This window comes from Shewanella sp. SP1S2-4, from assembly GCF_031932075.1.
GTDB lineage: Bacteria > Pseudomonadota > Gammaproteobacteria > Enterobacterales > Shewanellaceae > Shewanella > Shewanella baltica.
Genome location: NZ_JAUOET010000001.1, coordinates 115,344 through 230,686, shown reverse-complemented (window position 1 = coordinate 230,686; position 115,343 = coordinate 115,344). Strand labels below are relative to the sequence as shown.

98 protein-coding genes and 1 pseudogene (2 of these 99 cut by a window edge) are annotated in these 115,343 nt (G+C 47.0%); 49 read left to right on the top strand and 50 right to left on the bottom strand.

What is annotated here, in order from left to right:
• A protein-coding gene (locus Q4Q52_RS00970; protein ID WP_006082508.1) for a trimeric intracellular cation channel family protein crosses the window boundary here: on the top strand, window positions 1-62 show its final stretch. Its footprint begins 580 nt before the window's first position; 62 of the gene's 642 nt are visible here — the last part of the coding sequence; the start codon falls outside the window, past its left edge; its stop codon occupies window positions 60-62.
• Window positions 63-135: 73 nt separating this feature from the next.
• On the opposite strand, the gene tpx is transcribed toward Q4Q52_RS00970, so the two are convergent.
• The 3 genes from tpx to Q4Q52_RS00955 all read right to left on the bottom strand — a co-directional run bounded on the left by tpx (window position 136) and on the right by Q4Q52_RS00955 (window position 2,303).
• Window positions 136-729 (bottom strand): thiol peroxidase, encoded by a 594-nt coding sequence (gene tpx, locus Q4Q52_RS00965; RefSeq protein ID WP_063883290.1) that lies wholly within the window; start codon window positions 727-729, stop codon window positions 136-138.
• A 123-nt stretch (window positions 730-852) separates the two neighbouring features.
• Complete coding sequence (locus Q4Q52_RS00960; RefSeq protein WP_006082505.1) at window positions 853-1,680, bottom strand: mechanosensitive ion channel family protein; 828 nt, start codon at window positions 1,678-1,680, stop codon at window positions 853-855.
• Between the two features lie 32 nt (window positions 1,681-1,712).
• On the bottom strand, window positions 1,713-2,303 hold the full coding sequence (locus Q4Q52_RS00955) for an OmpA family protein (RefSeq protein WP_311889330.1): 591 nt from the start codon (window positions 2,301-2,303) through the stop codon (window positions 1,713-1,715).
• Window positions 2,304-2,367: 64 nt separating this feature from the next.
• Between Q4Q52_RS00955 and Q4Q52_RS00950 the strand changes: the two genes are divergently transcribed.
• The 3 genes from Q4Q52_RS00950 to Q4Q52_RS00940 all read left to right on the top strand — a co-directional run bounded on the left by Q4Q52_RS00950 (window position 2,368) and on the right by Q4Q52_RS00940 (window position 5,328).
• Window positions 2,368-2,490, top strand: a complete 123-nt coding sequence (locus Q4Q52_RS00950; RefSeq protein ID WP_311989625.1) for a hypothetical protein — start codon at window positions 2,368-2,370, stop codon at window positions 2,488-2,490.
• Between the two features lie 157 nt (window positions 2,491-2,647).
• A complete protein-coding gene (ltaE, locus tag Q4Q52_RS00945; protein ID WP_311989624.1) occupies window positions 2,648-3,661 on the top strand; it encodes a low-specificity L-threonine aldolase in 1,014 nt (337 codons plus the stop codon).
• Between the two features lie 191 nt (window positions 3,662-3,852).
• Complete coding sequence (locus Q4Q52_RS00940) at window positions 3,853-5,328, top strand: HDOD domain-containing protein (protein ID WP_311989623.1); 1,476 nt, start codon at window positions 3,853-3,855, stop codon at window positions 5,326-5,328.
• A gap of 143 nt (window positions 5,329-5,471) precedes the next feature.
• Here Q4Q52_RS00940 and Q4Q52_RS00935 read toward each other — a convergent pair whose 3' ends face one another.
• From Q4Q52_RS00935 to Q4Q52_RS00910, 6 genes are all read right to left on the bottom strand, one after another.
• A complete protein-coding gene (locus Q4Q52_RS00935; RefSeq protein WP_311889327.1) occupies window positions 5,472-6,104 on the bottom strand; it encodes a nuclear transport factor 2 family protein in 633 nt (210 codons plus the stop codon).
• Between the two features lie 24 nt (window positions 6,105-6,128).
• Window positions 6,129-6,953: a zinc-dependent peptidase gene (locus tag Q4Q52_RS00930; protein ID WP_311889326.1), complete on the bottom strand. Its 825-nt coding sequence runs from the start codon at window positions 6,951-6,953 to the stop codon at window positions 6,129-6,131.
• A gap of 134 nt (window positions 6,954-7,087) precedes the next feature.
• Entirely contained in the window at window positions 7,088-8,827 is a 1,740-nt protein-coding gene (locus Q4Q52_RS00925; protein ID WP_311889325.1) for a GGDEF domain-containing protein, read from the bottom strand.
• Window positions 8,814-10,217, bottom strand: coding sequence for an ABC transporter substrate-binding protein (locus Q4Q52_RS00920; RefSeq protein ID WP_106649945.1), 1,404 nt, complete (start codon window positions 10,215-10,217; stop codon window positions 8,814-8,816). Before Q4Q52_RS00920 ends, Q4Q52_RS00925 begins: the two co-directional genes overlap by 14 nt.
• Before the next feature lie 249 nt (window positions 10,218-10,466).
• Window positions 10,467-10,934, bottom strand: coding sequence for a CopG family transcriptional regulator (locus tag Q4Q52_RS00915; protein ID WP_311989621.1), 468 nt, complete (start codon window positions 10,932-10,934; stop codon window positions 10,467-10,469).
• On the bottom strand, window positions 10,894-11,736 hold the full coding sequence (locus Q4Q52_RS00910; RefSeq protein WP_311989620.1) for an AAA family ATPase: 843 nt from the start codon (window positions 11,734-11,736) through the stop codon (window positions 10,894-10,896). Before Q4Q52_RS00910 ends, Q4Q52_RS00915 begins: the two co-directional genes overlap by 41 nt.
• A gap of 526 nt (window positions 11,737-12,262) precedes the next feature.
• Between Q4Q52_RS00910 and Q4Q52_RS00905 the strand changes: the two genes are divergently transcribed.
• From Q4Q52_RS00905 to Q4Q52_RS00885, 5 genes are all read left to right on the top strand, one after another.
• Window positions 12,263-12,733, top strand: coding sequence for a GNAT family N-acetyltransferase (locus Q4Q52_RS00905; protein ID WP_106649948.1), 471 nt, complete (start codon window positions 12,263-12,265; stop codon window positions 12,731-12,733).
• A 162-nt stretch (window positions 12,734-12,895) separates the two neighbouring features.
• Complete coding sequence (locus Q4Q52_RS00900; RefSeq protein WP_006082494.1) at window positions 12,896-13,105, top strand: DUF3820 family protein; 210 nt, start codon at window positions 12,896-12,898, stop codon at window positions 13,103-13,105.
• A gap of 126 nt (window positions 13,106-13,231) precedes the next feature.
• Window positions 13,232-13,534 (top strand): NrfJ, encoded by a 303-nt coding sequence (locus tag Q4Q52_RS00895; protein WP_106649949.1) that lies wholly within the window; start codon window positions 13,232-13,234, stop codon window positions 13,532-13,534.
• A gap of 178 nt (window positions 13,535-13,712) precedes the next feature.
• Entirely contained in the window at window positions 13,713-14,234 is a 522-nt protein-coding gene (locus Q4Q52_RS00890) for a GNAT family N-acetyltransferase (protein ID WP_107946905.1), read from the top strand.
• Window positions 14,235-14,401: 167 nt separating this feature from the next.
• Window positions 14,402-14,926, top strand: coding sequence for a GNAT family N-acetyltransferase (locus Q4Q52_RS00885; RefSeq protein WP_311989619.1), 525 nt, complete (start codon window positions 14,402-14,404; stop codon window positions 14,924-14,926).
• A 256-nt stretch (window positions 14,927-15,182) separates the two neighbouring features.
• Here Q4Q52_RS00885 and Q4Q52_RS00880 read toward each other — a convergent pair whose 3' ends face one another.
• The gene (locus Q4Q52_RS00880; protein WP_311989618.1) at window positions 15,183-15,893 is read right to left on the bottom strand and encodes a pirin family protein; all 711 of its coding nucleotides are present in this window, start codon (window positions 15,891-15,893) and stop codon (window positions 15,183-15,185) included.
• A gap of 12 nt (window positions 15,894-15,905) precedes the next feature.
• Window positions 15,906-16,349 (bottom strand): DoxX family protein, encoded by a 444-nt coding sequence (locus tag Q4Q52_RS00875; protein WP_011847349.1) that lies wholly within the window; start codon window positions 16,347-16,349, stop codon window positions 15,906-15,908.
• A 231-nt stretch (window positions 16,350-16,580) separates the two neighbouring features.
• Here Q4Q52_RS00875 and Q4Q52_RS00870 point away from each other — a divergent pair, with 231 nt between their 5' ends.
• Complete coding sequence (locus Q4Q52_RS00870; protein ID WP_311989617.1) at window positions 16,581-17,474, top strand: LysR substrate-binding domain-containing protein; 894 nt, start codon at window positions 16,581-16,583, stop codon at window positions 17,472-17,474.
• Between the two features lie 85 nt (window positions 17,475-17,559).
• On the opposite strand, the gene Q4Q52_RS00865 is transcribed toward Q4Q52_RS00870, so the two are convergent.
• Both Q4Q52_RS00865 and Q4Q52_RS00860 read right to left on the bottom strand, forming a co-directional pair.
• Window positions 17,560-19,314, bottom strand: coding sequence for a bifunctional metallophosphatase/5'-nucleotidase (locus tag Q4Q52_RS00865; protein WP_311989616.1), 1,755 nt, complete (start codon window positions 19,312-19,314; stop codon window positions 17,560-17,562).
• Between the two features lie 144 nt (window positions 19,315-19,458).
• Window positions 19,459-20,550: a hemolysin family protein gene (locus Q4Q52_RS00860; protein WP_311989615.1), complete on the bottom strand. Its 1,092-nt coding sequence runs from the start codon at window positions 20,548-20,550 to the stop codon at window positions 19,459-19,461.
• Window positions 20,551-20,700: 150 nt separating this feature from the next.
• On the opposite strand from Q4Q52_RS00860, the gene Q4Q52_RS00855 reads away from it, so the two are divergent.
• From Q4Q52_RS00855 to der, 8 genes are all read left to right on the top strand, one after another.
• The gene (locus tag Q4Q52_RS00855) at window positions 20,701-21,822 is read left to right on the top strand and encodes a bifunctional tRNA (adenosine(37)-C2)-methyltransferase TrmG/ribosomal RNA large subunit methyltransferase RlmN (RefSeq protein ID WP_106649957.1); all 1,122 of its coding nucleotides are present in this window, start codon (window positions 20,701-20,703) and stop codon (window positions 21,820-21,822) included.
• 32 nt (window positions 21,823-21,854) lie between these two features.
• Window positions 21,855-22,643, top strand: coding sequence for a type IV pilus biogenesis/stability protein PilW (gene pilW, locus Q4Q52_RS00850; protein WP_106649958.1), 789 nt, complete (start codon window positions 21,855-21,857; stop codon window positions 22,641-22,643).
• Window positions 22,640-23,737, top strand: coding sequence for a RodZ domain-containing protein (locus Q4Q52_RS00845; RefSeq protein WP_311989614.1), 1,098 nt, complete (start codon window positions 22,640-22,642; stop codon window positions 23,735-23,737). The genes pilW and Q4Q52_RS00845 overlap by 4 nt, the downstream gene beginning before the upstream one ends.
• A gap of 48 nt (window positions 23,738-23,785) precedes the next feature.
• A complete protein-coding gene (gene ispG / locus Q4Q52_RS00840; RefSeq protein ID WP_311987681.1) occupies window positions 23,786-24,901 on the top strand; it encodes a flavodoxin-dependent (E)-4-hydroxy-3-methylbut-2-enyl-diphosphate synthase in 1,116 nt (371 codons plus the stop codon).
• Between the two features lie 145 nt (window positions 24,902-25,046).
• Window positions 25,047-26,327: a histidine--tRNA ligase gene (gene hisS, locus Q4Q52_RS00835; RefSeq protein WP_063883275.1), complete on the top strand. Its 1,281-nt coding sequence runs from the start codon at window positions 25,047-25,049 to the stop codon at window positions 26,325-26,327.
• A 24-nt stretch (window positions 26,328-26,351) separates the two neighbouring features.
• Entirely contained in the window at window positions 26,352-26,972 is a 621-nt protein-coding gene (locus Q4Q52_RS00830) for a tetratricopeptide repeat protein (RefSeq protein WP_063883274.1), read from the top strand.
• A gap of 11 nt (window positions 26,973-26,983) precedes the next feature.
• Window positions 26,984-28,171, top strand: a complete 1,188-nt coding sequence (gene bamB / locus Q4Q52_RS00825; protein WP_063883273.1) for an outer membrane protein assembly factor BamB — start codon at window positions 26,984-26,986, stop codon at window positions 28,169-28,171.
• 79 nt (window positions 28,172-28,250) lie between these two features.
• On the top strand, window positions 28,251-29,717 hold the full coding sequence (gene der / locus Q4Q52_RS00820; RefSeq protein WP_006082478.1) for a ribosome biogenesis GTPase Der: 1,467 nt from the start codon (window positions 28,251-28,253) through the stop codon (window positions 29,715-29,717).
• Between the two features lie 241 nt (window positions 29,718-29,958).
• Here the strand turns inward: der and Q4Q52_RS00815 are convergent, their stop codons facing one another.
• The 5 genes from Q4Q52_RS00815 to Q4Q52_RS00795 form a co-directional block, all read right to left on the bottom strand.
• The gene (locus tag Q4Q52_RS00815; protein WP_311989613.1) at window positions 29,959-33,081 is read right to left on the bottom strand and encodes an NAD(P)-binding protein; all 3,123 of its coding nucleotides are present in this window, start codon (window positions 33,079-33,081) and stop codon (window positions 29,959-29,961) included.
• 235 nt (window positions 33,082-33,316) lie between these two features.
• Window positions 33,317-33,478: a hypothetical protein gene (locus Q4Q52_RS00810; RefSeq protein ID WP_006080915.1), complete on the bottom strand. Its 162-nt coding sequence runs from the start codon at window positions 33,476-33,478 to the stop codon at window positions 33,317-33,319.
• 288 nt (window positions 33,479-33,766) lie between these two features.
• Window positions 33,767-35,158, bottom strand: a complete 1,392-nt coding sequence (locus tag Q4Q52_RS00805) for an RsmB/NOP family class I SAM-dependent RNA methyltransferase (RefSeq protein WP_311989612.1) — start codon at window positions 35,156-35,158, stop codon at window positions 33,767-33,769.
• A gap of 238 nt (window positions 35,159-35,396) precedes the next feature.
• The gene (locus Q4Q52_RS00800) at window positions 35,397-36,065 is read right to left on the bottom strand and encodes a glutathione S-transferase family protein (RefSeq protein ID WP_113941046.1); all 669 of its coding nucleotides are present in this window, start codon (window positions 36,063-36,065) and stop codon (window positions 35,397-35,399) included.
• A gap of 62 nt (window positions 36,066-36,127) precedes the next feature.
• Window positions 36,128-36,769: a glutathione S-transferase gene (locus Q4Q52_RS00795; RefSeq protein WP_311889303.1), complete on the bottom strand. Its 642-nt coding sequence runs from the start codon at window positions 36,767-36,769 to the stop codon at window positions 36,128-36,130.
• A gap of 213 nt (window positions 36,770-36,982) precedes the next feature.
• On the opposite strand from Q4Q52_RS00795, the gene Q4Q52_RS00790 reads away from it, so the two are divergent.
• Window positions 36,983-37,573, top strand: a complete 591-nt coding sequence (locus tag Q4Q52_RS00790) for a TetR/AcrR family transcriptional regulator (protein WP_106649968.1) — start codon at window positions 36,983-36,985, stop codon at window positions 37,571-37,573.
• Window positions 37,574-37,705: 132 nt separating this feature from the next.
• Here the strand turns inward: Q4Q52_RS00790 and Q4Q52_RS00785 are convergent, their stop codons facing one another.
• Window positions 37,706-38,419 carry a DUF2461 domain-containing protein gene (locus Q4Q52_RS00785; RefSeq protein WP_012588169.1) on the bottom strand — a complete coding sequence of 238 codons (714 nt, stop codon included), beginning with the start codon at window positions 38,417-38,419 and terminating at the stop codon, window positions 37,706-37,708.
• A gap of 337 nt (window positions 38,420-38,756) precedes the next feature.
• Here Q4Q52_RS00785 and Q4Q52_RS00780 point away from each other — a divergent pair, with 337 nt between their 5' ends.
• Together Q4Q52_RS00780 and Q4Q52_RS00775 are read left to right on the top strand one after the other, a co-directional pair.
• The gene (locus Q4Q52_RS00780; RefSeq protein WP_311989611.1) at window positions 38,757-40,976 is read left to right on the top strand and encodes a TonB-dependent receptor domain-containing protein; all 2,220 of its coding nucleotides are present in this window, start codon (window positions 38,757-38,759) and stop codon (window positions 40,974-40,976) included.
• A 134-nt stretch (window positions 40,977-41,110) separates the two neighbouring features.
• A complete protein-coding gene (locus Q4Q52_RS00775) occupies window positions 41,111-41,674 on the top strand; it encodes a PhnA domain-containing protein (RefSeq protein WP_311989610.1) in 564 nt (187 codons plus the stop codon).
• 98 nt (window positions 41,675-41,772) lie between these two features.
• Here Q4Q52_RS00775 and Q4Q52_RS00770 read toward each other — a convergent pair whose 3' ends face one another.
• Window positions 41,773-42,978: an MFS transporter gene (locus tag Q4Q52_RS00770; protein WP_311989609.1), complete on the bottom strand. Its 1,206-nt coding sequence runs from the start codon at window positions 42,976-42,978 to the stop codon at window positions 41,773-41,775.
• 230 nt (window positions 42,979-43,208) lie between these two features.
• On the opposite strand from Q4Q52_RS00770, the gene Q4Q52_RS00765 reads away from it, so the two are divergent.
• Window positions 43,209-43,847 carry a MarR family transcriptional regulator gene (locus tag Q4Q52_RS00765; protein WP_311989608.1) on the top strand — a complete coding sequence of 213 codons (639 nt, stop codon included), beginning with the start codon at window positions 43,209-43,211 and terminating at the stop codon, window positions 43,845-43,847.
• Between the two features lie 127 nt (window positions 43,848-43,974).
• Window positions 43,975-44,988: a succinylglutamate desuccinylase/aspartoacylase family protein gene (locus Q4Q52_RS00760; RefSeq protein ID WP_106649974.1), complete on the top strand. Its 1,014-nt coding sequence runs from the start codon at window positions 43,975-43,977 to the stop codon at window positions 44,986-44,988.
• A gap of 145 nt (window positions 44,989-45,133) precedes the next feature.
• Here the strand turns inward: Q4Q52_RS00760 and Q4Q52_RS00755 are convergent, their stop codons facing one another.
• On the bottom strand, window positions 45,134-47,161 hold the full coding sequence (locus Q4Q52_RS00755; RefSeq protein WP_311989607.1) for a methyl-accepting chemotaxis protein: 2,028 nt from the start codon (window positions 47,159-47,161) through the stop codon (window positions 45,134-45,136).
• A 207-nt stretch (window positions 47,162-47,368) separates the two neighbouring features.
• Between Q4Q52_RS00755 and Q4Q52_RS00750 the strand changes: the two genes are divergently transcribed.
• The 3 genes from Q4Q52_RS00750 (at window position 47,369) to Q4Q52_RS00740 (ending at window position 49,279) form a co-directional block, all read left to right on the top strand.
• The gene (locus Q4Q52_RS00750) at window positions 47,369-47,995 is read left to right on the top strand and encodes a fumarylacetoacetate hydrolase family protein (protein ID WP_259563935.1); all 627 of its coding nucleotides are present in this window, start codon (window positions 47,369-47,371) and stop codon (window positions 47,993-47,995) included.
• Window positions 47,996-48,018: 23 nt separating this feature from the next.
• Window positions 48,019-48,630 carry a Crp/Fnr family transcriptional regulator gene (locus tag Q4Q52_RS00745; RefSeq protein WP_259563934.1) on the top strand — a complete coding sequence of 204 codons (612 nt, stop codon included), beginning with the start codon at window positions 48,019-48,021 and terminating at the stop codon, window positions 48,628-48,630.
• Between the two features lie 139 nt (window positions 48,631-48,769).
• Window positions 48,770-49,279 carry a YgjV family protein gene (locus Q4Q52_RS00740; RefSeq protein ID WP_311989606.1) on the top strand — a complete coding sequence of 170 codons (510 nt, stop codon included), beginning with the start codon at window positions 48,770-48,772 and terminating at the stop codon, window positions 49,277-49,279.
• A gap of 110 nt (window positions 49,280-49,389) precedes the next feature.
• On the opposite strand, the gene Q4Q52_RS00735 is transcribed toward Q4Q52_RS00740, so the two are convergent.
• A complete protein-coding gene (locus Q4Q52_RS00735; RefSeq protein WP_311989605.1) occupies window positions 49,390-49,632 on the bottom strand; it encodes a hypothetical protein in 243 nt (80 codons plus the stop codon).
• Window positions 49,633-49,887: 255 nt separating this feature from the next.
• Between Q4Q52_RS00735 and Q4Q52_RS00730 the strand changes: the two genes are divergently transcribed.
• From Q4Q52_RS00730 to Q4Q52_RS00715, 4 genes are all read left to right on the top strand, one after another.
• Window positions 49,888-50,169: a DUF134 domain-containing protein gene (locus tag Q4Q52_RS00730; RefSeq protein WP_006085187.1), complete on the top strand. Its 282-nt coding sequence runs from the start codon at window positions 49,888-49,890 to the stop codon at window positions 50,167-50,169.
• Between the two features lie 45 nt (window positions 50,170-50,214).
• Window positions 50,215-50,646 carry a transcriptional repressor gene (locus Q4Q52_RS00725; protein WP_012196824.1) on the top strand — a complete coding sequence of 144 codons (432 nt, stop codon included), beginning with the start codon at window positions 50,215-50,217 and terminating at the stop codon, window positions 50,644-50,646.
• Between the two features lie 36 nt (window positions 50,647-50,682).
• Complete coding sequence (locus tag Q4Q52_RS00720; RefSeq protein ID WP_006085189.1) at window positions 50,683-52,392, top strand: FAD-dependent oxidoreductase; 1,710 nt, start codon at window positions 50,683-50,685, stop codon at window positions 52,390-52,392.
• Between the two features lie 62 nt (window positions 52,393-52,454).
• Window positions 52,455-52,883 (top strand): PaaI family thioesterase, encoded by a 429-nt coding sequence (locus Q4Q52_RS00715; protein ID WP_261272185.1) that lies wholly within the window; start codon window positions 52,455-52,457, stop codon window positions 52,881-52,883.
• Window positions 52,884-53,070: 187 nt separating this feature from the next.
• On the opposite strand, the gene Q4Q52_RS00710 is transcribed toward Q4Q52_RS00715, so the two are convergent.
• The 3 genes from Q4Q52_RS00710 to Q4Q52_RS00700 are packed head-to-tail and all read right to left on the bottom strand — an operon-like array spanning window position 53,071 to window position 57,940.
• Window positions 53,071-55,812 carry a family 20 glycosylhydrolase gene (locus tag Q4Q52_RS00710; protein WP_311989604.1) on the bottom strand — a complete coding sequence of 914 codons (2,742 nt, stop codon included), beginning with the start codon at window positions 55,810-55,812 and terminating at the stop codon, window positions 53,071-53,073.
• A complete protein-coding gene (locus Q4Q52_RS00705) occupies window positions 55,809-56,651 on the bottom strand; it encodes an ROK family protein (protein ID WP_311989603.1) in 843 nt (280 codons plus the stop codon). Before Q4Q52_RS00705 ends, Q4Q52_RS00710 begins: the two co-directional genes overlap by 4 nt.
• The gene (locus Q4Q52_RS00700) at window positions 56,648-57,940 is read right to left on the bottom strand and encodes an MFS transporter (protein WP_311989602.1); all 1,293 of its coding nucleotides are present in this window, start codon (window positions 57,938-57,940) and stop codon (window positions 56,648-56,650) included. Before Q4Q52_RS00700 ends, Q4Q52_RS00705 begins: the two co-directional genes overlap by 4 nt.
• Window positions 57,941-58,479: 539 nt before the next feature.
• Between Q4Q52_RS00700 and Q4Q52_RS00695 the strand changes: the two genes are divergently transcribed.
• Window positions 58,480-59,424, top strand: coding sequence for an AraC family transcriptional regulator (locus tag Q4Q52_RS00695; RefSeq protein WP_311989601.1), 945 nt, complete (start codon window positions 58,480-58,482; stop codon window positions 59,422-59,424).
• A 10-nt stretch (window positions 59,425-59,434) separates the two neighbouring features.
• Here Q4Q52_RS00695 and Q4Q52_RS00690 read toward each other — a convergent pair whose 3' ends face one another.
• Window positions 59,435-60,955: a tryptophan halogenase family protein gene (locus tag Q4Q52_RS00690; RefSeq protein WP_311989600.1), complete on the bottom strand. Its 1,521-nt coding sequence runs from the start codon at window positions 60,953-60,955 to the stop codon at window positions 59,435-59,437.
• A gap of 67 nt (window positions 60,956-61,022) precedes the next feature.
• On the bottom strand, window positions 61,023-63,659 hold the full coding sequence (locus tag Q4Q52_RS00685; protein ID WP_311989599.1) for a TonB-dependent receptor: 2,637 nt from the start codon (window positions 63,657-63,659) through the stop codon (window positions 61,023-61,025).
• Between the two features lie 343 nt (window positions 63,660-64,002).
• Between Q4Q52_RS00685 and Q4Q52_RS00680 the strand changes: the two genes are divergently transcribed.
• The 3 genes from Q4Q52_RS00680 to Q4Q52_RS00670 all read left to right on the top strand — a co-directional run bounded on the left by Q4Q52_RS00680 (window position 64,003) and on the right by Q4Q52_RS00670 (window position 66,707).
• Window positions 64,003-65,130: a polysaccharide deacetylase family protein gene (locus Q4Q52_RS00680; RefSeq protein WP_311989598.1), complete on the top strand. Its 1,128-nt coding sequence runs from the start codon at window positions 64,003-64,005 to the stop codon at window positions 65,128-65,130.
• Between the two features lie 214 nt (window positions 65,131-65,344).
• Complete coding sequence (locus Q4Q52_RS00675; protein WP_311989597.1) at window positions 65,345-66,130, top strand: hypothetical protein; 786 nt, start codon at window positions 65,345-65,347, stop codon at window positions 66,128-66,130.
• Between the two features lie 154 nt (window positions 66,131-66,284).
• Window positions 66,285-66,707, top strand: a complete 423-nt coding sequence (locus tag Q4Q52_RS00670) for a DUF3224 domain-containing protein (protein WP_006080939.1) — start codon at window positions 66,285-66,287, stop codon at window positions 66,705-66,707.
• Between the two features lie 360 nt (window positions 66,708-67,067).
• On the opposite strand, the gene Q4Q52_RS00665 is transcribed toward Q4Q52_RS00670, so the two are convergent.
• Together Q4Q52_RS00665 and Q4Q52_RS00660 are read right to left on the bottom strand one after the other, a co-directional pair.
• Window positions 67,068-67,622, bottom strand: a complete 555-nt coding sequence (locus tag Q4Q52_RS00665; RefSeq protein ID WP_012588155.1) for a BON domain-containing protein — start codon at window positions 67,620-67,622, stop codon at window positions 67,068-67,070.
• Window positions 67,623-67,953: 331 nt separating this feature from the next.
• A complete protein-coding gene (locus Q4Q52_RS00660) occupies window positions 67,954-68,409 on the bottom strand; it encodes a glutamyl-tRNA reductase (RefSeq protein WP_011846322.1) in 456 nt (151 codons plus the stop codon).
• A 249-nt stretch (window positions 68,410-68,658) separates the two neighbouring features.
• On the opposite strand from Q4Q52_RS00660, the gene Q4Q52_RS00655 reads away from it, so the two are divergent.
• Complete coding sequence (locus Q4Q52_RS00655; protein ID WP_311989596.1) at window positions 68,659-70,029, top strand: sigma-54 dependent transcriptional regulator; 1,371 nt, start codon at window positions 68,659-68,661, stop codon at window positions 70,027-70,029.
• 180 nt (window positions 70,030-70,209) lie between these two features.
• Window positions 70,210-70,914, top strand: a complete 705-nt coding sequence (locus Q4Q52_RS00650) for a YdbC family protein (protein ID WP_259565700.1) — start codon at window positions 70,210-70,212, stop codon at window positions 70,912-70,914.
• Here Q4Q52_RS00650 and Q4Q52_RS00645 read toward each other — a convergent pair.
• From Q4Q52_RS00645 to Q4Q52_RS00595, 11 genes and pseudogenes are all read right to left on the bottom strand, one after another.
• Window positions 70,868-72,559: a diacylglycerol kinase family protein gene (locus Q4Q52_RS00645; protein WP_311989595.1), complete on the bottom strand. Its 1,692-nt coding sequence runs from the start codon at window positions 72,557-72,559 to the stop codon at window positions 70,868-70,870. The genes Q4Q52_RS00650 and Q4Q52_RS00645 overlap by 47 nt on opposite strands.
• Window positions 72,560-72,726: 167 nt before the next feature.
• Window positions 72,727-72,921 (bottom strand): hypothetical protein, encoded by a 195-nt coding sequence (locus Q4Q52_RS00640; protein ID WP_006085205.1) that lies wholly within the window; start codon window positions 72,919-72,921, stop codon window positions 72,727-72,729.
• Between the two features lie 24 nt (window positions 72,922-72,945).
• Complete coding sequence (locus Q4Q52_RS00635; RefSeq protein WP_011846326.1) at window positions 72,946-73,122, bottom strand: DUF1328 domain-containing protein; 177 nt, start codon at window positions 73,120-73,122, stop codon at window positions 72,946-72,948.
• Window positions 73,123-73,498: 376 nt separating this feature from the next.
• A complete protein-coding gene (locus tag Q4Q52_RS00630; RefSeq protein ID WP_300484001.1) occupies window positions 73,499-73,930 on the bottom strand; it encodes a helix-turn-helix transcriptional regulator in 432 nt (143 codons plus the stop codon).
• 172 nt (window positions 73,931-74,102) lie between these two features.
• Window positions 74,103-74,264, bottom strand: a complete 162-nt coding sequence (locus tag Q4Q52_RS00625) for a DUF6572 domain-containing protein (protein WP_310796070.1) — start codon at window positions 74,262-74,264, stop codon at window positions 74,103-74,105.
• An 83-nt stretch (window positions 74,265-74,347) separates the two neighbouring features.
• A pseudogene (locus tag Q4Q52_RS00620) lies at window positions 74,348-74,407 on the bottom strand (hypothetical protein); the annotation flags it as partial.
• A gap of 594 nt (window positions 74,408-75,001) precedes the next feature.
• A complete protein-coding gene (gene pfaD / locus Q4Q52_RS00615; RefSeq protein WP_311989593.1) occupies window positions 75,002-76,648 on the bottom strand; it encodes an eicosapentaenoate synthase subunit PfaD in 1,647 nt (548 codons plus the stop codon).
• Window positions 76,649-76,736: 88 nt separating this feature from the next.
• Window positions 76,737-82,667, bottom strand: coding sequence for a beta-ketoacyl synthase N-terminal-like domain-containing protein (locus Q4Q52_RS00610; protein ID WP_311989592.1), 5,931 nt, complete (start codon window positions 82,665-82,667; stop codon window positions 76,737-76,739).
• A complete protein-coding gene (locus tag Q4Q52_RS00605; RefSeq protein WP_311989591.1) occupies window positions 82,664-84,931 on the bottom strand; it encodes a PfaB family protein in 2,268 nt (755 codons plus the stop codon). The genes Q4Q52_RS00610 and Q4Q52_RS00605 overlap by 4 nt, the downstream gene beginning before the upstream one ends.
• The gene (locus tag Q4Q52_RS00600) at window positions 84,928-93,018 is read right to left on the bottom strand and encodes a polyketide synthase (RefSeq protein ID WP_311989590.1); all 8,091 of its coding nucleotides are present in this window, start codon (window positions 93,016-93,018) and stop codon (window positions 84,928-84,930) included. Before Q4Q52_RS00600 ends, Q4Q52_RS00605 begins: the two co-directional genes overlap by 4 nt.
• Window positions 93,015-93,884 carry a transcriptional regulator gene (locus Q4Q52_RS00595; RefSeq protein ID WP_311989589.1) on the bottom strand — a complete coding sequence of 290 codons (870 nt, stop codon included), beginning with the start codon at window positions 93,882-93,884 and terminating at the stop codon, window positions 93,015-93,017. The genes Q4Q52_RS00600 and Q4Q52_RS00595 overlap by 4 nt, the downstream gene beginning before the upstream one ends.
• A gap of 652 nt (window positions 93,885-94,536) precedes the next feature.
• Here Q4Q52_RS00595 and Q4Q52_RS00590 point away from each other — a divergent pair.
• Both Q4Q52_RS00590 and Q4Q52_RS00585 read left to right on the top strand, forming a co-directional pair.
• The gene (locus tag Q4Q52_RS00590; RefSeq protein WP_259215429.1) at window positions 94,537-95,430 is read left to right on the top strand and encodes a 4'-phosphopantetheinyl transferase superfamily protein; all 894 of its coding nucleotides are present in this window, start codon (window positions 94,537-94,539) and stop codon (window positions 95,428-95,430) included.
• 192 nt (window positions 95,431-95,622) lie between these two features.
• Complete coding sequence (locus tag Q4Q52_RS00585; protein ID WP_259577289.1) at window positions 95,623-96,168, top strand: hypothetical protein; 546 nt, start codon at window positions 95,623-95,625, stop codon at window positions 96,166-96,168.
• 140 nt (window positions 96,169-96,308) lie between these two features.
• Here the strand turns inward: Q4Q52_RS00585 and Q4Q52_RS00580 are convergent, their stop codons facing one another.
• Window positions 96,309-98,297 carry an alkyl sulfatase dimerization domain-containing protein gene (locus Q4Q52_RS00580; protein ID WP_311989588.1) on the bottom strand — a complete coding sequence of 663 codons (1,989 nt, stop codon included), beginning with the start codon at window positions 98,295-98,297 and terminating at the stop codon, window positions 96,309-96,311.
• A 123-nt stretch (window positions 98,298-98,420) separates the two neighbouring features.
• Between Q4Q52_RS00580 and Q4Q52_RS00575 the strand changes: the two genes are divergently transcribed.
• Window positions 98,421-99,362, top strand: coding sequence for a LysR family transcriptional regulator (locus tag Q4Q52_RS00575; protein ID WP_311989587.1), 942 nt, complete (start codon window positions 98,421-98,423; stop codon window positions 99,360-99,362).
• A 93-nt stretch (window positions 99,363-99,455) separates the two neighbouring features.
• Here the strand turns inward: Q4Q52_RS00575 and queF are convergent, their stop codons facing one another.
• Window positions 99,456-100,313, bottom strand: a complete 858-nt coding sequence (queF, locus tag Q4Q52_RS00570) for an NADPH-dependent 7-cyano-7-deazaguanine reductase QueF (protein WP_006080957.1) — start codon at window positions 100,311-100,313, stop codon at window positions 99,456-99,458.
• A gap of 59 nt (window positions 100,314-100,372) precedes the next feature.
• Between queF and syd the strand changes: the two genes are divergently transcribed.
• The gene (syd, locus tag Q4Q52_RS00565) at window positions 100,373-101,023 is read left to right on the top strand and encodes a SecY-interacting protein (protein ID WP_012588141.1); all 651 of its coding nucleotides are present in this window, start codon (window positions 100,373-100,375) and stop codon (window positions 101,021-101,023) included.
• A gap of 155 nt (window positions 101,024-101,178) precedes the next feature.
• Here syd and Q4Q52_RS00560 read toward each other — a convergent pair whose 3' ends face one another.
• Together Q4Q52_RS00560 and Q4Q52_RS00555 are read right to left on the bottom strand one after the other, a co-directional pair.
• A complete protein-coding gene (locus Q4Q52_RS00560; protein ID WP_006085230.1) occupies window positions 101,179-101,952 on the bottom strand; it encodes a Zn-ribbon-containing protein in 774 nt (257 codons plus the stop codon).
• A complete protein-coding gene (locus Q4Q52_RS00555; RefSeq protein ID WP_311989586.1) occupies window positions 101,952-102,335 on the bottom strand; it encodes a hypothetical protein in 384 nt (127 codons plus the stop codon). The genes Q4Q52_RS00560 and Q4Q52_RS00555 overlap by 1 nt, the downstream gene beginning before the upstream one ends.
• A gap of 164 nt (window positions 102,336-102,499) precedes the next feature.
• On the opposite strand from Q4Q52_RS00555, the gene Q4Q52_RS00550 reads away from it, so the two are divergent.
• A complete protein-coding gene (locus Q4Q52_RS00550) occupies window positions 102,500-102,904 on the top strand; it encodes a DUF3192 domain-containing protein (protein WP_011846337.1) in 405 nt (134 codons plus the stop codon).
• Between the two features lie 10 nt (window positions 102,905-102,914).
• Here Q4Q52_RS00550 and Q4Q52_RS00545 read toward each other — a convergent pair whose 3' ends face one another.
• Entirely contained in the window at window positions 102,915-103,148 is a 234-nt protein-coding gene (locus Q4Q52_RS00545; protein WP_012588139.1) for a DUF2789 domain-containing protein, read from the bottom strand.
• Between the two features lie 149 nt (window positions 103,149-103,297).
• Here Q4Q52_RS00545 and Q4Q52_RS00540 point away from each other — a divergent pair, with 149 nt between their 5' ends.
• Window positions 103,298-103,945: a GNAT family N-acetyltransferase gene (locus Q4Q52_RS00540; protein WP_311989585.1), complete on the top strand. Its 648-nt coding sequence runs from the start codon at window positions 103,298-103,300 to the stop codon at window positions 103,943-103,945.
• Window positions 103,929-104,234, top strand: coding sequence for a DUF962 domain-containing protein (locus Q4Q52_RS00535; protein ID WP_006085235.1), 306 nt, complete (start codon window positions 103,929-103,931; stop codon window positions 104,232-104,234). Before Q4Q52_RS00540 ends, Q4Q52_RS00535 begins: the two co-directional genes overlap by 17 nt.
• A gap of 1,719 nt (window positions 104,235-105,953) precedes the next feature.
• Here Q4Q52_RS00535 and Q4Q52_RS00530 read toward each other — a convergent pair.
• A complete protein-coding gene (locus Q4Q52_RS00530) occupies window positions 105,954-106,340 on the bottom strand; it encodes a DUF3301 domain-containing protein (RefSeq protein WP_006080967.1) in 387 nt (128 codons plus the stop codon).
• Window positions 106,337-107,350 (bottom strand): DUF3549 family protein, encoded by a 1,014-nt coding sequence (locus Q4Q52_RS00525; protein WP_311989584.1) that lies wholly within the window; start codon window positions 107,348-107,350, stop codon window positions 106,337-106,339. The genes Q4Q52_RS00530 and Q4Q52_RS00525 overlap by 4 nt, the downstream gene beginning before the upstream one ends.
• Before the next feature lie 162 nt (window positions 107,351-107,512).
• On the opposite strand from Q4Q52_RS00525, the gene Q4Q52_RS00520 reads away from it, so the two are divergent.
• On the top strand, window positions 107,513-107,833 hold the full coding sequence (locus Q4Q52_RS00520) for a YqcC family protein (protein ID WP_126492393.1): 321 nt from the start codon (window positions 107,513-107,515) through the stop codon (window positions 107,831-107,833).
• Window positions 107,820-108,683 (top strand): tRNA pseudouridine(65) synthase TruC, encoded by an 864-nt coding sequence (gene truC / locus Q4Q52_RS00515; protein ID WP_259526811.1) that lies wholly within the window; start codon window positions 107,820-107,822, stop codon window positions 108,681-108,683. Before Q4Q52_RS00520 ends, truC begins: the two co-directional genes overlap by 14 nt.
• A gap of 212 nt (window positions 108,684-108,895) precedes the next feature.
• Here truC and Q4Q52_RS00510 read toward each other — a convergent pair whose 3' ends face one another.
• Window positions 108,896-109,090: a hypothetical protein gene (locus Q4Q52_RS00510; protein ID WP_259526812.1), complete on the bottom strand. Its 195-nt coding sequence runs from the start codon at window positions 109,088-109,090 to the stop codon at window positions 108,896-108,898.
• Between the two features lie 121 nt (window positions 109,091-109,211).
• Here Q4Q52_RS00510 and Q4Q52_RS00505 point away from each other — a divergent pair, with 121 nt between their 5' ends.
• The 4 genes from Q4Q52_RS00505 (at window position 109,212) to Q4Q52_RS00490 (ending at window position 114,270) form a co-directional block, all read left to right on the top strand.
• A complete protein-coding gene (locus tag Q4Q52_RS00505) occupies window positions 109,212-109,676 on the top strand; it encodes a flavodoxin (RefSeq protein WP_311989583.1) in 465 nt (154 codons plus the stop codon).
• A complete protein-coding gene (locus Q4Q52_RS00500; protein WP_311989582.1) occupies window positions 109,628-111,115 on the top strand; it encodes a PTS transporter subunit EIIC in 1,488 nt (495 codons plus the stop codon). Before Q4Q52_RS00505 ends, Q4Q52_RS00500 begins: the two co-directional genes overlap by 49 nt.
• 165 nt (window positions 111,116-111,280) lie before the next feature.
• Window positions 111,281-112,147, top strand: a complete 867-nt coding sequence (gene purU / locus Q4Q52_RS00495) for a formyltetrahydrofolate deformylase (protein WP_011846345.1) — start codon at window positions 111,281-111,283, stop codon at window positions 112,145-112,147.
• A 191-nt stretch (window positions 112,148-112,338) separates the two neighbouring features.
• Complete coding sequence (locus Q4Q52_RS00490) at window positions 112,339-114,270, top strand: HD domain-containing phosphohydrolase (RefSeq protein ID WP_311989581.1); 1,932 nt, start codon at window positions 112,339-112,341, stop codon at window positions 114,268-114,270.
• Between the two features lie 129 nt (window positions 114,271-114,399).
• Here the strand turns inward: Q4Q52_RS00490 and dapD are convergent, their stop codons facing one another.
• Both dapD and glnD read right to left on the bottom strand, forming a co-directional pair.
• Window positions 114,400-115,224, bottom strand: a complete 825-nt coding sequence (gene dapD, locus Q4Q52_RS00485; protein ID WP_006080976.1) for a 2,3,4,5-tetrahydropyridine-2,6-dicarboxylate N-succinyltransferase — start codon at window positions 115,222-115,224, stop codon at window positions 114,400-114,402.
• Between the two features lie 21 nt (window positions 115,225-115,245).
• A protein-coding gene (gene glnD, locus Q4Q52_RS00480; RefSeq protein WP_311898757.1) for a bifunctional uridylyltransferase/uridylyl-removing protein GlnD crosses the window boundary here: on the bottom strand, window positions 115,246-115,343 show its 3' end. The gene runs 2,488 nt beyond the window's last position; 98 of the gene's 2,586 nt are visible here — the last part of the coding sequence; its start codon lies beyond the right edge, outside the window — the gene reads right to left on this strand; the stop codon is at window positions 115,246-115,248.

The following is a 115,343-nucleotide window of genomic DNA, read 5'->3' as shown; positions in this document are numbered from 1 at the left end:
GCTATCATTGGTCTATGCCGACCTTTGATTATCAGGCCAATGGCGATCAGCACACACATTAGATCGTATAAAATCGTAGATATACAATCGTAAAACAAAAGGGCAGCTAATGCTGCCCTGTTTTTTAGCGGTAAATTACTGCTGGGCTTGAATGGTTTTCAGCGCTTCAAGTGCGGCATCATAGTTAGGATGCTCGGTGATATTCGGAACTAACTCTTGGTATTGGAGTTTACCTTCGGCATCTATGATGAAAATAGCTCTCGCGAGCAAGCCGTAATCTTGAATCAACAAGCCATATTTTTCACCAAAATCACGCCAGACGGAATCCGATAGTACTTTGATTTTATCTACGTTTTCTACTTTGCAGAAACGTTTCTGTGCGAAGGGTAAATCGGCACTGATGGTTAGCATGACCACGTCATCGGAAAAATGGCCTACTTCGCTGTTGAAACGTTTAGTTTGTAGTGCACACACGCCCGTATCTAAGCTTGGTACGGCACTTATCAGCACGGTTTTACCCTTAAAGTCGCTTAGCATAACTGGCGCAAAATGATCATCAACCACTTTGAATCCTGGCGCCATTTGCGACAGCTTAGGTAACTTGCCTTCCAAGGTGACGGTTTTTTCACCCATAAGAACCTGAGTTTTCTCACTGGCAAGCACATTGGGGCTTATCAGCACTAAGCCATAAATGCAGCTGGCGGCTAAAAATGATACGTATTTTTGCATTGAATTTCCTCGCACATGAATATCTGTGCCTTCGCTAATATCTGTCCTTTAAGGTACGCTAAAATGCTACGCGGAACCATAAAAAAAGGCCGGCAATTGCCGACCTTGGTTATTCATTTAGGGTTATTTGCTGAGTGGCAATTCTTTGACATGAATATCCATTTGTGGGAATGGAATACCGATATCTGCTGCATCTAATGCATTTTTGATTTGCTCAAGCAGTTGGAAACGAGCCGTCCAATAATCAGCCGTTTTTACCCAAGGGCGAACCACGAAATTAATTGAAGAGTTCGCTAATTCAGCCAGTCCAACTGTATATGATGGATCTTTTAACACATATTGATTGTTGTCTAAAATCTCAGTTAAGATTTTCTTCGTGAGTGCGATATCGGCAGAATAAGATACGCCAATCACTAAATCGATACGGCGAGTATCCATTGCCGAATAGTTAGTGATAGTGCCATTCATGATGGATGAATTTGGCGCCACAATAACCTTGTTGTCTGGTGTGCGAAGTTTGGTTGAGAATATGGTGATTTCATCAACAGTACCGGCAATGCCAGCGGCTTCAATATAGTCACCAACGCGGCAAGGGCGGAATAACACCATTAACACGCCAGATGCGAAGTTAGACAGAGAACCCTGTAGCGCTAAACCCACCGCTAAACCAGCGGCACCGATAACGGCGACCAATGATGCGGTTTGTACGCCAATTTGGCCTAAGGTGGCAATCACTGCGAAAACAAACACAATTGCCCAAGCGAGGTTTGCGACAAATGAAACAACAGTCGGATCAACTTTACGGCTGTTCAGTAATTTACGAACCAGCTTTTGTGCTACGCCGGCAAAGTATTTACCAACAAAGAAAATGATAATGGCAAATAAAACTTTTAAGCCATAAGTCACAATCAGATCCGGTGCTTGCTTTAATAAACCTTCAAGGTTTTCCATTGAATAACTCCCTAAATATACGCTAACTAAAACTATTTATTATTGACGATAAATTGTACTCGTCGATTTAAACTGCGCCCTTCGCTAGAACGGTTGTCCGCTACAGGTTCAGATATACCTTTACCCATTACGGTAAAGCGATTTGGATTAAAGCCATAATCTTCAACCAAAATACGTTTCACATTTTGAGCGCGCTGAAGTGACAACTGATAATTAAACTCAGGCGTGCCAACGATATCCGTGTGACCCACTAAGGTTAATGCGACATCATTCGCTGCTAAATATGCTTTCACTAAGGCTAAAGTTTTCCATTGCGAAAAGTCAACTTCGGCAATGGCAAATTCAAAATACACCACAGCGGTAGAAATATTATGACAATCTGCGCTGAACTCAGCATTGGGATTGCTCGTACTACAATCTGCCGATGCAGTCGCTTCCACCTCGACCTCTTCAACACAGCCATTGGCCATTACTTGCGTGTCTGGCGCTGTGTTAGGGCAGGCATCTTTGATGTCAGGCACGCCATCTTGGTCAGTATCAGACCAAGCGAATACTTGCGATGTTAGGCTTAAACTTAATAGTAAAATTACCAGCTGAATCCATCGAGATTGGGAGTTTTTCACTACAAATCACCTATTGAACGATAAGTACTAGTCAAAATTACTAAAGTGATCGCATGGTTGTAGCATGACCATCTTAGTGCGGCATTCTATCGACTTAGGCGCATTTCGCCAAGTGAAACGCGCTCACGTGTCGACTCGTCGACAGACATATATCGGCAATATCTTGAGTATGTTTATGTTTTTATGAGTTCTAGCAACTATTCAGATTATCACTTCGCCCATGTATTCACGTTTGAAGTCAGTAAAATGCTTAGTAAGCATGATGATAAACTATACAAAATAAGCCTTTGGCGCTAGAGTCTTGAGCCCATTAAGCGCCAACCAAACCTTAAGTTGAGGACGAGATGATAGATTTACGCAGTGATACTGTTACCCAGCCAACAGCAGCGATGCGATTAGCCATGTCCAGAGCCGAAGTAGGTGACGATGTTTACGGTGATGATCCCACGGTAAATAGTTTGCAGGATATGGCCGCAGAGATGTTTGGCTTTGAAAGCGCATTATTTACCTGTTCAGGTACGCAGGCGAATTTATTGGCTTTGATGGCCCACTGTGAGCGTGGTGATGAGTATCTGTGCGGCCAGCAGGCCCATAACTATAAATTTGAGGGTGGCGGTGCCGCTGTCTTAGGCAGCATTCAACCTCAACCTTTGTTGAATCAAGTCGATGGCACCATTGCCTTGGCCGATATTGAAGCCGCCATTAAGCCTGACGATATCCACTTTGCCCGCACGCGTTTGCTCAGTTTAGAGAATACTATTGGCGGTAAAGTGATCCCGCAAAGCTATTTGGCGGATGCGCAGGCATTGGCCTTTCATCGCGGATTAAAAATCCATCTCGACGGCGCGCGAGTTGCTAATGCGGCTGTGGCGCAGAATATCGCGATAAGTGATATCACGGCGCACTTTGATTCTGTGTCGATTTGCCTGTCAAAAGGGTTATGCGCGCCAGTTGGCTCATTACTCTTAGGTGACGAGCGTTTGATTAAGAAAGCTATTCGCTGGCGTAAAATGCTTGGTGGCGGCATGCGTCAAGCTGGGATACTTGCAGCGGCAGGTAAGCTTGCTTTAACTGAACAAGTGCAACGACTGAGTGAAGATCATGACAACGCGGCGTATTTGGCTCGCCAGTTGGCCGAGCTGAGTGAGTTCGACGTCGATTTAGCCGCAGTACAAACCAATATGTTATTTGCCAAATTAGCGCCTCAAGTTGATGCGGATTTATTGGCGAAACACTGTCGAGCGGAAGGCATTCTGATAAGTCCTGGCCGCACGATTCGACTTGTGACTCACAAAGATGTGAGCCGTCAGGATATAGATAACGTGCTTCGGGTTATGAAGCAGTACTTCACTGCCTAAACGCAGCTTGTTTTTAAACCTCTAAATGCCCGAGCTTTGCCTCGGGCATTTTTATTTGCGGGTATAACTAGGTGTTGAATTATTGAACAATTAACTGTTGATTGGTAAAAACAAGCCTTAGACCACGGGCGAAATATTTGTGCTTATCTATACTCAAAACAAGAAAGTTTTATTGCTAAGGTAAATTTGGGTTGAAGCCTAATAACAATACTAATAAAGGGGTCGATTATTGGACAAATCGGATCAGTGAATTAGAAATGCCCGCACTGTGTTCGACTGTTAAATCGCTAGAAAAGCTCGCCAAGGATGACGTTTCCTCTCTCGCATTACTTGGGCGTAGCGTGATGCACGATAACGCCTTAACCTCTCGTATTCTTCGAGTCGCCAATAGTGCTATTTACCATAAAGGAAGTAGCCAAATCTCCACCGTTAGCCGCGCCGCCATAGTGCTGGGTTTCGATGCGGTGCGAAATATCTGTATCACAGCTAAGTTACTCTCAAGTTTGTTGGAGAGTAAAAATCTCGCGCCCAATGTCTATCAAAGGTTAATTAAGTTGATGGCCAAAGCATTTCAAGCGGCCATGATTGCGCGGATGATGTTGAGTCATCATGACGAGGAGATGCAGGAGGAAGCCTTTATTGCCTCTTTGTTGTATCACATCGGCGAGAGCGCTTTTTGGAGTATTGGGGGCGAATTTACCGAAGAGTTAGATTTAATGCTCAGCCAATGTGAAACGCCCGCCGAAGAGAGAAGTGCTACCCGCGAAGCCCTTGGTGCTTCTTTTTTACAACTCACCCAGAGTATTGCCCGCAATTGGGGATTGGGGGAGTTGTTGATCCAAGCATTGAATTATCCAGAGGATCAGCGGTCAGATATTCGGGCTATTTTTCTTGCCGATAAGCTCTGCGACATTTTATCGCAACCCGTTCTCGATAAGCTCGAGTTATCGAAACGTATGACTCAAGCGGCGAGTTTTACTGGGCTAGAAGAAAAAGAGTTTTTGGTACGAATGCAACGCTGCGCGAATGCGACCCATAAGTTGGCAGAAGTGTACGGTGCTAAAGTGTTACTCGATTACTTGCCCGATCCTAAACGTATTGTCGCCGCTGAACCCGATCTACCTCCCATTCCGTTAGATATGCCAGTCTATCAAGTTAACTTGAATATTCAGTTAGCTAAGTTGCGTGAATTGACAGGTTTTGCCATTAATAAAGCAGATTTCAATCAGATAATGCAGACGGTTCTTGAAGGTGTTCTTGAGGGCGTGGGTGTTGACCGCTGCGGTGTTTTGTTGTTATCGCCAAGCCGTAAACAGCTCCAGCCTAGGGTGATATTGGGCCGTGATGCCGATGCGATAAAACAAGAGTTTATTATCGATTTGAGTGACAAACGTGGGCTATTTCATCAAGCGATGGAGCATAAGGCGCCACTTTGGGTGGATGATCCCTGTTCTAAAAAATGGCAGGAGCAGTGCAAGGAATTGCAGGCGCGGCATGTATCACGGCAGGGGTTTTTACTGGCGCCTTTGTTGGTTGATAGCAAAGTGATCGGGTTTTATTACGCTGATCGTGGTCCTTCACAAAGGGCGTTTGAAGAAGTGGATTTTCAAAGTTTTATCCACTTCTCCCAATTGGCGAATGTGTGTTTCACCGTGTCCTTAAGATAGCGTTTGCTTTTAGCAGCTTTATCTTAAAGCTGCTTTTTTGAAACCGTACAATTTGAAACCGAACAATTTGAAACAGCGATGCTATCTAAATCTCACTTTTATAAATTGTACGCTTTCGAAACCCTATTCGGCGGAGTGCGGCATCATTGTTTATTTGCGGCTTTGATCTCGGCGGTGATCTGTTTCGCTATCTCATTGGGGATTGGGAAACTTAAGTGGTATTGCGCAATTTTCCAGTTGCCATCGGTTTTGATCAAAGTACCGGTTCCTCGACTGACACCATAGGCGGGGCTATTCAATAACTCGTCGAACAATATGACGTCGCCATGTTGGATTAAATGCCGCTCCGTTAAATCATAGCGCCAACCTTTTGTAGGGCGGGAGTAATGTTCAAATTCCGCCATTCCCCAACGCTCACTCGCATCCGTCCCAATAAAAATGCCGTCTTTTCGGTACAGGGCAAAATACTTATCCCAATCGGCATCGCTTGAATATTGGTTGAGTAAATCCAACACCTGAGCTGCCGCTTGTTGATCTGGACTCGAAGCCGTTTGAGCGCTTTGTACTTGCGTATTTTGTGCTTGAGCGCTTTGTATTGGCCAGTCCTGTGCCTGTGCGCTTACATTAAGGCCGCCGAGCATTAACGCACTGAGCAGTAACCCTAAGCTAATGCGAATAATATTAGTGGCACGACTGGCTTTAGTCGCGCGACTCATATTAGCGGCGCGATTAACAGTGGTACCTTTAACTGCGAATGCATGAGTGTCTTTGAGCATTTAGTGTGCCTCTACTTTTATGGGTTAATGCCAGTTTATCGGATCGAGTTGATAAAAGCGGCTCAGTTCCCGATACAAGTCTGGGTGTTGTTGGTAGAAATCCTCTGGCTTTTCAAAAAAGACTTCAGTAATAACGGCAAAAAATTCAGCGGGATTCGTCGCACCATAGTAATTAAATAATGAGGGCGTGCCAAAGTTCGCGCTGTGCTGTAATTGGGTGAAGGCTTTACTTAGCACTTCGGACCAAGTGCTGTAATCGGCAAAATGTTGCAGTATCGGCGCTCCATTAGCTTGGCCGTCTTCTTGATCGAGCTGATGGGCAAACTCGTGGATCACGACATTATTGCCATCGTGGGGATCTGCGGCGCCGTCTAAGGTATTTTTCCACGAGAGCACCACTTTGCCGTATTCCCAAGATTCGCCCGCCAGCACATTGCGCTGTTCCCACACAATACCGCTGGTGTCTCTATGTTGATTATTAACGATAAAGGCATCGGGATAGACCAAAATTTGTTTCAGTTTGGGGTAAAAGTCTGTTTTTCGATTGAGCAGCAGGAGGCACGCCTGTGCTGCGATAGTGACTCTCACTTCATCGGTGATCTCGAAATCATCGCAGCCAACAAACTCCTTTTCATCGATGAAGATTTGGATAAGCCGTTTGAGCTGTAGCTGTAAATCTGTCGGTAACGCATGGAAGTAAGGCAGTCTTTTTTTGAGAATGCTGCGCCATTCTTTTGGAAAAGGTTTGGCCGTGATCCGGCGGCGGTGCAAGGTTTTACGCCAACGACTTGAAAGTAGCCAAGCAATTGCCCCGACTCCGAGGATAAGCGTGATAACAATAGCGAGCATACTTTCCCTGTTCTAATCCTGATTATCTTAATATTAGCTAATGGGGATGAAGAGGGCTTAACTCAATCCTTTGCTGAAAAAAGAAGCGCGGTTGTTGCCGCGATTGGCGGCTAAGGGATAGACGAACCGGGGGGTTAGGCATAGTGAATGGGTTGGCAGAGGAGGGCCTCGGTGCGGTTACGCCCCGTCAGTTTGGCATGATAAAGGGCTTCATCGGCTCGATTAATTAAACTATTCGCATCCAGTAGTTGCGGTAGCTGCCAACAGGTAATCCCCGCGCTGATGGTAAGTATGCCCGAATGGGGAGAGTCTTCATGGGGGATTTCTAAGCTGATGATTTTCTCACGCAACTGTTCGGCAAATAGATAGATATCCTCGAGATGACTCGATGGCAGCACTAGCATAAACTCTTCACCACCATAGCGGGCAAGTATGTCAGTTGGGCGTTTTAAGAGGGATTTTGCGGCGTTAACAATTTTCTGCAGGCATTGGTCGCCAGCGACATGGCCATATCTGTCGTTAAATTGTTTAAAGTTATCAATATCAAACAAAATGATGCCCAGAGGCATATTATGATCCCTGGCATACTCGAGTTCTTTTTGGAGTTGCATGTCTAAATAGCGACGGTTGTAGCAGCCCGTTAGTCCGTCGGTTTCCGCCATTCCTTTAACTTGCGCCGCATAGCTTTTGAGTGTTTCTAATGAACTCACCATTTGCTGCAGCTCTAGGTTATCGGTGACAGGCATACGGGTGTCGAGTTTTTCATGGGCGATGGCATTCATGGCATCTCGCGTCGCCATCACAGGCTTGATAATCCCCTTAGTGATAAAGTGCCAGCTGGTGAGCCAGATGAAGAAGCAATACAAAATGCCACTGCAGAAAATCAATATGATAAATGCGGTGCTGTCACTTTTAAGCTCGCCGCCCGTTTGTTGGATTTCATTTTCGACTTGGTTAACCAGATTCTGGGTATAGGTCGCAACTATTTGCGCGGCATCGGCTTGGTACTCTAAATGCGCATTGGCTATATAGGTACTTTTAATGGCCTTGCGGGACAGTTCAAATAGGTTATCTTCACCGACCATGGTCTGCTTTATTTGCGATAACAAATTGAAATATAAACCGGTATCCCCGTTAATCCCTTCGAGAATCGCCTCCATATTTAACAGTAGCCGCATCGCTTCTCTTTGGGTGTGGTTAAGCTCAACTAGATTGTCGATAATTTTTACTTGAGAGAGGCTGGTAAATAAGTGTTCTCCCAAATGACTAAATTGAGACAATTGCTGATTGGTATTGATGTTCACCGAAATCTTGTCAAAATTTTTCAGCTTAAGTTGACGTTCAGAATCGGCATTGATACGGTGAAATTGGGTTTGCATTTCATCGGTAAATCCCGATGCCATTGAAGTTAAATTGGCTTGAATATTTGCCGCTTGTAAATTGGCTTGAAGGGCGGAATCGGTTAACTCGCCAAGTAATGGCAACTGTTGTAAATAGTAAAGTTGAATATCTAACGCGTGATTCAATTCTTGCTTACTGACTGCAGAGGTTTCAATGGACGTCAGTAATCGGGAGTCATTAATTAGTCGTTCCCACTGCGCCGAGAGTTCACTCAATAGACGAAGTCTTTGTTGTTCATTATCATAATGATTAAGACGCGCTGTGATGATTTGGAGTTTTTCACTGTTTTTTGCCAGTTGTAGCGCAGTGGTGACTTTTACCACATCGACGCCCACCAGTTGCTCAATTTCTGATTTCAGTTGCTGAGACAGTAGTATCGCAACAACACCATTAAACAGCGCCATGCCCACTATGATATAGAAGGCTAAGGTTATTTTTTGTTTTAGGCTTTTCAGCGGCTTAGTGCTTGTCATTAGTTTTCTTGTCAATCGCAGGTACCTCTCCATAGGTATTTTGGAGGTGTTTTATCTCTGCACTTAATTTAATAAAAATATCCTCGCTGTCAGCTGGCATGCGGCTAGCGCGATAACATGCATGGCTGAGTTCAGGGTAAATCTGTCCCATGGCTGTACTGGTAAAATGCCCAAGTTCTAACACCTTAGTTGACCAAAACATATTCGCGATATGGCTTGCTTCGAATGCCCCCGCTATGGTCCTTAATGATTCACTTTTAAATTCGTTGGCGGTCACAACATCCATACGACAGGGGTTACCGCCGCCCAAGGCATAAGCGTGTTGCGCCTCATAGGTGCCCATATATTTGATGAGCCAATAGGCCGCTTGGGGATTTTTGCTGTCATAACTCACGGCAAAAGCATAGGCGCCGTTATAGGGATAACCGCCGGGTACTTGACTCACAGCAAGGCGTGCGCCGGGAATATTTTGCTCAACTTTGAAGGATTTATGCCACAAATTATTGTAAGCGAAAGGCCACATTGCCGCTTGCCCTGTGGCGATTGCATTGGCAGCCTCATTGAAGGCAAATTGCTCGTTAGCAGGTACGGCATAGGGCATTAATTCGCGATAAAGCTTAGCGGCTTTGATGGCCTCATGGTTGATAGTCGGCACCTCAAAATGACTGATCTTTTTTTGTTCATTATAAATTGGCTGCATCCAAGCGCCGCCTAAGCTCCAGATCATGCTGGAAAATTCATCGTTAATATGTGGCTTATCACCCGACATTAGCGCCAAGCCATAAAAGTCGTGGGTTAACATTTTATCCGCCAACATAGTGCCCGCTTTACGGGTGAAAAACTGGGCTTGATCCCGTAACTCGGTTAAGGTTTTTGCTGGTGCGAGCGGGTAACCGAACTGGCTCTGAAAATGTGTTTTTTCAGTGTTATTATCGAAGAGGTCGGCTCGGTAATGATTACCCATCACATAGTTATTGTAGGGAATAGCATGGATTTCTCCATGGTAGGATAAGATGTTCAGTAGCGATGGGTAATAGGGTTCTAGGTATTTCTCCATGGCCTTTTCACCGTCGGGATCGTAGAGTTTTGCGAGTTCGACTAAAGGGACTGTGTAGCCATTGGCTGCCCATTCTTTTGCCCAGCCAGCTTCCATCGTCAGCAAGTCGTATTTGCCTGAACCTTGGAGTAAATCTTGGGTCTGCAAATTAAACATACTATCGAGTTCGGTGCTGATCACTTGCACTTTTACACCGGTTTTTTCAGTGAATTTAGGCAACATTTCTTGCGTTAAATAGTCGGTCCAAAATCCCTTTTCTGCGACTAAGGTGATGGGCGCTTTGTTCGTGAGCGGCGGGATTTGTGCCAATGAAAACTCAGCATAGCAGGGCATTAGAAACGCAGCGCTTAAACAAAGACAGATAAGTTGGTTTGGCTTTCGCAAAAAATACACCTTAACGTTACTGATTCACTGTGAATAAATAACACTTATTCATCATTCTGTACATTTAAGGATAGATGGGATCAGCACTTATGCCGCGATTATATTGTGGTTTATATTTTAGTTTTTTGTTCTTGAGTAAAAAAGCCGATAACCCGAGCTTAGCTGAGTTACCGGAAAAGGGGGGAGTATTGCGAAGTGTTAACGGTTTTGGCGCTGTTGTTCTCGTAATTGCCTCAGGGCAATGGGCAGCTCGTAATGTTGTTCAATCAAGAATCGGAGCAGTTTCGATTTGGAGAGCGTGCTGTCTTGCGACAAGGTCGCGAGCTGGCCTATGGCCACTTCGCTAAGTGAAAACGTAGCCTTGCGATAGTGAGTTTTCGCCTCAACGTTTGCTGGCGATAAGACTTCTGTTCCTAAGCTCTGTTTATGCAAGATCAGTACATTGGAATGATTCAGCCCAGTGTCAGTTGTTATGTTAGTGAATGTTTGGTCAGCGGTTTTAGCGTTCGTCGTCGCTGCTTCAAAAGCGAAATGACTGCCTTTTGTCTTATTAGGGCTTTGTCCCATTGCATATAAGTTGGCTGCCTCAATAAACTCATCTAACGAAAGCGACGGCTGTATGTTGCTAGATGGCATAGCGTTTTTCTTGAGGTCGCTGAGTCCCATTTTGCCCCCTTTGTTGAGTGGTAAGGTGAGAGTGTTGAGCTTGATGGTGCAAGCCATTATTGCTCAAACTATTATTTATCAAACCATTGTGCATCTGACCTTTACCAGTACTCTGAGGAGGCTTTGCAGGGTGTAGGTTGTCTTCTAAACTCGCGGCGCAATCGACTTGGAATAATTCATAGGCAATAGTACGGATTTCTTCTGCGGCCTTTCCGCTAGGGTCGATTTCAATCACTGATAGCCCTGACTCTTCGCTGTCATCATACACATTACGGCAGTAGGTTATTGCATCAAGGACGTTGATATCATAGGTTTTACAGACTTCTTTGGCTTCTAGAATTCGGTTAGCTTGATTAGGTAAACTTGGGCATTGGGTAATGACAAATGAAGCCTGTAGCTTTGGGTTTATCATCTTACAGGTTGCGACGATATCGTCCATGTGGCTAACGGTTTTCAAATCGCGGCGCTTAGGTCTTAAGGGTATTAAAATGTAAGCGGCGACAGACATGGTTGCACGTAGCGCTAAGTTATCTTGACCACCACAGTCGACTATGACGACATCATAATGTTGTTCAAGACTGAGCAAGTCATTACGGATCTTGCCGTAAAGCTGCACGCAATTGATGCTGGCCAATTTGGGATTATTGTTCCTTGCCTGGATCCAATCTGATGTGGTGCGTTGGGGATCGCAGTCCACCATAATGACTGAGGCATTGCATTCTGTGGTTAGAAAGACAGCTATGTTTTGGGCTAAACAACTTTTACCGCTGCCGCCTTTTTCTCCGCCGATTAACACTATCATGACGCATTCCTTAATTCTTTTGATGACCCTTGGGCAGCGAGTTGATGAGTTGGGAGCCACACCGTTTTTGTGCTCGAAATCGAATGTAAACCTTATGTTAACTTCAGTCAATTGGCTGATTTTTTGACGGTTTTTGATTAAATTGTCAGCAATGGTTTTTTGTCAGTATCTGGTCACGTGCCGTTAATTTGACAAGTAATAGTTGAGGAATAATTTGTGAGTGATATTTTAAGTTTTTATTTTTAAAAGGTTTAATTTGAGTGGTATCAAGTTGCAGGCTTGTTTGTTGCAATCTATGCCTGTTCACAAAATGTGAATCCTGACTTTTTATTTCTCTATCGGTATAAATGTTAATTTTATATTGCTAAATGTTATTAATGAATCCGTGTAAAGAATCGACTTCTCAGTCGAAAGTGGTCTTGTTTGGTGAGGTGCTTGTCATCAAACTGCCAAATGCTGGCTTTATCATCTCTTAGACTGCCGTCTAAATCGCTTGCAATTTCAACCATGAGAGAAGGGATGCCAAATGGATATCAAAACTATTATGCCTATTAAGTTTGAACTCGTTGAAACAGCACCGCTATTCCATGAATTACTCAATCTGCGTAGTGCCGCTGGCCGCCCTTCCATCGGTGTTGAGCTTGCGGATGTGCAGGCACTGTTTTGGGTCTCTATCCGATTGAGTGACAATGCTGAAATGGAGCATGCTGGCGCGGGAGTCGCTAAGTCTAATCTGTTAGCTACGGCGTGTGTTTACGGTAATAAGCCTGGGCATTTGGCCATTGAAGATTTTATCGTGTTGCCCGAATACCAATCCTATGGGCTGGCGAAGATCATGCTTGAGCGAGTGATGGACTTTGTCGATGGACACGCAAGTTCTGGGACTTGTATCAGCATTACCGCCTATGGTGAGTCTGAACGCTTATGCAGTGAATATGGTTTTCAATATGCGCCATGCGCTAATTTAGGGCCAAATCTATTAAAGATTGTTGCTTAGGATTCAGCTGGGAATGTAGTTTGTGCGTTTATGGTACTCACCTTAGTATTTAAGTGCTGGATGACTTATGTGGGAGTGTTGTATGAGTTAACGGCGACATTGATTGGCTTATGTTGTAGTATCCTTGGGATTATCGGGATGAACTGCACGAGATAACAATCTATGGATCAGCAACTACTCATCGACGCTGTAAATCAAAAAATGCCCTTTGGTAAGTACGCTGGACGTAAGTTGCTGGAATTACCCGAGCCCTATTTGGTGTGGTTCCATAAGCAAGGTTTCCCCCAGGGCAAACTCGGTGAGCAATTAGCCCTAATGTACGAAATCAAGCTTAATGGTTTAGAAGGCATGCTAAAACCGCTGTTGAAATGAGTTCCCTTCTTTTTAAGAAAAATACTGCTTTTGCGATAAGTGTTGTATTTCGTGATAGAGATTAGCGATTTATTGTTTTTAGCATGCTTTAATGCAGCATATTAGCAAAACAAAAGGAACGCATGCATGATGGCAAAATGGGTAAAATTAGCGGCAGTAGCGACTTTAGCGTTAGGCATATCAAGTGCTTGGGCTCAAGGTGTCACCCACGAGGGTACTGTTGTTGATACGATGAACGGTGGTGGTTACACCTACGTACAGATTAAAGAAGCTGACACTACTTTTTGGGCTGCGGGTCCTCAAACTGAAGTGAGTAAAGGCGATAAAGTGGCTGTGGTTGAACAAATGTGGATGAACGAATTCACTAGCAAAACCTTAAACCGCACCTTTGATAAGCTGTTATTTGTCGGTCAAATCGATAAGAAGTAACAGTAACAGTAACGAGTGCGCTAACCTGTGCGCCTCTTTAAGCAAACGGCTTCGATATTATCGAGGCCGTTTTTGTTTCTAACCATTAAAACCGCAAAATTTGAGCCTATCTCGATTAAGCGAAACGCGGCAAAATAGCACTATTGCTAGCGGTTATGACTCAACAGAGAACAATTAAGTGACGGCGTTTGAACAGTTTGAGATCCAGCCTTACCAGTCATGTTATGCCCGTGAGGTGAGTGAGTTAGTTCATCTTTGCGTGCATAACATCACCCATGCTCGTTATTCACAGGCGCAACTTGCCGCTTGGTCTGCGGCGCCAAGATCGGCTAAACATTGGGATTTGCGCTTAAACCGCTCGAAGGCGTGGGTGGTATTAGCTAAAGACGCAGCGACAGCTTCTTCAATTTGCTGCGGTTTTATCAATGTCGAAACCCATTTTGCCCACCAAGGTTATGTAGACAGCTTATATATCCATCCAGATTATCAAGCTAAGGGATTGGGTGAGCGTGCCTATCTTGTTTTAGAAGCGTGGGCTAAGGCCCAAGGCTATGCGCGCTTGAGTGTGGACGCATCTTATCTGTCTAAAGGATTGTTTACTCGAATGGGATTTATCCAAATACAGCGCAGTTATCAGCAAAAACTTGGGCAAGTGATCCCAGGCTTTTATATGGAAAAGAATATGGAACAGAATGTTTAACATTGGCTCACTAGGGGTTAACCCAAAAAGTAATGTAAGGTATTCCATAGTAAAACATTAGCTTAACGCCGTTGCGTGACTCGATTTAAGTTAAATCAGCGCTATTTAACTTAGATTAGAATACGGTTAATCTTAAGCGATTAACAATTCAAGATGGAGGGCAGAGAATGAAGATCCGACTATTTACGCCATCGGATGTCTCGCAGTTGGCGGCGATCTTTGAGGCGAGTGTGATGCAAGGCTCTGGCGAGTTTTACTCGTTTGCCGAGCGCTCAGCTTGGGCTTATATCGAAGGAGAGACCCGTAGTGAGCAGTATTGGCTCGAACGCTTAAAGGGCACCACGATTTGGGTGGCTGAAGCGGATAACATGCTGGTGGGGTTTATCAATCTTAAGATAGGCGCCGACAGTGAAGTTGAAGCCGCTGCCGAAGTGGAATGTCTGTTCGTGCATCCCGAATATGCCCGTTCTGGGGTGGCCACCTCTTTGTATTTTGCGTTGTTTGAAGAAGTTAAAATTTTAGCGCTGAAACGGTTAACGGTTGAAGCATCCTATCTCGCGCGACCTTTTTTTGAGAAACAGGGGTTTCGCAGTATTCGTCGTAATGAACATAAGCGCTTTTTGAATGCGGCGGATAAAGCACAGGGCCAAGCCCAAGTCTTGGTTAATTTCAGCATGACACTCGCGCTATAACTCAGCGTATCAAGGTGCAGGTCTGGTTCGCTCAACGAGGCCGTTAGCACTGCTTTTATAACATCGCCTTATAACATGGCCATCAAAACGCCAATAAAAAACACTGCCAAAGATGACTTGTGGCAGTGCTTCTCGGTGAGTGCTTATCAAGCTGGCATGTAATCACTTACTCAACGGTTTGCTCAATGACTTGCTTAATCGTTTGCTCAATCGTGAAACGGCTGTACTGAGTGGTTCAGTTAAGCCATCGCTGGTATTACGCGTTAGCAGACAAGTCGAACACTAATGCGGTGACTTGGCCGCTTATTGCCGTAAAGTCGATACTGGCGAGTTGGGTCAGATGTGCGCCGTCCCCCGCCGTGAGTGTTGTGCCATTGATATCCAGCGTACCTTCAATCAATTGAACATACAGATGACGACTCGCTTGTTCGGCGGTTCTGGCCATCGTCACTTTTTCGCCTTCGCTCAACATTAAACGATATAAGGTCGCATCCTGCTGCACTTTCAGCGTGCCATTTTCACCGTTTGGTGTCACCACGGCCGTCAGTGGTGAACTCTGTTCGAATGCCTTTTGCTGATAACCCGCATCTATGCCTAAGGTATCTGGACGGATCCAAATTTGTAAAAAGTGTAGCGGCTCAGTATTAGAAGCATTGAACTCGCTGTGGTAAATGCCTTTACCCGCCGACATCAATTGAAACTCACCTGCGGGTAAGGTTTTGATATTACCGAAACTATCTTTATGGGCGATAGTGCCAGATATCACGTAACTGATGATCTCCATGTCTTTATGGCCATGGGTATCAAAACCTGCGCCGGGCGTTACTCTGTCATCGTTGATGACTCTTAGGGATGAAATCCCCATGTGCTCTGGGTCATAGTAACTAGAGAAAGAGAAGGTATGTTGACTCTTTAGCCAGCCTAAATCTGCTTGACCGCGGTCCTGTGCTTTTCTTAATGTGATCATCTTGCTTCCCCTTTATTTGATGCGGTTAGCGAATAGGTTATCGATAGCGAACTTACCGGCACCTGAAACCGCCAATGACACTGTGGCTGCTAGTAGGGCGAGACCAAATTCGTAACCGTTGTTGGCAAGGAACAGACCGTTGCCTATGTGTACTGAGAAAATCGCTATTATCATAGTGAATGACAATACGAGGGCGGTTGGGCGAGTCAGCAGGCCGAGTAACAGGAATAGGCCGCCGAAGAATTCACTTGAACCTGCCATCAGTGCCATTAAGTAACCTGGCGTCAGACCAATGGATGCCATCCATTGTCCAGTGCCTTCTAAGCCGTAACCACCGAACCAGCCAAACAGTTTTTGTGAACCATGGGCGATTAAGATAATCCCGATAGGAATACGCAGTGCCAGTGGGGCAAGACTAGGGGCTGATTTGAGTGTTTTTGCGATGAGTGCTTTCATGGGGTATTCCTTATTTCAAATTATTTAACAAGTATTTAAGTGTGTTGTTCAATCAGTTTTAACTCAGTTTTTAAATCTGTTCTAACTTAACTTTACTCAGTATCTACATCCGATTTCGGCAGTGAGTTCCGTAGAACCTCTCCATTGCTAAGCAGTGTAGACTTGACCTTTGGCAAAGAAAATCGGAACATTTTCAATGTCTACTTCAAATAATTTGAATATGAGGTTTTTATGTTGCCATCTATTAGTCTCGATGGATTAATCGTACTCGATGCCATTGATAGAAAAGGTAGTTTTTCCGCAGCGGCCGAGTCCTTGTTCCGAGTGCCGTCGGCGCTGACCTACACAGTGCAGAAACTGGAAAGCGATTTAGGCACAAAATTATTTGAACGTAAGGGCCAACGCGCCGAACTGACCTTAGTCGGTCAACTTGTGCTGCGCCAAGGGCGAGAGATCCTTTCGGCAACATCCAGACTCGAAGAAGCGGTGCGTCAACTCGAGACCGGCTGGGAGTCTTCGTTAACCTTAGCAATTGATACTGTCGTGCCGGATTTACCCCTATTGCAGTTGATCGGGGAATTTACTGAGCTGGGTAAGCAAGTGACGGTGAACATCAGTGAAGAGTCCTTAGGTGGCGGCTGGGATGCACTCTATTCGGGCCGTGCCGATATTGCCATCGGCGTAACGGGTGAACTGCCAAAAGGTCAATATCATCTGGTCGAAATCGGTGAATTGGAGTTTGTGTTTGCATTAAATCCTGCCCACCCATTGGCGCAGCACGCCGGTCCTATTCCGACCGAGGCATTGTTGCAATTTCCTTCCATTGTGGTGGCAGATAGTTCGACCGCCTTAGCGCAGCGCTCGAGCGGCTTATTTGATAGTCGTCAGGTGATCCGGGTGCCGAATATGCAGACCAAGATTAAAGCGCAGCAATTAGGACTCGGCGTAGGCTACATTCCAAAACACTTGATCTTAGATGCGTTGACGGCGGGAAGCTTAGTGGCTTGTCATGTGGAAATGCCGCGCCCACCCCAAGCTGTGTTTATGGCGTGGCGCAAAGACGCGCAGGGCAAGGCGCAGGATTGGTTTACTGCGCGTTTACCGCAATGTGATTGGCAATTTTAAGCTCAGGTTTGTTTAGCGCTTTGTAAGCAGCCACTCACTTTGCTCCTCACTGCATCAATGTTGACGCCATGAGGAGCATTGGCACTTAACCCATACGTTGGCTGTGGCTGGTGTAATGCACGTGCTGTGACAGTAAATCAGACAGATTCGGTGAGCGATTTAAGAATCGAATAAAGGCCTGTGGCAACGTCAGAGACTCCATCGACTCCTGCCAGCGAGCTTGCAGCAATGGATGATAGCCTTCCTTACCCGCAGCGGTGTAAGACGTCGATACCCCGACATACAGTGACTCAGGCTCAACGGGATACCAAAGGGATTGGCTGTCCTGCTGCATCATCTCCAATCTGAATAAACGCTCGCCCAGTGGACGCCGCCCATCGTAGTAATACCGTAGGCCATAGGTGTAAGGGAAGCTGCCTGCTCCTGTACCACGGACACTGTTGTTGGTTGCCGCGTTAATCGCCGATTCGAGCGCTTGATAGAGGAACTGACCTTGAATTTCATACTTAACTAATGGTAATTCGAAGGGCAGCAATTGCCCCATCACATCCGCTAGCGTCAACTGACCTTGGGCCACCGATTGGCGTACACCGCCGGCATTATGCAGGGCAAAGTTCACCCTAGGGTCGACAAGCTTAGCTTCTTGGAACATGCTGCGACTGACCCAAGGCGCAATTTCACTGCCGTGGGGCAGGGCCTTAGACGGTAAGCGGGTATGGACTAAGTTTTTTGGCACCAGTGCTAAGACTTTGTTTTCCATCTCTGCGATGGCGGGTTTGTAGATGTCTCGAATAACGCCATCAATATCGGTATCGGCATCATCCCAAAGGACATTTGGATGCTGACTGAGCTGTTGGCGCACCGCTTGGTAATCTTGGTAATCTTGGTTATCGACGGTTGTGTTAGCACTTAAGATAAAGTGCTGATCCAGCATGAAGTAATTGCCGCCAGTTAAGCTCTGCACTTTACCTTCAGCATCAAATGTTATCTCGGCTAAGCCGACGACTTCGGCATATTTCCCCGCGTGCACTATCGGTGTGTTATTGATGACTTCACCGTAGGGTAGGTTGCTCAAACCTAAGGCGCGAAAATCGCCCTGTAGCGTATGCGTGTGACCGCCTACGATCAGGCTAATACCCTCTACTTCGGCCGCAAGGCGCTTATCTTGATCTAGGCCTAAGTGGCTGAGCACGATAATATGTTTGATGCCTTGATTTTTAAGGTGCTCAACCGTGCGTGCGGTTGTGGCGATAGCATCGACAAAATGAGTGTCGGGATCGGGGCGAGCGATCTCTTTCATTTGATCTAACGTAATACCGACAATGGCTAACGTCTTATCGTGGAAAGGCTTAAGCAGATATTTCGCGCGTTTTTGCTGGTGATCATAATCCAAGATATTAGGCAAACCGCGCAGACAACCGGGTTTGTTGAGATCTTCTTGGCTTAAATCCATGTTGCCCGCAAGCAATGGGAAATCAATCTGCTTAGCAAACTCGGCAAGTCTGGCGTTACCTTCATCGATATCGTGGTTGCCAATGACCATAGCATCGGGCGCTAACAGATTGAGTAAGTGGGCGTTAGCCTTGCCTTTAAAATGGCTGAAATAAAGCGTGCCTTGGAAGCTGTCGCCACCGTGCAGGAAAACAAACGGTGTATTGGTTTGTGCAGCAGCTTGACGTGCCTTAGTGATGTGATGCCCGATGCGGGCATAACCACCGCTATGGCTGGTTACATCAAGCTTATGCTGGCCGAGGTTAAGGCTAAATTGGACGCGACAGGGCTCAAAATTCGAATGGGTGTCATTAATGTGCGCGAGTGAGAGTGTGTAGCTCTGTGTCATAACTTACCTCTATTACGGCGGGTGAGTATATACCCAAGCGACCTCAAAATGCGAGGCTCAGAGGGTTCTGAGTTATCCGCATTCTAAAAGAATAAAGGGAGCTAGGCTCCCTTTATATTAACAAGCACTAAACTGGCTTAGCCTTCAGCCGGATTTGGCTTCGTCATCATCGGATGCGGCTTCAAAATCACCGTCATCGGATAGGCGAATGCCTTTTTGCTTCATGCGCTTAGTCCAAAGTTTACGTGCTAATTGCTGCATATCGGTCGCGGGATCGTTTAAATCGACAATCTCTAATCCTAACATAGATTCGATAATATCTTCTTGAGTCACAATACCTTGGCTACTGCCGTACTCGTCGACCACCATAGCAATTTGGGTGTTACGTTTAATCATACGCTCAAAAAGTGGCAGAATTTTTGCGGTTTCAGGCACCACAAATAAACTCCGTTTAAGCTCACCAATCGGTGCTTCTGGTGTGTAACGCTCAGCCAGCAACACATCGGTACGGGTGATATAACCGATAATATCGTCATGATCCTGATCGTATACTGGAATACGGGTAAAAGGCTTGTCACGATATTGACGTACAAACTCATTTTGAGTCAGATCCACAGGTAGCGAGAACATCACAGTGCGCGGTGTCATGATTGCTGTAACGGGCATATCACGTACCTTGAGCATTTGCGTCAGAATTTTCGACTCTTGCTCGTCAAGCTCACCGGATTCATGGCCGATTTTTGCCATCGCGCTCATTTCTTGTCGGATATATTGGCCTTCATCGCCTTTGCCCATCAGGCGAGTGACTTGCTGCGACATCCAGATCAGCGGTTTAGTGACACGCTTCATCCACGTCACGGCAACAGACACGCTCGGTGCGAGGCGACGCCAATGGTTGGCACCCAATGATTTAGGAATAATTTCTGAGAAGAACAGAATAATAAAGGTCAATACGCCCGAGAAAACACCCAACATATCGTCACCAAATACTTTCGCTGCTTGCGCACCCGCAACGGCGGCGCCGACGGTATGGGCGATAGTATTCAACGTAAGGATTGACACCAAAGGGGCTTCGACATTTTCTTTCAGTTTACGCAAGCGCGCGGCTGCGGCACTGTCAGTTTGTTCGAGTGATGCGATATAACTTGGGGTAACCGATAGCAGAACAGCTTCGAACACACTGCACAGAAAAGAAACTCCGACAGCGACAAGCACTATAATGATGAGGGTTAACATATAGGTGGAATTACAACTCCGCATTTTAGGCCAATATTAGCCCGTGGAGATTCTAGCATAGGTTAATTGAGTTACTGGCTAAAATTTATTTGCGTCTGTATAATTCGCCGCCCTGTTACAGGATCCGGTTTTGGTGTTGAGGTTAGCTATATGAGTGAAAAGAAGATCAATTTATTAGACCTTGATCGTAAGGCGATGCGCGCATTATTTGCGGACATGGGAGAGAAACCCTTTCGTGCCGATCAGCTCATGAAATGGCTATATCATTTCGGCGTCAGTGACTTCGAAGAGATGACCAACATCAACAAAGTGTTACGTCAAAAATTGGCGGCTCGCTGCGAGATCGTTGCGCCGGAAATTTCGAGCTTCCAAAAATCGACCGACGGGACGATTAAATTCGCAATCAATGTTGGTCAAGGCCAAGAAGTTGAAACGGTTTATATTCCTGAGGATGACCGCGCGACCTTGTGCGTCTCATCCCAAGTGGGTTGTGCACTGGAATGTACTTTCTGCTCTACGGGGCAGCAAGGGTTTAACCGTAACTTAACGGTTTCTGAAATCGTCGGCCAAATCTGGCGTGTATCGCACTTTTTAGGTTTTGCTAAAGACACGGGCGAGCGTCCTATCACTAACGTAGTGATGATGGGTATGGGCGAGCCATTGCTTAACCTAGCCAATGTGATCCCAGCGATGGACATCATGCTCGATGACTTTGGTTTTAGCTTATCAAAGCGCCGCGTAACTCTATCAACATCGGGCGTCGTACCTGCGTTAGATAAATTGGGTGATGCGCTTGATGTGGCACTGGCTGTGAGTATCCATGCGCCAAATGATGAGCTACGTGACATTCTGGTCCCAATCAATAAAAAATATCCGCTGGATGAGTTTTTAGCGGGTATTCGTCGTTATATCGCCAAATCTAATGCAAACCGTGGCCGCGTGACGGTTGAATATGTGATGCTAGATCACATCAACGACAGCACAGAACAAGCCCATGAGTTAGCTAAGTTGATGAAAGATACACCTTGTAAGGTGAATCTGATCCCATTCAACCCGTATCCCGGCTCGCCTTACGGTCGTTCATCTAACTCACGTATCGACCGTTTTTCTAAGGTGCTAATGGAGTATGGTTTTACTGTGATCGTGCGTAAAACCCGTGGCGATGATATCGACGCCGCCTGTGGTCAGTTGGCGGGTGATATTCGCGATAGAACGAAACGTTTAGCAAAAAAACGCATGCAAGAAAACCAGATTTCAGTCACAATGAATTAACTCTTTGTTTGCACAGATTTATAGGCTCGCCCATGAAGCATGGATTGCCAAGGTTTTCGTTGATTTTAACCCTGTCATTATTGATGACAGGGTGCGTCACTGAGCGTACTTATACTGGGACAGATATCCCGGTTTCTGAACGAAAGTTAGACAAAGTCGCCGCCGCGCGCGAGCGTTTGCAGCTCGGTTTAACCTATTTAAATCGAGGTAACTCGGAACAAGCCAAATACAATCTTGATAAAGCATTAGAATATGCCCCAGAGCTTGAAGATGTGCACACCGCTTTGGCTTATTACTATCAAACCGTGGGCGATCTAGTACGTACTGAAGAGTCGTACATGAATGCCATTAGTACCAAGGACGCCTCTGGCGATTCCATGAATAATTTCGGGGTGTTTTTGTGCCAACAAAAGCAATACAACAAAGCTGAAAAAATGTTTTTGGCCGCAATCGAAATGCCCAAATATACGCGAACGGCCTCAAGCTACGAGAACTTAGGTCTCTGTAGCCGCGAAGCTGGACAAGCAGAAAAGGCACGACAGTATTTTCAGATGGCGTTAAAGTATGACCCGAGAAGATCGGTGTCGTTGCTGGAGTTGGCAGAGTTAGAAGTCGACCAAGGTGATTTTATTCAGGCGCGAAACCAATTAGCGCGATATCACCAAGTGGCTGAGCAAACTCCAGAAAGTTTAGCGCTCGGGATCAAAATAGAGCAGGCAGTGAATGATGATGCCGCTGTGAAGAGATTTGGTATTTTATTGCTTGCCAAATTCCCAGCATCACCTCAGGCCAAGCAATACAGAGTTAATTTGCATCAATGAAAGATCATGAAATCAATGCGCCAGTTGAGTCGGTAGCACCGCAATCTATCGCGCTAGATGTAACGCTTGGAACCTTATTAAAAGCTGGCCGTGAAAAAATGGGCCTTAGTATTCAAGATGCGGCGGTTAAATTGCATTTACGCCCTCGTATTGTTGAAGATCTTGAAGCCGACAATTTTACCAATATTGCCTCATCCACTTATGTTCGTGGTTATGTAAAAAACTATGCCCGTATGGTCAGCGCGGATGCGGCTTTGATTGAAGCGTGTTTAGTGCGCCAAGTGCCTGTGGTGACTGAGCCTGCAATGCAAAGCTTTTCCCGTAAAACGACTTATCAAGCGCGCGATACGCGTTTAACTTGGCTGAGTATTTTTATCGTTATTGTGTTACTCGGCTCGTTAGTCGTCTGGTGGATGCAAAAAACGACTTTGTTAAGCACTATTGATGTATCGAAACCCACAGCAGAAGAGGTCGCCGCCGCGAACCAAACGCTACCTGGTGACGTACTATTGACCGAAACCGATGCGAGTCAACAATTGACCGACATCGCGGCTAACGGCTCTATGTCAATTGACGGCCCGATTAAAGATACCGATGCCAGCACTATTGATGTGAGCACTGGGCCTACTGACAATAATTATCCTCAAACGGTTGATACGAGTAATGAAGATGGTGGCTCGGCTAATGCTGCAACCACAGCGTCTCAAACGGCCTCTTCGGTAGCTGAACAGACGGTAGCTCAACAGACGTTTGTGCAACAGCCTGCAACTCAGCCCGTTGCAACTGCAATACCTTTGCCTGTTTCAACATCGCCAGCCACAGCGACCAATACTCTGGTGGCCGCTGCCGGTGAATCGATTATCAAGGTACAGTTAACGGGTGATTGCTGGATTAACATTGTCGATGCTAAAGGTAAAGCGTTAGTCGATGGTGTGAAAGGCGCTGGCGACACAGTGCAAGTGAGTGGTGTACCACCATTTAAAATTATTCTAGGTGCGCCGCAAGTGGCGACATTAAGCTTAGATGGTCAAATGGTTAGCTTAGCTGATGTCCCTAAGGGACGTGTCGCGCGCTTAACCTTACCTAAGGTTTAACGACCACCTAATGATCTACAGCACGTACCGAAATAGAGCGTATTAAGCATGTATAATGAAACTCCCATAAAAAGACGTCCTTCCACCCGCATTTATGTGGGTAATGTACCGATTGGTGATGGGGCGCCGATTGCTGTTCAGTCAATGACCAATACTAAGACCACAGATGTTGAAGCGACAATCGCTCAAATTCGTGCCTTAGAAAAAGTTGGTGCCGATATAGTTCGTGTCTCAGTACCAACTATGGATGCGGCTGAAGCCTTTAAACTCATTAAGCAAGCGGTTAAGGTGCCTTTAGTGGCCGACATCCATTTCGATTATCGCATTGCCTTAAAAGTTGCCGAGTATGGTGTTGATTGCTTGCGTATTAATCCGGGCAATATCGGCAACGAAGAGCGTATTCGTAGCGTGGTGGAATGTGCCCGTGACCACAATATTCCTATCCGTATTGGTGTGAATGGCGGTTCATTAGAGAAAGATCTGATGGACAAGTACAAAGAGCCAACGCCACAAGCCTTGCTCGAATCGGCCATGCGCCATGTAGATATTCTGGACCGATTAAACTTTGACCAATTCAAGGTCAGCGTGAAAGCCTCCGACGTGTTTTTAGCGGTTGAATCCTATCGTTTATTGGCAAAACAAATCCGTCAACCTTTGCATTTAGGCATTACCGAAGCGGGCGGCGCACGCGCGGGTTCAGTTAAATCGGCCGTGGGTCTAGGCATGTTATTGGCCGAAGGTATCGGTGATACCCTGCGTATTTCCCTTGCGGCCGATCCCGTCGAAGAAATCAAAGTCGGTTTTGATATTTTAAAGTCGCTGCGGATCCGTAGCCGCGGGATTAACTTCATCGCCTGCCCATCTTGCTCCCGTCAAGAGTTTGATGTGATAAGCACAGTCAATGAGTTAGAACGTCGCCTCGAAGACGTGACTACCGCCATGGATGTGTCTATTATCGGCTGCGTAGTGAACGGTCCAGGCGAAGCCTTAGTGTCGCATATCGGTTTAACCGGCGGACACAATAAGAGCGGATATTACGACGAGGGCGAACGTCAAAAAGAACGTTTTGATAACGACAACATTGTCGATTCCCTCGAAGCGAAAATTCGCGCTAAGGCCAGTCAAATGGCGAACCGGATTCAAATAAAAGACACAACTGAGTAATATGCATCTGCATTTGGGCATAGATTACGCCTAATGATTTTGAGCTAGGCCCCGAAACCGACGGGGTCGTTTTACGTTTTACGTTCAAAAGCCTATAATGCGTGACATTTTTTATTAATTTAGCTAAATCGGACGAGTCGATACAGTGGCAAAACAGATCCAAGCGATTCGCGGAATGAATGACATTCTGCCAACTCAAAGTCCTCTATGGCAAAAAGTGGAAGCGGTACTACGTTCGAGCGTTAGTGCTTACGGTTACAGCGAAATCCGCACTCCAATAGTGGAAAATACCGATCTCTTTAAACGCTCTATCGGTGAAGTGACTGATATTGTTGAAAAAGAAATGTATACCTTCGCAGATAATAACGGTGACAGCTTAACGTTACGCCCAGAAGGTACGGCATCGACAGTGCGTGCGGGTAACGAAAACGGTCTGCTATATAACCAAGAACAACGTCTTTGGTATATGGGCCCTATGTTCCGTCATGAGCGCCCACAAAAAGGTCGCTATCGCCAATTTAACCAATTTGGCGTGGAAGTGTATGGCATAGGCACAGCGGATATTGATGCTGAAGTCTTGATGTTATCAGCCCGCCTGTGGGAAAAACTCGGTATTAGCGATCACGTGTCGTTAGAGCTTAATACATTAGGTGATCCCGCCGAGCGCGCGGTTTACCGTGATGCCTTGATTGCGTTTTTAGAACTGCATAAAGATGCGCTCGATGAAGACAGCAAGCGTCGCATGTACAGCAATCCGCTGCGGGTATTGGATTCAAAAGATCAAAATGTCCAAGCTATTTTGGCTGGTGCACCTGAGTTGATGGATTTCCTCGGTGAAGAATCCAAGACACATTTTTCACAATTGCGTGAACTACTTGATGCTGTGGGTATCAAATACACCATTAATCCGCGCCTAGTACGTGGTTTAGATTATTACAATCGTACAGTATTTGAATGGGTTACATCGAGTTTAGGCTCGCAAGGTACAGTGCTTGCGGGTGGTCGCTACGACGGCTTAGTCGCCCAGTTAGGCGGTAAAGATACCCCAGCAGTGGGTTTCGCCATGGGCTTAGAGCGCATTGTCTTGCTGCTTGAAACCTTAGAACTGAACAAAGATATTCCGCCAGAAGTGGATGTGTATGTTACTGCTATGGGTGATAACTGTCTGGTTGAAGCGATTAAAGTTGCGCAGGAATTACGCAGCGCGCTGCCAAACCTTAAAGTGATGAGTCACTGCGGTGGCGGTAATGTGAAAAAACAAATGAAACGTGCCGATAAAAGCGGTGCAGCTGTCGCCTTACTGATTGGTGAAGATGAACTGGCCGAAGGCATGGTGACAGTGAAATATTTACGCAATGATAACGAACAACAACGGGTAGCTCGAAGTGCCTTAGGCGCATTTTTGGCTGAACTGGCCATTAAGTAATAGATCATATAAGGGGACGTGCGCGTGGAAATTTATAGCACAGAAGAACAACAAGTTGATGCTATCAAGCAGTTCTGGAAAGACTATGGAACCTCGATTTTTATTGGGGCGGTCGTTGGTTTAGGCGGCCTGTATGCGTGGAATTATTATTCTGACGTTAAAGTGGCCCAAGCGGAAGAAGCCTCAAAAGCTTTCCACGAGTTGACCACTAAATCAAGCGACGAAGCCGCTATGCTGGCGGGTGTGGCTGAGTTTTCTAAAAATCATGATCAAAAAGGTTATCAAGCGCTACTAGAACTGATCGTGGCAAAAACTGCGGTAGAAGCTAAGGATTACCCTAAAGCTATCGAAGCCTTGAACAAGGTTATTGCGGCTAAACCAGGTGCTGGTTTAGATATGATTGCAACTTTACGTGTCGCTCGAGTACAAGCCGAGCAAGGTCAAATAGACGCTGCTCTGGCAACTTTAGAGCAAGTTACAGATAAAGCCTTCTTCGCCCAGCGCGATGAATTAAAAGGCGATTTCTTAGTACGTCAAGGTGAAGTTGAGAAAGCGAAAACAGCTTATCAAGCTGCCATGGACAATGGTGGTGTGGTCACAAGCCCAGCGCTTAAAATCAAACTTGATAGCCTAAATCAGGCATAAGGGATCCCTTGATGAAGTCTTGGTGCAAAAACCTGCTAGCCGCCGGATTAAGTCTGGCCATGTTATCCGCCTGTTCGTCGAGCGATGTTGAAGACGAGCCTGTCAGTGAGTTAACTGCAATTCAGGCGACAGTGTTCCCTGAAGTAAGTTGGAGCGCCTCTGTCGGTGATGGTGTAGGTGATTATTACTCTCGCCTCGCTCCTGCCGTTCGTTATGGCAAAATATTTGCCGCCGATCGTTATGGTGAAGTCACCGCGTTTGACGAAGCGACGGGCGAGCGCGTTTGGACTAAAGATTTCAGCGAAGAATTTCGTGATAACGCCTTAGCAAAAAACAAAGGTGCGCGAATCGCCGCTGGCGTAACTGCTGCGCGTAATAAAGTCTTTTTAGGGGGAGAAAGCGGGCTGTTAGCCGCGCTGAACGCCGAAGATGGCCAAGTGTTATGGCATGTGGTTGCCGGTGGTGAGTTATTGTCTGCGCCAACGGTTGCCGATGACGTTGTGGTTGTCAGCACCAGCTCAGGTTCACTCGAAGCCTTTAACGTCGATACTGGCGCTAAGCTGTGGGTGTACGAAATGCAATTGCCAAATCTGACCCTGCGCGGTACAGGTTCTGCAGCTTATGAAGCGGGCGGTTTCTTTATCGGTACTGCCGATGGCAAAGTGGCTGTTGTGATTAAAAACAATGGTCAAGCAGCATGGGAACAGGCGATTTATAATCCAACGGGCGGTAACGAGTTTACCCGTATGGCCGACGTGGATATGACGCCGCTGATCCTTGGCGACAATTTATATGCGGTGAGTTACAACGGTAACTTAGTGTCGATGGAATTACGCACGGGTCGAGTTGTGTGGACACGTAAGTATTCTAGCTTTAACGAGTTAGCATCAGCGGGCTTAAGCTTGTTCCTTGTTGACGACCACAGCCGTATCTACTCAGTTGATAAGCGTAACGGTCTAGAGCTGTGGAGCAACTCTGAGTTAGCTAACCGCACTCTGACGTCACCAGCTGTGTATAAAGACTATTTAGTTGTGGGTGATTTCGAAGGTTATTTACACTTCATCGATCGCAGTACAGGGACGATTGTCGGTCGTGTCCAAGTGGACAGCTCTGGATTATACAGCCAGCCATTAGTGGTTGACGATAAAATCTATGTTCAAGGTCGCAGTGGAAAGTTAGCTGTTGTAACACTTCCATAGTTAAAAGTGTTATCCTTGTAGAGCCCCTGGAAGTGTGTTCCGGGGGCTTTTTATTGAAAAGTTTTTTAGAGGCAAAATCATGATCCCTGTAGTGGCCCTTGTTGGTCGGCCGAACGTCGGTAAATCCACCCTATTTAATCGCCTTACGCGCACGCGTGATGCGCTGGTTGCTGACTTTCCTGGCCTAACACGTGACCGTAAATATGGTCGAGCATTCTTATCCGGCTATGAGTTCATTGTGGTCGATACCGGCGGTATCGATGGCACTGAAGAAGGGATCGAGACGAAAATGGCTGAGCAATCCCTTGCCGCCATTGAAGAAGCCGATGTCGTTCTATTTATGACAGATGCGCGCGCCGGTTTAACCGCTGCAGATCTGTCGATTGCACAGCACTTACGTAGTCGTGAAAAGACCACTTTCGTGGTTGCGAACAAAGTTGACGGTATCGATGCCGATTCGGCCTGTGCCGAGTTTTGGTCTTTAGGTCTAGGTGAAGTTTACCAAATGGCGGCGTCTCAAGGACGCGGCGTGACCAACATGATTGAATACGCATTGACCCCTTATGCCGAAGCGATGGGCATTGTGCGTCAAGGCGAAGACGAAGTTACTGAAGAGCGTGAATATACCGAAGAAGAAGCGGAAGCTGAGCAAAAGCGTCTGCAAGATTTGCCTATCAAGCTGGCGATCATCGGTAAACCTAACGTCGGTAAGTCAACCCTGACTAACCGTATTCTAGGTGAAGAGCGCGTTGTGGTATTTGATGAGCCCGGCACGACCCGTGACAGTATTTACATTCCAATGGAACGTGAAGGTCGCGAGTACGTGATTATCGATACCGCGGGTGTTCGTCGTCGCAGTAAAGTACATCAAGTCATTGAGAAATTCTCAGTGATCAAGACTTTGAAAGCGGTTGAAGATGCTAACGTGGTGTTGCTTATCATCGATGCCCGTGAAGGTATCGCCGAGCAAGATTTAGGTCTGTTAGGTTTCGCGCTCAATGCGGGTCGCGCTTTGGTTATTGCCGTTAACAAGTGGGATGGTATTGACCAAGGGATTAAAGATCGAGTGAAGAGCGAGCTTGACCGTCGTCTTGGCTTTATCGACTTTGCCCGTATTCACTTTATTTCTGCGCTGCACGGTACAGGTGTTGGCCATTTATTTGAATCGATTGAAGAAGCTTACGACAGTGCTACGCGCCGCGTCAGTACTTCTATGCTGACACGTATCATGCAAATGTCGCAGGACGATCACCAGCCGCCATTAGTAAATGGTCGCCGTGTGAAGCTCAAATACGCTCACGCCGGTGGTTACAATCCGCCAATCGTGGTGATTCACGGTAACCAAGTGAGTAGACTGCCTGACTCGTACAAGCGCTACATGATGAACTACTTCCGTCGTTCATTGAAAGTGGTGGGTACGCCAATCCAGCTACGTTTCCAAGAGGGTGATAACCCATTTGAAAACAAGACTGAGAAGTTGACTATGAGCCAAGAGCGTCGCCGCAAGCGCGCACAAAGCCATATCAAAGACAGAAAAACCAAATAGTGTTTTTTACCAGACACATTTGAAACAAAAGGAACCTTAGGGTTCCTTTTGTGTTTTAAGACTGTTTAATCAGGGTTTACATCAATATCAATGTCCTCTAGAGAGTAGATTCCAATAATTAGATTAAATATGGCTAGCAGATTAAACCAGCAACATACCTAACTTAATATCTCGAATATTTTAGACAACTGTCTGTATCGGTCGTGCTCTTTTGTTTAGCATTTAGCTGCTCAATAGGAACTTAGAAGTCTTTCTCGCCTTTTATTAAGGCTGGATGACCCGATATTGCTTTTGAGGTGTGCATACCCGCCATCGTCGCGGCTTCGACGCAGCCCGCATTAAGGCCTGTCTTTATCCAATCGCCCGTCATATACAAGTTATCTATCCCTGTACCATCTGTTGTGATGCGATACTGCGAACTGTCCTTAACCGACAACACATAACGTTCGGATGGGTCCACATTTGCGCGCCAATATTGGCTATCGAAGCGTGCAACGCCTTGACGGTCTTGTTCATCGTGAAGCCATTCCCAAGGGAAGCTATCACCGACATTTTGCCAAAGCTTATGGATTTCGGTATTGAGCTGTTGGATAGCACCGGCTTTAGCTTCTATGGTTTTCCGTTGTTGGAAATCCACATCCGAGCTTGGTGGATAGGCTTCGACAGGCAATGCCGAGCAAAAGTAGCTGGCATTTTTAGGTTCTAAGCCGCGCCAATCTTCTTTGTCTAGCAGTTGGTTCATCGATGCCCAAGTATCAAAGGGTTCGGTGAAACCCGATAATACGGGTTCCTCGCCATCTTCAGAGTAATTAGGCCAGCCTATTCCATTCAGATCTTGATTCATCCACAGTTGATAGGCTTGAGTCGCAACGGTTTGCACCTTATCAACGCAAAGTGTGAGGGCGGGGCTTTGTGCCATGACTTCACTCGCTACATGGGGTACAGAACCGATGGAAAGACCGAAGATGACTTTGTCAAAATCCACCCCTTTGACTAAGCGCTTTTTCGGCAGGGCTTTGCCAAAGTGCGCTTCATATACGCTGTCCCAATCGCTCCAGAAGTGTTCCAGATTGATATTATGGGCTTTAAGCAACGCCGCTTGTTCAGGCTCAAGCTGCTCATAATTGGGCGTACTCGGCCAGCAGGCTAGACCTTTCACATCGACCAAGGGATCGTAGCTTGAGACTGTCGGCGCCAAGGCAACTTGCTCAGTGATCTCAATCGCTTGAATACTTTGATTACGGCATTCGAGGTTATCGACGCGATTGAAGTAGTGGAAGTTGACGCCACGGCGTTTGAGCACTTCGTAGAAAGGGGTAAAGACCACATCGCCCATTCCCGCCTGCATTTTCCACATTACGCCACCTTGATAGCAGAGGGCGATACGCAGCATTGCGCGGATAATTGTGCCCGCTTCGACATTGGGTTTGTCGAAGTTACCTTTCTCATAGGCGAATACTAAGTCGTAAAAACCGCGCACGGGTGCGCTGTCGACTGTGTACTTAAGGCTGGCGCCGTGTTTGGTTAACCATTCGCGATAATCATAACCATTGATGGCGTCAAAGCCTTTCTCAAATACATCGTCGGCAAACATGCCCTTGAGTATCGTGAGTCCGAGATCGGCAGCAATATACAAGTGACGCAGTTCGTCATTGTTATCTAAATGGCCGCTAAAGCGTTTGACGAGTCGTTTATGCAGTGCATCGACGGCCGATTCGACCAAGCCATCGTCACTTTCACTGTGGACATGCTCATCGCACTCGCGGCCAATCATTTGATTGAAATGGCATTCGAGCTTATCGCCGAGCGCGTCGAGTGATTCTTTGGCATCTTCGACTGAATCCTCTAACTTATCTTTTAAGCGTTCAAACCAGCTGCTATCGAGCCAGTTTTTAGGTGTTCCCGTGGCTTTTTCATCGGCATCAAGCAAGTCATCCATGTCCTTGAGCCATTCTTTGATCCACGCAAAGGCGACTTTAACAACTTTCCAGAAGGTGAGGGTTTCGGTGCCATCACCAGGAATGCCCGGTAGCGTCGGGAAAGTGATCGGCCAACTCACAGAACGGCCATCGACCTCTTCCTGTAATACGATGAAGTTATGGGGTTTAAAGGCATCAAGAAAGGTCGCGAGCGGCGCGTGTGCTGGTCTATCCAATTCTTCATACGCTTTACGCATCAGGGCAAACGCGTTTTGATAGAAACCAAACCAAATATGTAAGCCATGTTCTTCGATGCGTTGTCCCATAGCAGCATTGCGGCCACTTGCTCCTTTTCCGCCAATACGCCAGCCGAGTTGGTAGACATCAATCTCGTATTGATTCTGCCAGCCGGGTTTGTCGGTCAGATAACAGGCTGCGGTCATGGCCGCGACACCGCCGCCGAGAATGGCGATTTTCTGTTTTTTGATTTCGGAGTTGTCGACTAATACTTCACCGGGTGGCACTTCAAAATCAAAGTTCACATGGTAAGGCAGTAAGACATGCTGCTCGCCAATCTCAACCCCGAGCGTGTCCTGTAACGGGAAGCTGGCATTATCAAAAATGGTCGCGACAAAATCATTTTTGAGCAGGGCAACACTGTGCACTTTATTCACTTGGGCAGGTGCGGCGACGATGGCTTGATAAATGGCTTTTTGACCTGAAGAGTCGGGGAACTGCTTTAGAAATACTTGATCGATGGCGGGTTTAAATAGCAGATGAAACAGCTGCTCTTCGCCGAGCTGGTCAAGCTCTGGGATGAAATCAGTTTGTTCTTTAAAGAGTTGCCTGGTTTGGGTTATCGCTTCAAGGGTTGAAAGCTGCGCCTCGGGTTTGGCATCGCAATTCACTTCAATCAATGGATGCAGGGCGAGTTCAGTTTCTGGTGAAAAATGTAAAAAGCTTTTGGCAGCAAGCGATAATCGCGTCAGAGGCTCACCCACAGCTGGCATAGTGTATTCACATAAATATTTAGGATAACCAAAGAGTTCACGGCCATTAATTAAGGCCATGGCATCGTTCACCCAAATGTGTAGCGGCTGAAAATAGACTTGGCTGATTTGTGTGCTGTTGCTGCTATCTTGGCGCCCGACCATGACCCAAGTGATGATGTCTGTTTCTTGGATCCAACCCTTGGCTCTGTCTTCTGGATAAGCGGAATAGGCTTTTTCAATTTGAGTGAAGGTTGTCAGTACGTAGGGAGATAACACCTTAAAATACATTGCACTACCGGCAACTTGATTCAAGGTCTTATCAATAGAGCGTTGCAGGTTTACTTGTTTCCCCTTTAGAAAAAAACCGTACATATCGGCTTTATTTAACACTAAGGGGGAGTGCATCAACATACTGCCTTGGGGATAAATAAAGTCGGGGCGCTGTTTTTCCATGGTGTTCATCCTTAAATTTCAGTGTAAGTCCAATGGCTTGGGAGTCATAACCCAAAAAGCATAGGGCAAATAAGCCATTAAGCCCATTGATTTTACAATTGATTTTTTAAGAATTTGAGAGGGTATCGCGGGATTGAGTAGCAAGTTGGATATTATCCAACTTGCTCAGATTTGGCAGGCTTAGCACAGAACGAATTCGTTAAACAAACCCGTGGGCTAGGGTACTTAGATTCAGTTACTTCGATTTATTTTGGTAGAAATCCACCTCTGTATTATCGTCCGAGTAACGTCGCTTAGTATCCCTGCGGCGCTGTTTCACGCGTTTATTCTTTTGCTTACCTTTGACGTTATCGCCCCATGGCGCATCATCGTCGTCAAATTCATAGGAGTGTGACATGGTCAAAATTCCAAAAATACCTGTGCCATTCGCAGCACCCGATCTTTTTACCCAAAGGTGAGATGAAGCTAAAGCGAAATATTTCATCATTGATGGTGAAAAGTTTTGCCCAAGAGCCATATCTTGCCACTGAAATGGATGTATCTGAGATTTTAACTGGAAGGATGTGGTTTATCTTTATGATAATAAAAGAGTAAATCTGATTTTAATCATTAATCAGATTATGCGATTGCACTTGGCGCCTAGAAAGGAGGGCGCCAAGTTTTGATACAAAATAATGAGTTAGTGTTACTTGCTGCGTAGCATACGTGCGACGAACATGCCATCACTGTTGGCCTCAAAGGGCCACACGGTCAACATTTCTGTTTGTTCACCGCTAAAAGGATGGCGTATCGGCGTGAGCGTGAACTCTGGATGTTGCTGTAAAAACGTCGTCACTACGTCTTGGTTCTCGATGGGCGACAAGGAGCAAGTGGCGTAAACGAGGATGCCGCCGGCCTTAACTGCGCGGCTACAGCGGCTTAAAATATCGAGCTGTAACGCGGCTTTATCGGGCACGGCTTCAACACCATCCAACCAACGCATATCAGGATTACGTCGCCAAGTGCCAGTACAACTGCACGGGGCATCGACTAACACACCGTCAAAATGATCCGCAGGCACGGGGAGGGCATCACTCTTCCAACGGGCCACGCTAATGCCGTTAAAGTGCGCTCTTTGGGCGCGTTTAGTGAGTTCTTCTAGGGCATTGGAGCGAATATCGGACGATATGATGCTGCCCGCAGATGACGTTTGGTTATCAGCAGTTTTAGCTAACATCAAAGAGCGCAGTTGCAGAGTTTTGCCGCCAGCACCGCTACAAGCATCCCACCAATGGGCATCGGGTTCAGGCGCACAAATTTGACCAATGACCTGTGAAGCCAAATCTTGGATCTCGATGTTACCGTCTTTATACAGGGCTATTTCATTAAGATTCATACTCTTACTGCCAAGATTGATGGCATCGCTAAAGTAATGACCATCACTCGCTTCTATGCCGAGCGCTTGCAGTTGTGTCGCTGCATCTTGACTCGTGATCCCTTGCGCGCGTCCCCAAATTGGCGGGCGACTCGACATAGCGGCAATTAATTGCGTTTGCTGCGCAGCATCAACAGGGCACACTTGCCAGAACCAGTCGGGTAATAAATCCTGTGCCTTAAACTCAGTCGCAGGGAATAAATACTGTATCAGTGCCAGTTTGTCGTCGAGACTTTCAACAGTAAGTGCTTGAGCTTGCTGATAATCGATGGGCGATTGTGATAACTCATGCCAAGCGTTGGCGATATCTTGCCAAGCATGGGCTTCCAATAGGGCACTGGCGCTTAGGCTGGCAAAATAAACGGCAGATTCTTGCTGATCGCCTAATCGCTGAAACCAACCCCACCAGCGAAATAGACTAAACAAGGATTCACGAATGACTTTACGATCCTTCGAGCCGTGTTTTTTATGTTCTCTAAAGTAATTTGCCAAAATACGGTCAGCGGGCATTTTACTGCTTTGAATTTCATCGAATAATTGCTTAATTGTACTGGCGTAACTGAGCGCACGTTTTTGCGCTGGGGTGTTCGCTTGGACATTTAACGCCGAAGATGTATCTGATTTGGATGCCATACCGGAAGAGAAGCTGCTTGGATTACCCATAAATTTAGCCTAGATCATGCTTCTGTGACGGCGCCTTATGTAAGGGACATAGCCGTAACAGAGGGGAAAAATAAGTGGCGCAGATTGTAGCAGTTTTGCCCGATAACAGGCAGTAAAAAAGCCCCAAAGTAGTATCAACTTGCAGGGCTTTTTGTGGTTCTGTTACTGAAACTTATAGTGTATTCAGTACCTAACGGCAGTTTTGCAGGCTATTCGCGCAATGACCGTTAGCAGATGACTATTTCGTCACCATCTTTTGGATTTGCTTAGCCCGTTCTTCATCACTCATTTCTACCGGTGGCGGCGTGATTATGCCTTTTTGGCACGCAGGTCTGAGTGCTAATTCATCTAACCAACGTTGCAAATGAGTCAAACCTTCCATGTTGATGCCGCTCCACTCGTGGATACGGACCCAAGGCCAAGTGGCGATGTCGGCAATCGTGTATTCGTCACCTGCAAGGTATTGATTTGTTGCGAGTTGAGTATTCATGACTTCAAATAAACGTCGACCTTCTTTTTGGTAACGGTCAATGGCTGCGGGGATTTTTTCAGGGAAGTACCTAAAGAATACGTTGGCTTGTCCCATCATGGGGCCGACGCCGCTCATTTGGAACATTAACCATTGGATCACCTGCGAGCGTTTTTTAGGATCGGCTGGCAGGAATTTACCTGTTTTTTCGGCGAGATACAGCAGAATCGCACCCGATTCGAATACCACAAAATCCGCGTTATCGCGGTCGATAATGGCGGGAATGCGACCATTGGGATTGATGGCAATAAACTCGGGCTGTTTTTGCTCATTGGTGCTGAAATCTAATTTGTGGACGCGATATTCAAGTCCCATTTCTTCCAGTGCGATGGAAATTTTAAAACCGTTAGGGGTCGCGGCTGTGTATAAATCTATCATGATGATTCCTTTAGGTTATAACGCTTATAGCTACTCACTTTAGTGCCTATGAATATTCATCATCAGGCATTAGCGCCGCTATTTTTAGGGGTTAACGATACTATGGCAGGACGCTGCGCCATAGTGATGAACCAAGCCTTAAGGTGCGGCAAGCTGTTAGTGACTTCAATATCTAAATTCTTAATAAAGCTGATAAAAACGTAAGCCGAAATATCGGCAATGCTGAATTCATCGCTTGCCACAAAGGCTGACTTGCTCAATTGTTGGTCTAAGCTTGGTAGGAAGTCAATGACCCTTTGGCGTGATTCTACGCCCCAAGACTCGACACAATTTTCCCTGTCTTTATAGACACCGCTTAAATTACGAAAGGCTTGAAACCCGACCATTAATCCTTGTAACTCTATGATACGTTGCCACATTTCTACTTTGGCGCGCTCAAGCGGTGTATTACCAAACAGCGAGTGAACACTTGGGTGGATTTCTTCTAAATAGCGGCAAATGGCAACAGATTCACACAGGTAGCTGCCATCATCGAGTTCGAGCAGTGGAATGCGACCATTTGCACTTTTGGCTTTAAATTCGGTACTTAAATTCTCTCCTCCGCGGATATCGACGTTCACTCTTGGCACTTCTATGCCTTTTTCCGCTAGGAAAATACTGACACGGCGCGCGCTAGGCGTAGGGGCTAGTTCATAGAGTTTCATTTAATGTCCTGTAGTTTTTATCAATGCTTTATGCTCGATTTAAGCATATAAGACTTTAACGGAACGATCGGTTAGTATAGAATTTACGCCATATCTAAACGATCAGTCAAGAATGATTTACTCCTCAACTTTCTTTAGTAAACAGAAATGCGGTGATTGAGGAGTGCTAAAGCTGATCGTTAGCGCGTATTCAAGAGATTAGGTCACAGGCTTATGGCACGAAGTTGTAATTTTGATCGGCAGGAAAAACTCATATTGGCGATGGAGCTTTTTTGGCAAAAGGGCTTTGCCGAAACCTCGATTTCCGATCTTGTCGGCCATTTAGGTATTAATCGATTTAGTCTTTATAACAGTTTCGGGGATAAGCAGAATCTTTACCGCGAGTGCCTCCGTTTTTACCTCGATAACTACTCCTTTGGCGCCTCAGATACCCTGTTGCATGAAAAAGCGGGCTTGGCTGAAATAGAAGCTTATCTAGCGCGCTTTGTTGCCCTGCAGAGGGAACAAAAATACGGCTGTTTTATGCAAAATGCCGTGCTTGAAAAGAGCCTTGACGATGAGAGTGTGCTGCAGGAATGTCAGCGATTATTTTGCCGATTACAGGCTTCATTTACCCAAGTGTTACGGGATTGCCAAGCGCGAGGCGAGCTACTCCCCCATGTACAACCACATCAGGTCGCTGCATTTTTAGTATTGCAATTACAGGGAATTAGGGTGTTAGGTAAAGCGGGTGAATATGAGCTGCTAGACAATGCCTTTGCAGTTTTACAGAGTTACTTGGGCACTTTAAATACAAAAGTTTAAGTGCAAATTAAGCCATTTAAGGTGCAAGTTGTAGTTTGAATGGCCTAGGTTTTTCGCCTAGGCCATGTTGCTTTTAGCAATCTATTTTTTAACGGTCTATTTTTACAAATCAATTGGTTAAAAGTCTATTGTCTAGAAATCCAAGTCCAGCGCGAAACACAGATAGGCCATCAATTGAGTACAGTGCGCAAATTGCTCGGCACAGAAACTGGCGGCATCTGGACGACAGAGTTCTTCAAAGGTGATATTTTTTATGGCGATAAAATCTTTGCGTTTTAGCTCCGCCAGCATAGGGTGGTTTTTATCAAACCCTTTTGGTGGTCGAGTTAAGCTGTCACCGTCCATGTTAAATCCATGACTCTGCAAGGTTTGTAGTGCCTTTTTATAGCCGTTGGGATTTTCATCGATACAAGTGCGAATGGCATTTAAGGCTTTCGATTCTGGGTGCCAAATCCCTGCGGCAATAAAACAGCCATCCTCGGCAATGTGTAAATACAGTCCCGGCGCATGCACGTCTTTGCCTTGAAAATGGCGAAATTGAATGCCTACATTGGTTTTATAGGGCGTTTTATCTTTGCTGAAACGGCTGTCTCGCTGCGGGCGCATAAGACTGCCACCGACTTTTTTCGGCACGGCAGTGAGCCGAGGAGAGAGGGCGAGAATGCTGGGCTGCATTTGCTCGATAAACTGCAGCGCAGGGGTTCGCACTGTCTCTTCGTATTCCGCCTGATGGGCTTTAAACCAGTCGCGGGAGTTGTTTTGCGCCAGTTGATTTAAAAATTGCAAACTTGCGGCGCTGAACGTTGCACCTGTCGCAATAGGGATTTTAGTCGTGAGCGTGGCCATTATCGGTGAACCTTATTAATGCATTTGAAACGAGTGCCAACAGCCTAGATGCGCCAAGATACAAGCAGTGCGAACGTCAGGCGAGTCGCCCGTATATTCCACTCGTACTGCAAGGTCGTACACTCTATAGAGGATGAAAGGCTGTCAAATATGGCACCAATACTGCCATCCTTAGGCAAGATCTTCACTTAAATTTTTGAAGTGCGCCGCTTCTCTCTTGTTTTCAACCAGACCGTTATTTACACGTAAAGCCAAGTGAGAACTATTCTTATCTTCTTCATTCGTGCCTATAATGCCGCCCTATTTTTAGATTAGTTTGTTAATAGGAAGACGTTAAATGGGTTGCCTGCCTAAATTTGGGAAATGGAAAGCGAATAGAAATCTGTCTCTGATGGGATTATGTATATTGCCCTCAATGCCGTTGTACGCCGCTGAGGTATTGGGCGAGCCTAAGGTTGAGCCGATTGAAATCCTGCAGGTTCATGGGCAGCAATATCGTAGGGCCATTACAGTCGCTAAACCTGGTGAAGCGATTATTTCCATGGAACAAATCGAGGAGATGCAGGCGACGACCTTCGCCGAAGTGATTGATGATATGGCGGGAGCGCATATCGATGGTGGCACCCGCAGCGGCGGTGAGCGGATTAATATCTGGGGCTTTGGCGAGACCGAAGATTTTAACGTTTATGTGGATAATGCTCCGGTGGGATTTGAGCAGTATCGCTATGGCTCATTTTTCCTCGATCCTGATCTCATCAAACGAGTGGAAGTGATTAAAGGCGCCCATGATGTGCGCTCGGGCAATGGCGGTTTTGGTGGGGCCATGTATGTGGTCACTAAATCGGCCGATGATTTTCTTAAATACGATCAAGCGATTGGCGCGCGAGTCAAAACCAGCTACGCCAGCAATAATGACGCTATGGGTTATACGGGAACTGTCTATGGCAGGGTGAATCCGCATTTATCGGGTTTGTTACACCTTACGCGCCGTGATGCGGGGGATGTGACTTTAGCTAATGGCGATGAGTTTGAATATTCGGGCTATGAGCAAGATAATTATCTAGGCAAGATTGATTATGAGCAGGGCGATCACCAACTGGCCTTGAGCGTGACCCATTATCTCGATGAGGGCCGCAAACCTTGGGCTAATCGCCGTGGCCCCATGCCTGCCATCTCAGACTACAACATCAAAAAGTACGGCTCCTACGAGCAGGCGCTGTATGCCACAACCGCCTATAACACCTATGAAGACAACACTTGGTCTGCCAATTATCGTTATTCGCCGAGCAATCCGCTGATTGATACCCAAGTGGTGATCTCCCATTCGGCGAATGCGCGCCACTGGGTAAGACCCGATATCGCGTGGGAGAAAATGACGGTTTCCGTAGGCAACTTCGGCCACGAATCTTGGCTAGATTACAAACGTGACTACATTGATATCAACAACTTGAGTTTGATTGGCGATCACGAGATCACCACTGGATTGCAGTACCGCAGCCTCGACCGTACTTCGCTTGTGTTTAACAAGAGTTATGAGAAGAATCCTGAGAAAAACTTTGGCTGGTACACACCTTATTATCAACCTGAAGGTCGCCAAGACACCTATGCCGTGTATGTTCGCGATGCGATTCATCTCACCAACGACTTAACTGTTACTCCCTCGCTGCGATATGACTTTATCTACAGCATAGGTCGGCCAAATATTGCGCCAGATTATAACGACATCAGCGCGGGTCACGATTATAGCTCGACTCACCACTCGGGGCTCTCACCCAGATTAGGCATAGATTACCAACTGACAAACTACGCTCGGTTAAACTTTGATTACGCTTATAGCCTGCAGGCCCCTGTGGTGGATGAGATTTATGCCGTGCAATACGCGAAAGCCAGCATTACCGGCACGAGTCGCGACATCGATGTCGAACGCTTACACGCTTTCAAGCTAGGCTTGATGACACAGCACCAGCATCTGCTTGCCAACGATGATGCGCTGACGACGCAGCTTACTCTGTTTGCCAACCTAGGCCGCGATGATATCGCCCAGCGCCGTGGGGCTAAGTCTGATAAAACCCAGTTAATTCAAAGCGGTTATACCAATCTTGATGGTTACCATATTTACGGTGCCGATTTTGAAGCCCAATATCGCTATCAAGACGTGTTCAGTGATCTGGCGGTTTCATGGCTGCACGGACAGCACAATGGGTCACTCAGAGACAGCCAAGATGACGACGAGTATTTAGCCAACATGGCACCGCTCGATATTCGTCTGCGTTTAGGCATGTATATTACCGATGATATTTCAGTGGCTTGGCAGGGCGCTTGGTATGATGCGCAAACAAATGTACCCCACGGCGATATCTTTAATGCCGAGTCGCCGAGCGAAAATTACTTTCTGCAGAACCTGTACCTCGCCTATGAGCCCCAAGCCAGTTTAAAGGGATTAAGCGTGCGTTTGATGGTGAAAAACCTCACCAATTTGCAAGTGGTGCCGTTTCTCTCCGATGGGATCCCAGCTGCGGGGCGCGATGTTCGCTTGAGTTTAGCTTATGAATTTTAAAGATTAATCACCAAGGCAGTGTGAGCGCGGTTTATAAAACTTATAAAAAATAGGGTTATATTGCCTCAGCCCCCTGCCGAAAAAAGCCGGTTTATGGCATAATCCGCGTTTTACTAGGCATATAGAACAGAAAAATGACTGAAAATGAATTGCTAAGTCGCTGTGGCGGCAAGTGTGAACTGTGTGGCAGCGAGCTTGAACTCTCTATTTATGATCTGCCAGCCTCCGATGGCCGTGACAATGAGATCATGATTTGTGAAACCTGCAGTGGCCAAATTGCGGCACCGGATACCATGGACATGAACCACTGGCGTTGTCTGAACGACAGCATGTGGAGCCCTGTACCGGCAGTTCAAGTGATGTCATATCGTATGCTTAAGCGCTTAAATGGTGAAAGCTGGGCGCAAGATTTACTGGATATGCTTTACCTTGAAGACGATGTAAAAGCGTGGGGCGATGCTGAAGTTGCCGCCGCAGGTGACGACACTACCCCAACGTTAGACAGTAATGGTGCCGTGATTAACGCTGGCGATACGGTCGTGATCATCAAAGATTTAAACGTGAAAGGCACTAGCTTTGTGGCTAAGCGCGGCACAGCGGTGCGTAACATTGCTTTGACTAACAACCCAGAGCACATTGAAGGCCGTGTTAACGGGACTCGCATTGTGATCCTGACGTGCTTCGTTAAAAAGTCTTAAGTTGAACCTAGTGTGGGCTCGATTTATCGAGCCCACACCATAAAAAACCGCCATACTCGTTAATCGACATGGCGGTTTTTTTATTTTGAATTAGAGAGTTAAGATACGCAGCGGGTGACTTGATATTGGCGTGCATAGCCCTGCGGATTAAATTGCCAAGATAGTATCCACGCCATCAGACTTATGCCACCGAGCAATAACCACGCACTGTTAAAGCTATTGAAATTATCGCGAATTAATCCAGCAATCCAAGGCGAAATGGCGACAATGGTATAACCCACACCTTGTACAAAGGCGGTTAACTTACCCGCTAACATCGGATTTTGTTGATGATCCATAGTTACAATTAATCCGAGTGGAAAAATCCCGCCTATGCCTAATCCCGCAAGTCCTGCCCATAAAAATAGCGACACTTGAGGGGCGAGTGCAAGTCCCATAAAGCCGATGAGTTGCAGTAAGCACAGTAGGGCAATAATAGCGCGTCTGTCCGTTGACTTGCTGGCAAGCCAAGGAAACACTAAGCCCGCGATCACTTCCATATTGGTTAAGAAACCTAACACTAATCCCGATTGAGTCTGGCTATAACCTAGCTCGACCGCGTAGGGGGCTAACCATGCAAGCACGCAGACATAACAGCTTGTACCTAAAGCAAAAAATATCGCCAATAACCAACTGCGACGAAAACGCCAAAAGCTAAGCGGCACAGTTTGCTCCGCAGTTTGATTCGCTAATACGGCTTTATGTTTAACCATCAGCCATAGTGCCAGTGCCACTACGCCCAACCATGTCCAATGGCCTAAGCCCGCACGCCAACCTAAGTTCATCCCGATAAAAGGCGCACTGCTGGCGGCCAAAGCAGCGCCGCCCATAATGGCGGTGACGTAAAGCCCCATCATTAAGGGCACCCGTTCACCGAAATTGAGTTTGATCATGGCGGGCATTATGGTTTGAATAAGGGCGATACCGACTCCGGCCAGTAATGCCGAGCAGATAAGCCAGCCTGCATCCATTGCCCAAAATCGCATCGCCGTGGCGATGCTCAAGAGGATCAATGATCCCGTCATCACGGTATTAAATCCTAAACGTTTGGCGATACTAAAGCCCGCAAAGCAGCCCAATCCCATAGCTAGCACAGGCAGCAATGTCAGCATAGACGCTAAGGTAAAACTTAAGCTGATATCCTCTTGTATGCTGGGCAGTAAAGGCCCAACCGAGGCGAGAATGGGGCGCAGATTTAGCCCGATAAGAATGAACGCGATTCCGAGCAGCAATAAATTCGCTTTCTCTGTCTGGGGTGACCGCATGGATTGTCTCCAAAAATAAGCTAAGTTTGATTTGCTGAAAGAGTGATCTGTAGCGGTATTGGGCGCGCTTATGGTGATTTCCTTTCAAAAACAGTAGGTTGAAGTTGTATCACTACAGTTTAAAAAGAATCTCTTTCAAATGTATCTTGATATAAAGATATTTTAATTCTGCGAGAAAATGACTAAGATGTAAAGAATGATATAAAGAATCTTTATGTTGAGATAAAGCTATGACAGCGAAAACGACACTCACTCACACGAGTCCTGCGGATACTAATGCGAGTCCTTCGGGTACTAACGCGAGTTCAGCGGATAAAAACGCAAGCCCTGCGGATAAAGACCAAGCAGCTTCGAACACCAAAGCTGATGGCCTTGAAAGCGAAGATGGTTTGGATAGCATTGTCGGCCAGTGGCAGCAACAAGGGGTGACTGATGATTTGATCCCTATGGCTGTGCTTGGGCGAATCGCGCGTTTAACGAAATATATTGAAGTGGTACTGCTGCAATGCCATGGCGAATTTGGCTTAGGTCAGGGCGAGTTCGATGTGCTTGCCACCTTAAGGCGTTCGGGTGAGCCGTTTACCCTCTCGCCTTCACAGCTTTATCAGAGCATGATGCTAAGCTCTGGCGCTATGACGAGCCGTTTAGACAGACTCGAAAATAAGGGGCTGATTGAGCGGGCGCACAGTAAGGAAGATCGCCGCGCCGTACATGTCTCGTTAACTGCTGAGGGTAAGGCGCTCATTGATAAGGCATTGCCGCAGCATATTCAATGTCAGAGTGCATTGTTAGCGGGCGTGAGCGTTGAAGATAGACCTATGTTGCTGCAGATTTTAAAATCTTGGCTGAACCAATTTGAGCCGCAATAAATTGTTTAAACTTCACGTGAGTTTTAGTTTCTAGTATTAGACAACTGGCGATAAGCGATAGCCGAGCGCTATTGGCTAGTATGAGTCAGCCGCGCGGGACAACATTCGATAGTACAAGGGAGTTGCCATGGTAAAAAGACGTGAAGCATTTGAATTAGCAGGTAAACGAGTCACAGCAGGGACTCAACTGGGGATCAAGCTGGCCGCCGCTAAGTTGTATACCGATACGCAACTCGATATTCATGTGGAAGTGTTTCACGGGGCCAAACCCGGCCCTACTTTGCTGGTTTGCGCCGCCATTCATGGGGATGAACTCAATGGTATTGAGATTTGTCGGCGACTATTAGCCAGAGTCAATCCCAAGAATCTGACGGGCACCTTGATTGTGGTGCCGATTGTGAATGTGTTTGGTTTTATTCAGCAATCCCGTTATTTACCCGATAGGCGGGATCTCAACCGCTGCTTCCCAGGCTCCAGTAAAGGGGCACTGGCAAGCCGGTTAGCCAACCTGTTTGCCACTCAGTTATTAGTCCATGCAACCCATGTGATTGATTTACATACGGGCGCGATTCACAGAGACAACTTGCCGCAAATTCGCTGTGATACCAGCGATGAGACTATGCTGGCCATGGCGAATGCCTTTGGTGCACCGCTGATTATGCATTCAAAAGCGCGCAGTGTTTCCATGCGGGGTTATGCTAATCAGCAGGGCATTCCGTGTATTTTGTACGAGGCGGGCGAGGCGCTACGTTTCAGTGAATTGTCGATAAAATCTGGCCTTAAGGGCGTGCTCAATGTGATGCGCAGTTTAGGCATGTTAAAAGGGCGGGTGACTAATAAGGGTTCGAGTGTCAGCGCCATTCGCAGTTATTGGGTGCGCAGTGAGTCCGATGGTTTAGTGAATATGAAGCTTAAGCTCGGCCAGCGGGTGACTAAGGGTTATATTATCGCACATATCGTCAGCCCCCACGGCGGTGATAGTGTGGCCATTCGTGCACCAACCGACGGCATCATCATAGGGATCAGCAATATTCCCGTTACTAACGAAGGCGAGGGCATGTTCCATATCGCCCAGTTTGAAGGTGACGAAATTGAAATGGCTAACGAACAACTCGATGAATTTTTGATGGAATATGCTTAACCGCAGACTTGTTGAAATTGGATATACAGCCACAGAAGTCGCTAAGGTAGATTTGCGACTTCTGTGATCATTTTTACCGCGCTAACTTCTGTCTCTAGTCATCCCACAAATACCATTTTCTACATTCCTACAAAAACTAAACTCACTAGAGTTTAAAGCGTTCCACTGAGCTGGTGAGTGAGTGGGCAAGCGTGGTGACTTCGTTGCTGCGTTTGGCCATGTCCATGGCTTCATTGGCATTTTGTTCCGCCGCTTGCGCCGCCTCGCTCATGCTCGACTCAATACGTTGACTGTAATCTAACTGCTCGTGGGCGGCGTGGGTGATCTCTAGACTCATGTCATTGAGCGTATGTAAGGTACTTTCTATGTGGGCGATAGCATCCTGCAGGGTTTGGCTTTGTCCGACACATTCGTTTGCCTGATTTTGACCTGTGGTAATTGCACTCGCAGCCGTGGAGGTCTCTTTTTGCAGGGCCGTGATCATGGTTTGAATTTCGGCGGTGGCAGCTTGGGTGCGTGAGGCAAGGGATCGCACCTCATCGGCCACAACAGCAAAACCCCGTCCATGTTCCCCCGCTCTGGCGGCTTCAATGGCAGCGTTCAGTGCCAGTAAATTGGTTTGCTCGGCAATGCTGCTGATGGTGGTTAAAATGCTGCCAATATTATCGCTTTGAATGCTTAAGCGAGACATGACCTCAACCGAGCTACTTAAACGGGCGCTCAGTTCGGCAATTTTATTGCGATTATCATCGGCAATTTGCTTCACTTGATTACCGTATTTAGAGGCTTGGCTTATTTGTTTCGCCGACTCACTGGCCTGTTCAGTTACTAAGTTAGAACTGGTAAACATCTGTTCTGCTAAGGCTTTAGTCTCATCGACGCGGCTGATTTGCGCAGTTGCTGCATTGGCGATGCGTTGGCCTTGCTCGTTGGTTTGGGTGGCAGAGCTGTCCAGTGAATGGGCATTTTGGCTGATATTGGTGAGTAGCTTGGCAAGATCGTCACTCAAGGTATTCATGTTATCAATTAGGGTGCCAAATTCATCGTCATGGCGTTTATGAATGCGTTTAGATAAATCCCCACGGGCGATGCTCGCCAGCGCGCCATTCACTAAGGCTAATGGATTGAGCATGGCCTTGGAGGTAAAGAAGGAAATAAAACTCACCATAAGGATAAACACTATGGCGAGCACTATCGCTAAGGTTTGCCCTTGCTCAATGGCATCGCTGGCAATGTTTTGCAGACTGCTAAATCGGCGGTCGGCTAAGGTGATTAACTTGTCTAAAGCGAGGTTACTGGCGTTAAATTCTTTATCGGCATCGAGGTAATGCTGCTCTGATTGTCGCAGTGCTTCAACCACGGCTTTTTGTGCTTTATAAAGCTCGGCAGGCGCCGCGAGTAAGGTATTGATAATCGCATATTGCTGTTCGAAGGTTTGCAGCAAGCCTAAGGTATCAAGCCCATCAGTTTGTTGTTTTAAAAAAGTAAAGTTAGTGGTGAGGTTCCCCAGTAAAATACCGACATCTTGCTGGTGCGATTGGATCACCTCCAAACTTTGAGTGTGGATCAGCTCTCCCATAGTGTTGGTTAGCGTATACAACATATCGTCGATACGCGTGCCTGTACCGACAATCTCTTCGAGCAGAGTAGGATTATCGGGGATGGACAGGGTTTCGAGATCGATCATCGCATTACTGGCGTTGGTCTTGGCATCGTTAAAGCGCTTAAAGAGTTGTTGGTACTGCTGCTTTGCTTGTTCATTGGCGAGTTTAGCGCTAAACATGGCCTGGCTTTGTTGCAAATAGGCTTGGTATCTTGCCTTTGCTTCATCTAGAGAAGTCTGCATTTTAGGCTGATCAGCTACTCGTTCAATTAACTCATTTTCGATACTTTGATATTTCTTCTGCAGCGCCGTAAACGCTTGCTGGCTTTTGGTTAAGGCGGTTGTGTCTTGCTGGCTGTGGGCCAGGGTGGCAAGGCGTGACATTTTTAACAGCACCAGTTGTAAGCTATTACTCTGCTTTTGCACTGGTACGGCTAAGGTTTCGATATTTTGATAGGCAGTTTGTACTTGTGAGAGTGAATAGTAGAAGAAGCTACTGCCAGCGATGAGCAGCGCGCCGATGGCACTAAAGCTAAATATGATTTTTTGTTTTATGGTAAGCGTCAACATAGTGCGAAAACCTCTTCTAGGACTGTCCCTGTAAAATGGGTTTAATAATGATTAGATCGCTGTTTTTATTGAAATATTAATTCAAGTGTAGCAGAGTTCGTCACAAGTAAAGTGAATTTTTCTATTGAGAGTTTAGCGCTAGTTAAGGTTAACTTCTTGGTTTGATTATTTAAAAATAATCTCGACCGTATCTTAAAAGGATTGAAAATGAAATCAGTCGTGTTGGGTGAAAAGCGTATCGTACCGACAAAAATTGTCTGCATTGGGCGTAATTATGTCGACCATATCCATGAGTTAGGCAATGACATACCCGACGACATGGTGGTGTTTTTAAAGCCCAATTCGGCGATGTCGACAGTGCTACTTTCTGAGCATCAAGGTGAAGCCTTGCACTATGAAACCGAGCTGTGTTTTATGTTGCAAGATGGCCGTTTTAGCAGCGTTGCCATTGGCTTAGATCTCACTAAACGTGATTTACAAAGCAAGTTAAAAGCCAAGGGATTGCCTTGGGAACGGGCAAAGGCTTTCGATGGTGCGGCATTATTCAGCCCCTTTGTGGCGATTGATGATGCCGAGGCGCCGCTGCATTTTACCTTGAGTATCAACGACAACTTGGTGCAAGAGGGACATATCGATTTAATGATCTACAAACCTCAGACTATTTTATCTGAGCTGCAAGCCTTTATCAGTCTAGATGACGGCGATATTGTGATGACAGGCACCCCCAAGGGCGTGGGAAGTATTCCCGCTAAAAGTGTATTCAACGTGACGCTGAGCCGGGGTTTGCAAGCGAGTGCTGAGCCCTTACTCGAATGGCAATGGTTAAGTGTTTAGTGATAAATCGCTGAGTAGCTCGCATGATTGAACCTGATGACGTAAAAAAGACTGCTGTATTGCAGGTGTCAATTTGCCAGCCTCTGCAACAATTTTTGCTTGCGTTAGGGGCGAGTCAAGCTGCTGTTGAACGTTACTTACCACAGTTTAAAGCGTTGAACGTGCCGGCGGGAGAGGTGCTTCTTGGCCAAGGAAATGAGCAGTCACAGGCATATTTTGTTGTGGATGGTATCGTGCGCGCTTGCCATTATACTCAGGAGGGCACAGAGCGCTGTAAGGAGTTTTATTTCGAGGGTGAATTGTGTTTTTTGTATGTCAGTTGGCTGAAGCAAATTCCCGCTCGTTACCAATTAGAAGCTTTAAGCGCCTGTAAACTTATCCAAATGCCGTTATCCGTGTTGGATGATACTTCGCTGCAGCCCGTGCAACTAGGGTTACTTAAACAGCAATTATTGTATAAAGAACAAAAGGAAGCCTTTTTACTGCTGCACACACCTGAGCAACGTTATCTGTATTTACGCGAACATTCACCATTTTGGCTTGAGCGGTTAAGCCAAGGTCAGCTAGCTAATTATATTGGTATTACGGCAATCAGTTTGTCGCGTATGCGTCGACGACTTCAAGACTCTTTTTAACGTTTTTTGCCCCCAGTTAACTTAGGTTAATGCGCTAAAGCGCGATTTCCATGATGCTGAGCCTTAAGTTGCGCTCTCAAGTCTGTAAGGCTTGCAATCTGAGTGCGCATTATTGCTTAAAGCTAAGGGGCTTAATAAGTTGACTGCGTTTACTTTGTCTCAAATTTTGGTGGCGATAGCCATTATCTTCGATCTGATTTCGTTTCAATTTAAGGCGCGGGAGCGGATTGTCGCCTGCCTTTTTGTATCGGGTATTCTGATTTCTATTCATTTTTGTCTGTTGCAGCAATGGACTGCCGCAGGCTTAATGGGCATAGCCACAGTGCGTTATCTCATCAGTATTTTTACCACCTCAAAAGTAGCCCTATGGTGTTTCTCTATTGCTGCACTTGTGATGAGCATTGTGACCTTTAATGGGGTAACGACAGTGATCAGTTGTATAGGCACCTTGTTTCAAACCCGCGCCGCATTCTGTCAAAGGGATAAAGATCTCAGACTGCTTATGATAGTCGGAACCAGTTTTTGGCTCGTTCACAATGCCTTAGTGGGATCGCCTGTGGCAGTGTTAATGGAGGTACTCTTTATTGGCAGTAATCTGGTGGGCTTTTATCGGCATTATTTTCGCGGGCAGCTTAAGCAACTGCCGTGATCAGCTAAGGTCATCTCTAGCCTTAACTGAGAGGTTAAATTTTTAGCGCTTGCATAGTCGTTTTGGCGTTGATGTGAAGAGCATCTTTGTGCGTGATTAATCTAAGATAGCTAGAGTCCCGCGACGGCTTCCATATCGAGTTCGATATCAGTACAGCCTTTGGCACAGTAAATTCCTGCCGCTTGTCCTGCCTTTGCCTGCTCAGGCAATATCACTTTTAATGTCTGTTTACAGCTAGGACATTGCACTGGCTTACCTTTAAATACCCGTTTAATCAGATTTTTCTGCTCATTGAACGAGGTCGCAGTGGTTTGATTTAACACGGCAAAGGGGCTAGTAGAAGCAGTTGTCATCGGCAGTGAAATCCTTAAAAATTGAGTGAATGATATGGCTTAAAAATGAGCAACTCACGACGCTGTCAATCGGCATTTGCCTTAGTTGTGGCGATTATAGCCTGAGTTTAGGTGATATTGAAAAGCTCAAATGCAAATAGCGAACGGTGCTTTCATGGCTTAGGCCGCTTTTAGCATTTTCCTCGTCTACTGATATAGGTTGCATATGAGAACTATACCGAATATAAATAGCATATGCTATAAACGAGGTGTAACATGGTCAGACCAAAAATCCCCAGAACTATTTGTGGCCAAAGAGCCAATATCTGTTTTAAGCCTAATGGCATTCCTATGACACAGTTAGAGCAGGTGCCGCTGGCCGAGGACGAAATCGAGGCTATGCGCTTAGTTGATTTACTCGGTATGCAGCAACAGGAAGCGGCTAAATCAATGGGTGTATCACGTCAAACCTTGGCGAATTTAGTTAAAGGGGCAAGGTATAAGGTGGTTGATAGCTTAATCAACGGTAAAGCGCTGATGACAAACAATATCAACTGAGTATTGAACACTGGTAACGCGTATCGACGTGTCTAGGTAAGTGTAATGCAAGCAGTATTGAAAGACTCGGGCCTCAAAGTCACCACTCAAAGATGCAAGTTGCTTAAGTTTTTAACTCAAGTCGATAAGCAACATTTAACCATCGAAAATATCTATCAGGGGTTAAATGCGCAGGGCGAGACCATGGGCCTGAATACTGTGTACCGAATCATGGCGCATTTCGAACAAGCCGGCTTAGTGGTAAGGCGGTTTTTTGAGTCTGAAAATGCGATGTATGAGCTCAATGGGAAACCGCGTCATGAGCATTTAATCTGCTTAACTTGCGGCAAGTTAGTTGAGTTTGCCGATCCTTTGATTGACTTACGTTTATGGTTAGCAGCTGAACGTCACGGTATGAGTATCGATCATCACAGCCTTAATATTTATGGTCACTGTTTTGATTGTAAGCAAAAGCTTGAGAGCAAATCGGGTAGATAGACGAAATATTATTCGTTAATTTTATTGGAGAAGAACATGACTAAAATAGTGATTGTAGGCGGTGTTGCTGGTGGCGCATCTGCAGCAGCAAGAGCAAGACGTGTATCAGAAACTGCTGAAATTATCATGTTAGAGCGAGGCGAGTTTATTTCATTTGCAAACTGTGGCTTGCCTTATCATATTGGCGGTGAGATAGAGTCTAGAGAGGCCTTGTTGCTGCAAACGCCTGAAAGCTTTAAATCACGTTTTAATATTGAAGTGCGCGTGTTTAATGATGTGATTGCAATTAATCGACAAACCAAGCAGTTAAGCATACGTAATCTGCTCACAGATGAAGTCTATCAAGAGTCATATGATAAGTTGTTGCTAAGTCCAGGTGCCTCGCCAATCAAACCTCCAATTAGCGGCATTAATAGTCATTTTGTGCATAGCCTGCGAAATATTCCCGATATGGATAAGGTGTTAGCTAACCTTTTGCTGCATAAACCTAAGCATGCCACTGTCGTCGGTGGTGGCTTTATTGGTTTAGAGATGGCAGAAGCACTACGACATCGAGGATTAGAGGTGAGTTTACTAGAGCTTGCCGACCAAGTGATGGGGCCGGTCGATGTTGAAATGGCCAATATACTGCATCAAAAATTAGTCGATAATGGCGTGGATTTACGTTTAAAAACAGGATTGACCGCAGTTCATGAGCGTCCTATTCAACCGGCTGAATCCGACATTACCGATGACTACGATACGCCAGTGTTTCCTCATTACCATCTACATTTAGATTTGAGTGATAACAGCAGCTTAGCTACAGATTTAGTGATCCTTGCCATAGGTGTTAAGCCTGAAACCCGCTTAGCATCTGAATGCGGTTTAACCTTAGGCAAGCTCGGTGGAATTTACGTTGACGCCAGTATGCGCACTTCTGACCCGGACATCTATGCCGTAGGCGATGCGATTGAAACTGATGATTTTGTTACAGGTAATCCAATACTTATTCCACTCGCAGGTCCCGCCAATCGTCAAGGTCGATTAGCCGCAGATAATATGCTTGGCGGCAATAAGCTGTATCGCGCCACCCAAGGTACTGCAATCTGTAAATTGTTTGATATGGCAATCGCCTCAACGGGGTTAAACGAGAAGAGTTTGCTAAGGCAAGTTATTCCGTTTGAAAAGATTTATGTGCACACCGCTAGCCATGCCAGCTATTACCCTAGAGCACATCCCATTACCCTAAAGCTGTTGTTTTGCCCTGATAACGGCCGTATTTTAGGGGCTCAAGCCGCTGGGATTGATGGCGTCGACAAACGCATTGATGTGTTAGCAGTAGCACAACGGGCAGGAATGACAGTTTATGATTTAGCCGATCTTGAACTCACTTATGCACCACCCTTTGGCTCGGCGCGTGATGTAGTGAATCAAGCCGGCATGGTGGCTGCAAACGTCTTATTAGGTGATGAATCCATTTGCCATTCTCAGGAACTAGATCATCTGACGGCTGAACAAGTCATTATCGATGTGCGCAACCCGAGCGAGCTAACGGCAGTGGGTGCCATTGTTGGTGCGATTAATATTCCGTTGCCAGTACTGAGAGACAGGCTCAATGAACTTCCTAAAGACAAAGAACTGCTCGTATTTTGCCAAGTGGGTCTGCGCGGGCATGTCGCTTATCGGATGTTAGTGCAACATGGTTTTAAGGTACGCAACCTCAGTGGTGGCTATAAAACTTATCAAATGGTTAATGCACGTTTTTAGTGAAGAACAGCATTAAAGATGGATTTTAAAACCATTTACATCCATCAATAAATAGGTGCAGCGTGAACAATTATCAAAATTGTAAACAAAGCCACAGCCAATGCCTTGTCTGTGGCGACGCGACTCAAAACCCTTTGTCGTTGCAGTGTAAGTTTTTTGCTGACGGTAAGGATCAGGTTGTGGGTTATCATAAGGTCAATCGCCAGCTTCAGGGCTATAACAACCTACTACATGGAGGCGTTGCCAGTTCCTTAGTGGATGCCGCTATGACACATTGTTTGTTTATGCAGGGCATAAAAGCATTAACTGCTGAAATGACTGTGCGTTTTGTTGCGCCAATAAAGGTGGGAGATGCCATTAAAATTGTCGGCCGAATCGTGAGCCAGCGTATGGGAATGTACCAATTGGAAGCCTCACTTTATGTGGCTGATATCGCGTGTGTGACTGCTAAGGCAAAATTTATTCAACCTAAGAGAGGTGTAATAAATTAACCCTGTTAGGTAGCCGTGTAGCAATTTGATTTTAAATAATTAATTAACTTTTTAGAGAGCTTCAAGCATAAAGTCGTAATCTCAGATTGATAACGTGAGCGTTTCAAAAAAACAAATATCAGCGGCATCAGTTGGGCGTTAACACGTCGGCCATCATATGTGATGGCCGACATTGTGCGATGAACGATTAGAGGGAGCTTTGCCACGTCGATGGGCGAGAGTAACGCGCGCCATCTTTGACTCTGGCGCGGATGTGTTTGACATCATTAAGCTTGAAAGCATGGCGGTAGCTTAGCCAAGGTCCTGAGTCGAGTTGGTATTCCAACTCGGCATTGGGATATAAGCTATTGAGCACTAACTGCTGATGTTCAACACGTATTCCAGGCGGTGCTATGCGATAGAAAACTCCCGCTTTTGCTAACTTAGGTTGCACTTTATTGGCGTAAACCGCGGCAAAGGTTTGCCAATCCTGTTTGAGCACTTGCTCGGCTTGGTCATTGAGTTGGCGGGCAAAATGTTGAGTTTGCTGACTATAGATTTTACCTTGATAATCATAGGCTAATTCCCATGGCGCCTTATGCCATGCCCGCTCTGCGAGGGCGACCATGCGCGGGAATAGCATGTATTCTGCTTGCTCATCCGATTGCACCATTTCGCTCCAAAGATGCCCCTGCAAGCCATAAAAACCGCGGCCAGCATGCAATTGGCTTTGAGTATCATCTGAGGTAAAGGGCTGATTAAAAGTGTTACGCCAGCGCTCGGCGTGGGCGGGCAGGTTGTCTGGCATAAAGCTAAACACCTTAAAACTGTCTATTGCCCTCGAGGCCCAATGATTGCCGCGCTCATCTGGATGGCTAGCATAGGGGAAATCAAAATAGGTGACTTCTGGCGTTGAAATCACCACCTTCCAGCCTAAATTGGCTTGCTTATGGGCGATTTGATGACCGTTATCCGAAATCAGCGACCAAGCATTAGATTGCACTTGGGCGGGCATGTTTTCGGGGCGAACTTCACCCATGCCATCATTCCAACCTGCGGCAATAATCCCTTTATCTGCCAGCATATTAGCGACGCGCTCGATAAAGTAACCATTGAGCGAATGCAGTCCGGCTAACTCATCGGTTTTTTGTTGCTGCATTGCGATACACGCTGGAGATTCGACCCAAGCGCCCGCGGTTTCATCGGCACCTATGTGGTAATGCACTAAGGGAACGCCTACGGCTTGGTGCATCTTTTTAACTTCATCAATCACAGTATCGATAAAGTGGTAGGTGCTCGCCAAGCACACATTGAGTGTATTGTCGTGATAATACTGAATCGACGAATATTGGGTTTTATCTGCAAATTCAGTCAGTAAAAACTCCTCCGCCTTAGCTTTATCTCCTTTTGCTAGGTAATGGTGATAACGCGCCTCCATGGATTTTATTGCGGCGCGTGAATGCCCCGGCATGTCCAGTGAAGGGATCACTTCGATATGGTGAGCATCAGCCAGTTGTAATATTGCTTGGTATTGCGCCACGGTTAAGTAGCCATCGACGGGGTTTACGTCCGCTATGCCACTGCCCAGTTGTGGCAATAAACAGCTTTGCTCGGTTAAATCGAAACAACGTTTTGCACCCACATCGGTCAGTTCGGGTAAGCCGGGTATGGCTAAACGCCAGCCTTCATCGTCGGCTAAGTGCAAATGCAGCTTATTGATTTTATAGGCGGCGAGCTGTGGAATAATGCGTTTGATAAAATCGAGCGAGTGGAAGTTACGGGCTAAATCGATGTGCAGGCCGCGAAAGGCGTAGCGAGGCTGGTCTTGGATCTCGATGGCGACCAGTTGATCGTCACTTAAACTGATCAGCCCAGCTAGGCTTTGTATGCCATAGAAGAGTCCCGCTTCACTGCTCGCTCGAATACTGATTTGCTCGGCCGTTATGGTTAACCGATAGGCTTCGCTGTTTTTAATTTCACTATCATGGGCTTCAGTGCTGGCGACTTTAGGAGCTTGAGTATCGAGTTGCAATAACAGCGGCGTGCCTTTGTCCTTGGCCGAAAAGCCTAAAGAATCGAGGTAATCCAACGCCGCCTGCCGGCCCTTAAAATCGACAGTTGCAGCCGCGAGTCGATAACCTTTAGCAAGGGATAAAGGCGCCGAGTTTAGGCTTTGGCTATGAAGTGGCGTGGGGATAAGTTTGCCGCTAATGTCAGGTGCTTTGTCTGCGGCTAAGGCTTGATATTGCTCGGCTAAATACTGGCCATCGGCAAAGGGGGTTGCATCGTTTTTTGCCAGTAAGAATTGTTTCTCGGCATTAAAAGGCGCCAGGTAGTCTTGCTCGGCTAAACCCGTTTCTGGATCGCGCCTTGTTTGAGTGCTCTTTATTACCTGCGCCTTATAGCCCATAGCGACAAAGAAGTTTGGCATAAACTCGGAACGGGTGATTTGGCTGCCTTTGCTATAAAACTCAATACGATAAACTTGATTGGCGACGAAACCCTTAAAACTGGCTTTAGGAGTGATTTTGTGTAAATCGCCATTGATATGTTCAATGTTAAAGTCACCCGCATCGACAAAATAAACGGGCGATAGTTGGCTGAAATAAATTTGCCAATCGCCATGATTTAGCTCTTCGTTGGATAACTTGTCGTTGGATAGCTGAGTGGGCAGGGTTAGCTCAATGGCAGAGCGATAGCATTGGGTTTCTTTAGCGGGACAGGTTTCAAGATAACTGGCGGTTAACTGATAACTTAGCTGAAGTTTATCGGCCAATTGATTAAGTGCGACATGATTTGCCTCCTGCACGGCGTTGGCGGCCTGTACCGATGGCATAATAAATATTGAAAGCACTGGCCCCAAGGGAAGCACTGCCATTATGCCGCTGACTAAGGCCGTCTTAATCCTCTGCCACTTTATTTTACCTTTCCCTTTCGTTAGTCCTTTCACTTAACTGAGTCCTTTTGTTGTAAAAACCACTGCGCCGCGCCTATGAGTGCTGCATTGTGATGTTGACTGGCTGAAATCGTCAAGTCCGCCAGTTGCGGGCCATAGACTAAGCTCTGCAATTTTTGTTTAAGCGCCTCAATAAAAAAGGGAAAGCTTTGACTGACTGAGCCGCCAAGGATGATATCTTTGGGATCGTATACCAGTAAGGTTTGGGCGATCATGTGCGCCAAGTGTTCACCAAAATGGACGAAGGCTTGCAGCGCTTGGCTGTCACCTTCACAGGCTTTTTGGTACAAATGCTCGCCACTCATCTGGTGATGAACGGTGAAGTATTGCCCCGAGCAGTAGTGCTCAATAATGCCATCGCGATAACTCAAACTGCCGATTTCACCTGCGGCGCAATGTTTACCCGAATACAGCTGACCATTAAAAATCACCCCAGCGCCCACGCCTGTGCCTAAGGTAATCCCGAGCATGTCTTGATTGTGATTGAGCACAGCTTCACCAAGGGCAAAGAGGTTCGCATCGTTATTTACAACCACATCCATCTCAAAGGTATTTTTAAGCTGCTGGGCTAACTGCGTTGCTGTCAGCGCAGGGATGTTGAGCACTTCGAGTAAAGTGCCGCTGTGCATATCCACCATGCCGGGTATCCCGATGGAAATACCATAGGTTTCAGGCGTGAGGTGGCTGTGGATACAGGTCACGAGGAAATCGAATAATTGTTCGAAATTGCCATCGGCGGGAACGGGATACCGCCAAGTGTCGAGTAAGGTTTTACCTTCCACCTGTGCCAACATCAGTTTAGTTCCCCCAAGATCTAAACATAGGACGCTCATAATAGCTTGTTGCCTCTCGTGTTGGTTGTCGCCATCGGCTCGTCATTCTTTGATGCCGCTTTTGTTGAAAATAGGGTGGTGTTTTTAATCAAGGGGCGAGCCGTTAGCGCGATATAACCTATGTAAGCCATAGGGATTAACAGCACTAACATCCCGAACCGTAACTCGCCGGACAGCTCACTGATAACACCAATGATCGGCGAGATAAACGCGCCGCCGATAATGCCAGTGCAGAGAATGCCAGCGAATGATCCATGATCTTGGGCGCGAGAATTGAGCGCCAGCGAGAAGATCACTGACCACATGATAGAAATGAAAAAGCCAACCAATGGGAAACAAATTAATGCTAGTTGGCTCGGTCCCCAAATCGCCACCAGAAAACAAACCAGTGAACTAAGGGAAAAACTGAGCAGCAAGATCTGACTGTCGATAAGCTTAAGTAGCAGCAAACCGAGTAGGCAGCCGAGCGTCATGTAAAACCAAAAATCGCTAACCACATTGGCGCCGACACTTAAGGTATCAAGGCCATGATATTGCGACAAAAAGACTGAGATACTATTAGCAAGCCCTTGTTCAAGTGCGACGTAGGCGGCGATAGCGAAGAAGAATTTCAAAACGGTTTTATCTTTGAAAAGGCGTAAATGGGTCTCCAGTGCACCCGCCGACTCATCCGCCAATTTATCCACTTTGGGCATCTTCACTAGGCTTGCAAAGAGCACCATGGCGAGCGCGACCACGGCAAATAACCAGTACATGGCGAGCCAACTCATGTTCTCTGGCAATAGCTGTTGCACATAGTTGGCTGATGCAACACTGGCTTGATCTAAGGCGACAAAATGCTGATACACCAGCGGCGCTAAGGTTGCGGCGCCGCCAAAGGCGAGTTGGGCCAGTACGGAGAAAAAGGCAAAGTGCTCAGGCCCCGCGGCTTGGCGCAGTAAGGGATTCACTGCTACCTGCAATAAACTCATGCCAGTGCCAATACAAAACAGGCTAAACATGGCGATGCTAAAGGTGGGCAGACACACAAAAGTCACGGCGCCGATAAACGCTAGGCTAAAGGCTAAGATGATCACCCGTTTTTCACCGTACTTGTCCACCAAAATCCCCGCAGGAATCGATGTCACGCCGTAGGCGATAAAAAACGCAAAGGGAAATAACCCCGCTAACGTCAGGCCGATAGCATAACTGTCAATTAACGCAGGGAAAATCGGCCCCATGCTGTTGGTCATCAAGGAAATTACAAAGAAAGTGCAGAGGACAAACAGTATGATGAGTTTGTGTTTCATGTGCTTAGCCAATTGAATTAAGTGAAATTCATTGTGGCCTGACGCTCACTTTGGTGGTGATACGAATGGTGCCTCTGTCGATACTATTCTCACATAGTCAAATTGTGTTTGTGCTGATTTAGCTGATTTACATCAGGTGCAGTTAATACGGGCTGTAGATACTTGTAGATACTGGCGATAGATAATGGTGATAGATACGAGTTGCAGATAGCTGCTGCGAATAGGCATAGGTAAAACCGTGTTTTAGTATCTGCTGATAAAGTGTTTGCTTGTAAAATAGTTACCTTTAATTAACATTGGATAGAATAGTATTAGAGTAACGGAGTTGGGTATCACTGTAGGGCTGACTTGCTATAGACAATAGTGCGCGAGGCACAGCGATTTCGCCGAGCTGATAGGTTAAGGCTGGCATTAAAAATAAGGTCTAAGTGATTGAATAATTTAACAGGATGGCATAACGGCTAGCTTGAGTGAGTGGCGTTGATCTGTAAGAGTTGATTGAAGCTAAGGTAAAGGAATGAGTAACTGGAGTTTAATGGATGAAACCTCTGTGTGAAAAAGTGATCCCCGATGAAAACAGCTCTTGGCGTTACTTTCGCTATGAATGGGACCACATGGATCTCAACTGGCATTATCACCCCGAGTACGAAATCTGCTTAACCCTCAACAGTTATGGCATGCGTTATGTGGGCGATCATATTGCCCGCTATGGCGATTATGATTTAGTGATCATCGGCCCTGACATGCCCCACGGCTGGCAATCCGAGGCTAACCTTGATGTTTTAACTGACGAGGTTTCAAAGGATGACGGTTTGAAAGAGCCCGTTTTGATGGGCTCCGCTTCGAAAAATCGAGTGAAGGAAGTCGTCTATGTGGCACAAATCCCCGCAGCCTGGTTACATCAAATTGTGAATGAGCAGCGCGAGTTAGCATCCTTGCATTCTCTTTTGACCCATGCAAAACGGGGCGTGTTATTTAGTGAGGAAACGGCGCGCAAAGCCCATAGTGTGTTTATCGCGATGGAGACGGCCAATCCCTTTAAACGCTATATTTTGTTATTGGAATTATTAGCGTTATTACAACAGGATAGTCAGCAAGAGCTCTTGTCCAGCACCTTGTTCACCCACGGCAGTAAACTCGACTTTACCGTGAAAAAGCTCGATAAAGTGATCGAGCATATTTATGACAATTACACTCAGGCCTTGTCGGCACAGGATTTGGCAAAGTTGGCGCACATGAGCACCAATCACTTTCATCGCTTCTTTAAAAAACGCACCGAGAAAACCTTAACAGAGTTTATCAATCAACTCAGGATCGCTAAGGCGTGCAAGTTATTACTCTCGAACCAGAGCCCGATTTCAACCATCAGCGATCAGTGTGGCTTCAATAACTTATCTAATTTTAATCGGCGTTTTATTCAATTTAAAGGCGTCACGCCGAGTCGTTTTCGTCAGCGCTTTAGCAGTAAACAAAGGGCGATTTAACCCTTTACTATCACGAATACTTAGGCTGAAAATACTGCTCCACTAAGGTCTGGCAGTAGCTTATCGCCTGCGCCGTGATCTCCGTTGAAATCGGCTCAAATGGGCGCTTCAGTTTGGGGTCGCGGTAATCCATTCCCGCTAACAGTGCATACCAAGAGGGGCGAAAGTAGGCGAGTTGCTGGTCGTATTGGTAAAGCAGCAGATCAAAGTCTTCCCCTTGATACCAAGCTTGCAACAGTTGCGTCAACCTTTGGGAAATGGCGACTTTTTTCGCTGCGACCCAATAGGCTTCGCTGCGCTGGCTGGTGACATAATGGGCCTGAATATAATCCTTTATGCCGAGCACTAACTGCATGACAGCCTGATTGAGTGTTTGCCGACTTAAGGTCTCTGCCTGCTTATTCAATTGATAGCGCTCGAATAACGACATAAATCTTTCAAGGGTGAACTGAGTCATCATGATGGACGTGGCTTCGAGCGGCTCGATAAAACTTTGCGCAAGCCCAATCGCCAGTACATTGTTGTGCCAAGCCTTGTCACTGACGCCGACCCGCAGCTTGAGAAACCGCACTTGGGTCGACTCGGGTAAATTTACACTGTGCAATAATTCCTTAGCCGCGGCATTGGCACTGAGGTGGCGACTACTATAAACATAGCCATTGCCAAGCCTGTGGGTGAGGGGGATTTGCCATAGCCAGCCCGCACTGAGCGCCGTGGCGCGGGTATGGTACTTGGCCTGCTGTGCTTTGGCTTGCTGCGTTTGAGTGGAGTCCATTAATGTAGGTATAGGTACAGTGACGGCGCTGTCGTTGAGCAACTCCTCGGCGAAAGATTGAAAGGGCACGCCTAGGGCTTTATGAATTAACTTAGCGCTAAAGCCGCTGGCATCGATGAAAAAGTCGGCGCTCAGTCGTTCGCCATTTGCCAGGATCAGCGTCTCAATCTGCTGGTGTTGGGAGGTTGAAACCTCGACCACATCAGCAATGATCTGCCGTACGCCGCGTTGGCAGGCATAATCTTTTAAGTAGTTGGCCAGCTCAGTGGCATCGAAGTGATAGCCGTATTCGTTGGTGCAGGGCAGTGTTTTATTCGGCCTTGGACTGAGATTGTGTTTGGCCAGTACGCCGCTAGAGAAAAACGCATCAGGTTTAACGGCATTGCCATGCCCTCGGCGTCTTGCATTGGCGTTGATAAAAAAGACTTCGGCGGGTTTTACATCCATTTGAAAATAGAAGGGGTGGAAATATTGCTGGCCGTCACCATTCCAATTGATAAAGTCGATGCCGGTTTTATAGCTGGCGTGGCATTGCTCCATCCAATCTTTTTCGCTGATGCCTAAGTTGTCCATAAAGCGTTTTAGGTGTGGCGTCGAGCCTTCGCCAACGCCGATAGTGCCTATGTTGTCCGATTCCACTAAACAGAGTTCAATGGCGGCAAATACGGGGTTATTCACGAGGGCGGCCGCGGCCATCCAGCCTGCGGTGCCGCCACCTAAGATAATGATTTTTCTGATTGCTTGTTTCACTTTCATGGCTTATCCCCGCTGCATTATCAACGCAAAAAGCCGACCCTAAGGTCGGCTATGGTGTGACTCAAGTTTAAAATTTGTAGCTGGCACCGACGAAATAACGCGAACCAAATTCGATGGTGTTTTGGGTCAATTCGTATTTAACATCATAGGATTGCACCACTTCATTGGTTAAGTTTACCCCTTCGAGTGAAACATCTAAGTTCTCCATTGCATGCCAAATAATCGAGGCATCGACTTGTTGATAGCTGTCGTTTAACACGTTTTGAATGTTACCCACGCCTAAGTATTCTGAACGCCAGTTATAGGCGATACGGGCACTGAACAGATCATCTTCGTAGAAGAGTGAACCGTTGAAGGAGTTTTCAGATACGCCTTCAATCATCTGTTCAGTGCCATCGGGGCGAGTGCTCTTACTGTCAACATAGGTGTAGTTGGTCAAGAAGCCAAAACCGCTTTCAAAGTTATGTTGAAGCTGGATTTCAAGCCCAGTCACTGAGCCGCTGCCGCCGTTGGCTGGAGCTGTGACTCGGCATTTATCCCACTCGGATTCTGACGCGCCGCAACCTTCGATATATTGCGTCGACTCAGTGACAAACACTACGTTATCAATATCTTTGTAGAACAGGGCCGCCGACAACATAGAAGATTCAGTGAAGTACCATTCGATGCCAAGGTCGGCTTGATTCGCCTTATAGGGTTTTAAATTTGGATTGCCGCCGGTCGCAGTACCAAAGTTTTTTGCTATGGCTAAGCCAGGTTTAAGATCGCTGTAGTTGTTACGTGCCATCACGGAAGAGGCCGAAGCACGTAGGATTAAGTCTTCTTGCAGATCGAAGGCGACGTTGATGCTCGGTAGCCAATTATCGTAATTGACGGATTCATTGTAGGGCTTGCCATCGGCAAAACCGGTTGAGGTTTGGTCTGTGTTAACGTAACGCACGCCAAAGTTACCACGGTAGAATTCGCCGCTGAAATCCGCTTGGGCATACAGGGCCAACATATCCTCTTCAACAGTGAAGGTGTTACCGAGATCGGCGACTTCCACTAACTCGCCATTGGCGTATTTCTCGCTGATAAAGGCCCACCATTTGTCTTCATCTAACTTGGCATAGGAGTCGAGTACATTGCCGCCGCTCTGGGAATGTAGCCCAGACAGCACGCCATCGCTCCAGTTAGCGAGGTTGCCATTAGGCACGAAACCTAGAATTTCTGCGGGGTTACGGTTGAAGGCATTACGCTCGAAATCACTGGTGTTGTACTTAATCCCGACCGCAATTTTGTTAATAAAATCATGGTCGAGTTGATATTCGAAATCGGTCTGTGCGTAGGTCACTTTATGATCTTGCACTGTGGTTTCGTAGTTCGCCTCTTGGGCGTGCTTGAATTGGCTGGCATCGTTGGCATCTAAACTCGTCAGCACCACTTGGTAGGGACCGGTGGCATCGTAACTAAAGCCACCATCGACACTGCCTTGACCATTAGGGAAGGCGGGATCGCCAATTTTACCGCCTTGATCTGTCGCTGGGATCCACCAAGAAGATGAACCGCCTTGGGTGCCGCCATCAGAGGTCGATTGGCCAATGACGCCGCTAATCGTAAAACTGTCCCCGACGTATTTTCCGGTTAAGTTGAGTACTTCAGATTTCATATTGACCGCGTGGCGCACCACAGGGTTATAAATAATCGACGCATACGCCGGCAGAATCGTTGCCGATGCCGTGCCGCCTTGGGCATTGTTCACTACGTTGGTGGAGCCTGAACCGCGCGCGCCAACGGTTAAGAAGTTGTGGTTTACGTGGGGGATATCGAGTTCAAAATTAAAGTAATCTAAGGTGAACTCGGTATTGTCAGTTGGTGCAAATTGCAGTGTGACTTGGGCGCTGGTCCGTTCACGTTCGGCTCTAAAGGCCTGCGAGCCAATGCCCCAAGCACCAACGGTAGATTCTTGATTTTGCGCAGGATCGGCGGCGAAGTATTCATAATAACCACTGAGAGATTCCAGTACTTGGCGGCCGCTGGTAATTTTTTCTACTGAATAGGCGCCTAAAATGCCGAACTTTTCGTCGTCATTTTTCCAGCTCCCAAGGAAAGAGCCACTCGGGTCTGTTTCATCGTACAGGCTGCTTTGGCTCAGCTCGCCAGCGACTTGATAGGTGTGGGCATCGAGATCTAAGGGCTTGCGGGTTTTGAGATCGACAGTGCCGCCCAGCGCACCTTCTTCAAGTCTGGCAGTCGGGGTTTTGTGCACTTCAACGGCGTTCACTTGCTCGGCCGACAACAATTCCATATTGAAGGTACGAGTGGCAGGACCAAGGTCATACCAAGAAGTGCTAGCAACGGTTTGACCGTTAAGCAAAATACGGCTCTGCTCTGGCGCTGTACCGCGAATAGTGACGCCGCTTACTTCGCCGTATTGCCTATCGACCGTCACCCCAGAAATTCGCTGTAGCGCATCACCGATGTTTTTATCGGGAAACTTACCTATGTCTTCCGAGGTGATGGCATCGACCGTGGAGTCGGCGAAGCGTTTGGTATTCATTGAGGCTTCAATCGAGCGACGTATGCCGCGTACTTGGATCACCTCCATATTTTCTGCCGTTGCCTCTTGTTGCTCTGCCGCGACTGCGGTTGAGCTCATCCCGAATAAGGCGTTAGCGATACACAATGCGAGCAAAGAGCTCTTAAATAGTTGACCTTCTGACATGTTATAGCGTCCCTGTAGTGCTTTAGTGTTGTTTTTTTCTTCAGTTAACTTACCTGTTATCGAATTGTTGATGCGGTACTTTTCACACTAGGATTGGTATTTTTCTATTGTGTTTAACGCGAGGGCGGCGGTGATTTCAACTTGAGTAGTGATGGGAGATTTATCGACTTAGCGTAGAAAAGTATGGCTTGTTGCTAGGATGGTATAACTAACGCCAGCTGGATTACTCACTATAGAGATGCCGAGCGAATGAGTGCCGCCACTGTGTGCGAGTTTGGACACAATGGGCATTAACTCATTAATTTTAAAAATTAGCTTTAAGCATTATCTACAGGATGAGATCATGAAACTGAAATCGATAGCCGCCGCAGTTGGACTTTGTTTAGCGAGCTTAAGTGTTGCCCACGCCAGCGATAAAACCATTTACCTCACCTTTGATGATGGTCCAATTGATGCGACATTAGGACTGTTAGACGCCTTAAAAGACGCCAATATCAAGGCGACCTTCTTTATCAATGCTTTTCATATGTATGGCGAAGGGGATGAAAACGAAGCGTTAGCGGCTGTCGCCCTGCAACGTTTATTAGACGATGGCCATATTCTGGCAAACCACAGTTACGATCATATGCTGCATAACTGCACCGATGGCGTGCAATCGGGGGCGGTTTATTGCAATCAAGTGGGTCTATGGCCGGTGAAATCCTATCAAGATGCGGCCACCGACTTTACCTACTTTGTGACGAACACCGCCAAAGTGGTTGAGCTTATCCCTAATGCCGCCAGTTATCCTAACAACAAGATGACAAAGTTGGCTCGTTTGCCCTATACCAATGGCTGGCGAGTGACCAGTAAACTTAAAGGTGACGGCTTGTGTGCCACCTCTGATACTGTGCCGCCTTGGGACCCTGCTTTTGCTTGTACCGCCGAAACCTCAACGAACAGTTCGCAAGTTGCGGTGCAAATTCAAAACATGCTCGCCGAGAGTGACTATAAAATATTTGGTTGGGACTTTGATTGGGGGCCTGAGGATTGGGGCGTGGCTTTTCCAGCCGAATCTATGGCCGATGGGGTTGAGCTGGTGGATAAAATCAATCAAGTGATCAACACCTGTGCGGGCACCACAATGAACCCTCTTAACAGTCGCACGCAGAACTTAGACTGTAGCGATGGTTTGCACGACGGTAAAGTGGTGATCTTGACCCACGACTTCCTGTTTGAAAATGCCCACCGTGGCCAAGGTGCGACCATCAACTTGCCTAAAATTAAACGCTTTGTGGAAGAGGCGCAGCGCCAAGGATACCGTTTCGACACGCTAGATAACTATGCCCCCGCTTGGCAGGATCAGCATGATTATCAGCAGCCTGATTTTGTCTCGTATCAAGATAAAATCTATTCCTTAGTGCAAGCCCATTTCTCCCAAAGTAATTGGCAACCGAACCAAACCCCAGCCTTGTGGAAAAACGAGAAGTAGCTAAGTCTTGGGCTGAGTATTTACTCGGCCCATTATATTGGCCGAGTAAAGGGTATGTTGCTGAACTTAGCCTGACAAAACTCAAAATAGCGTCACTTTTTTACACTTTACCCACTCCGCTTTAACTCAGTATCTGTAATACTGCTCCGACATTGATTTGAAGTTGATCAGTGTTAGAAAAGCAGTGCACAAAGCGCGCGATTGGGGAGAGAAAATGAGTACGTTTGTAAAGTTAACCTTAGCGGGCACCTTAGTGATATTAGCCATACTCGCCGCAGGTATTTACCGTTTCAACATGACCAATGATGATATTTATATGGTGATGGAAGATGGTAAGGTCATGCAATACGACGAGGCCATGGCGCAGGAAAAAACGCAGGCACAGGCCAATGAGGTCGAAGTGGTGACACCGCTTGAGGTTAAGCCGGTGGCGAATGCGTCGGAAGTGATGCTTAAACTCTTTAGCTTAAATACCGCTAACCCGTTTGAAATTACCCTACCAGAGGGCGGTAAATCGGTTGCCTTGACCCATTTTATTAAGATCAAGCAAACGGAATTTGCGATGGGCGATTATCAAGATGGCGAGGTAAAAGGTCGAGTATTACTGGATTATTTGCGCATTACGCCGTTAAATTTCGATCCCGCTTTAGAGCCTGATACCCAGAGTGACGCGCCAATTCAAGATGATCCTAAAATGCAGACTATGCCCTTTGTGGCACCGTTTATTGTGACGACCCAAGGTTCGGGGGCATTTTGGTATCTTGGCTTGTTTAGCCTCGATTTTGAACACAATAACTTGAAGCATTTAGGCAGCGTCATGCTGGGAGATCGCATCGAGGTGGACAGTATTGAACCTGTTTATCCCTTCGAAGCTCCGTTCAAAATTGCCGTGACTTATCGCGATAGAGCGCCTGACCAACCTATGTCTGAAAGCCCTGAAATCGTTAAAACCTTAGAGGTGACTGTGAGCGAAACTGGCATCACTAACATAACTCAGTAGTGAGTAGTCGTGCGCAACGGGTCGGGAGTAAATGCATTATGGATCTGCGCAGGCTTGTGCTAAGTTATTTTTCGTTCCGTGTGTGATGCTTGCCGCAGCGGCAAGTATTCTCGGGTAGATAGACTTGGCATAATGTTTTGACAAGGAGAGTGTCATGCAAGTTAGCAAAATCACTGGAAAATTTGATGTTAAGCTCACTCCAGATAGCACCTATGCTACGGGTGTGGGCGGCGTGACGCTTGGGCGTATGGGCTTAGATAAGACCTTTTATGGCGAGCTTGAGGGCCGTAGCCAAGGTGAAATGCTCAGTGCAATGACGTCAGTCAAAGGCTCGGCTGGCTATGTGGCGATTGAGCAAGTGGTTGGCAAGGTGTGTGGTAAGCAGGGTAGTTTCGTGCTGCAACATTTTGGCATTATGACCGATGGACAAAACCGTTTGATCTTAGAAGTGGTTCCCCATTCCGGTGCGGGCGAGTTGCAGGGCTTAACGGGCACTATGGCCATCAGTATCGAAAATGGTCAGCATTTTTATGAGTTCCAGTTTGGCTTTGAAGCCAGCGCTGAGCCTGCATTTTAACGCGACTTCAGGCATGATTTTTTAGGCATGATTGTTTCTGAAAATATAGTTTCAGACACTATTGCTTAAGGTGTTATCGCTTAAGGTACTATCGCTTCCAGCATTAGCCTGATGTCGTTCAATTTTCCTACCTTGATTTCGTTTTCTTAAACCTAGTCTTATCTACGTGGCCTAGAAAACCTTGCTTGATTGAGTGAAATAATGGACATAAAAAAACCAGCCTAGGCTGGTTTTTTGTTATTACTTTTTCTTATCAATCGAGTTCAAAAGTTGAGGCAAGATTAACGCCTTGTACTTAACTCTGACTGTTAAAGCGCTACTTTTGAAAGCTAGTTTCAGAAAGTGCAGCTTTAACTAGCGTTAAGAGGCTTTTTTAACGACTTTGATTTTATCGACAACTTTTTTCACATCGTCGGTATTCTCGGCAATTTTCAGCGCTAACTGACGTTCGGCATCGCTAGCAACTTCACCTTTTAAGGTGACGATACCATTAGCGACATCCACATTAATCTGAGTGCCGGAAACATCGGTTGAAAACAGTAAACGGGTTTTGACGACTGTGGCAACCTTAGAATCGGTCAAAGTAGCAACAACTTCACTGGTGCCTTCTTTCTCATTCATCACAATGAGTTGATTATCGACATCTTTTACGCCGTCTAAACTTTTGATCAGTTCAGTGGCAAGGGCTTTATCGACACTGCTTTCCACTTTACCTGTTAACGTCACGTTTCCCTCTTTGACATCCGTTATAATGTCAAAGGAATTGAGATTGGTATTGAGCAGTAAAGTAGTTTCAGCTTTACCATCGATCCAAGCATCCTTAGCCCCGTCCTTCCAATCTTGAGCTGCTGCGACATTTAAACTGATTGAACCGACAAGTAAGGTCGCTAGTACTGATGCTGTTGTGGTTTTCATAATCATATCCTCCGTTGTTTTCTCGATGTTAGATAATGCGTGAATCGTGCCAATATAGTTAAGTTGTTGATTTTAAGGTGTTTATGTGCTGTTTTTGATATTTTGACAGAAGGAGTCTTTTGTTTAAGTCGGTCTTTTTTACCGACAAAATGTAATTTTTTCTGGCAAGCAGAGTCATCTTTAAAGCATAAAAAACCGCACGACTGTGTGCGGTAAAGTGTGTGCGGAATAGTGTGTGGAGTCGCGCGGTGCGTTAAAGCTGGATATTGCCAGGTAAAGAGGCTCATACTGATGCGCACTAATGCAAACTGATGTAAACAGGTGTAAAGGATTAACCAGGATTGAGCGAACTCATACCATCGCAACTGATTTGCAGCCAAGCGGCGCCTTCTGCGAGCTGATTGGCAAGTTGTGGCTGATGTGCTTGCCTTACTGCTTGCTTCATCTGGGTTAACACTTGCTGCTCTATAACGACAAGTGCGGCCATCGCCTGCGATATATGGCACTGATGCAGCAACTTTGTCGCTTGAGTGTAAGTGACAGGTATCGTATGACTCAGGCCATGAAGCGGCTCGCTAGACAAAGGGCGCAGCTGCTCAAATCGCCTCAACATTCGCTGGTGGATATTCGCTTTGGTCGAAAAAATCCGCTTAAGGTTATAGTCTTCGACGTACGTCATCGCTTGGTTGTAAAATGTGAGTCCTTCTTGATTGAGCGTTATCATTTCATCGATCAACATGATATCGGCGCGGATATCAGTCTGATGTTGCACAACATTAGACTTCATTATGGGCCTCCTAATGCCAGTGTTCGACATAGCCTTGTTTAACGGCTTGGGTCAACTAATTGAGTTTCGTTCAGCTACCATGCATATTCTGTTCTCGTTTTTAATGATATGTTAACAGGCTGATTTTTAGACTGATATTCTCGGTTCATTACGCCATCCTCTTGGAATATCGGCAACTATTACCGCTGCTGTTGTTAAAATTTCACGACTGACATACAGTAGCCCTTCATACACAGGGAGTGGGATAGCATGGCTCGATTGACACTTTTTTATCACCTGCAGGATGTAAACGCCGAACAAGCCATCTTAGAACTCGCCGGCGCTGCCGACTTTAATAAACTCCGCAGTGTCGATGATTTACCTTGGATAGAACAGCTTGAGGTGAATCACGTCGATGTTGCCATCATTGAGCTGTCCAGCCTTAGCCGTGAGGATTATCTCGGGCTACTGGACAATGTAGCTCTGTCCAATATCGAGTTTATTTTTCTCTCCGACGGCCAGCCGAACCCCAATCTTGATCAGTTAATGTCGCATTTTGCCGGTTATCATTTTCGCAAACCCTACGACATGACGTTAATCAGCGATATTTTCGCCGATTTTGCCCAGTATCTAGTGTCATCCCCAATTCGGCCTCGGCCTTTTTCCAGCGAGCTAGACCAATATGGTTTACTTGTCGGTTCCTCTGCTGCGATGCATAAGCTGTATCGCACGATTCGCCGCGTCTCTGCGACCGACAGTAATGTGCTGATCATTGGTGAGAGCGGGGCGGGGAAAGAGCTGGTCGCCAATACCATACATCTTGCCAGCCCTAGGCTGAACGAGCCTTTTATCGCGATTAACTGCGGCGCCTTAAGCCCTGAATTGGTCGATAGTGAGTTGTTTGGCCATGTAAAAGGCGCGTTCACTGGCGCTCATCGCGATCACAAAGGCGTATTTGAGCAGGCAGAAGGCGGAACCTTATTTCTCGATGAAGTCACCGAAATGCCAATTGAGCATCAAGTGAAGTTACTCAGAGTGCTTGAAAATAGCGAATATCGCCCCGTTGGCGGTGCCAAAGTGCAACTCGCCAATGTGCGGATTGTGGCGGCCACCAATCGTGATCCCACCGCGGCAATCGAGGCTGGGCAATTTCGCGAGGATTTATATTTCCGTTTGGCCCAGTTCCCTATCCGCGTTCCACCCTTAAGGGAACGTGGCGATGATATTCTTGGGCTGGCGCAGCATTTTCTTGCCTATCGTAACGTGGCAGAAAAGCAGAATAAAAGCCTCGCTGACGACAGTGCGCAGATGATCGCTGCGTACCCTTGGTCGGGTAATGTGCGTGAATTAAAACATGCCATTGAGCGAGCCTATATTCTGGCAGACCAAGAGATTTTACCCAGTCATTTACAGTTGCCACAGGCAAGTGAAATGGGGACATCTTGCGATGACCAAGTCGTTATCCCGCAGGGCATGCGTTTAGATGACTTAGAAAAAATCGCCATTTATCAAGCATTAGAAACCACTCAAGGCAATAAAACCGATACCGCCGAGCAACTGGGGATCAGCGTGAAAACCCTTTACAACAAGCTCAGCAAGTACGAGCAGCAAGTCGAAGCGGGTGAATCGGCGGTAGAATAGTTTTTTGCGCTCAAAAGCCGCAGATGTGAGTGAGTTTAACATCTCATTGAGCTTTATCCTGCGGCTTTAGCCATCTTAAGCGTACCGTTGATGTGGTTGCTAGCAAGGAGGTTTAAGCCAAGTGGCATCGGCTCTTTGGGATTTTATTTCACTATGCTAGGCCAGCGTTAGGAGCGAGATTTGACGATAGTAAAGTTGATTACTTGTCAGGTTGAAAATGAACAAGAGCAAGATTTTTCTCAAAGCCAACAGATATGGAAAGCGTTGAGCAACTGCGTAGGTTTTAGAGGCCAGTTCGGTGGTTGGAGTCAACCCGAAAGGCAGGCGATTATTGTGGGCGTATGGCAGTCACTCGAGGATGTTACGGCTTTCATGGGGTCAGTTCACGACGAGCTGTTCTCCAAAAGTGGTCAGCAAACAACTTATAAACAGTGTGATGTCCATTATTTTGAAAATATACTGAGTATCCCTTCGCTAACTCATCATCCTGCAGATCAAAATGACAATGTCATTCGCTTGGCTTATTGCCGAGGAGTGCAAGATGTCGAACGTTTTTTAAGTGACCAACGAACGATTTGGAATGCCCATCTTGGACAAGCAGACGGCATGCTTGGCGGTTGTGTCGCCCGCAGTCTAAAACAGAGTGACTACTTCATCGTTATGACGCGCTGGGCGTCGAACCCAGCTCATGAAAATTACGTAAAAACCGTTCTGCCAACCCTTAAAAAGCAAGTGTTACCTGAAAGCTATATTGAAAATATGTCGGGTTGTTTAGTGCAGGAAGAATGCTTATGGGAAGTCGTTCCTAGTAATGACTCAAGCGTGCCAGCAAGATGTATCACCCATCCTCTTCAGTTATTTCCTGATAAGGCACAAACACCTTAAGGGATGCGGGTTGGACTTCAATGGTGAGATCTGCGGGTTCAAAGATTTCGCCATCAATCACATATTTACACTTGGGCTGACTCCTAATATTCACTTTTTTCGCATGGGCGTGGTGGACTTTGGTCGCGGTAGAAAGCGCACTAGGTCGTTTTGCATCTGTGTCTTTATTACCTTCTTTTACCCATCCAGCAATGGCTAATTCGGCCAGGCAAAGGAGCTGCTCCTTAGGTTCATCCCCCGAATCTAGCCAGGTAATATCGAGCAGGCCATCTGTCATGTTTGGCTCGCCATCGCCCTGTGCTAATACGCTGGTAAACGGGGCGGCATTGGCAACGATCAGGCTATGGGTGGTCAATGTTGTGGGCTCGGCATCATCTAAGCTGAGCTGTATGGTTAAAGTGACATCGGCATTGACGGCGCGCCATAAACCATCTAGGTAGGCAAACTGGCCGAGGGCATTTTTACGTTCACGGTTGGCTGATTCAATCATCTGCTGTTCAAAGCCAATCCCCACAAGTAACAAGACTAGTTGTTCATTACAACGAGCCGTATCTATGGCTTGGCTATGTCCTTGGATAATATTGTCCAGTGCCTGAGAGACAGGAATGAGCTTACTGCCTAAACCAAATAGCGCGTGGCTGAGGGCGTTAGTGGTGCCTAAGGGAATGATCCCTAAGGCGATGTCAGTGTTCACTATTTCCGATGCCACCTCTGTCACTGTGCCATCGCCACCACAGGCAATAATGATATCTGCGCCGCTACTGCGGGCTTTTTGGGCGAAGGTATTTGCGCTGATATTTTCGGTAGTGAGCTTTAACGTTAGGTCAAAATAGGCTTTTAGTTCGTCTTGGATCTGCTCGCCATATTGTTGCCATTTGCCGCCGCCAGAGACCGGGTTGGCGATAATCCACGCCACTTTATGGATGTTGATTTTGCCTTGCTTGAGCATGTGTTCAAGGGCGCGTAATTGCCATTTGTTTAAGCCCGCGGTTTTGCGAACTTGCTTTATCTGTTGCAGTACTTCGGCGAAGTTGCGCTGTTTATCTTTACAGACTAAATAGGCGGCGAGTACCAGTACTGAGCGGCCGCGCCCCATAGCACAGTGGATCAGCACCTGTTTATTGGCGCGCACTTGGCGATGCAACCAGTTAACGGCTTGATTGAGCTGGGCACTGGTCGGCACGCTATGGTCGAGGATGGGAATGTTCAAATACTCGATATGATCTTCAAACTGCGACCAATCTAAGCCATCAAACTCGGCGGTCACATCAAGAATGGCGGTAATCTTATTGGCTTTGATTTTATCCAGATCCGCAGAAAATAATCGGCAGCCGAGATACAACTGCTCATCTATCTTTTGCATCGACGGCACAGAGTCGCGTTTTCTGGCCCAATGATTATACAGCCGACAGCCCAATAAAAACGGAATAAAGCCCCAGCGAATATACCAAGGGATAGTGCCATCTTGGCGCTTTCTAAAAATGCTGGCGAGATTAAACCAGTAGGCTGAACCGACTAAAAATAGCGACAGGCTTGTCCAAGCCCAAATAAAGGTGAGCAGGGGAGACGTACCCGTTACTGCAAAATAGGCTAGCAGTACGGCACCTGCTAAGTAGAAATATTTGATGTGGATTTTGCTTAGCATACGCGCCCTCCAATGCTGTTCATTTGATTTTACCGCTGCATGTTCAACGGCTGACTGCATCGGTGAATCGCGTCGTTGAAATCAGGTTCTAACTCAAGTTTAAATTAGGTGCTAACTCAAAAGGGTGGCAGTAGACGAGTCTATTGCCACCCTAGAGTGAGGTTTGCTTAGCACTTAGTATCTTTAGCTTTAACACCTTCTTTGACTTCTTCACAGGCATCTTCGATGGCGTTACCTGTATCTGTCATCACTTCATCAATTTTTTCGCCTGCGTCTTCGGCTTTGTTATCGCTACAAGCGGTTAAACCGAGGGCGAGTAATAATGCCAGTGAAGCGCTTGTCATCAGAGTAAATGGTTTCATATACATCTCCTTTCTAAAAAATAATTAAAGTCGTGGTGACTTGCCTCTAAAGGCATTAACCAGCAGGGAAATCACTAATAACACAATAAAGATTAAGAAAATGATTTTCGCTATGCCCGCCGCTGCGCCAGCTATCCCAGTAAATCCTAATAGGCCTGCAATAACAGCAACAACCAGAAATACTAATGTCCAACCTAACATATGAACCTCCTGCCCTTGTCTTAATCCTTCGCATGACCGTTTGTGTCATTTGTAAGGTAACGGCTAATGGTTATTTCTAGATTGCGAACATAATGCCAACTTTGCATATTTTAATTAGTTTATTGATTTTAAATGAAATTTAATTGATTGGTTTGAAGCGGATACGAATGTGCTAAACGTGGGGCAGGCAATTTTTACCTAAGCTTCGGTAAGAGTTGCAGTCAGAAAATAGAGGAGCACAGCAAAAAAAACCGATACCATTTGAGTATCGGCTTAGATGAAGATGTTGATAACTAGGCTGAGAAAGAGACAATAATTTGCGGTAAGGTCAGCACTTGCGCATTAACTACCACCGCCAGCAACTGCTGAGAGCGTCCTATAAAGCAGCATTTGTATGATATCTTTTAGAAAGTACGGCAATGACGGCACAGCAAATACCATAGAACGCACCAAGACCTCCATAATATATTCCTGCTTCACCCGACGTAATATGCCCTGAGGCAAAAGATATAGATATTCCAATATAGGCGCTTAAAAGACCCAGAGTGGCACCCGCTAACCCAAACTTATGACCACGATGAATGGATGCCAAAGTGCCAGCTGCGGTGGTATTAATATCTAGATTGCTAACGTTAATATCAAAAGCTGCCGCTAACGCTCTTTTTGATTCTAAAGAGCTTGTGCCTTCGCTTTCTATTCTCTGAATAGTACGAATGCTCAGTCCTGAGATTGTGGCAAGTTGATCTTGTGACCAAGAACGTTCGTTTCGAAGCTTCTTAACTAAGTCTTTGTTTATCATCTGTTCCATTTTCTAGTTCCTAATAATGATTGCTAAAGGCTAATCATCATCCGAAAATCTTGATTTTAGTTATGACAACCTTACGTCAAAGTTACGACAGTGGCCCGCCAAGTTGTTTAACGCCGCCAACAGCGAGCAAATGTTAAGTTTGAAAGACGCAATGCTAGGCCTTGTTAAGTGTTCACCTCATAACCAAACCGAACCCCGCTTGATTAATGATATCTGTGCATTGTGATATGAACCACATTGCAGAAGCAGTAGGCTCATACTTGCATAGAATATTAATTTTAAATTCTTTACCCTTTGAATCTGGATTGGTTTCAAATATTTCACCAGACTCCAAGAAAGCCAAGTCGGTATTAATCTTTTCCTGTGTAGAAATAGATGCCCGTCATCCCATTCCAAATGATCTGAGAGGGTTAGCACCACGACACCTTCTTGATCTATTCCAATGGAGTCAACTGAACCTTGACCTTCTATGCTCATAGATATTTTACACTTATATAATGCGCATAATCTTACCTTCAATTACTTGGCGAGGTGACTCGCAAATTAATGATTTATAAGGAGCTTTGCACGATAGTAAATATCATTCTGGGTAGAAAGTATGCATCTGTATTACTACGTATTTTGTTTGGCGAATTGTTTATAAGATATTGAATATTAAGACTTGATTGAAAGTATTATTTGAAATAATGCACAAAACGATACTTTTGAATGACAAAAAACTTTATTCACAAATCATGTGGTATGTAGATTTTTGGGGAAGGGATATGTCCTATCAAAGTTTGCCTCGCAGTCCATTCTTAAATTAGGCAGCATGTATTCGATTGGTTGCAGGCGTGCATTGTCGCGGCAGTGGCCATCGGAAAAGGGACTTTTCCGTTGAGCCCCCAAGGATGGGTTTACGGCGTACCACTGGAGCGCCAGTGCTTAGCGGCATTGGCACAAACAGAGCCAATAACTCAAGGGATTAGATTGGTAATAAGGTCGGCGGCTTCGATTTAACGAGGTAGTGAAGAAGACTGCATCAAGTAGGGAGTTGAGTCCCTACTTGATGTCTCGATAGTCCGTTAGGGGTTAAAAACGATTTAGCGGTTTCCAGCGTTGCAGGCTAACTGGAATGCTAACCCCTTGGGATAACAGCAAGTTAATGCGGGATTGATACGCCGCGCCCACCATTAAATGTTTGGCTAAATCGACCGCATTACGGGCTTTATAGTCATCTAAATAACTGCCTTTTGCCCACGCATTAAATGCCCCGAGCGCAGGGCCTGCCCAAATTTGGTAATCCATTTCGCGGCCGACTTCACCTGTGTTCGACCAGCGGCTCGACAGACCCAAATACCAGCGGAAAATCAGCGCCATCTTACGTTTGGGGTTATCCAGTGCACGCTCGATTTGCTTAGGGTCACGTTCGTTAAAGTGGGCGACTGTGCCCGCCCAAATGTCATCGAGTGATGCGCGAAACACTTGCTCTTCGAGCTTTTTACGCTCGTCCGCGGGGATGGCATCAATTGAATCGTAACGGGTATAAATTTCATAAAGCTTATTGGCGCGCATTGGAAACAGAGTACCGCGCTTAACTACTTGTAATTTCACGCCCATTTCGAACATATCGGCGGCAGGCGCCATAGTCACATCAGCCATTTCTGTGGTGGCGAGTAACTTACGTGTGTGTTCGCTCGCGCCCGCCTCCACACACGCTTGGTTGATTGAACCTGTGACGATAAAGGCCGCGCCCATGTTGAAGGTGGCTAATGCTGCGTCGGGGGTACCAACGCCGCCGCCTGCACCGACACGGATGGGCGTCTTGTATTGATACTTAGCTTGGATTTCATCTTTGAGCGCCAAAATCGTCGGCAATAGCGTGACCAGTGGACGATTGTCGGTATGGCCACCTGAGTCGGCTTCGGCCGTGATGTCATCCGCCATTGGCACCAGTAATGCCATTGCCATTTGGTCTTGGCTGATAAGACCATCACTCACTAATTGCTGGAGGATTTTGGCGGGCGCCGGCTCCATAAACTTAGTTGCGACTTCGGTGCGGCTGATTTTGGCTATGACTTTGTTGCCAATGACGATGTCGCCATGTGCGTCGCGGCTCAAGCCCGCTGCGCGGTAATAGACGATCTGCGGCGTTAAACCTAAAAATGCCGAGGCTTCGACCGTGCGCACTTTATGTTTTAAAAACAGCTCAACGCTGCCGCGCTCTAATGCGGGCTCGCTTGGGCTGTGAATTAAGTTAAAGGCGTAGGGACCATTGGGCAGAGCTGCTTGAATGCGGGTAATGGCCGCTTCAACCCGGGATGGAATTAGCCCCGCCGCGCCAAATGAGCACAAAATGCCCGCTTGACCCAGCGCGATAACCAGTTCTTCCGAAGCAATACCGTTGGCCATGGCGCCGGCATAGTAAGCGTATTTAACCCCGTGGACGCGGCGAAAATTACTATCGCCTAAACTTTGGGTGCCAAGGGCAGGGGCAAAGGCGCTGACAGGGTGTGAGCCCAATGGCGCTTGGCTGTCACTGGTGGTCACTTCGGCCGTTTGCGCTATGCCTAAGCCTTTTTCACTGTGATTGACTAAGTAGCAGGCTTGGCTTAAATCTTTGAGTTTTTTGCCTAATGAGTCGATATCAAAGCTCAGCGCTGCATCATTGACTTGCCATGGCCAAGGGCTGAGTTTTTCGTGATTACTATTAAATTGATCGAGAGTATGGCTTGTCATAGGTATTCTCTTTTTATTGCCGCCTTAGGCATTCTGGCCAAGGCGACACATTATTTGTAATTAGCGTCTTTCTAATTGAGCAAGGTGATTAAGCTTCTTCAATACAGATGGCGATATCTTTAACTTCATAAATCCGTAGGCCGTCTTTACTCAAGTTGGCATCGCCCATAATGATGCGTTTGCCATTGTCGTCTGTCACGCTGGTAATGTGAACATCCAGCGACATCTGCTTGTTTAATGGGTTAATTTGGCCGCGATACTTCCATTTGATATCCGATAAAATCTGGCCAAATTTTGGATTTTTAAAGCCCGCACCTAGGTCTTGGTCAATCGCATAGGTTTGCATCAGTTCGATAATGGCTTCAACCCCTAATGAGCCTGGCATTACCGGATCTTGATGGAAATGGAATTGGAAGAACCAATCACTCGGGTCAATGGTGCGCTCGGCGTATAAATAGCCAAGACCCGCTTTACCGCCGGCTTTTACGATTTCGGCCTTGTCGATAAAGTTAAGTTGACCGCCCGCTAAACGGTAATGTGGTTGACCTTTTGGCGCGTTAAAGCTGCGATGTTGTTTATCTAACAGATTGATTTGGCTATCGGCCGCTATGCCATTTTGCACATGCCAAGGCTGAGTTGTCTTGCCGTTGTCTATGCCAAGTTGGTTTTTCAGCGCATCGCCTTTGAAGTAACCAAATACCGCTTTACCTTGGTAGAAAGGCTCGCCATCGCAGCTTAGCTCGAAGCTAAAATTCTGGATAATGTTGCTGCCAGCAATCACAGTCGATAACAGACGTGAGTCGTTCACTATGGTTTTGCCGCGTAAATCCACGTGGCGCAGCAGCTTACCGCTACCGTCCAAGTTACGGAAAAACAGCTCTTGGCCGGGGAAGCCCAAGGTGGTGCCCATATAGCCTGAGATAAAGCCGTTAGGCTGCAGTGATATTTCCATCAGCACAGAATAGGGCATTACGGCGTGATGGCTGTTTTTATCGTAATACCAAGCGTTTGCTGGCACTTCGTATTCGGCGATGCACGATGACGGCTTTTTCAGTTCGCCGCGTTTGCCGTCAATCGCAATGACGCGGGTGGTTAACTGCAAATCACCGCAAGGCGTGCGCGGTGGAATTAGGCCGCGATAGATACTGAAATCAGGGCCGAAGCAGTTTTCGATGTCGCCCGTGGCAAATTCGAACATGTGGTACGGCGTGAACGGCAGGGTATCGGGCACGCGGTTAGCATACTTAGAACCGGCTGGCGCGACTGGCGCCGGTACATGCTTAAGCGGCACTACGCCTTTATTGGTTGGTGCAGTTAAATCAGGCAGCTGCGCCATTAGCGGCGCAGCTGCTGAGGTTGTAGTCAGTGAACAATTCGTATCGTTATCCGCAAGGTAGCGGGTGCATTCGGCTTCTTCTTTGATCATCACCCCAAGGTTTTGGAAATCCACCACCACTTTGCCATTGAGCAGAATATCGATATTCGCTTTAGCATAGGGGCGCGGGCTCATGCCTATTTCGGTGATTTCCATGCGATAGGTGAGCAGGCCAGATTGTGGTAAGACTTGGCCGCGACAGCGCACTTTTTGAGAGGCGTTTTCGAGCGGTTGGAAACGACCATTTTTGACGCCCCCTTCTTCTGTATTGGCGTGCATTCCAATGTGCAGCATAAAGAATTGCAGTAATTGACCACAACCTTCGGCCATTAATGACCCCGCCATCACTTGGTCGCCCTTGAAATGACACGGGAAATACCAATGGTCGGCCTCGAGCTGTTTATGGCCTTCAACTGAACCTAAGCCCCACGCGCCGCCATGCACCTCAAGATTGCTAACCTGTTCAATCATCAGGAATTTTTCAGAGGCAAAACATAAAGAGGGCTGCAACCCATATTGGGCTTGATGCGCCGCATGGGCGCCGCCAAAACAGCCACCGATATCGGCGCCGAGTAATTTATGGATTTGGCTGTAATCAAATTGGTGTTGCGCGCAGTTAAGCAGCGGATTAAAGCGCGGTTTATTGGGATTATTGAGGGCAAGGTTACGGGCTTTGATTTCGGCTTCGGTGCGAATAACGCCCTTGCCGTCGGCGAGTTCCTTGTCGGTGAAGAAGCCGGCGCAGCCGCCATCCATTTTCAGGATCAGCTTATCGCCCACAAAACATTCGTAAGAGAAGAAGAACAACAAGGTATCGCCATTGCGGGCAAAGTTGTTGATGGAAATGTCGTAGCGCAGGGTGTCGCCACCGCGCGGTAAGTCGCCAAGGAAGGTCAGGGTGCAATCGAGCAGGCGATAAACGCGCTCGCCCTTGTTTTCAAAGTCGATACCTAAGTAGCTGATCAGCATCAAGTCACATTGACCCGATTCAACTGCCACGGCCCACGGAATTTGACCATCGACCAAATACGGCGCGTCCACAGGAATGTCGTATTCCGTGGTCATAGTGCAAGGCTCATATCGGTTAATCTGGGCGTTTAATTTCGTTACCCGAGACACCAGCAAATAGTCCGTGGTTGGTAGGCGCACACGGCGCGAGTAGCTGTCAATAATGGCGTAATCTGGGCCAAATACTTTAGCGATATCCCCTTCGGCGTACTCGACTAAATCCGCATAATCCCAAATGCAAGGCTTGCTTATCGGTGTTGGCGGCGTGTACAGAGGCACTTTTGCATGGTTTGGATAAAGCGCAGGATGTGGGAGAACCGCTGGCGCAGATGCTTGAACGGTGGCTTGCTGTTGTACCGGCGCAGCTTGGTCATTGACGGCTAACTCGCTGGCAAGCTGGGCTTTCATCAAGGCATCGGCCAGTTTCAGGCCTTGCTCACGGCTTTGTAAAAAGGCTAAATGAGCTTCACGGGCGAGTTGCTGATTACGTATAAATGCAGCGTCTTTTAGCTCTGCTTGAGCGGCGTTGTTATTGGGCGTGCTTAGGGCATTCATTGGCATGCTGCTTAATGTCTCTTTTTGTAGAGCCGTGGTTGGGCTGCTTGTTGCAAAGCCACTCGTGTCTTTGCTCGCTATTTGGGCCAAATGTTTGCGTTGGCTGCGTGCTGGCAATGCCGTCATGGCTTGGGCTTTTTGCTGTATTGCATCTATGTCCGCGAGCGGCGTATCAAGGATATGCTGATAGATATCGCGGCCACCGAGTGTCACTTGTTTAATTAAGTGTTTTTGCTCAGAAAGCGTTAAGTCTTGTTCAAGCCTTTGCTGCAAACTGTGCGCTTGCGTGGCACTTTGACTGAGCAATAATTGCGAGCATTTACCTTGGCTAAAGGTGGCAACGAGCGCGTGCTGCTGAGCTTGAGAAGAATGCTTGTTAAGTTGCGCTTGGTTTTTAAGCTGCACCTGATTTTTAAGCTGAAGCAGCGCGCTCAAGATACTCGCCATTCCTGCGGCGGCAAAGTTGTGGCCTAGGGTATCTGCGGCTTGGCTGCACAGGTTCACACTCGGCAGCAGCGTATTGAGTACCAACTCTGAATCGACCAGTTGCTCAACTGCAATACTGGTTTCAATCAAGCTAATCTGGCTGCTATTCACCTTGGCTTGAGTTAACAAGTCATCGCAAATGCGCGCTGTGTTGCTGTTACCTTGCGGGTCATATACAGCGCCAAACACTTGGCCGCTAATATGACCATAACAGTCGCCATAGCTGCTATTGGCATTAGCATTGTCAGCGGCTGTACTTGGCTGGGCTGCACTTGATTGCGCTGTTGTGAGCACTAATGCTCCAGCACCTTCACCGACTTTCCAGCCAATGTCTGTGGCATTTAATGCCACTGGTGATACGGCGTTTTTAAGCACCACTTGCTCGAGACTGCCACTTAAATCGACGGCGGCGATTACTACAGCATCTAAGGACTCTTGGGACAAGAGGTTTTCAGCCACATCGATACAGCGGGCGACTGACAATTCTGCCGCCGAAATGGTAAAGGCGGGGCCGTTAAAGTCCCACAGGGAGGCGATACGTGACGCCATGATGTTGCCAATAAAACTGGTATATTGGTTCAGTTTGGCGGCATCGAGCACACTGTCCATGGCGATTTTTTCAAGGGCGAGATACTCAGTTTGTGTGAGTGTTATCCCTTGTTTTTTAAGGCTGTCTGCCAATTGAGTGTGCAGATTCACTCGGCCACGGAACTGGTGTAATTCCAATTCGGTTTCCATCGCTACTAATACGGCCACCTTGCCACCTGGCTTAAGGTTAGCATCGCGGATCGCTTCATCGGCCACTTTGATCAGCAGCAGTTGCTGGGAGATCAGGCGATCATCTTCATTGGGCGGCACTTTAAAGCGCAGGAAGTCAAAATCGAACTGGTCGATATAGGCGCCCTGCGGTACAGCTGGTAAGCCAAAGTTAGCTAAGATGTCAGGATGTTTATCTAAGCCTTTCCAGCGTTTAGCGGGCAGTGGAATGAAGGCGTTTTGCTGAGAGCTAATCGCGTTATCCAGTGCATTAATCGACGATAAAGGCCCGAAGTGCGATGCTAAGCCAATGATAGTTAATGGCGTGTGCTGATAACTGACTTGAGCTGCACTCTGCGTATGCTGACTACTGATTTTTGTCGGTACATAGGATTCCAGCAACAAATGCGCGTTACAGCCGCCAAAACCGAACACGGAAACACCCGCATGGCGGCGGTCATTGCCAGCTTTATCGGGCCACGCATGCATTTCTGTCGGGAGATTTTTACCGCTAAACAAACCCTTAGGTGAGGATATCGGCGTCGATAAGTTAATACTGGGTGGCAAGTGGCCCGAGCGCATGGCAAAAATCATCTTCATGATCCCCGGCATGCCTGCGGCTGTGAGCAAATGGCCTAAGTTGGATTTTGCCGAACCGATCAGCGGCACAGCAGAGCCCGCGAGTTTGTCCTCGAAGAAGCGTTCCATCGAGGCGAGCTCGACCTTATCCCCGAGCGGCGTGCCGGTGGCATGGCATTCAATCACTTCGATATTGGCAGGCTGAGTGTTTGCCGCACTATAGGCGCGCTCGAAGGCTTGTACTTGGCCCTTGCTGTTGGGGCTTAATACAAACTGGCCTTTACCGTCGTTCGATAAACCAATGCCGCTGACGACGGCATAGATGTTATCGCCATCGCGCTCGGCATCTTCTAAGCGTTTTAAGACTAAAACCCCTGCGCCTTCTCCGGCGAATAAGCCCTTGCTGTTACTATCAAAGGGCGCCGAAATACCGTGATCTGGATAGGCGTGAAAAATCGAGAATCCCATGTTGATAAAGAAGGGATCTGCGCCCGATACTGCGCCTGCAAGCATCATATCGGCCTTGCCTGTGGTTAGGTAATCGCAGGCAAGTTTGAGTGCATAAACCGAGCTAGCGCAGGCGGCGTCCAGACTTAACTGAGTGCCGCCTAAACCGAGTGCATCGCTGACCAGCTTTGAAGCTGTGTGGGCAACGGCGCCATTGGCGACGTTTAATGCTTGCTCGACGTTTAACGCTTCTCCAGCGTGAGCTTGGTTAAAATCAGCCAGCTGAAAAGCGCTTTGGTTAAGTTTGTTTTGCAGCGCCTTTTCAACGGTTTGATGATACAGAGGCAAAAATAATTCGTTGGATCGGGCAGTAGGGAACGACAAGGTTCCCATCACGACACCTGTGCGCGCCAGTACGGCATCGCTTTGTGCAATCCCTGCGTCTTGAAGGGCTTTACGACTGCAATCGAGTGCCCATAAAAAGCTTTCATCTAAACCGTCAAAGGCAGACTCAGGCAGTTGATAGCCCTTGGCATCAAACTGGAAGTGTTGGATGTAGCCGCCTTTATCACAGTAAAAACGGTCAGACTGACCCTGCACACCTTGGTAATCGGCGGGATTAGCATTGAGCTTGTCGCGGCTAATTTGGGTGCGCGAGTCCTTTTTATCTAGCAGGTTTTGCCAGAAGGTTTGGGGATTATCGGCGTCAGGATATTGAGTCGCGAGACCGACAATCGCAATTTTTGACGCGCGGTTTGACGCAATGGTAGGCACGGTAGTTTTATCAATCGTAGGGGAATGCTGAGAACTCACAGGGGTTCTCCTTCTGGTAATACTGCTGATGATAAAGGGGCTGCGTTAGCACTTAGTGGCTGAATGAGCGGCGCGAGCGACAGCGGTACTCTGTGGCTTATTAGCTGAGCTAAACACTTGAGTAAGCTGGTAATCGCATCAGCACCTTTGGCATTGCAAGCAATGGCGGCTGTCGCCGCGTTCGCAGTGCTTTGGCTTGCGTGGGCGTGGCTGATTTTATCTATGAGTGTGCTGGTTTGCCTATCGGCGCCCACTTCGACAAACAGCCTTGCACCTTGCTCAGTGGCATTGTGAATGAGCGCACTAAAGTCGAGTGGCGAACAAAAGGTATCGGCAATCGCGCGGCCAATGCTGTGGCTATCCACGATTACTGGCGCAGTTTGCGCTGCGCTAATAAAGCGAATAGGTGAATCTTGCGCCGCCGCTTTTAGCGCTTGAGTATAGAAATCTTGTACTTGCCCGTGGACTAGCATGGCAGGCGCGGTATGCATTGCCGTGACTCGATTGGCGGCAATCCCGCGTTTACCTAACGTGGCAAGTAGGGCTTTACAGCTCGCTTCGCAGCCTGCAATGACGCAAGTATCACCTTGGGTGATGGCTAAGTAGGCGCGAGGAAACTCTGGTAATAATGCCTTGATTTCATGGCTATCAGCGCGCACCACAAAGCTGTTCCACACTATGGCTTCATCATCCGCAAGCTGCCACGCTCGGCGGACTGCGGTTAGCTCGCCAGAAATGGCATGGTTGAAAATATCGCTATTTTCAGTGGCGTTGATCATCCCATGGGGCGTTTGCCACACATCAAGGCTGGCCCACATGGCCGCTTCGCCCATAGAGTAACCGAGCGCCATTTTAGGCTTAATATTAAAGACTTGGGTCAACAGTTTAGTGAATAGATAACTGGCCCCCACGCCACTAATCGCTTGTTGGCTTAAGCTCATGCCAGCTGCGGTTTTAACATCTGCCGCATAAATCTGCGATGATTGCAGCATGGCGCTTAAATCGCCTTCACGTTCTAGCTGGTGATACAGAGCGGGGAAATATTCATGCAAGTTATTGAACATATTGGCATAAACCGTTCCAACGCCGGGATACACGAAAGTGAGCCCCGCATCCCCTAGTGGCTTAGCGGTAAAGCAGCTGCCCGCTGGGGTCTTAAAGTGTTGACTATGATGATGAATGGCATCATTTTCAAGCGCCGTAAGCATGGCTTTGGCTTCAAGTTTGAGGTCATCAATCGATGCTGCCATTAAGACTAATGCTAGTGGTGCGTTGGCATCATAGCGTTCAAACCAAGGTTTGAGTTGCTCAGCGCGAAAGTCAGCGTGCAAGCCGGCGCCATTTTCCAGAGTGTTAACTAGTTGCAATACTTGCGCGATGAGTGAATCAATATTGTCAGCACTTATCGGCACAAACAGCCTGTTTTCATCGACAAGAGCTTTGGGCGCGGCAAGTTGTGTGCCTTGGGTCAGCACTAGGCTTTGGCTTAGATTTCGAGACTCATCCGCTTGATGTGACGTCTTTGCTACAAGATTTAGACACAACACCCGCGCTTGATGTTGGTCGCTAAACCAATAACCAGTTTGATGATTGGTGTCGTTTGTCTGTTTTATACCAGTAGTGCCTTTAAGCGGCGCTTGTGTTCGCGCGGCGAGGGCGGTTACGCCTTGGCGCAGCGCAACAAATGCCTCGTTAAGAGTGTTGGCGACAGTCTGATGTTGAACGGTTTGAGCTGGGCTGCGCTTTGCCGCCGCTAAGGCCGCATTAGCAACAGTCGCCGCATTTTCAACATCTGTTGTCTCATTGCCAGCGGCAAAGCCAGCAATAAATGCGTGTGCGTGAAGGCGCAGTTTGGCAGCGCGTAAACCATCGAGCAAATACAGCGATTGAGTTAAAGGCTGCGGCAGATTGCCATCATTGAATTTAAGTTCAACGAGCTTGCCTTGTTCAATGGCTGTTGTTGCTTGGCCTAACAACGCAGTGAGCGACCTTTGCTCATGCACTGACGGTTCATACACTCTTGGTTCATGAGCTGTCGGCTCTTGTGTTGTAGATGGGGCAGCATCTAAAGCGCAAATCTGAACGCTTTCTCGTTCCGCAAACGTCCCTAGTACTTGGGCTGAGTGAGGATCGAGGTTGACCGCATCGCCAAGCAACACTGCAATACGCAGTGGCTTGGCAAGCTTTTCAGTCATAGCCGTGTCAGCTATCGACGTTTCAGTTTGGCCGCTATGGGTCGTTGCTAAAGGGTGGGCTAAGTTCACTCGACTTTTGCCTCCACGCTTTCAATGGATTTATTCGCAGCGGTTTGATTAGCAACAACTTTGTTGGCTAAGAATGTACCGTTAAGGTTTTTGCTGATGGTGACTTTGGCGTTGTTCATCTCGCAGCTTAAGCGGCCATCTTGATGATACAGCGTGATATTGGCTTCAAGGGCACGGCCTGAGTGTTTCACCACCTCGAGCACTAAATACCCTTTATCGCCAAAGGCAAACGGCGCATGGGAGATAAACTCACCAATGCTTGATGGTAAACTCGCCGCGCCATATTTGAGTCTCGCCCACACTAGCATCGCCTGTAGCAACAAATCTTCTGCAAAAGCTTGTGAGCCTTTAGGGGCCAGATTGGGCACAAAACTCCCGCAGTCCGCTAACGCAACATGGGGAAGACTCACCTTGGCGACTAAGCTCGCATCGTCAAACTTCACCACAGACTCAATACCTTGCAGTCTTGGGCCGTGGAAAAGCGTGCCGTCGCTGTAAAGGCTGCTCGCGGTTGTGATGGCAGAAAGTCCTGCCAAGCTTTGCGCGTCAAAGGCGGTTGCTTTGCTGTTAGTGGCTAAGTAATCGTTAGCCGCGTCATCAACAGCATCATCAATCACTAAGATGGCTTGATATTGCGGACGACCTTCAAAGCTGATTAAGGCACTGAATTGTCCACTCAAGCACTCGTCTGTGTCTTTCGCGGCTTTATCCGTTAACGCAATCGGTGCAAGCTCAAGTTCTAGCGTGATGGGCGCACCGTTTTCTAACGCACCTTTTTCTAACATCACAGCGTCGAAAATAATGCCCTTCAACAGCTTGTAGCTTTGCACTTTGACTGGTTGCTTGAGCACATCAAAGGCGGCTTCACGCATCCACTGAATCGCGCACACAGTCGGTAATACGGGATTACCGTTAATGCAGTGGTCTTCAATGAAGATCATTGCCTTAGGGTCCAGTGTGCGCTGCAGTTTTACTGTTTGTGTGAAAGCGATTGCAGCAAGTGTTGATGCCAAAGCATGCGGATCCGACGCGTCAGTGGTCAGATCCGCTTCAGGCTTTTTTAGATTGCTACCTTGAGTTGCTTGCTCGTCACTTGGAACTGTGCCTTGCATATCAGTACCGACCAGCAATTGTGCGCCTGTGTTGCTCAGTAATTGGCTAGCAAATAACTCAGCACCCGCCTTTAGCGGGATCACATAAACACCGCGATCCATAAACATCTTTTTCAGCGCAGGATTCACCATGCCGCCATCCCACGGACCCCAATCAAAGCTCATCACTTTAGCATTTGGCAGTTGCTGCGCCAGTTGCAGTGCGGCTTTGTTGAGTATGTCGTTGGACATGGCGTAATCGCTTTGGCCGGTATTGCCGTAAAAACCCGCCGCCGAAGAGAACAGGGCAATCAGTTTTACTTTATCTAAATCCAGTGCGGCAAGCAGATTGCTAATGCCTGTGACCTTAGTGCCATACACCCGTGCTAATTCATCTAAGGTCTTGTCTTGAATGTGTTTATCGGCGAGTACGCCCGCACCATGGATGATGCCGGTAATAGGTGATAACTCGGTAATCGGCACTATCGTGCTGGCGATCGCGTCAGGATTGTTAACATCGAGGCTTAAGTACTCGGCGCTCGCGCCCACGGCGGTAAAGGCTTCTAGTGCGGCTGCAATTTCTAGGCTGCTTTGAACTGGCCATACTAAGGCATCCACTTGTTTTGGCGTGGGTTTCTCGCCCAAGCTTTGAATGTGGGCAATAGCTGCGGCTTTAAGTTCGCTGTTATTTTTACCCTGTGCCCAAGCGGGAATGGTTTGTTGGCTGCTTCTGCCAGCAAGGATAAAGTGCGCCTTGCTGCGTTTTGCCAGACTCAAGGCACATTCAAAGGTCACGCCTTTTGCGCCACCGGTCACCAGTATTTTATCTGCACTCGTCAAGTTTGCCGCGCTGTGGCGGGTATCAGCCTTGCCAGCAACTAAGGTTACGCGCTCAAGTGCTTGGGCTGCGCCTTGGCTAACACCGACTTCCAATACGTTATCGGTTGCAAAGAGCTCAGCGATCACTGCATTGGCCAGTTGCTTGGCATCAAGTGCTGGCGCGATATCTAAGGCGCGGCAATGCACGTTCGGCCACTCGTGGCTCAAGGTTTTAGTCAGACCTGCCAATGCCGCTTGGTTTAACTCGCTGCGGGCAATTTGGCTGTGGTTAAGATAACCAAAACCACCGTCGATACGACTGACGCTGATAAAGCTGCTGTCAGTATTTGCCGTTGCTGCTGTTGTTAAAAGCGGTTGTAAGTACTTGGCGAACAAGAACGCTTGCTCGACCGACGCTTTGGCGGCACTCGATAACACTAAACCTTTCGCATCGGCTGAGGTTTTATGTTGTGGTTGCAGATGAATAAAGCCTGCAACCTGACCTAAGCTTTTGATCTCATTAATCACTGCGCTGATACTGGCATCGTCAATCGCCGCCAATGTGAAGCTGGCAATGTGGCTATTGAGCGGTGATGCACTGGCTACAAGGCTTTCTGGCGAGCGCACAACCGCAACCGTTAGACCTTGAGCATGCAATTTCTCGGCAAGTACGCCAGCATTGTGACCATCATCGCTAATGATAATGCAGGCATCTTTAGCAAAAACGCGTGGCAGAGCTTGTTGTGCTGATAGTTGCGTTGCTTTTTGCGCTAGTTCAGCCGCCGCTGGCAACTTTTTTAGCACCACCTCACTGTGTGGTGGCAAATCATGGGGCAAATCGATAGCTGGTTCAGCCGCGACAGCGACGTTTACCACATTTGCCGCAGTATTCTGGCCTAGTTTACTTTGCATATAGCTAACGATTTCACCTAAGGTGCGACACTCGGCCAGATCTTCAGGATTCAGCTCAGGTAAGCTCGGTAGCTCGTCTTGTACTGTGCCTAAGATTTCAACGCGCTTGATGGAGTCGATACCTAAATCCGCTTCCATATCCATGCTGAGTTCCAGCATTTCAGTGGGATAGCCCGTCTTGTCGGCCACCACAGCCATCATGGTTTGTTGGACTTTTTCAGCGCTTAAACCGTTATTCGCTGGAACTTGTGTTGGTGTTGCTTCAACGTTTGCCGCTGGTGCAACTGCTACCGCGCTAACTACTGGCAATTTGCTGTTCATGTAGTCAACGATTTCACCTAAGGTGCGACACTCGGCCAGATCTTCAGGATTCAGATCAGGTAAGCCTGGTAGCTCGTCTTGTACTGTGCCTAAGATTTCAACGCGCTTGATCGAATCAATACCTAAATCGGCTTCCATATCCATGCTGAGTTCCAGCATTTCAGTGGGGTAACCTGTCTTGTCGGCCACCACAGCCATCATAGTTTGTTGCACTAACGCAGCGCTTAAACCGCTGGCGGCAGGCGCGGCAGTTGTCACATGAGTTGCTACGATAACTGATCCCACAGCTGGCAGTTTGCTGTTCATGTAATTAACGATTTCACCCAAGGTGCGACACTCGGCCAAATCTTCTGGGCTGAGCTCAGGTAAACCCGGCAGCTCGTCTTGCACTGTGCCTAAGATTTCAACGCGCTTAATTGAATCGATACCTAGATCGGCTTCCATATCCATGCCAAGTTCCAGCATTTCAGTCGGATAGCCAGTCTTGTCAGCCACCACAGCCATCATGGTTTGTTGCACTAAGGCAGCGCTTAAACCGTTATTCGCTGGAACTTGTGCAGGCGTTGCTTCAACGTTTGCCGGTGGTGCAACTGCTACCACGCTAACTACTGGCAATTTGCTGTTCATGTAGTCAACGATTTCACCTAAGGTGCGACACTCGGCCAGATCTTCTGGGCTGAGCTCTGGTAAACCCGGCAGTTCGTCTTGTACTGTGCCTAAAATCTCAACGCGCTTAATCGAATCGATACCTAAATCGGCTTCCATATCCATGCTGAGCTCCAGCATTTCAGTCGGATAGCCTGTCTTGTCAGCCACCACAGCCATCATAGTTTGTTGCACTAACGCAGCGCTTAAACCGTTGGCGGCAGGAGCTGTTGGCGCTGTTGTAGAAACTACAACTTGGCCAGCCGCAGGCAGTTTGCTGTTCATGTAGTCAACGATTTCACCTAAGGTACGACACTCGGCCAGATCTTCTGGGCTGAGTTCAGGTAAGCCCGGCAGTTCGTCTTGCACTGTGCCTAAAATTTCAACGCGCTTAATCGAATCGATACCTAGATCGGCTTCCATATCCATGCCAAGTTCCAGCATTTCTGTGGGATAGCCTGTTTTGTTGGCAACCACAGCCATCATAGTTTGTTGAACAAGTGCAGCACTTAAGCCGCTTGTTGCTGGTGCCACAGATGTCATCTCTGGCATAACTAAAACAGGAGCTGCTGGCGCAACTTGTACTGTCGCAGCAGGCGCATGAGCAACGGGAGCGGTTTGCACAACAGGTGCAACAGGTGTGTTAATTGCTGGTCTCGTCGCAACAGCCTGAGCCGCTACTGGTGCGGCATTGTGTGCCACGGTCGATGTAGCAACAGGCGCTGGAGCAACAGGTGCTGGAGCCGGCGCAGTTGCTCGTGGCTGACTTGCAACTGCTGGGGTAAAGTTAATCGGCGCATTGTTTAGCATCGCCAAGGCCGCTTGGCTGCTACTGCTTTGCAGTTGCATAAATTCGGCGTGGCTTTGCAGGGTTTGCGCTTGATGCTGGTGGAACATTTCCATTGAGCGTTGCAGACTTTCTGGGATTGTAATGCCTTGGCTCGCCATCTTGGCTTGTTCTGTCATCAGCGTCGTGAAGGTATCGCCATATTGCTGCGGGATAGCTAAAAACTGTTGATGTAACTGCGCCGCTTGAGATTGTGCGCTGAAAAATGCCGTTAACGCATCGCCGCTGACGTTAGGTGTGCTTGGGTTTAACTGCGCCGTCGCTTGCTGCTGATTGCTTAAGCCTTGCACAACGCTTGGGGATGTTTGTTTCATTTCAACAGCTGCCACTTGATTCGCTTCCACTTCTATTATTTTCTCAACAACTTTTTCGACGATGACTTCTTTCTCAACAATTTTTTCGACTTCTTTTTCGACAACCGTTTCAACGATGCGATCCACATATTGCACTTGGCTAGTCACGCTGCCTGTGGCGAGGGATTTGGCCATCTTAGCTTTGGTCGCAGCACTAATATGGTTAGTGGCGGTGAGTTTGATGTTCATTGCTGATGGCGCTTCACGCTCGGCAATCTCTTGTGAAGTGACGGCTTGATAGGGGTCAACCTCAGTTAACGCCACACCGGCTACCGCGAGTTGTACTGCGGCTAAGCGTAATTGACTGTCACTGTCGCCCTTAGGATTCGGGTTCATGCTGACAAGGCAAAGCTCATTTAAGTGTTCACCTAAGGTATTTTCAACTAACTTTTGCAGTATGTTCTTAGGGCCAAACTCAACAAACACACGGGCGCCAGCGTCATACATGGCCTGCAGTTGTTCGCTAAAGCGAACCGATTGCAGCATGTGTTGTTTGAATTCTGCTTTAATGGCTTTGCCATCGCTTGGGTGCAATTGACCTGTGCTGTTGGCATAAAGCATTACTTTTGGCGCGCTAAATTTTGCTTTATCAATGGCTTTGGCAAAGGGTTTTTGTGCGTGTCCAACCAATGGGGTATGGAACGCGCCTGAGACAGGCAGGGCAATCGCTTTAAAGCCCAGTTCACTAATGGCTTTCGCGGCCAACTGAGTTTGCTCTGTGCCACCTGCGATGACTAATTGCGTCGGCGCGTTGTAGTTGGCAATTTTAACGCCATCAAACTGGGCTAAACAGCTATTGAGCGCATCGATGTCATTCTTTTGCTTAAGAATGATGGCGAACATGGTTCCTAAATCAACTTGAGTCCCTGTATCGCTCGGCACTTGCGCCATGGCGTGCCCACGGGCGAAGGCCAGTTCGACGTAATCTTCATTGGAAATCACGCCTGCCGCGCAAAGGGCTGACAGTTCACCAAAGCTGTGACCCGCCACCATATCGGGGGCAAATCCCGCTTGCGTTAATAGCGAATATTGCGCCATTGAAATTGCGCCAATGGCGCTTTGGGCGAACAGGGTATTGGTCAGCGCCGCTTCTTGGGCTTTAACCGCATCGGCATCGAATGCCGGAATAGGGTAAAGGATGTTGGATAGCGGTGTTTGGCCGTGGTGAGCAAATACCTTATCGCTGGCCATCACTTGTTGGCGCATTTCAGGGAAATGGCAGGCGAGTTCGCGGCCCATGTTGAGGTACTGTGAACCTTGACCGGCAAACAGGGCGGCTACTTTCTTTGATTCATTCTTAGCCACTAAGGCATGAGAGCGGTAGCTGATACCAGAAGGTAATTGCCACACTTCAATTGCATTGGTTTCTAAATGCGCAATCGATTGATTTAACTGAGCTTGCAGCTGTGCGATATCCTTAGCTACAAAACCTAAACGGGCATCTGTGCTTGACAGCACGCGCAGCGGATATTGCTGAGCGATAGCGTTCAGGCTCGCAGCGCTGCTCTTATTCGCGTTTGCGCTCGTGTTAACGCTTTGGCTCAGCGCAGCTTTTAACTCGCTAAGCAGCGCGGCTTTATTGGCGGCGGCAAACAATAGTGTCTGCGGCACACTGCGCTGACGATATTGCTCGTCACGGCTATGCTCAGGTTTGTATTCTTCTAATACAAGATGGAAGTTGGTGCCGCCAAAACCAAAGGAGCTGACGCCAGCACGGCGCGGCGTTGCATCGGCGCGCTGGAACCATGGGCGCGTTTCGGTATTTAAATAGAATGGCGAACTTTCGATATTCAGTTTTGGATTGGGCTGGCTGACGTTAATGGTCGCAGGCAATACCTTGTGATGCAGTGCCAGCGCAGCTTTGATAACCCCGGCAGTGCCCGCAGTTGATTTAGTGTGGCCCACTTGGGATTTCACTGAACCTAACGCGATATGCTGATTTGTGTCGTTGCCTTGGGCAAATACCGATTTTAAGCCATTAAATTCAGCCACATCACCCGCGGCCGTGCCCGTGCCGTGGGCTTCAACTAAGCCAATGCTGTGCGGGGCAAAACCTGCATCGTCGTAAGCGCGCTCCAATGCTTTAGCTTGGCCTTCAGGGCGCGGTGCATAAATACTCTTAAACTTACCGTCAGATGAGGCGCCAACGCCTTTGATGACGGCATAAATCCGGTCGCCATCGCGCTCGGCATCTTCAAGGCGCTTAAGCGCGACCATGCCGATACCTTCGCCGATCATCATGCCTTTTGAATCGATATCAAAGGGTTGAATGGTTTCGTTAGTGGTGAAGGCCGGCGTTTTTGAGAAGCTCATGTACATGGATGGCGAGTTGTCAGTACAGACACCGCCAGTGATCATCATGTCGCTGCGACCTTCGGTCAGTTCCGCCAACGCCATACGCATAGCGGCAAGCGAGCCCGCGCAGGCAGCATCGACCACACAGTTCATGCCGCCAAAATCAAAACGGTTGGCGATACGGCCTGCAATCACGTTACCTAAGGACCCAGGGAAAGAGTTTTCTTCCCAGTGGATATATTGGTCTTGGAACTTTTTGATCAGCATTTCGCTGTCTTCATCGCTCAGGCCGCTGCTTTTGAATACTTTTTTCAATACTGGATATTGCAGGCGCGAGTTCAAGCTCTGACTGATTTTTTGACCACCGCCCACGCCTAGCGTGATACCGATACGATCGCGATCATAATCGGTGGGCAGATTGGCATCGGCGAGCACTTCTTTGGCGACAATCAGCGACAATAGTTGCGAGGTATCTGTCAGTTCTAAAATATTGGGCGGCAGACCGAATTCCATTGGATTAAAGTCGACTTCAGGCAAAAAACCACCGCGTTTACAGTAGCTTTTATCGGCTTTGCTTTTGTCTGCATCGTAGTAATCTTCGGCGCGCCAATGGGTGTCTGGGATGTCAGTAATGGCATCGATTTTTTCGCTGATCAAATCCCAAAATTTATTTAAATAACGCGAGTTGGCGAAGATACTGGCCATGCCGACAATGGCAACGGGCATATCTTTCAAACGTTTGTTGAGTCGTTTATCTTTTTTTGACTCAGTCGCAGAATTAGGTACAGAAGGGGTATGGCTCATAAAGAGTCTCCACGGGTCGACCTGGATACGGTGACCTTGTTTTGGGATTCAGCCGCGCTTGTCTTTGGCGTGCCATGGGCACCGGGAAAACGGGCTAAGAAGGTGTGATAGTTGCGAACGAGCAACTTTCGTAAATGAAACGGCCCATGTCGGAGGACATAGGCGATATATCTATTGGTCGCTTGGGTGTTGCTGTCTTGATAAATATCGAGGTAAATCCAATCACTTGCCGTATCTATGCCTAATAGCACTGAGCTTGGTGCTTGCTCAGTAAGCTGCGGCGGTATGGTGAGTGACACCACTTGCACCACAGTGTTGCCGTCGGTACTTGGCAGAGCCAGCGCCTTGGCCAAGGTTTCTGGATTGACAGTATAGGTTTGGATATCGCTGCCTTGAGTCACAGGCAATTGATTAAAATAGCGTTCGGGTACTTGTGGTGCTTTAAACTCATCGAGCCGCGATATGCCGTAGCGCTTTAAGCAACGGGCAAGGCCGGAGCGCGACACATTGGGATTAATGTAGGTTTGGGTGACGTGGAGCAATCTATCTAAGGTGAGTCTGAGTTGGTAACGTAACCCCACCACCACGTATTCTTCCATCGGCGTGAGCGTCGTGTTGAGATGGTGAGGCGTGTTTGAACTGTTGCTGATGGACTCACGCTTACGCCACTTACGCACCGTTGCCTCGGTAATATTTAAAATCTTTGCCAGCTGGCTCACGCTCAGATCCGATTGTTGGATAAAGAGTCGCATTTCAGGCGTAGTGGTGGCGTTGCGATGCCGAGGTGTGCTGTCTTTTTGCGCCGCTGGAGTTGTGCTCTTGGGGGCGTAAGACGGCGCTTTAGATTGAGAGTCGCGAGTTGCCATTAAAAATAATTATCATCCGACATAATCTATTGGGACTGATAAGCGATTTTGGCTGAGTCACGACTGACATTTATGACTAATGTCGTGACACTCATCGTAAAACCTGTGCTTATCATCTGTGTCACTTAATGGGGATGCAGATTACCTGAGGTTTCGGAGCGATACAATCATCTGGGACTGGAATTTATTAGCTTTCGTTGAGTAATGGTATTTTCTGTGCGTTATGTTGGGTTTTCGCTTACCGCTTGGACTGTTTAATACTTTGATAGTGGAAGATTTATATTTGTAGCGGCGATGAAGGCAGCTTTTTTGAGTTATCGGGGTAAAATAGCCCAATATTGGCTTACGTCCCTTTAGTCATGAATGAGGCTGTGCGGCTAAACCTGCTAATTTTTGGGGGAACCTTGGCGCAATTGCAGCAAAAAATTGCGCTTAGGATGGAGCTAATAGTCGTTCTAAGAATTGCTCTTATTAGAGTGCGGCTAAGAATTGAAATAGGGCTTAGTTGAAACGATTTAAGATGCATAATGAACTCAGATAATGATGAACCTAGGCAATAATGAACCCAGATAAGAATGTTGCTAAGTGCTCTCCAAAAAGCCAGACAATGATAACTCATCAGCCGCAAGGCTTTGTACAGCTAGGCTCTCGAATGACCGACCCTCTAACATCTAGCAAAAACGGCGTGAATGTGGATCTGTTTTTTATTCCGCTGAACGATATTTCAGCGGCGCAAACATCACTTGCCGAGTCTTGGTTAAGTGATGATGAACTCGCAAAGGTCAGGCGCTATCGCGATCCCAAGGCGCAAATAAAGGGGTTACAGGTGAGGGCGGCGCTGCGGGCCGTGTTATCTCGCTATGCGGATTTATCGCCACACGAGTGGTGTTTTGAATATGGCGCTAAGGGCAAACCGAGTTTAACGGCGACATTAGGGCAGCAAACGGGGCTTGAGTTTAACCTAAGCCACAGCGGCGATTGGTTATTGATTGGTGTGGCTCAGTTTGATGGCGTTGAGTCTGGTTTATTTGGGGTGGATATTGAAAGGTCGCGGCCGAAGACGGATATCTATCCAATCCTAAATCACTATTTTTCTCCGCAAGAAACCGCGGCCTTGCTCGCCCTCGCCGATGAAGCGAGTCAGCGGCAGCGCTTTTTCGATTTATGGGCGCTAAAGGAGTCCTATATCAAGGCGACAGGACTAGGTTTAGCGCAGTCGCTCAAATCCTTTGCCTTTGAGCTTAAGCCGTTTGAGCAATTGGCGGCAGAATCGCTTGAGTTATCATGCCAAGATACCGGATTGAGGCAAGCCTGCGGCGTAGCTTCAATGCTTAATGTTTATCCACATATTCCATTACAAATCCCGCTACAAATCCCAATACACACACTGGATTTAGCTGACTCCTTGCATTGGCAAACGCACTTTGGTCGTTTGACCGAGGAGTATCGCTTTGCCATTAGCCTAGCGCATGCTGGTAATGCCGCGATTCCCATGACGCTAACCGCGCAGCTGAGCAGCATAGAAGTCTTACTGGCCGATTATTAACGGCGAAACAGAGTGCGTTCTTCGCGCCAGTAAACTCACCTAAACCGCTAAGATCTGCGATTGCGTTTAGCCATAATTCTTTCTGCGCGTTATCTTGTTATCAATCCATTTTATTCATCTTCGGTTAAACATTGCTGGATATAGTCACGCCCATAATATTTTGAATTTGAATGAAATAAATGAGGTTTAGTAATGAAACTGATTAAGTGCGTATTGCCGGCCACTATGCTGGTGTTGCTATCTGGTTGTGGTTATTTTGGTGGCGATGAAAAGCAGCAATTAGAGCAGGCTTGGTTGGCCCAAGATCCACAGTTGCAGCAAGTGGTTGAGCAAATTCGTGCCAATGGCTTAGATGTTGTCGCTCAAAGCGCGGCGGCGGGCACAGTTTCAGCCTGCGTGGCAGAAAAACTTAGCCAAGATCCGCTTGGTAAGTTAGTTAATGTTGAAGGCTCGCTGGTGGAGTCGGCCAAGGTGGCAGAATTACTGGGTGACTTACAGAAAGTGATGGAGCAAGACATCAGTTTTGATCAAGTCGCGAGCTTGCTACAAAAAGGCGCGGATGCGGCGGCCTATGCTAAAAGCCTTATCGAGCAACAAGGTTTAGATCAAGCCTTACAAAGCCTTAAGCAAATGGCGACCGCGAGCGAGCAATTTGCCCAGCAAGATTTAGGCGCACATTTCCAGCAATTATTACTTGAGTGTAAAACTGTAGCGCCAACGCCAGCCTCTGCTAACTAATGCTGCTTTCTGAACTGACAACATCATCCTGAATCTGCTTGGCATGATGCCAGTCCCCCAGTGCTAGAGCCGTTCAAGGTGAATATGCGCTAGTTCGTTTTCCCATAAAAAAGCCCTGAAGCTTCAGGGCGTTGATGTCATTATTTCGCGCTAGGTAGCGGGACGATTTCAAAGTTTTCATCAAATTTTACTAAGGTCGACGCTATCTTACCGAAGGCCGCTTTATCGCCCTCGAGTTTGGCCGTGCCGTTGGCAAGTAAGTCTTTGAGGGTCACTTTGCCGAGTAAAATCCCGGTAATGTAGCGCTTATCAATATAAAGATTGGTGTCGGCCTCCATTGGTTTATCAACCTTAATATTGCTTAAGTTACCGTTGCTTAGCTCGACGTAGAGTGTTTCTTTGGTATCGGGGTTAATCACATTAAGCCTGATGAGTCCAAGTTCAGCGGCCTTGATGCTATCGACTTTTACGGCGAGGAAGTCAAACAGAGTCGAGATCTCCATTTCACCTAAAATATCTGCCGATGCCGATTTGGGGGCGCCGGGTTGGATCCCTACGCGTAACTCTTGGGCGCCGGTAAGATAAATGTTACGCCAGCCTGCGCCTTCGGCTTGATAGCCCAGTTGTTCATAGGTATCGGCAAGTAATTGTCTGGCCTTTTCGTTATCGGGTTCTGCCATGATCACTTTATTCAGTGCCGTCGCCACGAAACGGTATTCACCTTGGGCATAGTCGGCTTTGGCATGTTTAACCACGGCTTTAGCACCGCCCATATACTCGACAAATTTCTTCGCTTCATCCTTTGTCGGTAGCGGGTTTAAGTTGGCTGGATTCATATCGAAATAGCCTAAATACATGTTGTACACGGCTTTCGCATTATGGCTGTAGGTACCATGGTAACCATTGGTATACCAAGTATCGCGCACCGCCTTAGGGATAGTGGTTTGAATCGCATCGCCAATATCTTGAATACCCACACCGTTATTGGCTAAACGCAGGGTTTGATTATGCACTAGGCCATAGTTATCCCTTTGCATTCTGAGGTAAGCATTTACATCCGCATTGCCAAAGACGGGCGCCGAGTGGGCCTCAAAAAGTACCTGCGCATCATCGCCAAAGCGTGTCAGCAATGCATTGATATCCTTTGACCATTTGATGGCATCACGGACTTTTGCACCGCGCAAGGTGTAAATGTTGTGCATGCCATGGTAGGTGAGTTCACCCGTCCACAGGGCTTTCATTGAGGGAATATAGGTGGCCATTTCCGAGGCGGCTTCTGTGCCTGAGGCATCCATAAACACCATGTCTATGCCATCAATGGTGAGTGTTTCCCACTTATCTTTGCCGTTTAAGGTGACATAGGGTTTAACGTAGGTCACTTCGCCTTTGGATAACCCCTTGGCGAGTGCTGCATCGACAATACCTTGATCGTTTCGCTCTAACGTTGCGCCGTATTGATAGGCAGCGCGGCGGCTCATGGCATTACCGGCGAGAACGTTTTCGTCGACAATTTCTTTGGTAATGTTATTTGAACCATAGACTTTGACCTTAGGGTATATGTCTTTGATTGCACGGGAACCGCCAAAATGGTCCGCATGACTGTGGGAATAAATCATCGCCACCACAGGTAAGTCATTACCCTCAGGCAAGTTTTTTAGCGCAAACTCCAATGATAACTTTGCCGCTTCTTTGGTGAGCAGCACGTCATAAAGGATCCACCCCGTTTTACCGCGGATAAGCGTTAAGTTCGACAAGTCAGTGCCGCGAACTTGATAAATGCCATCTGTGACCTTGTATAAGCCGTTAGACACCATATTCAACTGGGCTTGGCGATAGAGTGAGGGATTGACTGTGTCTGGGGTTTTGTCGCCGATAAAGCTGAATTCGGTGCGTAAAATGGCGGCAGTTGGTTCATCGAGTTCGGCGATGAGATTCTTAGAAAACTCTTCAAAGGCTTTTTTATCGGTGTAATTTAGAGTGGCTGCTGTGGCCTTGTTGACCTCAGCGGTTTGCTGGGTCGCAGGCTTTCCCTGATAGTGCAGGCTGATATGTTCATGCTCGTGTTCTGCCGCCGAAGCGCTGAGGGAGAACGTTGCGATAATACTCAATGTCATCAAAGATTTTTGCATAATTTTACCTACAGATAGGAGGGATAGTGTCGTTGATGGTTTGAGTATAGACAGCTTGTGTATTTAGATAACTCGCGTTAGCTTGGGTTGTAATATTCATATTGTGAATGAGTGGTTTACCTTATGCCGACACAAAAGCCGTTAGATTTAAACTTATTGCGGGTGTTTATGGTGGTTTACCGTACTCGTTCATTCACGCAAGCGGCTGAAGAGTTGGACTTAACTCAATCTTCGGTCAGTAATGCGATCAGTCGATTCAGGGTATGGGTCGGGGAGTCACTGTTCAATCGGGTTGGGAGGGGAATTGAACCGACGGCAGTGGCGCGGGAAATGTACCGTAAGTTTGAGCAGCCAATGGCAGATATCGAAACTGTATTGCTGGGGTTTGAGCATTTTGATCCAAAGTGCAGTCAGCGACGCTTCTATGTGTATGCCAATGAGTCGGTTATCGAAGCGCTGCAAACCGGTGTGCAGGCGTTATTACAGGATGCGGATATTGAAGTGATTTTTCGAGAATCACCGCCACAGGAAGCTGATTTATATCGCGATATCTTGCTTGAGCGAGTCGCTGTGGCGATAGACATTAAACCCGCGCAGCAAAGTTTGCTCTCGAGCAAATTACTGTTCACTGAAACCTTAGTGTGTATCGTCAGTCGGCAGCATCCTCGGATTCAAGGCGCCATCACCCATGAGCAGTATTTTGAGGAGAAACACGTCTTTTTGAATATGCGGCGTTTTAATCTTACTGCGGGGGATTTGTTTACCGAAGGCGTCTTGCCCAGACGCAAGATGTATAGTGAGCAGTCATCTTTATTGAGTATGTTTGCTACCGTAGGCAAAAGTGAGGCGATAGGCATAGCGCCTTTGCGGTACGCCAGTCAGTACGCCGAGTTGTTCGGCATCCAGATTTTACCTATGCCACTGAAAACAAGACCCATTGATTTGTATATGGTGTGGAGCAGTAAATACACCCAAAACCCGAGCCATCAATGGCTGCGAAGCTTATTGCTCGATGCCAGTGCGAGCACTGTAAAGGAAAAAGCTCTGAATCTTGCAAGCAGTTAGGCTAGCGATTCAGAGCTTAGTTTCGGTATGTAACCTTGGTTTTTGCTCAGTTCTAAACCTTAGTTCGTAATCTGATACTCGAACGAACGTTAATTACTGCCTTGCGAGTCTGTGGCTTTCGCCAGGTTGCTCGAAGTCACTGCGATACGGGTTGATATCTAAACCGCCGCGGCGCGTATAGCGGGCGTAAACGGTCAATTTAGTGCAATGACAGAAACGCTTCAAATCGACAAAAATCCGCTCGACACATTGCTCGTGGAACTCGTTATGTTGGCGGAAAGAAATCAAATAGCGCAGCAGTTTCTCGCGATCGATTTTAGGCCCTTGATAACGGATCATTACGCTGCCCCAGTCGGGTTGCGAAGTGATCAAACAGTTGGATTTCAGCAGGTTTGAATTAAGCGTTTCCGCAACCGTTTGCTTATCGTCCGTGCTGTTTTCCAAGTAATCAGGATTAAAACTATAATCGCTGACTTCAATATCGAGATCGTCAATACACGTGCCTGGTAACTCGATAATACGCTGAATGCCAAAGCTTTTTGGTTCGATGATTTTAACGCTAATATCACCTTGAGCACATTGACTTAAGTCTGCTACTAAGGTCTTTTGCAGTGAATCTATGCTATCGAACTTGGTTTGATTAAAGCTATTGAGATACAGTTTGAACGATTTCGACTCAATCAGGTTCAGGCTTTCATAGCTTAAATGAAATTCAGCTATGGCCACCATAGGCTTACCTTTAGCATTTAACCAAGACAGCTCATAACCCGTCCAGATATCGGCACCATGAAACGGTAACGTCCCAGTGAGTGCAATAGCATTACGGTTTAGTGAGCGTGGAACCCCTTGCAGCAGCGACGCATCATACTCGGCTTGATAGTCTGTGGCTTTACCTAAAGTCAGGCCAACAAGCGCTTGCGCATCACTATAGGGATCGTGATTCTGTGTCATCAATACTGTTTCCATGTCAAAATAGGCGCACATTATACCTGAAATTGGATTGTGCTTAAGTGTCTTGTCTGCCCGCACTCGATAAATTTTTGCAAAACTACCATCAAGCTTACCTAACGAGTTTAGGTGAACTACCGCGTTATTACCCACAGGGTGAGGCTTCTGTGTGTATTCAAGGCGAATTTCATGCTGATCTTGATCAAGCCGTTTCTTGGCAGCCGGTTAAACGCGAAGTCGAAGGCAGTTTTGCCAATGTTGAGCATGCGCTTGAGTTGACTTTATGGCCAGAAATCAATCATTTTTACGGTCAGTATTTTTCTGCGCCGTTATTATTCGACTCAGAATGGGGCACGGGTGAGTTACTGCAAGTGTGGAATGAGGATGATTTTACCTGCCTGCAGCAAAACCTGATTGGTCATCTGATGATGAAGAAAAAACTCAAGCAGCCACCGACGTGGTTTATCGGTTTGTTAGATGAGGGCGATAAAATGCTCACCATCAACAACAGTGATGGCAGCGTGTGGATAGAGCTTCCAGGTGAGATCCCCACCCAACAATTGTCGCCAAGTTTAGCGGAATTTATTGGGGCGTTATCACCACGGATAGCACCGCCCGTTAAACATGAAGAACTGCCTATGCCCGCATTAGAACATCCGGGGATTTTTGCCAGCTTTAAACGTATGTGGCAAAACCTCTTCGGTAAACGCTAGTTGGCGGGAGCTTGACGCTATCTTGCGGCGAGCTCTTAGCCTTCAACCACGTTTAGCCAGAGTGTGAACGCTCTACCACACTGAGTTTGAGCGTGAACGCTCAACCTAAGCATGGCTGATTCTTAGGTTGAGGTCTTTGGCGGGATAAAATGATGTTACTGATGATCCCAAGACAGATTCGATACTATGCGGCAAGGCTCGCAGCGAAAGTGGAACATATCCAATAAAGGTTCATCGAGTTTCCAATCATGACTACCACAGCGTGGACAAGGCCGCGCTTTTTCTGAGGCCAAATCTTGGCCGCCGACGCGGTATAAGTAGTAATAGGTCGGAATTTTAGTGAGATATTCGATACGGCCGCGCAAATCCCAACCTCTGCGAAATAAATCACTGTCTGGACTCGATAATTCCTCAAGTGCGGCAAATTCTGCTTTGGTGGCCGCCGCCATTTGTAACTCGTCACAGGCTTGCCATTCGCTCTGCCAACGGATAATGCGTTTGTGATCGCCATTAAAGGTTGCTGGGAGTCGATATAAAGGAATGGGCAATAGATTATCGCCGCTGCGCAGGGGCGAGCACATGTGTACAAAGCTGGTATACAGCAGTTGCCAGCTCGGTGTGTCGGTATTGCTGACCTCAGAATTAATGTCCTGACCGATAAACTTTTCCCGCGGCGCGAGTAGCTTAGCGTCGGTTAACTCTGCTAAGGCTTTTTTAACCCAAGGGCTGTGATATTTATGCGCTAAACTGCTTTTCTCTGGCATCAGTAAACGCACTCTAAACTCACCGTCATTAAAGGCGACCGCAAATTCTCGCCCTAAGATTTGGCCATTAGCTCGATAGGCTTCGAGGAGTTGATTAATGGCTTTTTCGGCGGCAGAGATAGTGGTGTCGGCGAAGCATTCGAAGCGTAGTTCAGTGACAAACATTAAGCGGTTTTTCCTTGGGATTCTAATAAGTTGATGCGTTGTTTTAGTTCAAGCAGTTCGTTTTTCAATTGCATGATTTCTGCTTTTTGCTGCTCAGCATGACGTTCAAAATATGCCTGTTGTATCTGCAGACGCTCGGCAAGCAGTATAAGCGTCAATGTATCGTTAGTTGCAGCGGCTTCGATTGTCGGGCTGATGGCTTGTAACTCTGCTAAACGCTCACGATCCGCCTTAGGCATAGATTTAAATTGCTGTAAGCCTTGGATCAATATCGGTAAAGGTAGGCTGCTACCTAAACGGGTTTTTATTAAGGCAAGGCTCGGTACTTTACCGCAGGCTTCGAGCGAACGTGCAGCCGCTAATACTTGGTCAAGTGGACTCATAATTAGCAAAATTCCTTAATTTGTTGAATGAGTTAAACCCATCTCAAAAGAACGTGTAAGTTTTTTCATTTAAAAACAGTGTGTTGTCATTTGGCATCTATTTTGCTTATTGTCCTGCCTAAATCGCTTTTTCAAGCAACAATAATAATCACACAGGATGTCACATGATTAACCATAAATTGAATAACAAACTTATCGCCATCACTTTTTTAGGGCTTGCAAGCTTAGGTCTTAGCGGCTGTGTGGTCAATGTCGGTGATGGCGAATCGGGTTGGGATAGCAGCGAATCATGGGAGAAAGTGCAGGATAAAAACCGCACTAACTTAACCAAACTGAGTTTAGGGATGCCCAAAGACCAAGTGATGATCTTAATGGGCACCGCTGATTTTAGTGAAGCCTACATTCAACAAAGTGTTCAAGGTGAATCGAATAAAGAAGTCTTAGTGTTGTTTTATCGTACCCAGCGCAATAATGGCGATGGAAAAACCACTAAGGACGAATGCACACCTATTGTGCTGAGCAACAATGCCTTAGTGGGTTGGGGTGAAACGGCTTACAGTAAAATTTAACCCGCGAGTTTTATAGCTTACGTAGCTGAGTATCGAGTTGCTCAATGGGCTCAGTCCAGAGGGCATCAGCTTCTAGGCCTTCGATGATAAAGCTCTTTTGAGCTGGGGTCCAAAAGGGCGCTTGGCTTAGATGGATGTGATGGTCGATATCATGGGTTGCAATAAATTGCGCTATGGCTTCATCGCTACTGTCTAAACCGAGTTGCTCGAATAAGTGGCTTAGGTCTACTGGAGTTGTATCCATCATTGTTTCCTTTTCAGTATAGTGCCTTCGTTTAGAGTAAGCGCCTGATTGAAAAATGCAATCTATGATTAAAATTTGCACTTTTCCGTTTCCTTGGTAAATTAATTGTTACTCATAAAAAGTGTGAGCTAAGTCAAGGAATACTAATAATGGACAATGAAACCTTGGAAGACTGCCGTGCAGTCTATTTGACCGCGGAAGACTTACGCATCGCCGCCTCTATCCTCTATAACGCTTACCATGATGACCCTTTTTTTGTCGATTCACTTTTTACCTCAGATAAAGCCGCTTACGAGCAAAAACTGCGCGCCGCGATCCGCGAAGAACTTAATACGTTATGGCAACAAAAACAAGCACTCATAGGTTTGTTCGACCATGAAAGACTGGTTGGTTTAGCCTGTGTGGTAACGCAAGAAGTGCCTTTGGGAGAAGGGCGTTACTGGCATTGGCGCTTAAAGATGTTGTTAGGTACGGGCTGGCAATCGACCCAAGCGTTGATGAAAAAAGAGTCCAGTATTGTCGAACTCTTACCCAGTAAGCACTGCGGTATTTTGCAGTTTATCGCCCTTGCACCGAACGAGCAGCATAAAGGACTCGGACATAAGTTAGTGCAAGCGGTAGTGAGTTGGTGTGATGAGCAGCCGGATCTGGATGGCATTGGTGTGTTTGTCGCCCAGGAGAGCCATCTGCAATTATTTACCCAGCATGACTTTGTCTCTTTAGGCGATCTCAATATCGGCAGTGTCCATGGTCAGTTATTATTCTATTCGGTTCAACAAGATGACTCACTCTTATAAACGGTTCGCCGATTTCTATCCTTTCTATTTATCCCAACACCAGCACCCGATTTGCCGGCAATTACACTTTGTTGGCAGTAGCTTAGTCCTGCTGCTGATTGGCATTGCCTTGGTTTCACAAGCCTGGTGGCTATGTTGGTTTATTCCGGTCGTTGGCTACGGTTTTGCGTGGGTGGGACACTTAGTATTCGAGAAGAATCGACCCGCGACATTTCAGTATCCCTTTTACAGTTTGATGGCTGATTGGGTAATGTTTGCTCAGATGATCAGCGGCTTTTTTAAGCGTTAAAAAAGCCGTCCGAGTGAGATGCCCATGCCCGTGTGAGAGATCGCTTACAAACGCTGTAGGACATAATGTTTTCTTTTTGATTGTTTTTTGTTCTCTTGTGTTTAATTTTAAATAGAATCATTTACTTATGTTTATTTAGTTTATGTTTGACCGTAATTTCTTTTGTAGTCCGTTCTTTGAGCCGAACAAAAAAGTCATGGTTAACGTAGAATTCACTCATGGCCAAAGCAAATGGATAGCAAGGAAAGCGAAACAGGCCAAAGGGACGCAAGAAGCAACGAATTAAGATTTCAAGGTTGAAATCGCTGGCGGTAGGAAAACTGTCATTCGCCTAGGATAGGCTAAGGAAAAGCAGGATTGCTTTTCAAGGATGATTAGAGACAGTGAGTCGTATCGTCAGGATGATGAATTTCAGGAAGAATACAGGACACGCTTAAGGATTAAGCATGAACTCGAGACAGGATGTGTCGAGACAAGGATAAAGTATAAGGGTGAACAGCTTGTACTACTCTATGGAAGACAATTTTTTGCAGGATGCAATAGGAAAAAGTCATAGGAAGTGACAGGCTCTGTAAAATGGATTTACAGGTCAAAGGACTGAGTGTTATCTCACGCAAGTTTGATACACAGGGACGAAAAGGGATTACAGGGACGACGCAGGACGCAAGCAAACGCATGGATGGTGCAGGGAGCACAAATCGAGCAGGACGGCTTACAAAGGATAAATGGGGCGCACTCTAGTTGCGCCCTTTTCTTTGGTTCATTTTCAGCATTAATCTCGCTTTGCCAAGCTATAACGCTATTCACATTGACTTTTTAACTCTGCTTAAAGACTTCTCACCGCAAAGCATGTTTACCAGTCTTACTTCTCTTACTTCTCTTATTGCTTAATAATTTTTTTCTGGTAATGCGCTGAATGCTTGTCGAACTTTGAGCAATAGCGGTTTATGTATAAGTCCTCAGGGGAGAACATCTAGCGTTTTGCTTACTTTTGATTCGAATTGCCATCCTTCGTGTAAGAGATCTCCTACAAGTATGTAAGTAATTTGTAGGTTAAAAGGGGGGTTATGTCTTGAGGTTGGTTATTATTTATATTTATATCAGTCAGTTAGTATATTTCTTATTAGTTAAACTCACCATTTTCGTTAACATTTTAAATGATCCGCAATGAGTACTTTCGTTGGTTGGCGTAGAATTCATCTTGTAGAAGGAATTACGGGCAACAGGATGTTGGCGATCAGGATGATCGAACAGTGACTAAGGAATGTGACTTAAGGAATGATAGGGATATAGGCCTTTCAGGATGAAAGAGAGCCAATACCAAGGAAGGGAGACTATCAAGGATTGATAGACTCATTGCATAGGATGGCAATGGCACATGGAGTGCAATTGAATGGATGCAATACCCGTTTCATGGATGATGATGGAACCGCTCAGGAAAGAGCAAGCTTGGGACTGGATGACCAAGAGATAGGGAAGTACATGAGTACAGGGACCTCAAGGATTGAGCAGGGATGAAGCAGGACGCAGATTGACGCATGGATGGTGCAGGGAGCACAAAAATAGCAGGATAGCTTAACAGAGAATAGGAGGGCGTGGCTTTAGGGCCGCGCCCTTTCTTTTTTTATTTTTATAGCGAGTTATTTTGCAGCACCAGAGAATGACTGATTATTCTCTATTCTGGCGAACAGCTTATTTGGGCATCATAGTCGATAAAACTTAATGACACTTGCCTGAGCTACAGCCGCTTTGCGTACCACAACCGCCAAATTTCCCCTGTGCTGTCGGCGCTTCTTGCCATTCGGGCTCTGGGAAGATAGGCCATTCTATTTTTTGAATTTTCTTACCTTGCATCCAAATATGGCCACTGTACTGGTTAATGCCGTCAGTGCTGAATTCAAATAAATATTTCGCTTTCCAACAAATCCCTGTGGTGCCGCCAATACTTGGGCGGGCGGTTTCCATTGCTATGGCTAACAGTTGCACTTTTTGTCGCCAACATTCTTTTTCGGCAAAAATACGGCTCAACTCTGCCATTTGGCGTAACTGCCAAAAAAATGCGGCAATCACGACGAGGCCAATAATTAACAGTAAATCTGACATCATTTGCTTGCTGCCTTAAACAAACCACCTATGGCTTGTGATAGTTGAACGCTTCGATTGGGGTTTCTTAATTCGCCTAGTAGTTGATTGCGCAAACTAGGGATAGCCACAATATCAGCAAAGACCTGATTAAAAAAGGCTTGGGGCTGCAGTGCTAGGGCTTCTAAGTAAAGACTGCGACTTGAATCTTGTTTTAATACCGACCAGTTACGCCCGGCAATGCTGATGAGGGCATTGGTATCTAAAGAGGCTTGGCCGTGAAGATGTTCGAACGCTTGTTGGCTGTGTTTGGCGCTAGAAGCCAAAGCCCGTAGGAAATAAGCTTGGTGTTCTGGGGCTGCATCTTGAAGTTTCGCGAGAATTTTATCGGCGAGCGTGTCGCTAATCAGTAAGTGCTCAAGACACTGACATAGGGCGATTTGCACTTCGATGGCGGCAGTATCAAAACTCGATACTAAGTGCTGCTCATGATCAAATTCATTTGCGCGCGCACATACATCGGCTATGCCTTGCATCCCAATATGTTGCCATTGTGCTGGGGCTACTTGGCCTGACAGGTACTGCACGGCAAATTCGTATTGCGATGACGCGCGTTGGCCGAGTTGTTTACGAACGAGTGCGTTGAATACGGCGAGTTTTTCCTGGCTTGGCTTGAAGTTAAACGGATTATTTGCGAGTCGTTCTTGCTGCTCATCATTGAGTGGTTGAGTGGGATCTTGCCCTAATGCCGCTAATATCATTTCGATAAATTGTGAGCGCGGTGCAGGCGACAGTAATCCTTGCTCATCTAAGGCCAGTTTTAGAAACCAAATAAAGTGTTGCTGACTTGCATCCCAAAAGACGATAGCAAACTGCGCATGTCCTTGAATAGGGTAAGGATAAGGGGTAGACAGAGATTCTATTTGGTGAAACGCGAGCATATCAATATGTTGCACCCTACGGCCAAGATCATACACTTGGAACTGGGTTTTGGCTGTGGTTAAAAACTGGCTTAAAGTTGTAATTTCAGTCATTTGGCTGCCATATCAATCAAAGAGGCTCAATAAATTGGCGCCATTATAGGGGGAAGTGCGTCTGGATGGTATGATTGCGGCACTTTAATCGACCTATTCGGCCTGTGGATTGTGGCAAGTTCTTCAATCACAGTGGCTAACATGAGAATGGATCTGAAAGCTATGTTATACAGTCAAACCCAAGCTAAATTGGCTCAGATTGCCCAAGCGCTGCAAGCGGCCGAGTTGTGGTCTGAGCAGGCGCCTTCTGCCACAGCAATGGCAAGCACAGCGCCTTTTGCCTGTGATCTTATGCCCCTTGAGCAGTGGTTGCAGTTTATTTTACTGCCTAGAATGCAGACTTTAATCGAAACGGGTGCGCCATTGCCGACGCAAATTGCGATAGCCCCTATGGCTGAACATGTTTGGCAGGATATGCCCCCGCGCCAAGCTCTGATTGGCGTATTGAATGAATTGGATATGTTGTTAAATGAATCAAGATGATATCTGGCTTGAAACGCCTGAAAATGCACTGAATGCATCCCAAGAGGATGACTCAGAAGAGCAGGCGCCTGAGATTGAAATTCTTTATGAAGATGATCACTTAGTGGCAATTCATAAACCTGCAGGCTTATTGGTCCACCGCAGTTATTTAGCGCGTCGGGAGCGATTTTTTGCCATGCAGCTGACCCGCGACTTAGTGGGCTGTCATGTGTTCCCCGTACATCGTCTCGACAGGCCGACATCTGGTGTGCTCTTGTTTGCCAAGAGCAGTGAAGTGGCCAATGCACTGTGTGAGCAATTTGCCTCCCATACGATTGAAAAACAATATTTGGCTTTAGTGCGCGGTAATATGCATGAGAGTGGCATTTTAGACTATGCGCTTAAGGTTGAGTTAGATGAATTAGGCGATAAGAATGCCGATCCTAACAAAGCCGCGCAGGAAGCTGTGACGGCTTATGAGCCATTACTCAATACTGAGATTCCGTATCCGTCAGGCCGATATCCCACTAGCCGATTTGCACTGGTACGCTTGAGCCCTAAAACGGGGCGTAAACATCAGCTCAGAAGACATATGGCGCATTTACGTCACCCTATTGTCGGTGATACCACCCATGGCGACGGTAAGCAAAATGCGTTTTTCCGCGAGCATTTTGGCATTAATCGCCTGTGGCTTATCGCGAAAAAGCTCAGCTTCACCCATCCTGTCACTCAAGTTCGGCTCAGCATAGAAACTGAGCTCGAGCCTCAGTGGGAAACCGTCTTTGCCGTGCTAGGTTGGGACGAGGCGACCTTGAGTCAACAGGCTGAGTTGTTAATCGCCACGGATGAAATACCAGCTGGAAATGCGTAACTCATGACCTTAACTCAGACAATCTCAACTGAGACAATCTCGACATAATTGGCCGTCAGCCAAGTGAGTGGCATCAAAAGTCATTCGCTTGGCTTGGTTATTGACACGAAAGCAGTCGAATCAAAACTATCGAACCCATAACAGTCGAATCAACACTGTTCAATTAAAACGGTTCAATTAAAACTGTCCAATCAAAATGAGTCTGGCGGTAATTAGTCGAGGCGTTGCGGTGTTTGTGCGGTTTGTGGACGTAATTCTTGCATCATGACGGCTAAGGTTGAGAATCCATAGGTAGGCGCTAGTGGCGATGTGAGATTTTGCTGGGCGGAGTGGAAATAATTTTTACGTCGAATATGGGTTGTTTTGTGGTGTTGCTTGAGGTGTTTTTGGCGGGTGGACTGTCGCATCAGATATTTCCTCATGCTCAATGACTTGATTTATAAAAATTTTGCGCCTTAGCTTGCCCATCCGCTGAACAATAAAGTAAGGTCAGCCTAATAAGGTTTGCAACGCAATGTGGAGTGTATCATGAAAAAGGTGAATCTGGTGTTTGGCACTGTCTATGGAAGTGCACAATTTGCCGCCGAAACCCTAGAGAAAGAAATGCAAGTTTTAGGTTATGATGTAACATTGTGGCAACCAAATGACGTCGCCAGCTTTATTCCTCCGCAGGATGAATTGTTAGTAGTGGTGACTTCTACGACGGGCCAAGGGGACTTACCCGAAGATATTCAGCCTTGGTATCATAATCTTAAAAATCTTGCGCCCTATTTACCCGCGCTTAACTACAGTGTGATCGCACTGGGTGATTCAAGTTATGAAACCTTCTGTGGCGCCGGTAGAGCTGTAGATGTGCTCTTGAGTGAGCTTGGCGCTAAACCACTTGTAGAATTATTAGAAATTGATGCCTGTGAAACCATGGAACCTGAGGTTGAAGCGATAAAATGGCTAGAACGCTGGAATCAAATCGTCAAAACCGAGCTCGTCGCTTAGGCAGTTTCGTTACTCAGCAGTGGTTTAAATTTGCCCAGCGCTTAAGCCAAGCGCTGCTTATTCCTATTGCCATTTTGCCTGCAGCTGGGGTCATGCTCGGCTTAACCGTTAGTCCCATTCCTTTTATGCCCGAAGAGCTGACAGTGTTGATGTTGGCTGTGGGTAAACTCATTTTTGCCATCATGCCGATGTTATTTGCCGTAGCGGTCGCTATTGGCTTTTGCCGCGATCAAGGCATTGCCGCCTTTACGGCGGTGTTTGGTTATGGGGTGATGACGGCGACGTTAGCCGCGCTAGCTGATTTGTATCGACTCCCAACCCAGCCTCTATTGGGAATGGATACCTTAGATACTGGGATTGCGGGCGGCATGATGCTCGGCGGCATTACTTGTCTTGCGGTGCGCTGGAGTCAATATATACGCTTGCCTGCGATTTTCTCCTTCTTTGAGGGACGTCGCAGTGCATCTTTACTTATTATTCCCCTAGCGATGGGCGTAGGTTATGTGCTCGCCCATGTGTGGCCACCCTTAGCGCTATTGATTGAGCGGGTATCTGACTGGGCGGTTTATCAAAAACCGGCTATCGCCTTTGGCGTGTATGGTGCATTAGAGCGGTTACTTATTCCCCTTGGCTTGCACCATATTTGGAACGCACCTTTTTACTTAGAAGTGGGCCAATATCAGTTATTAGGGCATGAAGTCGTCCGTGGTGAGGTGGCGCGTTATTTAGCGGGCGATCCGCAGGCGGGAAACCTTGCTGGTGGTTACCTGATTAAAATGTGGGGATTACCTGCGGCGGCGCTGGCAATGTGGCGCTGCGCCGATCCTTCTGAGCGTAATCGCGTGGCGGGTATTATGCTCTCGGCAGGTGCGGCAAGTTGGTTAACTGGGGTGACTGAACCTATTGAATTTGCCTTTATGTTTGTGGCGCCAATCCTATTTATCATTCACGCCTTACTCACTGGGCTCGCTTATTTTGTCTGTATTATGCTCGATATTCACCACAGCATAGTGTTCTCACAAGGGCTGGTGGACTTTACGTTGTTATTTCCATTGTCCCGTAATGCCAGCTGGTTTATTTTCCTCGGGCCTTTAACTGCTATAATATATTACCTGTTGTTTAGACTGAGTATTTTAGCCTTTAATTTGAAAACGCCCGGCAGGCTTGAGCATAACGACAGTGACAGTAAAGGACCTAAAGAAAGTTTACGGGCGATTATTGCGGCGCTTGGCGGGCGTGACAATATCGTTGAGCTGAATGCTTGTTTGACACGGTTACGCTTGAGCGTACACAAGCCAGAGTTAGTCAATAAGGTGCGTTTGAGTCAGTTGGGTGCTAAGGGCGTGATCGTTATGGGCAAAGGTGTGCAGGTGGTTTATGGCACTAAGGCCGAAACCCTGCGTAAAGTATTGCAGCGTTACTTAGATACTCGCCGCTAGGATTGTGTTTTTACAAAATTAACTGCTTAATTTTTACATTTTATTGATTCAAGCCTCTGAAATGTCATTTTTATTTTCGCATTATAGGATTTTCATGCTGTTCAGCACGATTTGCTATGGCAAACTCGATGTAGGGACAATATAGGAGATCCAACTTTGCAACAAATGACTGAAACTCGCGGTAATAATTCGCCATCCATAGAACGTAAAATCTTACTGACGGATTGCGCCGATGCCCAAGGCCTCATCGCCAAAATCACCAGTGTTTGTTTTACCCATAAACTGAATATCATTAAAAACAGTGAGTTTGTGGATAATGCCCAAGGGCGTTTCTTTATGCGAACTGAGTTAGAGGGCATTTTTAACAGCGAACAGTTATTGCAGGATCTGCGCGACGTGCTGCCTGCTAAGAATCACATGACCTTGGTCAGCGCCGGCAAAAAGCGCATTGTGGTGTTAGTGACGAAAGAAGCGCACTGTTTAGGCGATCTATTGATGAAAGCCTATTACGGTGGTTTAAGTGTCGAGATTGCCGCTGTGGTGGGCAACCATGATGCGCTGCGCGAACTTGCCGAAAAATTTAACATTCCTTTTCATCTGGTGAGTCACGAAGGCTTAGACCGAATTCAACACGAGCAAGCACTGTTGGCTGCGGTATCTCAATACGAACCCGATTATTTAGTCTTGGCTAAGTACATGCGGGTATTAACGCCTGATTTTGTGGCGCAATATCCTAATCGCATCATCAACATTCACCATTCTTTCTTACCAGCCTTTATCGGCGCAGCACCCTATCGCCAGGCTTGGGAGCGCGGGGTGAAAATTATCGGTGCGACGGCGCATTTTGTGAATAATTGCCTCGATGAAGGGCCGATCATCAAGCAGGACGTAATTCCCGTCGATCACAGTTATAGCGCCTTAGAAATGGCGCGTGCAGGGCGCGATGTTGAAAAGAGTGTGCTGAGCAAAGCGCTGCAGTTAGTGCTTAACGAGCAAGTGGTCGTGTACGGCAATAAAACGATCGTCTTCTAAAGCGTAGGCAGTCGCGCTAAGGTAATGACAAGCGTAGCGATAACATGACATTCAGTTAAGCCTATTTTAACCCGCGTATGTCATGGGATCAGCTATCATTATGTTTATTGGAGATTTTATAGTGCTCACATTCGGGCGAATATCACGCTAAAGCGTGTCGCCCATGCTCTAATCAAAGACTGGAGTGCTGGATGTCAACTAGTCAAAGCCTTATCGTTGGAATGAAAGACTTGCCCGATAGTTTGAATTTGTCTTGGGCACAGCTTGATGAGCAATTTCGCGTGCTACGGATGAGCCAAGCCTTTTACAGCCGTTGTAAACGCTCGGCGGCGCAAATCATTAATCAACCCATCAGCCAACTGTTTAGTGCCTTTAATGCCGAGTTGTGCGCCGATATCGTGAGGCGACGTGGGCAAGAGATAGGTTTTCAATTACAAGACCATAGAGGTATACGTGTGCATCTCGCGCTGCATTCCTTGCCTGAAATGGGATGGTATTTGATTCTATCCGACATTAATTTTGAAGATCCGCAGATGAAGGAGCTGCATTCGGATTATCGCCGAGCGATTCAAGCCAGCGATGCTTGGCTGCAACACATTGAAGATGTGATTAAATCCTCCCAAGAAGAAGTGTTTAAAGTTGCCGTCTCCAAGGCGATGTCGCTCACAGGTAGTCGCTATGGCTTTATTCTGCTGCATAACGAAAAGTCAAAAACACTCACGCTCGCGGCACGTTCAGACTATCCTCCCGCCGAGGCGAATCAAGCCGATTTCATCGAAGATAATACCCAAGTGTCAGAACTTGAAAGCCGCGTATGGCTCGAATGCGTGCGAGATTATAAGCCGATTATCCAAAATCAAACCGACTCCCAAAGGCGCTTAGGGGATTTGCCCTTAGATAAACTGTTACTTGCAGGGCGTTATTTGGCGGTGCCGATTTTGTTTCGCAGCCGCTTGGTCGGCATAGTGTGCGTGGTCGACCGTAACGAGCCCTATAGTCGCAATGATGCAAGATCATTACTCACCTTCGCCAGCATCCTATGGCACACCATCGAACTGCCGCGCACATTACGGGCTGTCTCTCGTCAGTCTAAAATTATTAAATCGCAAAAAGAGCAGTTATCTCAGTCGTTAACCCAGCTTATTAGTGCCATTTCTGAGGCATTGGAACTGAAAGATGCCTATACCGCAGGGCATCAAAAGTCGGTGGCGCAATTAAGTTATTTGATTGGTGAGAAATTAGGCTTAGATCCACTGCGTCTCGAAGGACTGAAAATTGGTGCCTTAGTCCATGATATTGGCAAGTTGGCCATTCCATCGCAGATCTTGACCAAACCTTCGAAGCTTTCGAAAGAAGAATACGCATTAATTCAGACCCATCCACTCCATGGCGCTGAAATTATTGAGGATGTGGAGTTTCCATGGCCCATTAAAGAGATGATTTTACAGCATCATGAGCGGCTCGATGGTTCAGGTTATCCCGCGGGGTTAAAGGATAAAGCCATTCTCTATGAGGCGAAAATTATTGCCGTAGCCGATGTTGCTGATTCGATATTATCCCACAGGCCCTATCGTCCATCTTTGGGGCTGGAGAAAATGACCGAAGTGCTGCGTGCGGGTAAAGGGACACTGTTTGATCCTGAGATAGTCGAAACCTGTTTAGAGATTTTGATTAATCGTGAGTTGAGTATTAGCGACCATATCGGCGCTGCGCCGCTTGAACCTCTAGTAACGATTTCCCTCGACCATGAGTTAGTCGACGTTAAGCGTTTGCTTACCGCCGCTCACGCTAAGGTGGCCGTGGTATTAGATGAGCAACATAAGATAATTGGCGTGATCACTCATCAATTGCTGGAGCATTGGTTTAGCCCATTACTTGGCACAGCGGCTGAGCGTGAGCAGGATAGGGCATCTTTACATAAAAAAGCCCATCAGATCATGCAGCATTCGGTGCCTACCATCAGTGAGGTGGCGACATCGGAAGATGCCTTATTGCAGTTGAATCTTTTGGATTCAGAATATCTTGTGGTGATAAACAAAGCACAGCAGCCATTGGGGATTATCGGCTGGCGGGCCATCGCCATGACGAGAAGTGCATTTCGTGAAGTTGAGCGCTTGATTTAAGTGCCTTATTAAGCACTTTATTTTTAAGCCTGATAATGACAGCGCAAATGTAGGCTAAATTTTACCGACAATAAAAAAGATGCCCTCGGGCATCTTTTTTATGGAATTCATGTTATCGAACGAATACTGTTAATCAACAATACGCAGTAATTCGTTGATACCCACTTTACCGCGGGTTTTTGCATCCACTTTCTTAACGATAATGGCGGCATAGAGGCTGTACTTGCCACAGGCTGACGGCAGGTTGCCAGAAACCACGACTGAACCCGCTGGCACACGACCGTAATGCACTTCGCCAGTTTCGCGATCATAAATTCGAGTGCTTTGGCCGATATAAACGCCCATAGAAATCACTGAGCCTTCTTCAACTACCACGCCTTCAACAATCTCAGAACGTGCACCGATAAAGCAGTTATCTTCGATGATGGTTGGGCCCGCTTGCAATGGCTCAAGTACGCCACCAATACCCACGCCGCCAGATAAATGCACGTTTTTACCGATTTGTGCACATGAGCCAACGGTCGCCCAAGTGTCAACCATAGTGCCTTCATCAACATAGGCGCCTAAGTTCACATAGGATGGCATCAACACGGTATTTTTACCGATGAATGAGCCTTTACGCACTGTGGCAGACGGCACTACACGAATGGCTTCCGCTTTAAAGCGAGCTTCATCATATTCGGCAAATTTTAACGGCACTTTGTCGAAGTATTTGGTTTCGGCGCCATCGATAACCACGTTATCGAAAATACGGAAGGACAGTAATACCGCCTTTTTCAGCCATTGGTGTACATGCCATTGTCCGTCGATTTTCTCGGCGACACGGACTTCACCTTTGTCGAGCATATTGATGACATTTTGCACATCGTCACGCACGCTGGCGTCAACTGTGCTTGGCGTGATGTCGGCGCGAGCTTCAAAAGCCGCCTCAATACGTTGGCGTAAAGCCTCCATTTACTTCTCCCACTGGTCTCGTTAATTAACTGATTCGATATTCTTTGCACTCAAGGCACTGATTAAAGCGTCCCTGAGGGTATTCTCTTGGGTTTCGTTAAGCTGCAGGCCATCGTTGG

What these genes read in the sequence shown, in the direction of transcription:
- Q4Q52_RS00640 (WP_006085205.1), bottom strand. Translation starts at nt 72,921, where the DNA reads ATGAAACCATTTACTCTGATGACAAGCGCTTCACTGGCATTATTACTC.
- Q4Q52_RS00915 (WP_311989621.1), bottom strand. Translation starts at nt 10,934, where the DNA reads ATGGGACTCAGCGACCTCAAGAAAAACGCTATGCCATCTAGCAACATA.
- Q4Q52_RS00725 (WP_012196824.1), top strand. Translation starts at nt 50,215, where the DNA reads ATGCAAGCAGTATTGAAAGACTCGGGCCTCAAAGTCACCACTCAAAGA.
- Q4Q52_RS00925 (WP_311889325.1), bottom strand. Translation starts at nt 8,827, where the DNA reads ATGACAAGCACTAAGCCGCTGAAAAGCCTAAAACAAAAAATAACCTTA.
- Q4Q52_RS00600 (WP_311989590.1), bottom strand. Translation starts at nt 93,018, where the DNA reads ATGAGCCATACCCCTTCTGTACCTAATTCTGCGACTGAGTCAAAAAAA.
- Q4Q52_RS00690 (WP_311989600.1), bottom strand. Translation starts at nt 60,955, where the DNA reads ATGAAAGTGAAACAAGCAATCAGAAAAATCATTATCTTAGGTGGCGGC.
- Q4Q52_RS00735 (WP_311989605.1), bottom strand. Translation starts at nt 49,632, where the DNA reads ATGACAACTGCTTCTACTAGCCCCTTTGCCGTGTTAAATCAAACCACT.
- tpx (WP_063883290.1), bottom strand. Translation starts at nt 729, where the DNA reads ATGCAAAAATACGTATCATTTTTAGCCGCCAGCTGCATTTATGGCTTA.
- Q4Q52_RS00960 (WP_006082505.1), bottom strand. Translation starts at nt 1,680, where the DNA reads ATGGAAAACCTTGAAGGTTTATTAAAGCAAGCACCGGATCTGATTGTG.
- Q4Q52_RS00720 (WP_006085189.1), top strand. Translation starts at nt 50,683, where the DNA reads ATGACTAAAATAGTGATTGTAGGCGGTGTTGCTGGTGGCGCATCTGCA.
- Q4Q52_RS00550 (WP_011846337.1), top strand. Translation starts at nt 102,500, where the DNA reads ATGATTAACCATAAATTGAATAACAAACTTATCGCCATCACTTTTTTA.
- Q4Q52_RS00745 (WP_259563934.1), top strand. Translation starts at nt 48,019, where the DNA reads ATGATTGAACCTGATGACGTAAAAAAGACTGCTGTATTGCAGGTGTCA.
- Q4Q52_RS00635 (WP_011846326.1), bottom strand. Translation starts at nt 73,122, where the DNA reads ATGTTAGGTTGGACATTAGTATTTCTGGTTGTTGCTGTTATTGCAGGC.
- Q4Q52_RS00505 (WP_311989583.1), top strand. Translation starts at nt 109,212, where the DNA reads ATGAAAAAGGTGAATCTGGTGTTTGGCACTGTCTATGGAAGTGCACAA.
- Q4Q52_RS00895 (WP_106649949.1), top strand. Translation starts at nt 13,232, where the DNA reads ATGATGGCAAAATGGGTAAAATTAGCGGCAGTAGCGACTTTAGCGTTA.
- Q4Q52_RS00760 (WP_106649974.1), top strand. Translation starts at nt 43,975, where the DNA reads ATGGTAAAAAGACGTGAAGCATTTGAATTAGCAGGTAAACGAGTCACA.
- ltaE (WP_311989624.1), top strand. Translation starts at nt 2,648, where the DNA reads ATGATAGATTTACGCAGTGATACTGTTACCCAGCCAACAGCAGCGATG.
- Q4Q52_RS00805 (WP_311989612.1), bottom strand. Translation starts at nt 35,158, where the DNA reads ATGGGTAATCCAAGCAGCTTCTCTTCCGGTATGGCATCCAAATCAGAT.
- Q4Q52_RS00880 (WP_311989618.1), bottom strand. Translation starts at nt 15,893, where the DNA reads ATGATCACATTAAGAAAAGCACAGGACCGCGGTCAAGCAGATTTAGGC.
- bamB (WP_063883273.1), top strand. Translation starts at nt 26,984, where the DNA reads ATGAAGTCTTGGTGCAAAAACCTGCTAGCCGCCGGATTAAGTCTGGCC.
- Q4Q52_RS00525 (WP_311989584.1), bottom strand. Translation starts at nt 107,350, where the DNA reads ATGACTGAAATTACAACTTTAAGCCAGTTTTTAACCACAGCCAAAACC.
- Q4Q52_RS00555 (WP_311989586.1), bottom strand. Translation starts at nt 102,335, where the DNA reads ATGAGTCCACTTGACCAAGTATTAGCGGCTGCACGTTCGCTCGAAGCC.
- Q4Q52_RS00670 (WP_006080939.1), top strand. Translation starts at nt 66,285, where the DNA reads ATGCAAGTTAGCAAAATCACTGGAAAATTTGATGTTAAGCTCACTCCA.
- Q4Q52_RS00765 (WP_311989608.1), top strand. Translation starts at nt 43,209, where the DNA reads ATGACAGCGAAAACGACACTCACTCACACGAGTCCTGCGGATACTAAT.
- Q4Q52_RS00795 (WP_311889303.1), bottom strand. Translation starts at nt 36,769, where the DNA reads ATGAAACTCTATGAACTAGCCCCTACGCCTAGCGCGCGCCGTGTCAGT.
- Q4Q52_RS00870 (WP_311989617.1), top strand. Translation starts at nt 16,581, where the DNA reads ATGTTGCCATCTATTAGTCTCGATGGATTAATCGTACTCGATGCCATT.
- Q4Q52_RS00790 (WP_106649968.1), top strand. Translation starts at nt 36,983, where the DNA reads ATGGCACGAAGTTGTAATTTTGATCGGCAGGAAAAACTCATATTGGCG.
- queF (WP_006080957.1), bottom strand. Translation starts at nt 100,313, where the DNA reads ATGACACAGAATCACGATCCCTATAGTGATGCGCAAGCGCTTGTTGGC.
- pfaD (WP_311989593.1), bottom strand. Translation starts at nt 76,648, where the DNA reads ATGACAAGCCATACTCTCGATCAATTTAATAGTAATCACGAAAAACTC.
- dapD (WP_006080976.1), bottom strand. Translation starts at nt 115,224, where the DNA reads ATGGAGGCTTTACGCCAACGTATTGAGGCGGCTTTTGAAGCTCGCGCC.
- Q4Q52_RS00755 (WP_311989607.1), bottom strand. Translation starts at nt 47,161, where the DNA reads ATGTTGACGCTTACCATAAAACAAAAAATCATATTTAGCTTTAGTGCC.
- Q4Q52_RS00675 (WP_311989597.1), top strand. Translation starts at nt 65,345, where the DNA reads ATGAGTACGTTTGTAAAGTTAACCTTAGCGGGCACCTTAGTGATATTA.
- Q4Q52_RS00655 (WP_311989596.1), top strand. Translation starts at nt 68,659, where the DNA reads ATGGCTCGATTGACACTTTTTTATCACCTGCAGGATGTAAACGCCGAA.
- Q4Q52_RS00905 (WP_106649948.1), top strand. Translation starts at nt 12,263, where the DNA reads ATGGATATCAAAACTATTATGCCTATTAAGTTTGAACTCGTTGAAACA.
- Q4Q52_RS00815 (WP_311989613.1), bottom strand. Translation starts at nt 33,081, where the DNA reads ATGGAAAAACAGCGCCCCGACTTTATTTATCCCCAAGGCAGTATGTTG.
- Q4Q52_RS00590 (WP_259215429.1), top strand. Translation starts at nt 94,537, where the DNA reads ATGACCGACCCTCTAACATCTAGCAAAAACGGCGTGAATGTGGATCTG.
- Q4Q52_RS00680 (WP_311989598.1), top strand. Translation starts at nt 64,003, where the DNA reads ATGAAACTGAAATCGATAGCCGCCGCAGTTGGACTTTGTTTAGCGAGC.
- Q4Q52_RS00685 (WP_311989599.1), bottom strand. Translation starts at nt 63,659, where the DNA reads ATGTCAGAAGGTCAACTATTTAAGAGCTCTTTGCTCGCATTGTGTATC.
- Q4Q52_RS00950 (WP_311989625.1), top strand. Translation starts at nt 2,368, where the DNA reads ATGACCATCTTAGTGCGGCATTCTATCGACTTAGGCGCATTTCGCCAA.
- Q4Q52_RS00780 (WP_311989611.1), top strand. Translation starts at nt 38,757, where the DNA reads ATGGGTTGCCTGCCTAAATTTGGGAAATGGAAAGCGAATAGAAATCTG.
- Q4Q52_RS00575 (WP_311989587.1), top strand. Translation starts at nt 98,421, where the DNA reads ATGCCGACACAAAAGCCGTTAGATTTAAACTTATTGCGGGTGTTTATG.
- Q4Q52_RS00865 (WP_311989616.1), bottom strand. Translation starts at nt 19,314, where the DNA reads ATGACACAGAGCTACACACTCTCACTCGCGCACATTAATGACACCCAT.
- Q4Q52_RS00875 (WP_011847349.1), bottom strand. Translation starts at nt 16,349, where the DNA reads ATGAAAGCACTCATCGCAAAAACACTCAAATCAGCCCCTAGTCTTGCC.
- Q4Q52_RS00810 (WP_006080915.1), bottom strand. Translation starts at nt 33,478, where the DNA reads ATGTCACACTCCTATGAATTTGACGACGATGATGCGCCATGGGGCGAT.
- Q4Q52_RS00785 (WP_012588169.1), bottom strand. Translation starts at nt 38,419, where the DNA reads ATGGCCACGCTCACGACTAAAATCCCTATTGCGACAGGTGCAACGTTC.
- Q4Q52_RS00500 (WP_311989582.1), top strand. Translation starts at nt 109,628, where the DNA reads ATGGCTAGAACGCTGGAATCAAATCGTCAAAACCGAGCTCGTCGCTTA.
- Q4Q52_RS00540 (WP_311989585.1), top strand. Translation starts at nt 103,298, where the DNA reads ATGGACAATGAAACCTTGGAAGACTGCCGTGCAGTCTATTTGACCGCG.
- Q4Q52_RS00775 (WP_311989610.1), top strand. Translation starts at nt 41,111, where the DNA reads ATGACTGAAAATGAATTGCTAAGTCGCTGTGGCGGCAAGTGTGAACTG.
- Q4Q52_RS00800 (WP_113941046.1), bottom strand. Translation starts at nt 36,065, where the DNA reads ATGATAGATTTATACACAGCCGCGACCCCTAACGGTTTTAAAATTTCC.
- Q4Q52_RS00490 (WP_311989581.1), top strand. Translation starts at nt 112,339, where the DNA reads ATGTCAACTAGTCAAAGCCTTATCGTTGGAATGAAAGACTTGCCCGAT.
- Q4Q52_RS00900 (WP_006082494.1), top strand. Translation starts at nt 12,896, where the DNA reads ATGGATCAGCAACTACTCATCGACGCTGTAAATCAAAAAATGCCCTTT.
- Q4Q52_RS00630 (WP_300484001.1), bottom strand. Translation starts at nt 73,930, where the DNA reads ATGGAACAGATGATAAACAAAGACTTAGTTAAGAAGCTTCGAAACGAA.
- Q4Q52_RS00535 (WP_006085235.1), top strand. Translation starts at nt 103,929, where the DNA reads ATGACTCACTCTTATAAACGGTTCGCCGATTTCTATCCTTTCTATTTA.
- Q4Q52_RS00750 (WP_259563935.1), top strand. Translation starts at nt 47,369, where the DNA reads ATGAAATCAGTCGTGTTGGGTGAAAAGCGTATCGTACCGACAAAAATT.
- ispG (WP_311987681.1), top strand. Translation starts at nt 23,786, where the DNA reads ATGTATAATGAAACTCCCATAAAAAGACGTCCTTCCACCCGCATTTAT.
- Q4Q52_RS00560 (WP_006085230.1), bottom strand. Translation starts at nt 101,952, where the DNA reads ATGTTTGTCACTGAACTACGCTTCGAATGCTTCGCCGACACCACTATC.
- Q4Q52_RS00595 (WP_311989589.1), bottom strand. Translation starts at nt 93,884, where the DNA reads ATGGCAACTCGCGACTCTCAATCTAAAGCGCCGTCTTACGCCCCCAAG.
- Q4Q52_RS00660 (WP_011846322.1), bottom strand. Translation starts at nt 68,409, where the DNA reads ATGAAGTCTAATGTTGTGCAACATCAGACTGATATCCGCGCCGATATC.
- Q4Q52_RS00730 (WP_006085187.1), top strand. Translation starts at nt 49,888, where the DNA reads ATGGTCAGACCAAAAATCCCCAGAACTATTTGTGGCCAAAGAGCCAAT.
- purU (WP_011846345.1), top strand. Translation starts at nt 111,281, where the DNA reads ATGACTGAAACTCGCGGTAATAATTCGCCATCCATAGAACGTAAAATC.
- Q4Q52_RS00705 (WP_311989603.1), bottom strand. Translation starts at nt 56,651, where the DNA reads ATGAGCGTCCTATGTTTAGATCTTGGGGGAACTAAACTGATGTTGGCA.
- Q4Q52_RS00530 (WP_006080967.1), bottom strand. Translation starts at nt 106,340, where the DNA reads ATGATGTCAGATTTACTGTTAATTATTGGCCTCGTCGTGATTGCCGCA.
- Q4Q52_RS00920 (WP_106649945.1), bottom strand. Translation starts at nt 10,217, where the DNA reads ATGCCCTGCTATGCTGAGTTTTCATTGGCACAAATCCCGCCGCTCACG.
- Q4Q52_RS00695 (WP_311989601.1), top strand. Translation starts at nt 58,480, where the DNA reads ATGAAACCTCTGTGTGAAAAAGTGATCCCCGATGAAAACAGCTCTTGG.
- Q4Q52_RS00700 (WP_311989602.1), bottom strand. Translation starts at nt 57,940, where the DNA reads ATGAAACACAAACTCATCATACTGTTTGTCCTCTGCACTTTCTTTGTA.
- Q4Q52_RS00545 (WP_012588139.1), bottom strand. Translation starts at nt 103,148, where the DNA reads ATGGATACAACTCCAGTAGACCTAAGCCACTTATTCGAGCAACTCGGT.
- Q4Q52_RS00930 (WP_311889326.1), bottom strand. Translation starts at nt 6,953, where the DNA reads ATGCTCGCTATTGTTATCACGCTTATCCTCGGAGTCGGGGCAATTGCT.
- pilW (WP_106649958.1), top strand. Translation starts at nt 21,855, where the DNA reads ATGAAGCATGGATTGCCAAGGTTTTCGTTGATTTTAACCCTGTCATTA.
- Q4Q52_RS00860 (WP_311989615.1), bottom strand. Translation starts at nt 20,550, where the DNA reads ATGTTAACCCTCATCATTATAGTGCTTGTCGCTGTCGGAGTTTCTTTT.
- Q4Q52_RS00510 (WP_259526812.1), bottom strand. Translation starts at nt 109,090, where the DNA reads ATGCGACAGTCCACCCGCCAAAAACACCTCAAGCAACACCACAAAACA.
- Q4Q52_RS00585 (WP_259577289.1), top strand. Translation starts at nt 95,623, where the DNA reads ATGAAACTGATTAAGTGCGTATTGCCGGCCACTATGCTGGTGTTGCTA.
- Q4Q52_RS00520 (WP_126492393.1), top strand. Translation starts at nt 107,513, where the DNA reads ATGTTATACAGTCAAACCCAAGCTAAATTGGCTCAGATTGCCCAAGCG.
- Q4Q52_RS00770 (WP_311989609.1), bottom strand. Translation starts at nt 42,978, where the DNA reads ATGCGGTCACCCCAGACAGAGAAAGCGAATTTATTGCTGCTCGGAATC.
- der (WP_006082478.1), top strand. Translation starts at nt 28,251, where the DNA reads ATGATCCCTGTAGTGGCCCTTGTTGGTCGGCCGAACGTCGGTAAATCC.
- Q4Q52_RS00665 (WP_012588155.1), bottom strand. Translation starts at nt 67,622, where the DNA reads ATGAAAACCACAACAGCATCAGTACTAGCGACCTTACTTGTCGGTTCA.
- Q4Q52_RS00645 (WP_311989595.1), bottom strand. Translation starts at nt 72,559, where the DNA reads ATGCTAAGCAAAATCCACATCAAATATTTCTACTTAGCAGGTGCCGTA.
- truC (WP_259526811.1), top strand. Translation starts at nt 107,820, where the DNA reads ATGAATCAAGATGATATCTGGCTTGAAACGCCTGAAAATGCACTGAAT.
- Q4Q52_RS00855 (WP_106649957.1), top strand. Translation starts at nt 20,701, where the DNA reads ATGAGTGAAAAGAAGATCAATTTATTAGACCTTGATCGTAAGGCGATG.
- Q4Q52_RS00935 (WP_311889327.1), bottom strand. Translation starts at nt 6,104, where the DNA reads ATGCTCAAAGACACTCATGCATTCGCAGTTAAAGGTACCACTGTTAAT.
- Q4Q52_RS00885 (WP_311989619.1), top strand. Translation starts at nt 14,402, where the DNA reads ATGAAGATCCGACTATTTACGCCATCGGATGTCTCGCAGTTGGCGGCG.
- Q4Q52_RS00910 (WP_311989620.1), bottom strand. Translation starts at nt 11,736, where the DNA reads ATGATAGTGTTAATCGGCGGAGAAAAAGGCGGCAGCGGTAAAAGTTGT.
- Q4Q52_RS00580 (WP_311989588.1), bottom strand. Translation starts at nt 98,297, where the DNA reads ATGCAAAAATCTTTGATGACATTGAGTATTATCGCAACGTTCTCCCTC.
- Q4Q52_RS00845 (WP_311989614.1), top strand. Translation starts at nt 22,640, where the DNA reads ATGAAAGATCATGAAATCAATGCGCCAGTTGAGTCGGTAGCACCGCAA.